At 51.5% G+C, this 115,343-nt stretch carries 100 protein-coding genes (2 of these 100 cut by a window edge); 45 read left to right on the top strand and 55 right to left on the bottom strand.

Annotated elements, in window-relative coordinates:
• From ACTZWV_RS04555 to pepB, 6 genes are all read right to left on the bottom strand, one after another.
• Positions 1-1,316 carry the 5' portion of a winged helix-turn-helix domain-containing protein gene (locus ACTZWV_RS04555; protein WP_444785398.1) on the bottom strand. The gene continues 760 nt to the left of window position 1, outside the view, so 1,316 of the gene's 2,076 nt are visible here — the first part of the coding sequence; its start codon is at positions 1,314-1,316; its stop codon lies off the left edge, out of view.
• A gap of 85 nt (positions 1,317-1,401) precedes the next feature.
• The gene (locus ACTZWV_RS04550; RefSeq protein ID WP_444785397.1) at positions 1,402-1,629 is read right to left on the bottom strand and encodes a hypothetical protein; all 228 of its coding nucleotides are present in this window, start codon (positions 1,627-1,629) and stop codon (positions 1,402-1,404) included.
• Between the two features lie 96 nt (positions 1,630-1,725).
• Positions 1,726-3,879, bottom strand: a complete 2,154-nt coding sequence (locus ACTZWV_RS04545; protein ID WP_444785643.1) for a winged helix-turn-helix domain-containing protein — start codon at positions 3,877-3,879, stop codon at positions 1,726-1,728.
• Between the two features lie 18 nt (positions 3,880-3,897).
• Positions 3,898-6,174 carry a penicillin-binding protein 1B gene (mrcB, locus tag ACTZWV_RS04540; RefSeq protein WP_444785396.1) on the bottom strand — a complete coding sequence of 759 codons (2,277 nt, stop codon included), beginning with the start codon at positions 6,172-6,174 and terminating at the stop codon, positions 3,898-3,900.
• Positions 6,171-8,615, bottom strand: coding sequence for an ATP-dependent helicase HrpB (gene hrpB / locus ACTZWV_RS04535; RefSeq protein ID WP_444785395.1), 2,445 nt, complete (start codon positions 8,613-8,615; stop codon positions 6,171-6,173). The genes mrcB and hrpB overlap by 4 nt, the downstream gene beginning before the upstream one ends.
• Positions 8,616-8,688: 73 nt before the next feature.
• Positions 8,689-9,981, bottom strand: coding sequence for an aminopeptidase PepB (pepB, locus tag ACTZWV_RS04530; protein ID WP_444785394.1), 1,293 nt, complete (start codon positions 9,979-9,981; stop codon positions 8,689-8,691).
• Between the two features lie 267 nt (positions 9,982-10,248).
• On the opposite strand from pepB, the gene dksA reads away from it, so the two are divergent.
• From dksA to panC, 6 genes are all read left to right on the top strand, one after another.
• Positions 10,249-10,698: an RNA polymerase-binding protein DksA gene (dksA, locus tag ACTZWV_RS04525; protein WP_173499276.1), complete on the top strand. Its 450-nt coding sequence runs from the start codon at positions 10,249-10,251 to the stop codon at positions 10,696-10,698.
• A 13-nt stretch (positions 10,699-10,711) separates the two neighbouring features.
• On the top strand, positions 10,712-11,605 hold the full coding sequence (gene gluQRS / locus ACTZWV_RS04520) for a tRNA glutamyl-Q(34) synthetase GluQRS (RefSeq protein ID WP_444785393.1): 894 nt from the start codon (positions 10,712-10,714) through the stop codon (positions 11,603-11,605).
• 178 nt (positions 11,606-11,783) lie between these two features.
• A complete protein-coding gene (pcnB, locus tag ACTZWV_RS04515; protein ID WP_444785392.1) occupies positions 11,784-13,235 on the top strand; it encodes a polynucleotide adenylyltransferase PcnB in 1,452 nt (483 codons plus the stop codon).
• Positions 13,235-13,735 carry a 2-amino-4-hydroxy-6-hydroxymethyldihydropteridine diphosphokinase gene (folK, locus tag ACTZWV_RS04510; RefSeq protein WP_444785391.1) on the top strand — a complete coding sequence of 167 codons (501 nt, stop codon included), beginning with the start codon at positions 13,235-13,237 and terminating at the stop codon, positions 13,733-13,735. Before pcnB ends, folK begins: the two co-directional genes overlap by 1 nt.
• 53 nt (positions 13,736-13,788) lie before the next feature.
• A complete protein-coding gene (panB, locus tag ACTZWV_RS04505) occupies positions 13,789-14,580 on the top strand; it encodes a 3-methyl-2-oxobutanoate hydroxymethyltransferase (protein WP_444785390.1) in 792 nt (263 codons plus the stop codon).
• Positions 14,581-14,585: 5 nt separating this feature from the next.
• Entirely contained in the window at positions 14,586-15,428 is an 843-nt protein-coding gene (panC, locus tag ACTZWV_RS04500) for a pantoate--beta-alanine ligase (protein WP_444785389.1), read from the top strand.
• Between the two features lie 25 nt (positions 15,429-15,453).
• Here panC and ACTZWV_RS04495 read toward each other — a convergent pair whose 3' ends face one another.
• A complete protein-coding gene (locus tag ACTZWV_RS04495; protein WP_444785388.1) occupies positions 15,454-17,811 on the bottom strand; it encodes an SLC13 family permease in 2,358 nt (785 codons plus the stop codon).
• A 273-nt stretch (positions 17,812-18,084) separates the two neighbouring features.
• Between ACTZWV_RS04495 and ACTZWV_RS04490 the strand changes: the two genes are divergently transcribed.
• Genes ACTZWV_RS04490 through frdD form a run of 5 tightly spaced genes read left to right on the top strand, consistent with a single transcriptional unit; the run spans position 18,085 to position 22,290 of the window.
• A complete protein-coding gene (locus ACTZWV_RS04490; RefSeq protein ID WP_444785387.1) occupies positions 18,085-18,987 on the top strand; it encodes a prenyltransferase in 903 nt (300 codons plus the stop codon).
• A gap of 24 nt (positions 18,988-19,011) precedes the next feature.
• Positions 19,012-20,814 (top strand): fumarate reductase (quinol) flavoprotein subunit, encoded by a 1,803-nt coding sequence (frdA, locus tag ACTZWV_RS04485; RefSeq protein ID WP_444785386.1) that lies wholly within the window; start codon positions 19,012-19,014, stop codon positions 20,812-20,814.
• Positions 20,811-21,527 (top strand): succinate dehydrogenase/fumarate reductase iron-sulfur subunit, encoded by a 717-nt coding sequence (locus ACTZWV_RS04480; protein WP_444785385.1) that lies wholly within the window; start codon positions 20,811-20,813, stop codon positions 21,525-21,527. The genes frdA and ACTZWV_RS04480 overlap by 4 nt, the downstream gene beginning before the upstream one ends.
• An 11-nt stretch (positions 21,528-21,538) precedes the next feature.
• Positions 21,539-21,928: a fumarate reductase subunit C gene (locus ACTZWV_RS04475; protein WP_444785384.1), complete on the top strand. Its 390-nt coding sequence runs from the start codon at positions 21,539-21,541 to the stop codon at positions 21,926-21,928.
• Positions 21,925-22,290, top strand: coding sequence for a fumarate reductase subunit FrdD (gene frdD, locus ACTZWV_RS04470; RefSeq protein ID WP_444785383.1), 366 nt, complete (start codon positions 21,925-21,927; stop codon positions 22,288-22,290). Before ACTZWV_RS04475 ends, frdD begins: the two co-directional genes overlap by 4 nt.
• Here frdD and ACTZWV_RS04465 read toward each other — a convergent pair.
• The 7 genes from ACTZWV_RS04465 to mpl form a co-directional block, all read right to left on the bottom strand.
• Positions 22,287-22,511 carry a hypothetical protein gene (locus tag ACTZWV_RS04465; protein ID WP_444785382.1) on the bottom strand — a complete coding sequence of 75 codons (225 nt, stop codon included), beginning with the start codon at positions 22,509-22,511 and terminating at the stop codon, positions 22,287-22,289. The genes frdD and ACTZWV_RS04465 overlap by 4 nt on opposite strands.
• A 27-nt stretch (positions 22,512-22,538) precedes the next feature.
• Complete coding sequence (locus ACTZWV_RS04460) at positions 22,539-23,177, bottom strand: DUF2959 domain-containing protein (RefSeq protein WP_444785381.1); 639 nt, start codon at positions 23,175-23,177, stop codon at positions 22,539-22,541.
• A 72-nt stretch (positions 23,178-23,249) separates the two neighbouring features.
• Complete coding sequence (panP, locus tag ACTZWV_RS04455; RefSeq protein WP_444785380.1) at positions 23,250-24,896, bottom strand: pyridoxal-dependent aspartate 1-decarboxylase PanP; 1,647 nt, start codon at positions 24,894-24,896, stop codon at positions 23,250-23,252.
• Positions 24,897-25,135: 239 nt separating this feature from the next.
• The gene (locus ACTZWV_RS04450) at positions 25,136-25,909 is read right to left on the bottom strand and encodes an ABC transporter permease (RefSeq protein ID WP_305552536.1); all 774 of its coding nucleotides are present in this window, start codon (positions 25,907-25,909) and stop codon (positions 25,136-25,138) included.
• Entirely contained in the window at positions 25,906-26,832 is a 927-nt protein-coding gene (locus ACTZWV_RS04445) for an ABC transporter ATP-binding protein (protein WP_444785379.1), read from the bottom strand. Before ACTZWV_RS04445 ends, ACTZWV_RS04450 begins: the two co-directional genes overlap by 4 nt.
• Positions 26,829-27,470, bottom strand: coding sequence for a flavin prenyltransferase UbiX (locus ACTZWV_RS04440; RefSeq protein WP_444785378.1), 642 nt, complete (start codon positions 27,468-27,470; stop codon positions 26,829-26,831). The genes ACTZWV_RS04445 and ACTZWV_RS04440 overlap by 4 nt, the downstream gene beginning before the upstream one ends.
• A 13-nt stretch (positions 27,471-27,483) precedes the next feature.
• Positions 27,484-28,842: a UDP-N-acetylmuramate:L-alanyl-gamma-D-glutamyl-meso-diaminopimelate ligase gene (mpl, locus tag ACTZWV_RS04435; protein ID WP_444785377.1), complete on the bottom strand. Its 1,359-nt coding sequence runs from the start codon at positions 28,840-28,842 to the stop codon at positions 27,484-27,486.
• Between the two features lie 143 nt (positions 28,843-28,985).
• Between mpl and ACTZWV_RS04430 the strand changes: the two genes are divergently transcribed.
• The 3 genes from ACTZWV_RS04430 to ACTZWV_RS04420 all read left to right on the top strand — a co-directional run bounded on the left by ACTZWV_RS04430 (position 28,986) and on the right by ACTZWV_RS04420 (position 32,338).
• Positions 28,986-29,957 (top strand): class 1 fructose-bisphosphatase, encoded by a 972-nt coding sequence (locus tag ACTZWV_RS04430; RefSeq protein WP_444785376.1) that lies wholly within the window; start codon positions 28,986-28,988, stop codon positions 29,955-29,957.
• Positions 29,958-30,026: 69 nt separating this feature from the next.
• Positions 30,027-30,554 (top strand): inorganic diphosphatase, encoded by a 528-nt coding sequence (gene ppa / locus ACTZWV_RS04425; protein WP_205309347.1) that lies wholly within the window; start codon positions 30,027-30,029, stop codon positions 30,552-30,554.
• Positions 30,555-30,718: 164 nt separating this feature from the next.
• Positions 30,719-32,338: a methyl-accepting chemotaxis protein gene (locus tag ACTZWV_RS04420; protein WP_444785375.1), complete on the top strand. Its 1,620-nt coding sequence runs from the start codon at positions 30,719-30,721 to the stop codon at positions 32,336-32,338.
• Positions 32,339-32,437: 99 nt separating this feature from the next.
• Here the strand turns inward: ACTZWV_RS04420 and ACTZWV_RS04415 are convergent, their stop codons facing one another.
• Both ACTZWV_RS04415 and rpmE read right to left on the bottom strand, forming a co-directional pair.
• Positions 32,438-33,679, bottom strand: a complete 1,242-nt coding sequence (locus tag ACTZWV_RS04415) for a malic enzyme-like NAD(P)-binding protein (protein ID WP_444785374.1) — start codon at positions 33,677-33,679, stop codon at positions 32,438-32,440.
• Between the two features lie 542 nt (positions 33,680-34,221).
• The gene (gene rpmE / locus ACTZWV_RS04410; protein ID WP_092792296.1) at positions 34,222-34,434 is read right to left on the bottom strand and encodes a 50S ribosomal protein L31; all 213 of its coding nucleotides are present in this window, start codon (positions 34,432-34,434) and stop codon (positions 34,222-34,224) included.
• Positions 34,435-34,640: 206 nt separating this feature from the next.
• Between rpmE and priA the strand changes: the two genes are divergently transcribed.
• From priA to ACTZWV_RS04385, 5 genes are all read left to right on the top strand, one after another.
• Positions 34,641-36,815 (top strand): primosomal protein N', encoded by a 2,175-nt coding sequence (gene priA / locus ACTZWV_RS04405; protein WP_444785373.1) that lies wholly within the window; start codon positions 34,641-34,643, stop codon positions 36,813-36,815.
• Positions 36,816-36,936: 121 nt separating this feature from the next.
• Positions 36,937-37,503: an SPOR domain-containing protein gene (locus ACTZWV_RS04400; protein ID WP_444785372.1), complete on the top strand. Its 567-nt coding sequence runs from the start codon at positions 36,937-36,939 to the stop codon at positions 37,501-37,503.
• Positions 37,504-37,560: 57 nt separating this feature from the next.
• Complete coding sequence (gene hslV / locus ACTZWV_RS04395; RefSeq protein ID WP_444785371.1) at positions 37,561-38,079, top strand: ATP-dependent protease subunit HslV; 519 nt, start codon at positions 37,561-37,563, stop codon at positions 38,077-38,079.
• An 11-nt stretch (positions 38,080-38,090) separates the two neighbouring features.
• Positions 38,091-39,425 carry an HslU--HslV peptidase ATPase subunit gene (hslU, locus tag ACTZWV_RS04390; RefSeq protein WP_444785370.1) on the top strand — a complete coding sequence of 445 codons (1,335 nt, stop codon included), beginning with the start codon at positions 38,091-38,093 and terminating at the stop codon, positions 39,423-39,425.
• Positions 39,426-39,427: 2 nt separating this feature from the next.
• Complete coding sequence (locus ACTZWV_RS04385; RefSeq protein ID WP_444785369.1) at positions 39,428-39,832, top strand: gamma-butyrobetaine hydroxylase-like domain-containing protein; 405 nt, start codon at positions 39,428-39,430, stop codon at positions 39,830-39,832.
• A gap of 5 nt (positions 39,833-39,837) precedes the next feature.
• Here the strand turns inward: ACTZWV_RS04385 and ACTZWV_RS04380 are convergent, their stop codons facing one another.
• The 3 genes from ACTZWV_RS04380 to ACTZWV_RS04370 all read right to left on the bottom strand — a co-directional run bounded on the left by ACTZWV_RS04380 (position 39,838) and on the right by ACTZWV_RS04370 (position 44,359).
• The gene (locus tag ACTZWV_RS04380) at positions 39,838-41,697 is read right to left on the bottom strand and encodes a methyl-accepting chemotaxis protein (RefSeq protein WP_444785368.1); all 1,860 of its coding nucleotides are present in this window, start codon (positions 41,695-41,697) and stop codon (positions 39,838-39,840) included.
• Between the two features lie 84 nt (positions 41,698-41,781).
• The gene (locus ACTZWV_RS04375; protein ID WP_444785367.1) at positions 41,782-42,306 is read right to left on the bottom strand and encodes a phosphatase PAP2 family protein; all 525 of its coding nucleotides are present in this window, start codon (positions 42,304-42,306) and stop codon (positions 41,782-41,784) included.
• A gap of 55 nt (positions 42,307-42,361) precedes the next feature.
• Positions 42,362-44,359, bottom strand: a complete 1,998-nt coding sequence (locus tag ACTZWV_RS04370; protein ID WP_444785366.1) for a putative bifunctional diguanylate cyclase/phosphodiesterase — start codon at positions 44,357-44,359, stop codon at positions 42,362-42,364.
• A gap of 166 nt (positions 44,360-44,525) precedes the next feature.
• Here ACTZWV_RS04370 and rraA point away from each other — a divergent pair, with 166 nt between their 5' ends.
• Entirely contained in the window at positions 44,526-45,011 is a 486-nt protein-coding gene (gene rraA / locus ACTZWV_RS04365) for a ribonuclease E activity regulator RraA (RefSeq protein WP_173499304.1), read from the top strand.
• A 14-nt stretch (positions 45,012-45,025) separates the two neighbouring features.
• Complete coding sequence (locus ACTZWV_RS04360; protein WP_444785365.1) at positions 45,026-46,066, top strand: formimidoylglutamase; 1,041 nt, start codon at positions 45,026-45,028, stop codon at positions 46,064-46,066.
• Here the strand turns inward: ACTZWV_RS04360 and ACTZWV_RS04355 are convergent.
• Together ACTZWV_RS04355 and hutI are read right to left on the bottom strand one after the other, a co-directional pair.
• Positions 46,053-47,582, bottom strand: a complete 1,530-nt coding sequence (locus ACTZWV_RS04355) for a putative bifunctional diguanylate cyclase/phosphodiesterase (protein ID WP_444785364.1) — start codon at positions 47,580-47,582, stop codon at positions 46,053-46,055. The genes ACTZWV_RS04360 and ACTZWV_RS04355 overlap by 14 nt on opposite strands.
• A gap of 62 nt (positions 47,583-47,644) precedes the next feature.
• Entirely contained in the window at positions 47,645-48,871 is a 1,227-nt protein-coding gene (gene hutI / locus ACTZWV_RS04350) for an imidazolonepropionase (RefSeq protein ID WP_444785363.1), read from the bottom strand.
• 99 nt (positions 48,872-48,970) lie between these two features.
• On the opposite strand from hutI, the gene hutC reads away from it, so the two are divergent.
• The 4 genes from hutC to ACTZWV_RS04330 all read left to right on the top strand — a co-directional run bounded on the left by hutC (position 48,971) and on the right by ACTZWV_RS04330 (position 55,100).
• A complete protein-coding gene (gene hutC / locus ACTZWV_RS04345) occupies positions 48,971-49,699 on the top strand; it encodes a histidine utilization repressor (protein WP_444785362.1) in 729 nt (242 codons plus the stop codon).
• Positions 49,699-51,372: a urocanate hydratase gene (gene hutU / locus ACTZWV_RS04340; protein ID WP_444785361.1), complete on the top strand. Its 1,674-nt coding sequence runs from the start codon at positions 49,699-49,701 to the stop codon at positions 51,370-51,372. The genes hutC and hutU overlap by 1 nt, the downstream gene beginning before the upstream one ends.
• Positions 51,373-51,376: 4 nt before the next feature.
• Positions 51,377-52,912 carry a histidine ammonia-lyase gene (hutH, locus tag ACTZWV_RS04335; protein ID WP_444785360.1) on the top strand — a complete coding sequence of 512 codons (1,536 nt, stop codon included), beginning with the start codon at positions 51,377-51,379 and terminating at the stop codon, positions 52,910-52,912.
• Between the two features lie 157 nt (positions 52,913-53,069).
• Complete coding sequence (locus tag ACTZWV_RS04330) at positions 53,070-55,100, top strand: methyl-accepting chemotaxis protein (protein ID WP_444785359.1); 2,031 nt, start codon at positions 53,070-53,072, stop codon at positions 55,098-55,100.
• Positions 55,101-55,294: 194 nt separating this feature from the next.
• Here ACTZWV_RS04330 and ACTZWV_RS04325 read toward each other — a convergent pair whose 3' ends face one another.
• From ACTZWV_RS04325 to typA, 6 genes are all read right to left on the bottom strand, one after another.
• Positions 55,295-55,909 (bottom strand): restriction endonuclease, encoded by a 615-nt coding sequence (locus tag ACTZWV_RS04325; protein WP_444785358.1) that lies wholly within the window; start codon positions 55,907-55,909, stop codon positions 55,295-55,297.
• A 108-nt stretch (positions 55,910-56,017) separates the two neighbouring features.
• The gene (locus tag ACTZWV_RS04320; protein WP_444785357.1) at positions 56,018-56,827 is read right to left on the bottom strand and encodes an NAD(P)H-binding protein; all 810 of its coding nucleotides are present in this window, start codon (positions 56,825-56,827) and stop codon (positions 56,018-56,020) included.
• Positions 56,824-57,738 carry a bifunctional GNAT family N-acetyltransferase/hotdog fold thioesterase gene (locus tag ACTZWV_RS04315; protein ID WP_444785356.1) on the bottom strand — a complete coding sequence of 305 codons (915 nt, stop codon included), beginning with the start codon at positions 57,736-57,738 and terminating at the stop codon, positions 56,824-56,826. Before ACTZWV_RS04315 ends, ACTZWV_RS04320 begins: the two co-directional genes overlap by 4 nt.
• Before the next feature lie 40 nt (positions 57,739-57,778).
• The gene (gene dtd, locus ACTZWV_RS04310; RefSeq protein WP_444785355.1) at positions 57,779-58,216 is read right to left on the bottom strand and encodes a D-aminoacyl-tRNA deacylase; all 438 of its coding nucleotides are present in this window, start codon (positions 58,214-58,216) and stop codon (positions 57,779-57,781) included.
• The gene (locus ACTZWV_RS04305) at positions 58,217-59,116 is read right to left on the bottom strand and encodes a virulence factor BrkB family protein (RefSeq protein ID WP_444785354.1); all 900 of its coding nucleotides are present in this window, start codon (positions 59,114-59,116) and stop codon (positions 58,217-58,219) included. It abuts the gene before it with no gap.
• Between the two features lie 152 nt (positions 59,117-59,268).
• Positions 59,269-61,098 carry a translational GTPase TypA gene (gene typA / locus ACTZWV_RS04300; RefSeq protein WP_305552500.1) on the bottom strand — a complete coding sequence of 610 codons (1,830 nt, stop codon included), beginning with the start codon at positions 61,096-61,098 and terminating at the stop codon, positions 59,269-59,271.
• Between the two features lie 347 nt (positions 61,099-61,445).
• Here typA and glnA point away from each other — a divergent pair, with 347 nt between their 5' ends.
• From glnA to glnG, 4 genes are all read left to right on the top strand, one after another.
• Positions 61,446-62,855: a glutamate--ammonia ligase gene (gene glnA, locus ACTZWV_RS04295; protein ID WP_444785353.1), complete on the top strand. Its 1,410-nt coding sequence runs from the start codon at positions 61,446-61,448 to the stop codon at positions 62,853-62,855.
• A gap of 123 nt (positions 62,856-62,978) precedes the next feature.
• Entirely contained in the window at positions 62,979-63,497 is a 519-nt protein-coding gene (locus ACTZWV_RS04290; RefSeq protein ID WP_444785352.1) for a DUF4124 domain-containing protein, read from the top strand.
• A gap of 78 nt (positions 63,498-63,575) precedes the next feature.
• On the top strand, positions 63,576-64,652 hold the full coding sequence (gene glnL, locus ACTZWV_RS04285) for a nitrogen regulation protein NR(II) (protein WP_444785351.1): 1,077 nt from the start codon (positions 63,576-63,578) through the stop codon (positions 64,650-64,652).
• A gap of 4 nt (positions 64,653-64,656) precedes the next feature.
• Positions 64,657-66,066 (top strand): nitrogen regulation protein NR(I), encoded by a 1,410-nt coding sequence (gene glnG, locus ACTZWV_RS04280; protein ID WP_444785350.1) that lies wholly within the window; start codon positions 64,657-64,659, stop codon positions 66,064-66,066.
• Between the two features lie 77 nt (positions 66,067-66,143).
• Here glnG and ACTZWV_RS04275 read toward each other — a convergent pair whose 3' ends face one another.
• On the bottom strand, positions 66,144-66,602 hold the full coding sequence (locus ACTZWV_RS04275) for a Spy/CpxP family protein refolding chaperone (protein WP_444785349.1): 459 nt from the start codon (positions 66,600-66,602) through the stop codon (positions 66,144-66,146).
• Positions 66,603-66,739: 137 nt separating this feature from the next.
• Between ACTZWV_RS04275 and ACTZWV_RS04270 the strand changes: the two genes are divergently transcribed.
• From ACTZWV_RS04270 to ACTZWV_RS04250, 5 genes are all read left to right on the top strand, one after another.
• Positions 66,740-67,435 (top strand): response regulator, encoded by a 696-nt coding sequence (locus tag ACTZWV_RS04270; protein ID WP_444785348.1) that lies wholly within the window; start codon positions 66,740-66,742, stop codon positions 67,433-67,435.
• On the top strand, positions 67,432-68,808 hold the full coding sequence (locus ACTZWV_RS04265) for an ATP-binding protein (RefSeq protein ID WP_444785347.1): 1,377 nt from the start codon (positions 67,432-67,434) through the stop codon (positions 68,806-68,808). Before ACTZWV_RS04270 ends, ACTZWV_RS04265 begins: the two co-directional genes overlap by 4 nt.
• An 18-nt stretch (positions 68,809-68,826) precedes the next feature.
• Positions 68,827-69,843 carry an alpha/beta fold hydrolase gene (locus ACTZWV_RS04260; protein WP_444785346.1) on the top strand — a complete coding sequence of 339 codons (1,017 nt, stop codon included), beginning with the start codon at positions 68,827-68,829 and terminating at the stop codon, positions 69,841-69,843.
• A 39-nt stretch (positions 69,844-69,882) separates the two neighbouring features.
• Entirely contained in the window at positions 69,883-70,350 is a 468-nt protein-coding gene (gene trmL / locus ACTZWV_RS04255) for a tRNA (uridine(34)/cytosine(34)/5-carboxymethylaminomethyluridine(34)-2'-O)-methyltransferase TrmL (RefSeq protein ID WP_444785345.1), read from the top strand.
• 84 nt (positions 70,351-70,434) lie between these two features.
• On the top strand, positions 70,435-72,288 hold the full coding sequence (locus ACTZWV_RS04250; protein ID WP_444785344.1) for a putative bifunctional diguanylate cyclase/phosphodiesterase: 1,854 nt from the start codon (positions 70,435-70,437) through the stop codon (positions 72,286-72,288).
• 6 nt (positions 72,289-72,294) lie between these two features.
• Here ACTZWV_RS04250 and gpsA read toward each other — a convergent pair whose 3' ends face one another.
• From gpsA to ACTZWV_RS04230, 4 genes are read right to left on the bottom strand one after another with little or no spacing between them, the layout of a single operon-like run.
• Positions 72,295-73,302 (bottom strand): NAD(P)H-dependent glycerol-3-phosphate dehydrogenase, encoded by a 1,008-nt coding sequence (gpsA, locus tag ACTZWV_RS04245; RefSeq protein ID WP_444785343.1) that lies wholly within the window; start codon positions 73,300-73,302, stop codon positions 72,295-72,297.
• A 3-nt stretch (positions 73,303-73,305) separates the two neighbouring features.
• Positions 73,306-73,794, bottom strand: coding sequence for a protein-export chaperone SecB (gene secB, locus ACTZWV_RS04240; protein WP_305552488.1), 489 nt, complete (start codon positions 73,792-73,794; stop codon positions 73,306-73,308).
• Between the two features lie 22 nt (positions 73,795-73,816).
• Positions 73,817-74,077, bottom strand: coding sequence for a glutaredoxin 3 (gene grxC, locus ACTZWV_RS04235; protein ID WP_444785342.1), 261 nt, complete (start codon positions 74,075-74,077; stop codon positions 73,817-73,819).
• The gene (locus ACTZWV_RS04230) at positions 74,077-74,511 is read right to left on the bottom strand and encodes a rhodanese-like domain-containing protein (protein ID WP_444785341.1); all 435 of its coding nucleotides are present in this window, start codon (positions 74,509-74,511) and stop codon (positions 74,077-74,079) included. The genes grxC and ACTZWV_RS04230 overlap by 1 nt, the downstream gene beginning before the upstream one ends.
• Before the next feature lie 167 nt (positions 74,512-74,678).
• Here ACTZWV_RS04230 and gpmM point away from each other — a divergent pair, with 167 nt between their 5' ends.
• The 3 genes from gpmM (at position 74,679) to ACTZWV_RS04215 (ending at position 78,233) form a co-directional block, all read left to right on the top strand.
• Positions 74,679-76,223, top strand: coding sequence for a 2,3-bisphosphoglycerate-independent phosphoglycerate mutase (gene gpmM, locus ACTZWV_RS04225; protein WP_444785340.1), 1,545 nt, complete (start codon positions 74,679-74,681; stop codon positions 76,221-76,223).
• Complete coding sequence (locus ACTZWV_RS04220) at positions 76,224-77,369, top strand: murein hydrolase activator EnvC family protein (protein WP_444785339.1); 1,146 nt, start codon at positions 76,224-76,226, stop codon at positions 77,367-77,369.
• A 90-nt stretch (positions 77,370-77,459) separates the two neighbouring features.
• Complete coding sequence (locus tag ACTZWV_RS04215) at positions 77,460-78,233, top strand: divergent polysaccharide deacetylase family protein (RefSeq protein ID WP_444785338.1); 774 nt, start codon at positions 77,460-77,462, stop codon at positions 78,231-78,233.
• 48 nt (positions 78,234-78,281) lie between these two features.
• On the opposite strand, the gene ACTZWV_RS04210 is transcribed toward ACTZWV_RS04215, so the two are convergent.
• The gene (locus ACTZWV_RS04210; RefSeq protein WP_444785337.1) at positions 78,282-80,507 is read right to left on the bottom strand and encodes a two-component system response regulator; all 2,226 of its coding nucleotides are present in this window, start codon (positions 80,505-80,507) and stop codon (positions 78,282-78,284) included.
• Between the two features lie 158 nt (positions 80,508-80,665).
• Between ACTZWV_RS04210 and ACTZWV_RS04205 the strand changes: the two genes are divergently transcribed.
• A complete protein-coding gene (locus tag ACTZWV_RS04205; RefSeq protein ID WP_444785336.1) occupies positions 80,666-81,562 on the top strand; it encodes a TIGR03899 family protein in 897 nt (298 codons plus the stop codon).
• Here ACTZWV_RS04205 and ACTZWV_RS04200 read toward each other — a convergent pair.
• The 9 genes from ACTZWV_RS04200 to dusA form a co-directional block, all read right to left on the bottom strand.
• A complete protein-coding gene (locus tag ACTZWV_RS04200; RefSeq protein ID WP_444785335.1) occupies positions 81,533-83,713 on the bottom strand; it encodes a response regulator in 2,181 nt (726 codons plus the stop codon). The genes ACTZWV_RS04205 and ACTZWV_RS04200 overlap by 30 nt on opposite strands.
• Positions 83,714-83,835: 122 nt before the next feature.
• A complete protein-coding gene (locus tag ACTZWV_RS04195; protein WP_444785334.1) occupies positions 83,836-84,594 on the bottom strand; it encodes a TIGR04219 family outer membrane beta-barrel protein in 759 nt (252 codons plus the stop codon).
• 8 nt (positions 84,595-84,602) lie between these two features.
• Positions 84,603-85,580, bottom strand: coding sequence for a DUF2333 family protein (locus ACTZWV_RS04190; RefSeq protein WP_444785333.1), 978 nt, complete (start codon positions 85,578-85,580; stop codon positions 84,603-84,605).
• Between the two features lie 9 nt (positions 85,581-85,589).
• A complete protein-coding gene (locus ACTZWV_RS04185; protein WP_444785332.1) occupies positions 85,590-86,021 on the bottom strand; it encodes a copper chaperone PCu(A)C in 432 nt (143 codons plus the stop codon).
• A gap of 93 nt (positions 86,022-86,114) precedes the next feature.
• A complete protein-coding gene (locus tag ACTZWV_RS04180; RefSeq protein WP_305552477.1) occupies positions 86,115-86,312 on the bottom strand; it encodes a PspC domain-containing protein in 198 nt (65 codons plus the stop codon).
• Complete coding sequence (locus ACTZWV_RS04175; protein WP_444785331.1) at positions 86,299-86,421, bottom strand: hypothetical protein; 123 nt, start codon at positions 86,419-86,421, stop codon at positions 86,299-86,301. Before ACTZWV_RS04175 ends, ACTZWV_RS04180 begins: the two co-directional genes overlap by 14 nt.
• An 11-nt stretch (positions 86,422-86,432) precedes the next feature.
• Positions 86,433-86,564 carry a hypothetical protein gene (locus ACTZWV_RS04170; protein ID WP_444785330.1) on the bottom strand — a complete coding sequence of 44 codons (132 nt, stop codon included), beginning with the start codon at positions 86,562-86,564 and terminating at the stop codon, positions 86,433-86,435.
• Positions 86,565-86,567: 3 nt separating this feature from the next.
• Complete coding sequence (locus tag ACTZWV_RS04165) at positions 86,568-86,834, bottom strand: hypothetical protein (protein ID WP_444785329.1); 267 nt, start codon at positions 86,832-86,834, stop codon at positions 86,568-86,570.
• Positions 86,835-87,005: 171 nt separating this feature from the next.
• Positions 87,006-88,052 carry a tRNA dihydrouridine(20/20a) synthase DusA gene (gene dusA / locus ACTZWV_RS04160; RefSeq protein WP_444785328.1) on the bottom strand — a complete coding sequence of 349 codons (1,047 nt, stop codon included), beginning with the start codon at positions 88,050-88,052 and terminating at the stop codon, positions 87,006-87,008.
• Between the two features lie 365 nt (positions 88,053-88,417).
• On the opposite strand from dusA, the gene ACTZWV_RS04155 reads away from it, so the two are divergent.
• The 3 genes from ACTZWV_RS04155 (at position 88,418) to ACTZWV_RS04145 (ending at position 93,306) form a co-directional block, all read left to right on the top strand.
• Positions 88,418-89,035 (top strand): TetR/AcrR family transcriptional regulator, encoded by a 618-nt coding sequence (locus ACTZWV_RS04155; protein ID WP_444785327.1) that lies wholly within the window; start codon positions 88,418-88,420, stop codon positions 89,033-89,035.
• A gap of 78 nt (positions 89,036-89,113) precedes the next feature.
• Positions 89,114-90,244 carry an efflux RND transporter periplasmic adaptor subunit gene (locus ACTZWV_RS04150; protein WP_444785326.1) on the top strand — a complete coding sequence of 377 codons (1,131 nt, stop codon included), beginning with the start codon at positions 89,114-89,116 and terminating at the stop codon, positions 90,242-90,244.
• The gene (locus tag ACTZWV_RS04145; protein WP_444785325.1) at positions 90,241-93,306 is read left to right on the top strand and encodes an efflux RND transporter permease subunit; all 3,066 of its coding nucleotides are present in this window, start codon (positions 90,241-90,243) and stop codon (positions 93,304-93,306) included. Before ACTZWV_RS04150 ends, ACTZWV_RS04145 begins: the two co-directional genes overlap by 4 nt.
• Before the next feature lie 68 nt (positions 93,307-93,374).
• On the opposite strand, the gene speD is transcribed toward ACTZWV_RS04145, so the two are convergent.
• The 8 genes from speD to ACTZWV_RS04105 all read right to left on the bottom strand — a co-directional run bounded on the left by speD (position 93,375) and on the right by ACTZWV_RS04105 (position 101,137).
• Entirely contained in the window at positions 93,375-94,181 is an 807-nt protein-coding gene (gene speD / locus ACTZWV_RS04140; RefSeq protein WP_444785324.1) for an adenosylmethionine decarboxylase, read from the bottom strand.
• Positions 94,182-94,234: 53 nt separating this feature from the next.
• Positions 94,235-94,663 carry an OsmC family protein gene (locus tag ACTZWV_RS04135; protein WP_444785323.1) on the bottom strand — a complete coding sequence of 143 codons (429 nt, stop codon included), beginning with the start codon at positions 94,661-94,663 and terminating at the stop codon, positions 94,235-94,237.
• 82 nt (positions 94,664-94,745) lie between these two features.
• Complete coding sequence (locus ACTZWV_RS04130) at positions 94,746-95,093, bottom strand: DUF3802 family protein (RefSeq protein ID WP_444785322.1); 348 nt, start codon at positions 95,091-95,093, stop codon at positions 94,746-94,748.
• 120 nt (positions 95,094-95,213) lie between these two features.
• On the bottom strand, positions 95,214-96,683 hold the full coding sequence (gene astD, locus ACTZWV_RS04125) for a succinylglutamate-semialdehyde dehydrogenase (RefSeq protein WP_444785321.1): 1,470 nt from the start codon (positions 96,681-96,683) through the stop codon (positions 95,214-95,216).
• Positions 96,684-96,696: 13 nt separating this feature from the next.
• Positions 96,697-97,713: an arginine N-succinyltransferase gene (gene astA, locus ACTZWV_RS04120; protein ID WP_444785320.1), complete on the bottom strand. Its 1,017-nt coding sequence runs from the start codon at positions 97,711-97,713 to the stop codon at positions 96,697-96,699.
• 92 nt (positions 97,714-97,805) lie between these two features.
• Complete coding sequence (locus tag ACTZWV_RS04115; RefSeq protein ID WP_444785319.1) at positions 97,806-99,023, bottom strand: aspartate aminotransferase family protein; 1,218 nt, start codon at positions 99,021-99,023, stop codon at positions 97,806-97,808.
• A gap of 315 nt (positions 99,024-99,338) precedes the next feature.
• Positions 99,339-100,469 (bottom strand): HDOD domain-containing protein, encoded by a 1,131-nt coding sequence (locus tag ACTZWV_RS04110; protein ID WP_444785318.1) that lies wholly within the window; start codon positions 100,467-100,469, stop codon positions 99,339-99,341.
• Between the two features lie 83 nt (positions 100,470-100,552).
• Entirely contained in the window at positions 100,553-101,137 is a 585-nt protein-coding gene (locus tag ACTZWV_RS04105) for an anthranilate synthase component II (RefSeq protein ID WP_444785317.1), read from the bottom strand.
• A gap of 262 nt (positions 101,138-101,399) precedes the next feature.
• On the opposite strand from ACTZWV_RS04105, the gene ACTZWV_RS04100 reads away from it, so the two are divergent.
• Entirely contained in the window at positions 101,400-104,186 is a 2,787-nt protein-coding gene (locus ACTZWV_RS04100; protein WP_444785316.1) for a TonB-dependent receptor, read from the top strand.
• A gap of 230 nt (positions 104,187-104,416) precedes the next feature.
• On the opposite strand, the gene ACTZWV_RS04095 is transcribed toward ACTZWV_RS04100, so the two are convergent.
• Together ACTZWV_RS04095 and ACTZWV_RS04090 are read right to left on the bottom strand one after the other, a co-directional pair.
• On the bottom strand, positions 104,417-106,270 hold the full coding sequence (locus tag ACTZWV_RS04095) for a family 43 glycosylhydrolase (RefSeq protein WP_444785315.1): 1,854 nt from the start codon (positions 106,268-106,270) through the stop codon (positions 104,417-104,419).
• A 38-nt stretch (positions 106,271-106,308) separates the two neighbouring features.
• Complete coding sequence (locus ACTZWV_RS04090) at positions 106,309-107,382, bottom strand: arabinan endo-1,5-alpha-L-arabinosidase (RefSeq protein ID WP_444785314.1); 1,074 nt, start codon at positions 107,380-107,382, stop codon at positions 106,309-106,311.
• A 226-nt stretch (positions 107,383-107,608) separates the two neighbouring features.
• Between ACTZWV_RS04090 and ACTZWV_RS04085 the strand changes: the two genes are divergently transcribed.
• The 3 genes from ACTZWV_RS04085 to ACTZWV_RS04075 are packed head-to-tail and all read left to right on the top strand — an operon-like array spanning position 107,609 to position 112,285.
• On the top strand, positions 107,609-108,961 hold the full coding sequence (locus ACTZWV_RS04085; RefSeq protein ID WP_444785313.1) for an MFS transporter: 1,353 nt from the start codon (positions 107,609-107,611) through the stop codon (positions 108,959-108,961).
• 10 nt (positions 108,962-108,971) lie between these two features.
• Positions 108,972-109,916 (top strand): glycoside hydrolase family 43 protein, encoded by a 945-nt coding sequence (locus tag ACTZWV_RS04080; protein ID WP_444785312.1) that lies wholly within the window; start codon positions 108,972-108,974, stop codon positions 109,914-109,916.
• 26 nt (positions 109,917-109,942) lie between these two features.
• Positions 109,943-112,285, top strand: a complete 2,343-nt coding sequence (locus ACTZWV_RS04075) for a beta-L-arabinofuranosidase domain-containing protein (protein WP_444785311.1) — start codon at positions 109,943-109,945, stop codon at positions 112,283-112,285.
• Between the two features lie 53 nt (positions 112,286-112,338).
• Here ACTZWV_RS04075 and ACTZWV_RS04070 read toward each other — a convergent pair whose 3' ends face one another.
• The 3 genes from ACTZWV_RS04070 to ACTZWV_RS04060 form a co-directional block, all read right to left on the bottom strand.
• The gene (locus ACTZWV_RS04070; protein WP_444785310.1) at positions 112,339-113,877 is read right to left on the bottom strand and encodes a glycoside hydrolase family 43 protein; all 1,539 of its coding nucleotides are present in this window, start codon (positions 113,875-113,877) and stop codon (positions 112,339-112,341) included.
• A 215-nt stretch (positions 113,878-114,092) separates the two neighbouring features.
• Positions 114,093-115,133: a glycoside hydrolase family 43 protein gene (locus tag ACTZWV_RS04065; protein ID WP_444785309.1), complete on the bottom strand. Its 1,041-nt coding sequence runs from the start codon at positions 115,131-115,133 to the stop codon at positions 114,093-114,095.
• Positions 115,130-115,343 carry the 3' end of an SMP-30/gluconolactonase/LRE family protein gene (locus tag ACTZWV_RS04060; protein WP_444785308.1) on the bottom strand. The gene runs 740 nt beyond the window's last position, so the window shows 214 of its 954 coding nt (coding positions 741-954); the start codon falls outside the window, past its right edge; its stop codon occupies positions 115,130-115,132. The genes ACTZWV_RS04065 and ACTZWV_RS04060 overlap by 4 nt, the downstream gene beginning before the upstream one ends.

Genomic DNA, 115,343 nt, shown 5'->3' with positions numbered 1-115,343 from the left:
ACACGCAAAATATCGGTGGTGTAATCTAAAAACTGTGTGGCTAACACCTGCCCCGGGTGGCGCGATGCCTGTGTCAGATCCCGCGTTAACCGGCCCAGGCTCTGCATATTTTTCGATTTAAGGTCAACAATCTGCAGTTCTTGTTGTTCACCGGAGAGCAGCAATTGTTTGTTGTCCCACCAACTGAATTGAGTAACAACATAAGGCAAGCGCATTAACACATGCGGCAGGCCATCAGGTAGTTTTAATTGTAACAATGCAGATTGATTGACCGTTTCTTCAGCCACCAAATACAGCGTGTCCTCCCGCAACAGCAGGTGGGTGATATCACGCCAATTACCGCGCAATGTCAGCAGCTGTTCCGCCGCTTCGCCCCAACGGCCTCGCATCAACTGCAACTGGCCCGTTGTGCTGTCTCTGTCAAGCCACAGCAGGCTATCTTGCCATAAGGCCGCACCTTGTGGCATAACCTGCCGGCAAGGCCACAGCTGTTGTGGTGGCTCAATCACAGGGATAAGTGCCTGACGATAAAAATAACAGCCCTGTGTTTCACCTTGCGCGCGAAATACTATGTGTTTGCTATCGGGCCACAACGCCTGAGATAAACGACGGTACTGTTGTGCCAGGTGTTCAACCCGCAGATCAGCCAGATTTTGCACGCTCCAGTTCAGTGTGTCTGCGCCTATGGCTTTATGCTGATATAACACGTGGGATTGATCAGGATACAACACCGGCCAATATTCCTGGCCGCTAAGTGCACTGACCGGCGTTATGGTATCCGGTAACTTTAGCAGCGGGGCTGCGGTATAAGTAGCCAGCACGTAAGCCAAACTGGCCCCGCCAACAATTAAAGCCGCTGCAGTTGCCGCGATAAAGCGCCACGCTTTGCGCGGTTTCACTATCAAGCCGGTATTGTTGTTGTCAGCCGCATCGCTGGCGTCAGTTGCGCTAATCAGGCCGATATCCTGCAATCTGGCCGGCGTAATCTCAGCCAACCAGCGGTAGCCTTTTTTGGAAGAAGTTTCAATATAAACCGGCGCCCGTACATCGTCGCCCAGCACCTTACGCAGCGCCCCCACAGCGCGCATTACCGCTGCATCTGTGCCTTCATCAGCGGGCCAGACTTTTTCAATTAAGGTATCTTTTGCCAGTAAAATATTCGGGTGTAATAGAAAATAATTCAGCAGACTGTGCAGCCTGGGTTCTAAGCGGATCATGGATTCAGCCCGCATAGTGGCATCAACCGGCCACAGCTGACCGTAAATCACCTGATAATACCAGTTTCCAATTTGTACCACAGGGTCCAGATGTGACATTAAGGTCCGCCCGACAATTGACTGTCGGGTCGGATTATACCCTAACTATAAGAAATGTTTAGTGTTGCGGTTTAAACCACTAAAGTCAGGCTACCTTTTCTTCCTTAACGCTACGTACATCTCTGGTAGCGTCTTTTGGCTCTAATGCAGGGCTGTATATATCAGGGTCGCCACAAGCAGGGAACCATACACAAGCTATATAGTCGGTGGCATCCCATACTTTCTGCTCCGCTTTGAGCTCAGTATCAGCATTTACTCCAAAATAACCGGCGGCAACGACAAGGGTGGTGGCAGCTAATGTCAGCTTTTTCATGTTTTTCGCTCTCTGGTTTGGCTAAAGACGAATAGACATTAGGCGGCTGACAATTAATTATCTCGATGATTTCAGTATAAAATAATTACAAATTCCCTACGGTAACGCTATATACGCAACGTCAAAATCCCCTCTTACGGCTTCAAGGATATAGATATAATTCTCATCAGGTGTCAGGCTAAACCGGCTGTGATACAAGTAATCAACTGCTACCGCGTCGCTGATTTTTTTGCTGTCAAAAGCATAATATTTTAGAGAATACTTAATATCCTCTAACAAGTACGTAAAATAAATTCCATTTGCGGTAGTTTGAACTTTTAACCACAGTTGGTTCTCTGGCAAAGCAATAGGAATTTCCTCCACCTGCTGTGTATCAGACCATAGAATATAAAACTTTTTCGATATAGCATCGCGCCAAAGGCTGTATTTACCATCATAACTTTCAATATACAGCTCACGATCAACAGCAAATACCCCAGGCATTAGCATATTATCGCTAATCTCGTGGCTGACAATATTCCAGCGGCCATTTTTAGACTCTGCATAATATACCTTCAGGCCATCATGGCTCCAGGCAGGCGAAGCTATAACGTTGTCGCTGGTATCAGACAGTCGGATTGGCGGCACTACGTCTGATAACAACCAGATTTCATTGTTTATTTGCGCTAACAGTTTCTTCCCGTCAGGAGAAAACACCAAGCTGCGAAAGCGTTCATTTTTATCAAAATAAGTGATTTGCTTCTGCTCACCATTTGGGTAAAACAGCCAAACCTGAGGTAAACCGGAGCGACGTGACACAACCGCCGTTGGCCCTTGCGCTACAGGATTAGCCTCTGCCAGAGTTTCATTTCTGTTCGAGCTGAACACGGTACTGCTTTCTTGCGATGGGTTAGTGATCTGGTTCGACACTTTCTTAATATTAACGTGAGCAAAATTACCAATGGAGGCATAAACCCGGTTGCTTTTGACTATCTGTATTTCCAAAGCATTAAAATCTGTATAAGCAACAACACTGGTTATACCGGTACTGACTTCTACACGGTTTATCGCAGTAGGTGCAGAGGGATACACAATATATTTATCATCATTGGTCCAGTCTATGTTGCCTGGCAATACATCAGTTACCTTCACCAACATTGATGTTTCGCGACTGGATAAATCCAACACCCATATTTGGGCCGACCCCGCAGCTTCCCGCAGAAAAGTTATTTTGTTGCCGGAGTTAGAAAATCTTGCTACATAATCACCAAAACTTGTAGGCGGAGGCGTTGTAAGCACTTCAGCAGCGCCACTGGCAACGCGCTTCAACATCAAAACTGTTTGTCTGTTATCGCTCATCGTTGGATAAACAATATAAGTGCCATCAGGTGACCAGGTGATACGGGAAGAAATTGAGTTATCACCACACGCCAACAGTTGTCTATCGTTGGCTACAGAGAACGTATCACTATTGAAATCCAGTATTCTTATATCACACTCACCGTTCGGATAGACCCTCTGGTAAATAATCTGACTCCCATCCGGACTAAATGCGGCACCGAAGCTACTATAAGCCGATTCAGTAAGCTGTGCCCGTTTATGCTCCTTCAGATCCTCCAGCATGAGCACAGTAACATTTTCTTCTTCCGGGCTGGCATAACTGTAAACCAGATAGCGCTCGTCTTCCGACACATTATGGTAAAACTCCAAACCATCCAGTGAAGTAACCGGCGAATACCTCAACATCGGTATCGTATCAGCATTATCGCCCACAGTATCTGCCGGCCAGAACCACCAACTCAGTAACATCACCAGTAGCGCAACAGCTGCGGTGCCAAGTAACAAAGGTTTATTACTGCGTTTTTTAACCTGTGGTGCAGTATTGCTGGTTAGCGGTTGAGCAGCGTCCTGTGATTCCGGCGGTACTATTGCCGACACCGGCGCAATAAAGCGATAGCCGCGTTTGGGAATGGTTTCGATATAGCGTGGTTCGCGGGTGTCATCGCCCAGTGCCACCCGCAATACGCGGATAACCCGGGTTACACGACCGTCCGACACATCACGAATGCCCCATACATCAAGCAGTAACTCGTCTTTGGTGACCAGCTTACCGGCATGCACAATAAAATAATTTGCCACCTTTTGTGACAAATTATCCAGGTCAGCCGTGGCAATAATCTTACCGTCAGGGTCAAACTGCACCAGTTTGTCCTGCTCGGGTAAATATTGCCAGTCTCCTACCTGTAACGGGCTGTCGGGTTTTAGCGCCATAACGTCAGACAATCGCTGTTATTCTTCTGTGCATTGAGTCATTACAGGCATTTCAACTGAAATCGCAGGTAATAACAATATGTTAAGACAATTTTGTGCTTCTGCATAACCGCTGTTAAGCGAAAATGCCTGTAAACTTACCTGTTCAGGCATAGCGCGGATCAATGAATCCGGTGGCTGCAGGCTGTAGTAACGGCTAAACACCCCCAAGGCACCGGTGGCCCCGGTCAGGCCGATAGTTTTGTTGTCATCACGGCCTAACCACACTGTGGTCAGCGTTTGCTGATCAAAACCACTAAACCAGCTGTCACGGTAATCACTGGAGGTGCCGGTTTTACCCGCCAGAATCACACCGGGGAATTGACGATTCAGCATTTTAGCAGTGCCGGTTTTTGCCGCCTGCATTAAGGCGTACTGCAACAAATATATTTCTTCATTGTTGTAGCGCTGGGTCAGCTGATGATCGCGCATATGCAAAACATGACCGTTACTGTCGGTCACCGCATATAAGGTGGTTAACTGCTGGTGCCTGCCATTATTAGCCAGCGTTTGATATAGCTGAGTCACTTCCAGCGGGCTTAGCTCTATTGCACCGAGCAAGGCAGCCGGGTGCAATTTTACTTTGCGGTTCAAGCCCAGCTTGCGCAGCCCGTCGTTAATAGCCGGCAAGCCTAACTGCAAACCCAGCCGCACCGTAGGAATATTCAAAGAGTCGGCCAATGCATCAATCAGGCTGACATTGCCGCGGTACTGCTTGTCGAAATTCTGCGGTTGCCAATCCTGGTCATTGCTGCGCAGCCGTATCGGATTATCCTCCAACCGGCTGGCCAGGGTATAACGGCCACGCTGCGCTAAGGCCTCCAGATAAATTACCGGCTTGATGATACTGCCAATTTGCCGCCTGGCATCAATAGCGCGGTTAAAGCCCCCCTGGACACCATCTTTGCTACCCACCATGGCAATAATTTCTGCCTGCTGATAATTTGCCACTATCATGGCAGCCTGCAGCTCGCTATCCAGCGGCGCCAGCTGCGTTTGCAGGGCTTGCTCTGCTGCGCGCTGCGCCTGCGTATCCAGATAGGTAAACACTTTAATGCCCTGGTCGCGGTATTCCGGGCTGATGCTAAGCTGACGTAACTCTTTTTTGACGCCATCCAGGTAGGCGGCATAACCGGAATTCAGATACTGGCCGCGCGGGAGCACTGTTACCGGCTGTTGCACAGCGTGTTCATACTGCTGCCGGTTTAACAAATGCTGCTCAAACATCAGCCGCAGTACAACATCCCGGCGCTGCTGCGCCCGCTGCGGATGGCGGCGCGGGTCAAAATACGACGGCCCCTTTAACAGGCCTATCATCAGCGCATATTCTGCCGGCTGCAGCTCGGTCAGCGGTTTACCAAAGTAAAACCTGGCACCCAGACCAAAGCCATGCACCGCATTGGCGTAATTCTGTCCGACAAAAACTTCGTTAATATAAGCTTCGAGGATCTGATCTTTGTTAAAACGATAATCCAGCACCAGTGCTATTAAGGCTTCATTGGCTTTACGCCATAAAGTGCGGTCACTGCTGAGGTACATGTTTTTTGCCAGTTGCTGGGTCAGCGTAGAGCCGCCCTGCACAGTTTTACCGGCGGTAATATTGACCCACAATGCACGCAGCACCGACAACGGTGATACGCCATGGTGATGATAAAACTCGCGGTCTTCTACCAGTAGCAAGGTGTCTTTAAATAATTCCGGCACCTGCTCCAGGCGAACTAATTCGCGGTCTTCCTGCTGCGCTGCTACCAGATGTTCAATCAGCTGCGGCTCCAGCCTGGCAAAATTCACTGCATCCTGTTGCTGGCGTTGCGTAATACGGTTAATACCACTGCGGTTAAACTCGACGCTGAACAATAAAGGCGCTTCATAGCCATCTACATAGGTAAAAGGCCGGCGATAAATGCTGATGTGATTGCGTGACACGCTGTACTGCCCGGGCGCATTCAGCGCCGGGTTGCGCTGATATTGCAGCGCATCTAACTGTGCCATCAGCTGCTGCTGCGTAATCACTTTGCCCGGCACCAACTCGACACTGCGGGCATAAATTTGCGCCGGCACCTGCCATTTTTGGCCGCTGAATTTTTTGCTGATTTTGCTATCAAGGTAAATCAGGTAAAACGTCAGTATTAACAACAGCAATAAAGCAAGTTTACCCAAGAATAGCGCGCTGCGTTTCAGCCGGTAACCCGGTGAGGATCGCCCGGCCGCAGCTGGTTTAGCGCGCCTGGTCGGCGCCGCTGGTTTTCTGCTCATTTAAGCATCGCCTTTTTCGTTTTTGTTGTTGGCATCGCTTGAGCCGGATCTTCCGGCCAGTAATGTTTCGGGTAGCGCCCGCGCATTTCTTTTCTTACCTCTTGCCAGGCGTTTTGCCAGAAACTGGCTAAATTCTGTGTCACCTGCAGCGGCTGCCGTGACGGTGACAGCAAAGCAATGGTGATATTTACCTTGCCCTGTAATAAGCAGGGCGAACTCATCTGACCATACATTTCCTGAACCCGCACTGAAAGCGCCGGCCCGCCGTCGGCCAGATAATCAATGCTAAGCCGTGAGCCGGTAGGCGCTTGCCAATGCGTGGGTAACAGCTGATTCAACTGCTGTTGCTGCTGATAACTTAAGCATTGCAGCAAGGCGTCATACAAGGGTAACTGTGCCAAAGCCGCACTTTTACTCAGCGGCGCTAAATAAGCACCAAGCCAGTCCGGTAAGGTGTTTAACAAGGCAGCGTCGGAAAAATCCGGCCAGCCGGCATCAGGTTGATGCTGCTGCAATAGCGCTACTCTGGCCCGTAATTGCAGCACAGTGTCGCTCCAGTTCAGACAGCTTAAGCCTTTGTTACGGATATAAGCTTGCCACGCTTGCTGCTTTTGCTCTGCTGTCAGTTGCAACGGCGCCGGCTTGGCATCAAGCAGGCACTGGCCGAAATTAAGTTGCTGCTCGGTAAAAAAGCGACCGTTTTTGTCATCCCAGGACGTTTGCGTGTGCCAGCCAAGCTCTGCCTGCCAGTCTGTCACTATGACATCGCTACTGATACCAAGCGCATGATAAATGCGGTTATCGCGGCCAAACTGCTGCATATGCAGCACCACCAACCAGGCTTGTCCGGTTAAGCTGTGGCCCTCCTGCAATACGGCGCCAATGCCGTTGGCTAACTGATAACCCTGGCCACGGCGTTTGGCTAAACGATCCGGGAAAGCCCGCAGTGCCAGCACCGGCGCTAACTCCAGCGGTAGCGATTCTGTCAGCTGACAGCCTAGCAAACGGGCGAAACTTTGTGCCTGTTGCCACTGCAGTGGCAGTGTTTGCTTCACGCGGCCAAGCAGGCTGTATAGATCGCCCTGCAGCACCCGCGTATCTTCCAGCAAGGCTGCCAGTACACATGCCAGCGCCGGTGCATGCCGGTGCCCCTGCTGCGCCAGTTGCTGCGCATGTAACAACATGGCCGCCAGCCTGGGCTCGGTGCCCAGTTTATGCGCCAGCCGCCCCGTGGCCGTAATAACGCCGCGGCTGTCAATAAACCCCAGTTGCTGCAGCAATTGCTCTGCCACCGCTAAAGACGCGGCTGGTGGCGGCGTTAACCAGTGTAAATCATCTACCTGACAACCCCAGGCAGCTACCTCAAGCCGCAATGCGGTTAAATCACTGATCTCAATCTCCGGCGCCTCAAACCGTGCTCTGCGCTGCCATTTCTCTGCTGTGTCCAGCCGGTAGCAATGGCCGGGTAATAACCGGCCGGCGCGGCCGGCACGCTGAATAGCCGACGCCTGGCTGATAGCGGCGGTTTCCAGCACACTTAAGCCCTGGCGTGGATTAAACCTGCTTTGCCGGCACAGGCCGCTGTCGATCACTACGCTGATGCCGTCGATGGTTAAACTGGTTTCGGCCAGATTGGTCGACAGTACCACTTTGCGCATACCGGCCGGCGGTGGCGCAATAGCAGCTTGTTGCTGTGCCAATGTCAGGCTGCCCAGCAAACGATGTAGCTGCACATTGGCGGCGAAACCCTGTTGCTGCAACAGCTGGGCACTTTGGTTAATTTCCGCCTGGCCGGGTAAAAACACCAGAATATTGCCGTCATGTTTACTCAGCGCCATCTGCACTAAAGCGGCAATTTGCTGCGCCAAAGGTTGGCTGCCCGGCAGCACATACTCTACCGTTACCGGATAACTGCGACCTTCACTGGCCAGTACCGGCGCGTCCAGCCTGCTGGCTAGCTGCGCCATGTCCAGGGTGGCTGACATAATCAGCAATTGCAACTGTGGCCGCAGTTGCTGCACTTCCAGACACAGCGCCAGGGCTAAATCTGCATGTAATGAACGCTCGTGGAATTCATCAAACAGCAGCAGATCCACTGTGCTCAGTTCAGGGTCCTGCTGTAATTTACGGGTTAATATGCCTTCGGTAACAATAAGCAAACGGGTGTTGCTGCTGTGTTTTTGTTCCTGGCGGATCTGGTAACCCACACTGTCGCCTACGGCTTCGCCCAGTTGTGCCGCCAGATAGGCCGCAATACTTTTTGCTGCCAAGCGGCGCGGTTCCAGCATTAACAACTTTTTGCCGGCAAAATCGGCGTGCTGCAATAAATACAGCGGCAGATAGGTCGATTTGCCGGCACCGGGCGGCGCCGACAAAATCACTTTATTATGCTGCTGTAACAGTGACAGCAACTGCGGAACAATTTCAGCAACAGGTAACACTACTTAACCCACACAAAATTATATTAGCGCCAGTTTACCCTGTTTTCTGCTGACGCCCCAGCCTTGTGCCGTTTCAGGCTTCGCCAAGTAAGGTAGCACTGAGGGTACGAATGCCCTGGCCGGTGGCACCGGCAGCCCAATAAGCGTTATTGCTGTTATTAAAGGCGGCCGCTAAATCAAAATGTAACCAGCCTTTGCCGTCGTTAGGCACAAAGCGGCTTAAAAAACCGGCGGCGTTGCTGGCGCCACCGGCACCACCGCCTTTTACCGGCCGGCTGTTGGCGGTATCGGCATAAGCCGACGGACATTGTTGCTGATGCCATAGCTCCAGCGGTAACTGCCAGGTGGGCTCCTGCGCTTGTTCGGCGTAGGCCAGGGCTTTTTGCGCCAGCGCTTTATCCAGCGCAAACAGCGCATTGTATTCGCCGCCCACCGCCGTCATGGCAGCACCGGTTAAGGTAGCGGCATCAATAATCAGCCCGGCGCCGCTTTCTGCCGCACACATCAGGCCATCAGCCAGTACTAAGCGACCTTCGGCATCGGTATTAACAATCTCAACCGTAGTACCGTTTTTATAGGTAATAATATCACCCAGCTTATAGGCGTTACTGCTGATCAGGTTTTCTGCACAGCATAAGATCAGCTGTACACGCTTATTCAGCCCCTGCAGTATCGCCAGCGCCAGCGCGGCCGTTACCGTAGCAGCACCGCCCATATCGCACTTCATCGCCAGCATGCTTTCAGTAGCTTTAATCGAGTAACCGCCACTGTCAAAGGTAATGCCCTTACCTACCAGTGCCGCACTCACCGGCGCTGCAGTATTGCCGGTGGGGTTATAGTCCAGTACCAACATGGCCGGCTTACGCGCACTGCCACGTCCAACAGCGTGCAAGCCATGCCAACCCTGAGCCAGCAGTTGTTCATCGAGCAATATATGGCTGCTGACCGTGCCTGCTGCTGCCACACTGTTAATAAAGGCCGCGGCCTGTTTCGCCAGTTGTTCGGGGTACAGTTCATCCGGAGTTTGGTTAATCAGCTGCTTGGCCCAGCTGAAACACTGTGCCAGTTGTTCAAGTTGGGCAATGGTGGTGGAGTCGCCACAAAATTGCACCCCGGTTTGTTTTTTTGCACTGCAAAAGCCCTGATAAAACGCCCATTGCAGCTCTAATGTCCAGTTATCACCACTTAACTGTAGCTGTGTCAGGCCTAAGCCGTCTAAGCTGCGGGCGGCTTTTTGCACACTGCGCTGTGCATCAGCGCCGTTAAGATGAATTTGAAAACCATTCACGGTGGGCGTAAGCGCTGCTTTGCCCCATTTGCTTGCGGCGCTTGCTGTTTGAAGCTGAATTTGCACAACGTCTGCCATGTTTAATCCTTTTTAATCAGTGCTGTTGCTAAGTGATATGCTGTGCTACTGAGTGTACCACAAGGCTTTACGCGCAAAAGCTCACCGCGTTATTTTGTCACTTTGCTACGCTAAACTGCACGGTCTTGCACAGCGAATTAAATAAGATGACGGCTTGCTGTGCAGTCTGTATACTGCCGCGTCTTTTTAAATCTGATTGCGATGCCGGCAATATTCTGCTATCTATAGCCGCCATATTTTTTGCCAGGCATTATACAGGAGATGATTATGCCAGAGGGTAAGACTACCAAAACGCTGGGCTTACTGGCCCTTGCAGGTGTAGCGCCATACCAGGAAGCGGTCGGGGAAGAGTATATGAACCCGAAGCAACTGGAACATTTCCGCCGCATTCTTGACGCCTGGCGTCAGCAGTTGCGCGAAGAAGTTGACCGCACCAAAAACCATATGGCGGATGAAGCCGCTAACTTCCCGGATCCGGTAGATCGTGCCGCCCAGGAAGAAGAATTCAGCTTAGAACTGCGCGCCCGTGACCGTGAGCGTAAGTTGCTGAAGAAAATTGAGAAAACCTTGCAGAAAATCGAAGATGAAGACTTTGGTTACTGCGATACCTGCGGTATTGAAATTGGTATTAAGCGCCTGGAAGCCCGTCCTACGGCAGACATGTGTATCGATTGCAAAACCTTAGCAGAGATTAAGGAAAAGCAACTGGGCGGCTAAGATGCCCGCTAAGATGCCAATTGTTCCCCCCGCTTATATCGGCCGGTTTGCGCCCTCGCCTTCCGGCCCGCTTCATTTTGGCTCCCTTATTGCTGCGGTTGGCAGCTATCTGCAGGCAAAAAGTCAGCATGGCCGGTGGCTGGTGCGGATGGAAGACATCGACACACCGCGTATGCAACCGGGCATGGACAGCGATATTCTGCGCACCCTAGAACAATTTGGCTTACTGTGGGATGGTCAGGTGCTGTATCAAAGCCAGCGCCAGACGCGCTACCGCGACATGTTCAGCCAGTTGCAACAGCAACAACTGATTTACGCCTGTCAGTGCAGCCGCAAGCAAATCAGTGCTATGGGTGGCACTTACGACAACCGCTGTAACGCATTGCAGTTAACTGCAGATAACCTGGCATGGCGCCTGCGCAGCAATAACGTCAATACGCAGTTTACCGATCTGGTATTTGGCGCTCAGCAGATAAGCATGCCGCTGGCACAGGAAGATTATATTATAAAACGCCGTGATGGCTTATTTGCTTATCAGCTGGTAGTGGTAGTGGATGATATCGACCAGGGCGTAACCGAGGTGATCCGCGGTGCTGATTTACTGTCAATGACACCGCGGCAACAAGCCTTGTGTAGCTTGCTTGGTGCACCTGTGCCGCGCTATGGCCACTTACCGCTGGCAGTGCTGCAGCCAGGCTTTAAGCTCAGCAAACAAAACCATGCTGCGGCTATCAGCCAATGGCCGCAGGCAGAGGTCATGTATAAAGTGCTGAGTTTTCTTGGCCACCCGCCACCGCCTGAATTAAAACACGCCGCGGTAGCAGAGCAGTTAAGCTGGGCCACTGCATGCTGGCAATTGACTAAGGTACCGCGGCAAATGGAAATAAGCAGCACAGAATTTCGTTAAGCCGGCGCGGTTTAATTCTTTTTTTGCTTCGGCTGCGGTATTATTAGCCGGTTTTTTTAAAATGCAGCTCAAGGCTGCTTTGGAATACAGCTCAGAGCTGTTTCAGAATGCAGCTCAAGGCTGTTTCAAAATACAGCTCAGGGCTGTATTTGTCAGGAGAATTATCATTATTTCGCGAGTGTTAGATTTTTGCCGCCGCACCTTTGGCACTAAGGCCAAAGCCCCTAAGGCAGGCAACCCTAAAAGCAAAATCAGCGGCAAAGCAGCACAGGCGCCACGCCCTGCCGCCGCTGCCAGCCTGTTACCACAAGTACAGCGTTTAAGCCGCGACCAGCATGCTATTTCGCGTAAAGATATCAGCCCAAACGCGCTTAAAGTGTTGTACCGCTTAAAAGATGCCGGCTTTGATGCCTATCTGGTTGGCGGCTGTATCCGCGACTTACTGCTGGGTATCAAACCGAAAGACTTTGACGTGGTCACCAACGCCAAACCCGAGCAGGTAAAACAAGTGTTTCGTAACTGCCGGCTGATTGGCCGCCGTTTTCGCCTGGCACATGTGGTATTTGGCCGTGAAGTAATAGAGGTGGCAACCTTTCGTGGCCACCACAGCGGCACTGATGATGAAGCCGACACCGCACCAAAGCTGAAAACGGCCAGTTTAAGCGATCATGGCCAAATTTTGCGCGATAACGTGTACGGCACTATTGAAGAAGATGCCGAGCGACGCGACTTCACCATTAACGCGTTGTATTACTCGGTCAATGACTTCTCTGTGTACGATTTTGCCAACGGTATTCAGGCGATTGCAGAGCGTAAAATCGAACTGATTGGCGACCCGGACACACGCTATCGCGAAGACCCGGTACGCATTTTGCGCGCCATTCGTTTTGCCACCAAATTAAATATGCAGATAGCACCGGCCACGGCAGCCCCTATCCCGCAACTGGCAGTCATGCTGAAAAACATTCCGCCACCGCGTTTATTTGACGAGCTGGTTAAGCTGCTGCTGGCCGGCAAAGCCTTTGATAACTTTATGCTGATGCGCGACACCAGGGTGCTGAAGCAACTGCTGCCGCAACTGGACAAACTGTTAAAGCAAGAGCCGGAAGGCAAGGCGTTCCAGTTAGCCACCAAAGCGCTGCAAAACACCGATGAGCGGGTTGATGCCGATAAACCGGTAACGCCAGCCTTTATTTTCGCGGCCCTGCTATGGTACCCGGTAGAGTTGCGTAGCCAAACCCTGGTGACCGATGGCTTAAGCGAAATTGATGCAATGAATATCGCCATGACCGAAGTGCTGGACGATATACAGCGTACTATCGCTATCCCTAAGCGCTTTACGCTGTCGATGCGGGATATTTGGGCACTGCAAAGCCGTTTAACCAAACGCGCCGGCCGCCGTGCCTTTAAACTGCTGGAGCAACCTAAATTTCGTGGTGCCTTTGACTTTCTGCAATTGCGTGCTGAAGCCGAAGGCGGCAGCTTAGTTGAGCTGGCCCTGTGGTGGGAAAGGTTCCAGTTTGCTGACGAGCCAGACCGGTTACAGCTGATCAACCAGCTGGGCAAAGACGGCATCGACAAAGGCCCGCGGCGCCGGCGCAGCTATAAACGTAAACCCACGGCAGAATAATGACACCGCTACGCTGTTATATCGGTTTAGGTGCTAACCTGGATCAACCAGTAGCGCAACTGCAGCAAGCTGTGCAGGCGCTTAAGCAGTTAACCCACAGCAAGCTGGTGGCAGTATCCGGCTTTTACGGCTCCAAACCTATGGGGCCGCAAGACCAGCCGGATTACGTTAATGCCGTAGCCGCTATCGACACCACGCTAAGTGCAGAGCAATTACTGGACGCCCTGCAACAGATAGAACAACAGCAAGGCCGTAAGCGCAAGGCTGAGCGTTGGGGGCCGCGCACGCTGGATTTAGACATTCTGCTGTATGGCGACCAGGTTATTGCCACTGAACGCTTAACAGTGCCGCACTATGGCCTGCGCGTACGCGAATTTGTGCTGTATCCGCTGCATGACATTGCCCCGCACCTTAGCCTGCCGGACGGTACTGTATTATCCTCTTTACTGGCGCAGGTACCGCTTAACGGCCTGCAAAAACTTCACAGCAGTTGCAGCTAATCGCACTTTGTGCGATCTTGCGCGTCCTGCGTTAATGGTCGGATGAGAAGATTATGGCTAAGATCACCACTGCCGTATTACAGAAAATGAAGCAGCAAAGTGACAAGATCACCATGCTGACGGCCTATGATGCCAGCTTCGCTAAATTATTTGCCGAACAAGGCGTCGACGTACTGCTGATTGGCGATTCCTTAGGTATGGTGCTGCAAGGCCACGGCGACACCCTGCCGGTTACCGTTAATGACATTGCTTACCATACCCGCGCCGTACGCGCCGGAGCGCCGGATGCGTTCGTTATCGCCGATATGCCGTTTATGAGCTACGGCACCCTGGAACAAGCACTGCAAAGTGTAGTGCCGCTGATGCAGGCCGGTGCCAATATGGTGAAACTTGAAGGCGGCGACTTTTTATTGCCCACCGTAAAGGCGTTAACCGAGCGCGGTGTGCCGGTATGCGGCCATTTAGGTTTAACCCCGCAGTCGGTGCATATCTTTGGTGGCTATAAAGTACAGGGTAAAACCGATGCCGCAGCAGATGCCATGGTAGCCCAGGCCAAAGCGCTGCAACAGGCCGGTGCACAGTTGCTGGTGTTAGAGTGCATTCCCACTGCCTTAGCTAAACGCATCACTGACGCCCTGAGTATTCCGGTTATCGGTATTGGTGCTGGCAATGTTACCGACGGTCAGGTGCTGGTAATGCACGACTTACTCGGCATCAGCAGTGGCTATATTCCGAAATTCTCCAAGAACTATCTGGCCCAAACCGGTGAAATAAGAAGCGCAATTGCTGCTTATGTCAGCGAAGTGAAAAGCCAGACCTTCCCTGCCAGCGAACACAGTTTTTAAGCCAGATGAAAATACTCAACTCTATTGCTGCGCTGCGGGCGCAAATCAGTGCGTGGCGGCAAAACGGCGAGTGCATCGCCTTTGTGCCCACCATGGGCAACCTGCATAACGGCCACTTAAAACTGGTTGATGTTGCCAAAAACCGCGCCGACCGGGTGATTGTCAGCATCTTTGTTAACCCGATGCAGTTTGGCAAAAATGAAGATCTCGACAGTTACCCGCGTACGCTGGAGGCAGATTGTGCCGGGCTAACCGCCCATGGCGCCGATGCAGTCTTTACCCCTACGCCGGATATGATGTACCCGCGTGGCCTCGACGTACAAACCTTTGTTGAAGTGCCTTTGCTTGGTGATTTGCACTGCGGTGCCAGCCGCGCCGGCCATTTCCGTGGTGTGTCTACCATCGTATGTAAGCTGTTTAACCTGGTGCAGCCGGACATAGCCTGTTTTGGCCAAAAGGATTATCAGCAACTGGCCATTATCCGCCAGATGGTAACCGATTTATCCTTACCCATTGACATTATCGGCGTGCCGACCGAGCGTGCCGCCAATGGCCTGGCGCTGAGCTCCCGCAATGGTTATTTAACGCCGCAGCAATTGGCAATAGCCCCGAAGCTGTATCAGCTGTTACAACAACTGCGCGCACAAATTCTGGCCGGTAACCATGATTACCGCAGCTTAGAGCTGCAAACTAAACAGCAGCTTAGTGCTGCAGGCTTTACGCCGGATTATATTGATATCTCTGACCAAACCGATCTGACGCTGGCCAGCACAGCACAGCAGCCTAAAGTAATTTTAGCCGCCGCCTGGCTGGGCAGCACCCGGCTGATTGATAATCTGGAAGTCTGAGCCGCAAGCTTAACCCTTATCTAACCTAACCATGGCTTAGCGGCCAAAACAGCGGCAGCAACGCCATGGTTATTACAAACAATAATAAACTAAGCGGCCCACCCACTTTTAAATAATCGACAAAGCGATAGCCACCCGGGCCCATTACCAGCGTATTGGCCGCATGCGATACCGGGCTGGCCAGGCTGGTAGCCGCTACCGCCACTATCATCATCGCGCTCTGGCCGTTCACCCCCAGCGCACTGCTGAGCATTAAACCAATCGGCGCCATAATCAGCACCAGCGCAACGGTTGGCACTACCAGGGTGCCCAGTGCGGTAACCAGATACAAGCCTGCCATGACCGCCAGCGGGCCAAACTGTCCGGACCCTGCCAATACTGCTTCGGCCAGCCAGGCGGCAGTACCGGAGTGTTGCATTGCCGCCCCGAGCGGCAACATACCGGCGATCAGAAAAATGGAACGCCAGTCAATGGCAGCATAAGCCTGCTCCATGCTTAAACAGCGGCTGGCAACCATTAACGTTGCTGCCAGAATGGCCGCCAGATAAACCGGTAATACGCCGGCCACCGTCAGGGTAATCATCAGCAGGATTAAGCCGGCGGCCAATGGCGCCTTGCTGGCATTAACCGGCTTTACCTGTACCGGGTTTAGCACAATCAGATGCTCGCTTTCGGTCAGCATTGCCAGCCGCGGACGCGGCCCTACAATTAACAGCGCATCTCCCGCCTGCAACAACATACTGCCCAGCGCCGAGCGATACGCACGACCTTCGCGCCAAATGGCCGCCACTTCAACTTTATAACGTTTATCAAGTTGCAGCGCATTAACACTCTTGCCGATGTATTTACTACGCGGGTGCAAAGTGGCTTCTACCAGCTCCAGTTTACCCTTCGCTAATAAGTCCAGATACGGCGACATATCATCCAGCCGCTCCAGCTGTTTAAAGCCGCGCAGAATGTCCAGGTCTTCCTCCCGCCCCTGGATCAGCAGCAGGTCGCCGGCTTGCAGTGTATCGTCGGAGTGAAACTGCTGGATAATCTCGCCCTGGCGGAACAACCCCAGCAAACGAAAATCAAAGGCGTCACCCAGGCGGTTATCCGCAAAGGTGCTGTCAACAAGCGGGCTGTCCTCCGGTAAACCCAACACAAATAAGCGCTCTTCCAGTTTATAGTGCTGGATCACATCATCAGGGCTCAGCAATTGTACTGCGCTGAACGCCGCTTGTTTTTGCATAGCGTCCAGCGCACTTTTGCTGCCCTGTACCAGAATTTTATCACCGGCGGCCAGAGACAAATCGGCCAGCCGCGTACGTAAAGTCTGGCCTGCACGTTTTACCGCCAGCACATTCACCTGGTAGTGTTCCCGGAAGCGGTGATGCTGCAATACTTCGCCCACCAGCACGCCGTCAGGCGCCACTTCCAGCTCAGCCAAACCACTGGCAGCCAGCAATTTCTCGTGCAACATAGGTGCTTCACGTTCAATGGTTAACGAGTTCCAACTGCGCAGCCGTTCAAAGCGGCTGAATTTGCCCTGCGCCAGCACTATATCGCCGCCCTGAAGTGCGGTATGGCGCGATGGCAGGGTAAAGGTTTCACCACCGCGGGTCAGGGCGATAACGATCAGCCCGGCGGTATTAATTAAGCCCGACTCGTCCAGCGTGCGTCCGGCCAGTAAAGAATCATGAGGTAAACGCAGCGCAAAAATCCGCTCCTGCAGGCTGTATTGATCGCTAAGGTTTTTGCTGCCCGCCAGGCCAGCGCGGCCGGGATCGGTCTCCGGTAACAAATGACGGCCAATAAAAGCGACAAACAAGGTGCCGGCCAGTAAAACCGGTAAACCTATCAGAGCGAAATCAAACAACTTAAAGCCGCTGCGGCCGCTTTCTTCCAGCGCAATATTGACCAGTAAATTGGGCGGTGTACCAATTAAGGTTATTAAACCACCGAGCATGGCGCCAAAGGCCATTGGCATCAGCACTTTAGCCGGTGATATACCGCAGCGCCTGGCTGCTTCTACCGTCACCGGCAGCAACAAGGCAACCACACCTATATTGCTCATAAAAGCCGATAACAAACCGGCAACCAGCATAATAACGATGATCATCCTGGTTTCACTACTCCCGGATAAGCGAATAACCTGTCGGCCAATACCCTCGGCAATACCAACGCGGGTTAAACCTTCACTCATGATAAACATGGCCCAGACAGTAACAACCGCCGGGTTACTAAACCCGCTTACCGCCTCGGCCGGCGATACCAGGCCCAGCAAGGCCAACGTACACAACACCAACAAGGCGACCACATCCATCCGCAGCCAGCCGGTAACAAACAACACCAGGGCTGCCAGCAGGATCAATAATACCAGGGCGATATCCGGCGTCATAACAGCCACATCAGCAAGGCCGTCACCCGGGCTTGCCTGCGATGCGACAAGCAGATGCCGCCGCTCAATGGTAAGTTCAGAATCATAGTCTCTTGTGCCATGGTTAGAGTCAGATCTCCCGGTTGATTAGGGTTTGCGGCATAGCCGGCTGAACAGCCTCAATGTTAATTCATTATCAGTTTACAACATCAAGACAGAAAAAATGTTCTGGATCAAGCTATAACCCCGTTGATAGCTATACTCTGTAGCAAAGATGTTTAAAGGATACTTTTTTTGTTGAAACAACTTTGCGGCGTCGCCCGGATAAACTTTCTCAGTCTTACTCTGGTATGTATTGCTCTGGCAGCCGGGGCAAGCTGGCAGGCAGGGCATGTTTTACACCCGGCCACACTTGCACTGGTAACAGCGGTAGGATTATGCGCTCATCTTAGCGTAAATGCCTTTAATGAATACTTCGACTTTAAATCCGGGCTGGACTTTCTCACTGAACGCACGCCTTTCAGCGGTGGCAGTGGCACCCTTGTACGCTATCCGGCGGCCGGCACGGCAGCCTTAACCCTGGCAATCGTCAGCCTGGTGCTAACCATTGGCGGCGGTCTGTACCTTAGCTACCAATTGCACTGGCAACCCTTAGTGCTTGGTATTCCCGGCGTGCTGCTGATTTATGCTTACACGCAGTATGTTAACCGCTGGCCACTGCTGTGCCTGCTGGCCCCGGGGCTCGGCTTTGGTGTTTTTATGACGTTAGGTGCTTACTGGGTATTGGCTGGCAACATTAGCGCCAGCGCCTGGGTGCTGGCTGTTATTATGCTGCTACTGGTCAGCAATCTGCTGCTGTTAAACCAGTTTCCGGATGCAGACGCAGACCGCCGCGTGGGCCGGCGCCACTTGCCTATTGTAATTGGCCGGCGGCACAGTGCCAGCGTTTACACCCTGCTGCTGTTACTCAGCTACCTGTTGTTGTTAGCTGCGGTGGCCGGTGGCCTTTTACCCTGGCAATGTCTGTTGGCACTGCTCAGCCTGCCATTGGTAATAAAACTGTTGCCGGGCCTGTTTCGTTATGCTGATAAACCCCAACAACTAACGCCCTATCTGGGCCTGAATGTACTGTTGTGCCACCTTTATCCGTTGCTACTGCTGGCAGGGCTGCTCTGGGCCGGCTATCGCAATCTTTGACTACATTTGACAACGGGAACACGAATGCAACAACTACAGCAGGATATTATCGTTGTCGGCGGTGGCGGAGCCGGTTTAAGGGCCGCCATTGCCGCCGCAGAAGCAGCACCGCAGTTAAGCATTACTTTGCTGTCAAAAGTATACCCAATGCGTTCGCACACGGTAGCTGCCGAAGGGGGAGCTGCAGCAGTAACCTTAAGTAGCGACAGTGCAGCAGCGCATTTTCAGGATACCGTCAGCGGCGGTGATTGGCTGGCTGATCAGCCGGTGGTGGAGTTCTTTGTTAAGCAGGCCTATCGCGAGCTGGTACAACTGGAACATTGGGGTTGCCCCTGGAGCCGCCGGCAAGATGGCAACGTTGCTGTGCGCCGTTTTGGCGGCATGAAAACCGAGCGTACCTGGTTTGCTGCTGATAAAACCGGTTTTCATATTTTGCACACCTTATTTCAAACCAGCCTGAAATACCCGGCTATTAAGCGGCTGGATGAATATTTTGTGCTGGATTTACTGCGAGCCGGCGACCAGGTGGTGGGGGTATTAGCGCTGGCACTAAACAGCGGTGAGCTGGTGCAAATTCAGGCTAAAAGTGTCATTTTGGCCACCGGCGGTGCCGGCCGCGTATTTCATTACAATACCAACGGCGGCATTGTTACCGGTGATGGTATGGCGCTGGCCTATCGCCATGGCGTAGCGCTGCGTGATATGGAGTTTGTGCAGTATCACCCTACCGGCCTGCCGGGTTCAGGCATTTTAATTACCGAGGCCTGCCGCGGCGAAGGCGCCGTGCTGCTGAATAATCAGGGTTACCGTTATTTACAGGACTATGGCTTAGGCCCGGAAACACCATTGGGGCAGCCGCAAAATAAACAGATGGAATTGGGCCCGCGAGACAAACTATCGCAGGCATTCTGGCACGAGCAGCAAGCCGGCCGCTGTGGTGACTATAACGGCCACGCTGTGGTGTATTTAGACTTACGCCATCTTAGCCGCGCACATTTACAGCAGCGGCTGCCGTTTATCTGTGAGCTGGCCAAAGCCTATGTCGATATTGACCCGGCGCTGGCGGCCATTCCAATTCGCCCGGCAGTGCATTACACCATGGGCGGTATTGCTACCGACATTAACTGCCAAACCTCGCTGCCGGGTTTATATGCGGTGGGCGAATGCGCCTCGGTTGGCCTGCATGGCGCCAACCGGCTGGGGTCCAATTCGTTATCTGAGCTGCTGGTATTTGGCCGCGTTGCCGGCGAGCAGGCCGCGCAACATGCTATGCAGTGCGGTGCTGCAGATAGCAAAGCGCTTAGTGTGCAAAGCGAAATGCCACAGCGCTGGCTTAACCGTCGTTTTGGTACTAATACCACTGATTCAGTGGCACAGCTGCGCCGGGATATGACGCTGGCGATGGAGCAAGGCTGCGGTATTTACCGCACAGGCGAAGGCTTGCTGCGTTGTCAGCAACAGTTGCAAGCGCTGCAGCAGCGTTATCAGCAGCTTAAAGTCACCGACCACAGCAAGGTGTTTAACTCTGAGCTGCTGCAATATCTGGAGCTGGGCTTTGGTCTGGATGTCGCACTGGCCATTTGCACGGCGGCTATGGCCCGCACCGAGTCACGCGGCGCGCATCAGCGGCTCGACATCGGTATGACGCAGCGTAACGACGCACAGTTTCTCTGTCATTCTCTGCTGCATTATCAGGCTAACACCTTACCACAGCTTAGCTGGCAAGCCGTGCAGATCAGCAGCCTGCCACCGGCACAGCGCAGCTATGGTGCAGATAATGCCTCTGCAAATAATAGTGCTGATAGCACACCAGGAACGCAGCCATGACTGAATATCAACTGTTGATCCAGCGCTATGATCCGGAGCACGACAACGAACCTCGGCTGCAGCGTTTTACTGTACCTGGCGATCACACCACCTCAGTGCTCGATGCGTTGCTGTATGTGCAGCAACAGCTGGACCCGACACTGGGCTTGCGCTGGTCGTGCCGGATGGCCATTTGCGGCTCTTGCGGTGTAATGGTTAACGGCATACCCAAACTGGGTTGCAAAACCTTTTTGCGCGATTACCACGGCGAGATCATTATTGAACCGCTGGCGCACTTTGCGGTGGAGAAAGACCTGATTGTCGATATGACGCAGTTTCTGGCGCATTTATCGGCGGTCAAACCCTATCTGATTAACGACTACAGCGGCACACAGCCGCATAAGCAAACGCCGGCGCAGCTGGCAAAGTATCAGCAATTTTCTAACTGCATTAATTGCGGCCTGTGCTATTCAGCCTGCCCGCAATTTGGCTTAAACCCGGAGTTTTTGGGCCCGGCAGCTATTACGCTGGCACAGCGCTATAACCTGGATAGCCGCGACAACGGCAAGGCAGCACGTATGCCGCAGTTAAACGCTAAAAACGGCGCCTGGGGCTGCACCTTCGTTGGCTTTTGCTCAGATGTTTGCCCTAAGCAGCTCGACCCCGCGGCGGCAGTGAATCAGGCCAAGGTGGAATCGGCGAAAGATTTTATTATCAGCATGTTTAAACCCTAAGGAGCACGGCGATGAACACCCCCGTTTCTGCGCGTAAACCTTATCAGCCCAAACTTAGCCGCAGCTGGTGGCTGCAACATAACTATTACCGGCTGTATATGCTGCGCGAAGCCACAGTGCTGCCGCTGCTGTTTTTCCTCGGCTGTTTACTCTACGGCCTGTATTGCCTGACACAAGGCGCAGCCCATTGGCAGAGTTTCCAGGCCTTTATGCAACAAGGCTGGGTAATAGCGCTTAATCTGCTGGCTTTTGCTGCCAGCCTGTTTCATGCCAAAACCTTTTTTGCCTTATTCCCGCGGGTCATGCCGCTGGCACCGGCCTGGTCGATGATCAGTGGCCAATGGCTGGCAACACTATTGGTTGCAGCGGGTTTGCTATTACTGTTTGGTGGCTGGTTATGAACAGCCCGAAACGTTCAGATGAACCTATCTGGTGGGCACTGTTCAGCGCCGGAGGTGTGTGCTTTGCGGTATTTCTGCCGGGGTTAATACTGACACTGGGGTTGTTGTGGCCGCTGGGGCTGCTTAACCCACACTGGCTTACGTATTCAGCTCTGACAGAGCTTAGCCGCAGCACTTACAGCATACCGGCTCTATTGCTAACAGGCGCTGTGGTATGCCTGCCACTGTTGCATGCCGCGCACCGCATACACCATGGCTTACACGATTTGAAATTCGGCTTTAGCCAAGCCGGTAAACTGCTATGTTATGGCCTGGCAGTATTACTTAGCCTGCTGGCGCTGGTTTTAGTGGTAGCAGTTTAGGCGTAAGGCTTAAATTTTGCCGCATCAATAATCGCCCAAAGGTGGGCAATAGCAGCAATAATACCAGGCACAACCAGCCACCAGGTAGCATAACCGGCAACACATACCACGAAAAATAATAGTGCAGCTAAAATACGCCCTTGCACTAACTGGCCTAAACCGGGAATAAATACATTACATAGTGCTGCGATAACATTACCGCCGGAACCCTGACCTGCCATAAGTTGTCCCTCTGTTACTGACTTTCGTTATTGTTTTAGCGTAGCGACAAATTGCTCAGACTGGGCGATAGCGCTATTCATCTCAGCTATCAGCCGGTTAATATCACGCTGCACTGAGTTAAACTCACCCTGCAGCGCGCCTATGGCCTTAGCATTTAAGTTATGCTTTAAATACAACGTATTATCTTTAAGTGATGACAACACCGGTTGCATACTTTGCTCGGCGCGGCGCATGGTTTTCAGCAGGCTGTTGTATTGTTTTTTGGTACTGGCTAACTTGTTGGCGCTGTCTTGTTTCAGCTTGGCATTACTGTACTGGTCCAGCTCATCCTGCCATTCGTCAAACAGCGCATCAGCGACCGCCTCAATACTGTTAATGCGCTTACTCACCTCTTCAGCTGCGGCACTGCAGGCTTGATATTCACTGTCGGTGGCTTCATACACACGCTGCAAGTCACCGCCATCAAATTTAATCAGGCTGCTAAACTGCTCCAGCGCCGATTTAAACTGTTTCTGTGCATCCTGCTGCGACTCCTGCGCTTCTTCTACCCGGTCGACCAGAATATCGCGTTTATGTACACCAACCTTTTCCATCGCCGAATAATAAGCGCTCTGACAGGCCGTAAGGCTGAGTACCAAAGGGAGTAAGAACAAAGCATAGCGCATAAAATCAGTCCGTTGCCGTAAAGGTAATGCCTGATAATAGCCTGTCATGCCGCACAGAACAAACCGGAAGTATCAGGCCGCCAGCTCTTTGGCCAGTTGCAGCAGCTTGGGGTAAAACTCTTTATCCAACTGCGCTAACTGATCCTGCTCTACCAGCACATCATGCAAAATTTGCTCGGTGGTTAGCGGGTTTGCCAACACCACACGGAACACTATAGTTTCCTGACGTTGATAGCGAGCCGGGGTTAAGCGGGTACGCGACACAAAAGACTTACCCTCTTCCCGTTGGCGCTTCTGAATAAACTTAGTCAGGCCGTTTAGCAACTCGTTAAAACGCTGCAGTTGTTCCGGGTTGGCGCTAGCCATGGCTTTTTGCACCTGTGCCGGTACGTAGCGGTAAGTTAGCAGACACAGTTCAGGCTCGGTGATCAGCTCAAAATCAATATTGTGTGCAATTAAGGTGGCAAAATAACGTGCTTTTTCCAGACTGCGGTTGATCAGAATTTCATAACCATCGCGGCCAATAACCTGCAAACAGGCATGCACCAGCATCGCCATGCCCGGGCGCGAGCCTTCCAGCGTCTGGCTGCCTAAATCTTTGGAGCCTTTACGCAGGATATACTCGGCATGGTGTTCAATGGCGTGCGCGGCAGAAGGGTGCTTAAACACCACCATACCGGCGCCCATCGGCACATACATTTGTTTGTGCGCATCTATAGTTACCGAATCAGCGCGCTCTATACCGGCCAGCAAATAACGGTATTTGTTGGATAACAAGGTCGCCCCGCCCCAGGCTGCATCAACATGGAAGTGGCATTGATACTGCTCTGCCAAATCGGCCAGCTGATGCAAGGGGTCTACGTTACCGGTTTCGGTAGTACCGGCCACGCCAACGATAGCCAGCACGCGAATATTGGCAGCGCTAAGCTCCGCCATTTTTTCTGCCAGCGCAGCGATGTCAATTTTATTGTCAGCGTCAGTTTTTATCGAAATCAGCGACTCGCGGCCTATACCCAAGACGTCGGCGGCTTTACCCAGTGAGTAATGGCCGCGCTCAGATACCAGTATGGCCAGCCCCTCATAGCCGTAATGCTTCATCGCCTTAAACAGACCTTCGCGGGCGATGCCTTTAAAGTCGCCGTCGGCTTTTAACAAACGGTTACGCGCTATCCAAAGTGCGGTGATATTGGCAATGGTACCGCCGGAGCAAAAAGCGCCCAGCGAGTGGTTAGCACTGTGCATCCATTTTTTATAGAAGCCATCGCCTTCGCCATACACCAGATGATGCATCATGCCCAGCACCTGGCGCTCCATTGGCGTAAAGGCTTTGGAGGTTTCAATTTTTACCAGGTTCTGGTTTAACCCCACCATCATTTTTGACAGTGATAAGACAAAGTACGGCAGTGCCGACGTCATATGACCGATAAAGCTCGGCGCCGCAGTATGCACCGAATGCGCCACCAGCTTTTGCATCAGGCTCTCGGCATAATCGGAGACAAAGTTTGGCATTTGCGGAATTTGGTGCGTTTGAAAATCACGCTCTATTTGCCACAGCGGTTTTTCTACCGCGACAATACTTTCGCGCAAAAAGCCGGCCAGGTTCTGTGACAGGTTTTGTTCAATAATACTCAGCGTTGAGTCTGGCGCTTCCGGCACCGTGAAAATGCGCCATAGTGCTTCCTCTGAAGCGGTGGCCTGGCGTTTACTGGATTCTGTCATGCGCTTGCTACTCTGCATACGGTTTCAGCGGTTACTAAAACGGCCGGAAAATGGCGCTCACTTTACTGCAAGCGCCGAAAAATGTCTGCAAAAAAATAGCCGCAGACATGGTAGAAGGACCGGTTTGCCCTAAGCCAACCGTTGAAGGCATGGATGCCTGAGTCGAGCCCCCAGGGACCGGGTTTACGGCGCGTTGGCGTGGGCAAATCGATCCGCTACTTTTATACCGGACGAAAATGTCAGCTACGCAGACCAATACCTCGGCTGATCAGATACATGGCATAGCTAAACAGTACCACGATAAAGCCCAGCACCACGGCCAAAGCCAACCACAGGCTGACATCGGTAATACCAAGGAAGCCGTAGCGAAAGGCATTAACCATATACACCACCGGATTAAGCGCAGCCACATGCTGCCAAAAGCCCGGCAGTAAGGTTAACGAGTAAAACACGCCGCCCAAATAGGTCAGTGGCGTAAGTACAAAGGTTGGAATAATGCTGATATCGTCAAAGGTTTTCGCATACACAGCGTTAATCAGGCCGCCCAGGGAGAACAGCATCGACGTTAGGGTAACGGTAACAATAATAACCAGCGGGTTATGAATTTGAATAGTGACAAAAAACAGCGACAAAATAGTGACTATCAGCCCCACAAGCATGCCGCGCGCCATACCGCCACCAACAAAACCTAACACGATAATGTAGTTAGGCACCGGTGCTACCAGCAGCTCTTCCACATTGCGCTGAAACTTTGCACTGAAAAATGACGAGGCCACATTGGCATAAGAGTTGGTGATCACCGACATCATAATCAGCCCCGGCACAATAAACTCCATATAGCTGAAGCCGCCCATATCGCCGATGCGTGAGCCGATTAAGCTGCCGAAGATGACAAAATATAACGTCATGGTAATGGCCGGCGGTACCAGAGTTTGCACCCAAATCCGCAAAAAGCGGTTGGTTTCTTTATCCCAAATACTTTTTAACGCTACCAGATAATTGGCCCGGCTCATTTTGCACCTCCGCGGCCATTTTCCACTAAGGAGACAAACAGCTCTTCCAACCGGTTGGCTTTATTACGCATTGATAACACCTTAATATCTTGTGCGCTGAGCTGAGCGAAAATTGCATTTAAGCCCTGCGCCTTTTCCACATCCACTTCAATACTGTGGCCATCCAGCACGCGCCAGCTAACCCCTTCCAGCTTAACCGACGCCGGCTCTGCGGCTAAATCCAGCACAAAGGTTTCAACGGTCAGCTTGGCCAGCAGTGTCTTCATGTTGGTGTTTTCAATAATCCGCCCTTTGTCGATAATGGCGATATTGCGACACAGGCTTTCGGCTTCCTCCAGGTAATGGGTGGTGAGAATAATAGTAACGCCCTGCTGGTTAATCTGGCGCAAAAACTCCCACATCGAGCGGCGCAGCTCTATATCAACACCGGCGGTAGGCTCATCCAAAATCAGCAGCTTGGGCTCGTGCATTAAAGCCCGCGCTATCATTAAACGCCGTTTCATGCCACCTGATAACTCGCGTGCACGCGCAGTACGTTTTTCCCATAGCCCGAGCTGGCCGAGGTATTTCTCCGCCCGCTCCAGCGCCAGCTTTTTTGGCACGCCATAATAGCCGGCCTGATTCACCACTATCTGCAGTACAGTTTCAAACTGGTTAAAGTTAAATTCCTGCGGCACTAAACCAAGCTGGCTTTTTGCCGCTTCAAGCTGAGTATCTATATCGTAATCAAATACTTTAACGCTGCCTTGAGACTTATTCACCAGGGAGCTGATAATGCCGATAGTAGTACTTTTACCGGCGCCGTTAGGCCCCAACAGGGCGAAAAAATCACCCTGCTTCACCTGCAAATCGATACCGCTTAATGCCACAGTACCGCTTTTATATACTTTATGCAGGTCTTTGATATCTAAAGCTAAACTCAAGGTTGTTCTCCTGTTTTTGCTGCGTCACCACTGTAGCCCCAACGGTTGAGCAACTGATGCGGCAGCTTAAGATGATCTAAAATGCGCGCCACCATAAAATCGACTAAATCACTGATCTGTTTCGGCTGATGATAAAACCCCGGCGCTGCCGGCATAATAGTCACGCCCAAGCGTGCCAACTTAAGTAAATTCTCCAGATGAATAGCGCTGAGCGGGCTTTCGCGCGGCACCAGGATCAGCTGGCCGCCTTCTTTAATTACCACATCAGCGGCACGCTCTATTAAGTTATCACTGGCACCGGTCGCAATTGCAGATACCGTGCCGGTTGAACAGGGGCAGATCACCATTTGCCGTGGCGCCGCCGAGCCGGACGCCACCGGTGAAAACCAGTCATCCTTGCCGTACACTTTAAGCAAGGCGGCATCACAACCAAAATGCGCCAGCAACATGTCAGTACACTTATCCGGTGCTGCCGGCAGTTTAATGTCATGTTCGGTCGCAAATACCACCCTCGCGGCACTCGATACCAGCAAGTGCACCTTAATACCCTGCGCCAGCAATAACTCAAGTAAACGCCAGCCATAAGGCGCGCCCGAGGCACCGCTAAACGCCAGCGTGATCTCTTTTGTAGTTGTCATCTGTATGCCCACATCAGTGTTCCCGTTTGCGTTTTAATGCGCTAATCAGCTTATCGTGAATGCCGCCAAAACCGCCGTTACTCATAATCACAATGCTGTCGCCGGGTTCTGCCTGGTCACTCAGCAGCGTTACCAGGGCATCAATATCATGCGACAAGATCGCTTTAGGGGCTAAGGCCCGCGTTAAGGCATCCAGCGACCAGTTGGCGTTAGCCGGTTCATACAAAAACACCAGGTCTGCCAGTGCCAGTGACAGTGGCAGCGCCGCCTGATGCACGCCCATACGCATAGTATTAGAGCGTGGCTCCAGTACGGCCAGCACCCGGCTTTGGCCTACTTTATTGCGAATACCCTGTAAGGTAGTGCTGATAGCGGTAGGGTGATGGGCAAAATCGTCATATACCCTCACGCCTGCCACGTCCGCTTTTAGTTCCATCCGCCGTTTCGGTGCGACAAAGCGCATTAATGCCTCCAGCGCCACGTCAACCGGCACCCCGGCATGGCGCGCCGCCGCAATCGCCATTACGGCGTTATCAACATTATGCTGGCCGCTCAGCTGCCAGTTCAGTTCACCGAGCAGTTTATCCTGATAATACAAGGCAAAGTGGCTGCCATCGTTGCTAATCAATTCGGCGCGCCAATCAGTACCGTAGCTTTGCCGCTCACTCCAACAGCCCATATCCAGCGTTTGTTTAACTGCCGGGGTATCTTCCGGCGCCAGCACTAAGCCATTGGCCGGCACCATGCGCAGTAAATGATGAAACTGGCGCTGAATAGCCGCTAAATCCGGGAAGATATCGGCGTGATCATATTCCAGGTTATTCATTACCAGGGTGCGTGGCCGGTAATGTACAAATTTGGATCTTTTATCAAAAAAGGCGGTGTCGTACTCGTCGGCCTCAATAACAAAAAACGGCGACTCGCCAAGCCGGGCTGAGCAATCAAAATTCTGCGGAATACCGCCAATTAAAAACCCGGGCTTTAAACCGGCGCACTCTAAAATCCATGCCAGCATAGTACTGGTGGTGGTTTTACCATGGGTACCGGACACTGCCAGCACCCAGCGGTCAAACAAAACCTGCTCTGCCAGCCACTGCGGGCCTGAGGTATAACGCAAATTGGTGTTCAGTACATATTCTACTGCCGGGTTACCGCGCGACAAGGCGTTACCGATAATGACTAAATCCGGCGCCGGCTCTAACTGCTGCGGGTCCCAGCCTTGGGTTAATTCGATGCCCAATTGCTCCAGTTGCGTGCTCATTGGCGGGTAGACATTCGCATCGGCGCCGGTTACTTTGTGGCCCAGCGCTTTGGCAATAGCAGCAATGCCGCCCATAAAGGTGCCACAGATACCGAGAATATGAATATGCATAAGTTGTCCTGAAAATTAGCCTGCGCCATTGTAGCAAATAGCAACAGCAACGCAGTAACACCTGCAATTTGCGCAGAAATTCTTTAAAATACGCCAGCCTCTATCGCATTAGCAAAAATAATTACTGAAAAGGAACCACCAGCATGCGCCGCATCTCGCCAGTATTGCAACAGGACGGAGTCGACAGCGACCTGATTTCACTGCTTAAAACTATCCTCGCCGCCTGCCGGGAAATATCGTTTCGCGTCAGTCAGGGCGAACTGGCCGGGGTATTAGGTTCTACCCTGGGTGAGAATATTCAAGGGGAAACGCAGAAAAAACTCGATATTATTGCCAATGAATTGCTAAAAGAAGTGATTTTAGAAACCGGCGTCGTTAAAGCGATCAGCTCAGAAGAAGAAGACGACACCGTTGCCGGCAACCCGAACGGTAAATATCTGGTGACCTTCGACCCGCTGGATGGCTCGTCTAACACTGATATCAACAGCTTAATTGGTACCATTTTCTCCATTTTACCGGCACAAGCCGATAAAGCCGCCGATGATGCCAGTCAGTTTTTACAGCCCGGCAGTGCACAACTGGCCGCAGGCTATGTGCTATATGGCCCTTCTACCATGCTGGCATTAACCACCGGCAAAGGTACCAGGCTATACACTTTGGATAAAACTTATGGCGGCTTCTTACTTACCGAAGAGCAGGCTGCCATTCCGAAATACACTGCTGAGTTTGCCATCAATATGTCGAACCAGCGCTACTGGCAGCCGGCCATGCAAGCCTACATTGCGGATCTGCTTAAAGGCAAAGAAGGCCCGCGCGGTAAAAACTACAATATGCGCTGGATAGCTGCCATGGTAGGTGATGTGCACCGCGTATTATGCCGCGGTGGTATTTTTGCTTACCCGCGCGACACTAAAGATGCCAACAAGCCGGATAAACTGCGACTAATGTATGAAGCCAACCCGATGAGTTTTCTGGTAGAACAGGCCGGCGGTATGAGTTCTACCGGTTATGAGCGCATTATGGACATTATGCCCGGCGATATTCACCAGCGGGTGGCGGTGATACTGGGCTCGAAACACGAAGTAGAAAGCTGCGTTGCCTATCATCAGCGATAGCCATTTTTATTACCGGCGCTATAATAAGCGCCACTTTTAACCAAGCTTTTATCATTTAAGGACCAGGCCATGAGCTTAAGCGATGTTGCAGCAGGTAAGAACCTGCCGGAAGAAATTAACGTAATTATTGAAATTCCGGCCAATGCCGACCCCATCAAGTATGAAGTAGACAAAGACACCGGTACTGTTTGGGTAGACCGTTTTATGGCCACGCCAATGTTTTATCCATGCAACTATGGCTTTGTAAACCACACCTTATCACTGGATGGTGACCCGGTAGATGTATTAGTACCAACGCCCTACCCGCTGGTACCCGGCGCTGTAATTAAATGCCGCCCGGTCGGCGTGCTGTTTATGTCGGATGAGTCCGGCGAAGATGCCAAAGTGATTGCCGTACCGGTAAGCAAGCTGACTAAGCTGTATGATCATATTCAGGATATCAACGACGTGGATGAGCTGCTGAAAAAGCAAATTCAACACTTCTTTGAGCGTTACAAAGAATTAGAAGCCGGTAAATGGGTAAAAGTAAACGGCTGGGGCGATGCCGCTGCGGCCAAAGCTGAGATTATGACCTCGTTTGAACGGGCAAAAAAATAACCTACAGCCAGCATTATCTATAAAGCCCGACACTGTTCGGGCTTTTTCTTTGCAGCTCTACCGACAAACATAACAACAGCAAGCATTTGCACAAATAAGCCTCTATACTGCGCTTAAACCTATTCTAATATTACTCAGCATTTCAATGCACAGGGGCCTGCGATATGGATGTACTAAGACGTCTTTCTATTGCCAAAAAAATCTACCTAATTCCGCTTATCGGCACCATCAGCTTTATGATTTACCTCGCTTTGGCCAGTAACACCGCGCTGAATAACGTCAATACGTTGGAGCAAACCCGCGATATACAATTTCCGGTACTGCAAGCAGCACAGAGTTCGCTGGTGTTGCTGGAGCGGGTAAAAGATTCGCTCGCCAGTGCCGTTACTACCGGTGATGAAGAAGCTCTGGCCGGCGCTGCCGTGTTCAGCACTCAGCTGACACAGGATTTGGATAAAATCAGCCGGTTAAACCGCGATTACACCACTGAAGTGCAAAACATCCTGCAAAGTTATAGCGCTTATTATCAGGTGGCATATAAGGTATCGCAGGAAATGATCAACAACACCGCCGATTTCAGCACCCTGGCGCAGCGCTCAGAAAAAATGAATGCCGATTACGATAATACCGCGCGTTTACTGGGCCAATTTCGCGACACCAGGCTGCAAGCCTTTACCAGCGCCATAGATGATGCCAGTGAACAAGCCGGCACGCTGATCACTGTCGGCATTATTATGGGCTTAATCACCACTTTGGTGCTGTTTGGTACCGCCTATCCGGTAGCCCGCGGCATTCAAAACAGCCTTGGCAGCATGATCCGCTCATTGCAGGACCTGGCCAAAGAAGACGGCGACCTGACGGTTCGCATTAACACCGGCAGCAAAGATGAACTGGGTGATTTAGCCTACTGGTTTAATACCTTTATGCAAAAGCTGCAGCATGTGGTTAAAGATATCGTCAATACGGCTATTCCGTTGTCAGCGCTGGCAAAAGACTTACATGAGCTGACCGACGACACCAACAAAACCATTGCCGTGCAACGCCAGGCAGCGAATAAGGCCAGAACGGCTGTCGCCGATATGAATGCCAGTGTTGAAGCAGAAGTGCACAGCGCCAATGAAGCCGCAACCGCAGCCAACCAATCCAGCGATGCTGCCGGACAAGGGCAGAAAACGGTAATTTCAACAGTAGATAATATTCGTCAGTTGGCGGGTAATGTGCAGGAAGCCGCCGATGTCATTATGCAACTGGAGAAAGATGCCAACCAGGTCGGCACTGTGCTGAGTGTGATTAAAGGCATAGCTGAGCAAACCAATCTGTTAGCACTGAATGCTGCAATTGAAGCCGCCCGTGCCGGTGAACAGGGCCGTGGCTTTGCTGTGGTAGCCGACGAAGTACGTACCCTGGCTTCACGTACACAAAAATCGACAGAAGAAATTCAACGCACTATTGAGCAACTGCAAAGTGCTGCCCGCTCGGCGGTGCAAAAAATGCAGCAAAGCACCGCCCAGGCTGATAACAGCGTGCAATCAGCCAACCAGGCCGGCGATGCACTGCAGCTGATCACCAGGAGCATTGCGCAAATTCGTCTGATGAACCAGCAAATTGCCGATGCTACCGATGAGCAGCAAAAAATGGCCGGCAATATAGTGCACCATGTTGACGAAATTTTTACCAACACCGGACACAGCTCAGAAAGTGCCGGCAATATTGCCAAGGCCAGTAGTGAGCTGGCTTCTCTGGCACAGAACCTGGAAAATATCACCCGCTTGTTTAGGGTCTGAGAAGTACCCGCTTTGCTTAAACAACAATAGCCGTTACAGACAAAAAAGCCGGTTTATAACAAACCGGCTTTTTTCTGCGTTGAAATAACCTGATTGTGCTTAGCTGTAGTAGTTATCCGGCAGCTCCAGCCGCGCTACACCGGAGGCTACGGCCGCTTCGGCTACCGCTTTGGCAACCCGTGGCAATAAACGTGGGTCCATCGGCTTGGGAATAATATAGGTTTTACCAAAGCTCAGCTCATCTACCTTGGCCGCCGTTAACACTTCCTGCGGTACCGGCTCTTTAGCAATGCCGCGAATCGCGTTTACTGCCGCCAGTTTCATTTCATCGTTAATCACACTGGCACGAACGTCCAGCGCGCCGCGGAAAATAAACGGGAAACACAGCACGTTATTAACCTGATTCGGGTAATCAGAACGGCCGGTCGCCATAATAATATCGTCACGCATCGCATGCGCCAGCGCTGGTTTAATTTCCGGATCCGGATTAGAGCAGGCAAAAATAACCGGCTTAGCCGCCATCAGTTTCAGTGCCTCCGGCGGCAGTACATCGGGGCCGGATACGCCAACAAATACATCGGCACCGGTTAAGGCATCTTCCAGCGTGCGTTTATCGGTATTATTGGCAAACAGCAGCTTGTATTGGTTTAAGTCATTGCGCCGCGTATGGATCACGCCTTTGGTATCCAGCATATAGATATGCTCACGCTGAGCGCCGCACTTTATTAACAGTTCCATACAGGCAATAGCGGCCGCACCGGCGCCCATACAAACGATAATGGCGCTTTTAATATCTTTGCCCTGAATTTCCAGCGCATTCAGCATCCCGGCGGCGGTTACAATGGCCGTGCCATGCTGATCATCATGAAACACCGGAATTTTGCAGCGCTTTATCAGCTCTTTTTCAATCTCAAAACATTCCGGCGCCTTGATATCTTCCAGGTTAATACCACCGAAGGTATCAGCGATATTGGCAACGGTATTGATAAATTCTTCCGTAGTGCGGTGCGACACTTCAATATCAATCGAATCCAGATTGGCAAAGCGTTTGAACAACAGTGCCTTACCTTCCATCACTGGCTTGGATGCCATAGGGCCCAGATTGCCCAGGCCTAAAATAGCGGTACCGTTGGTGATCACTGCCACCAAATTGCCTTTAGCGGTGTACTTGTACACATTGTCGATATCAGCCGCTATTTCACGTACCGGCTCAGCCACACCGGGGCTGTAAGCCAATGCCAGATCTGTCACGGTTTCGGCCGGCTTGCTGATCTCAATACTGATTTTGCCGGGCTTGGGTTCTGCGTGGTAACGCAGCGCTTGTTCTCTGAAATCTGACATCTGTTTTATCCTGCCGTTTGTGTTGTAGGGTCGGGCGCAATGTTATTGTTATGCGGTTAAACCTGAAGGTGGCATATTCTACGGAGCTGCTCCGGAGAAGAGAACCGCAATCAGTCTGATCGTACCAGCGTAAACAGCTGCCGGATGCTATACCACTTTAGTCGTAACCGGACATTGTTATAGCAAGTTCCGCCGGTAGCGCCAAGCCCTGCCAAACTCTGTCCGTTCCAATAGTGGAAAATATTGTCGGCAGTATGCATAACCATCTGCACATCACTGCAAAAGCATGCAGATAAATACGCACACTTAGTGGCTGATTATGGCAGCGCTTAAAACCGCTGATGCCGGCTAACGCACTGAAACTACAGGCGTATAGCCGTCTACACTGAATCAGATTGCTGTGCATAAAAGCTAAATACAGGATTTAAAACTATTTTTTTTAGTAATACCGGCTATTTGCTTAAAAAAGCACCAAAGCTGAATCGCAGGCAGAAAAAAAGCACCCGCAGGTGCTTTTTTCAGTTTCGCAGTAGCAATACCGCTTAACGGTTGCCCAGTACAGAGAAACGTTTTTTGAAGCGATCTACACGGCCGCCTACGTCTAACACTTTTTGCTTACCGGTATAGAACGGGTGGCAAGCTGAGCAAACGTCCAGGTGGATGTCTTTGCACAGTGCAGATTTTGTTTTGAATGAATTACCGCAAGTACAGGTAGCAGTAATTTCTTTGTATTCCGGGTGAATGCCTGGCTTCATGGGTTACCTCGTTAGGGCCGTATCGCTATCCGGTCAAATTGTTGCCGGACACCATACGTAATTACAGTTAATTAAGGGCGCGTAGCTTAATAGATAGCCGGCTAAGTTGCAACAGCTTCAATGCTTGCCGGGATAAATTTTGTTTTACTTGGCATTTCAGCGACCGGTCCTTACACTTGAATGCTGCGTTATAACGGGAACTTGCTGTGATTGTAGTGCGTGTGGCCCTGCCGGTGCCGCTAAGACAACATTTTGATTACCTTATCGACACTGAGCAGCAACCTCAGGTGGGCTGTCGTGTGCTGGTGCCTTTTGGTAACCGCAAACTGGTAGGTATTATTTGGCAGGTTGCGCCGCAAGACCAATTTAACGGCGCTAAATTAAAGGCGGTACTCAAACTGTTGGATAGCGCCCCGGTACTGCCGCCGTTACTGTGTCAGCTGTTAAGCTTTGCCGCCGAATACTACCACCACCCGCTGGGCGAAGTGTTAATCAGTGCCCTGCCCGCCCTGCTGCGCGAAGGCCGCGATCTAACTGACTACCAGCCCAAAGCCTACCGTCTGACAGCCACAGGCCGGCAGCTTGAAGCAACAGCATTAAAACGCGCAGCCAAACAACAAGCACTGTGGCAGGCGTTGCAGTTGCATCAACTGACCGAGTCGGTACTGTTGCAACAACACAGCCGCGCTACTTTAAAGCAACTGCTGGACAAACAGCTGGCTGAAGAAGTTATTGTGCCACCAACGCCTTACACGGCACCAACCAAAGCAGCAGACGGCTTAAAGCTTACTGCCGCTCAGGCGCTGGCCGTCACTGCCGTGGATCAAGCCTGTGGCCGCTTTGAGCGCCTGCTGCTTGAAGGCGTGACCGGCTCGGGTAAAACCGAAGTGTACCTGCAAAGTATTGCCAAATTGCTGCAGACACAGCAGCAGGTATTGTTGATCGTGCCGGAAATTGGCTTAACGCCGCAAACCCTGGCACGGTTTCAGGCACGCTTTGATGTACCGGTACTTTGCTGGCATTCAGCCCTAACCGATAGCGAGCGCTTACATTGCTGGTTACAGGCCGGTAGCGGTGCAGCGGCCATTATTATCGGTACCCGGTCGGCGCTGTTTCTGCCGTTTTGGCGCCTCGGCCTGATTATTATTGACGAAGAGCATGACCAATCGCTGAAACAGCAAGACGGCTTTCGTTACCATGCGCGCGATTTAGCCATTAAACGTGCAGCCTTACAGCACTGCCCTATTCTGCTGGGCTCTGCCACCCCCAGCCTGGAAAGCCTGCACAATGCGCTGAATAAGCGCTTTATTCACCTGCCACTGCCGGATCGCGCCGCCGGACAAGCGCTGCCTAAATTTGAACTGGTCGATTTAAAGCAGCAGGTACTGCAATTTGGCCTGGCCAGCCAGACATTGGCGCACATTAAACAGCAACTGGCGCTGGGGCTGCAGGTGATGTTGTTTTTAAACCGCCGCGGTTTTGCCCCCGCACTCAGTTGCCAGGAATGCGGCTGGTTAACCGAATGCCACCGCTGCAGTGCCTTTACCACTTATCATAAACAAAGCCGCCAGCTGGTATGCCATCATTGTGGTGCCAGCAAAGCCGTGCCGCGCCAATGCGGCGGCTGTGGCAGTACACAGTTAAAACCACTGGGCCAGGGCACTGAACAGTTAGAAGAAAACCTGCAGCAGCTGTTTGCCGACACGGCCATTACCCGGCTGGACCGCGACAGCACGCGACGTAAGGGCGCTTTACATCAGGCGCTGGATGATATTCATCAACATGGCGCCCGCTTAATTGTCGGCACGCAAATGCTGGCGAAAGGCCATCACTTTCCCAATGTCAGCCTGGTGGTGATTGTCGATGTCGATGGCGCACTGTACAGCAGTGATTTTCGCGCACCGGAGCAATTGGCGCAGTTGCTGACCCAGGTAGCCGGCCGTGCCGGCCGGGGCAGCAGCGGCGGCACCGTATTACTGCAAACCCATTATCCGGAACACGCCTTGTTGCAGGACATTATTCAAAATGGCTACGCCTCTTTTGCCCGCAGTGCGCTGCAGGAACGTGAACAAACGCGGTTGCCACCGTTTCAGCACCTGGCGTTATTCAGTGTAGAAGCGCATCAATCTGAGCTTTGCCAACAGTGGCTGCAGCAGCTGGCTGACGCTGCCCGCCAGTTTGCGCAGCTACAATTATTGGGCCCGATACCGGCTCCGCTGGAGCGGCGCGCCGGTAAGTTTCGCTGGCAACTGCAACTGTACAGCCCGGCGCGGCCGGCGCTGCACCATGCTCTGGACGCAGTACTACACCTTATTGCGCAGTGGCCGCTTAGCCGCAAAGTTAAATGGCAACTGGATGTCGACCCAACCGACTTAACTTAAACACAGTGCCGGCAAAGCATTTCCGGTTCTCACTGCCGGCACTAATGCGGTTATGTTTCTTTTTCTGTCTAACCTGGTAGAATAGCGCCACACCGCGTAGTAAGAGTAACCACAAAACCTTATGCCACAAAAAGACTATGTTAAAGCCGCCAGGCCCAAAGCCAATGCCGCTAACCGCAGGCCTGCCCGTAGCAGCGCCAAAGCAGCCGCTCAGGCACCGGGTAAACCCTGGTTGTTGTTAATTGTCACCTTTGTGCTGATCAGCGGCTTTGTGTATTTTTTATGGTTTTTAAATCAACAACCCGCTGTTACTGCACCAACGGCAAAACCGCCGGCCAAAACCGTGAAAAAAGATGAGCTACCGGCCAAGCCAACCGAGGAACCGTACCAATATATCAAAGAGTTGGAAAATAAAGAGGTGAAGGTCGAGGTAGCAGAGCAACAGCAAAGCAGCGGTCCGTACCAAATGCAATGCGGTTCATTCCGTGAACAACAGCAAGCTGAAACCATGAAAGCCCAGATTGCTTTTGCCGGTTTTACCTCAGAAGTACGCCGCACCGAGGGTGAGCGCGGTGTCTGGTATCGTGTAGTGTTAGGGCCTTATGAGTCAAAACGCCAGGCCACGGCCGATCGAAACCGTTTACGGCAACAAAATATTAATACCTGCCAAATCTGGAACTGGTCTTGAAATAACGTCGGCGCAGCCACACTTAAGCCCTGAGTTAATTACGCCACAGGGCAATTTATGACCACTATAGTTTCTGTTCGCCGCGATGGCCATGTCGCCATCGGCGGTGATGGCCAGGTCTCACTTGGCAATACCGTAATGAAGGGCAACGCCCGCAAAGTCCGTCGTTTGTACAACAACAAAGTGATTGCCGGTTTTGCCGGCGGCACCGCCGACGCTTTCACCTTATTTGAACGCTTTGAAGCCAAATTAGAACTGCACCAGGGCCATTTAATGCGTGCAGCGGTTGAGTTAGCCAAAGACTGGCGTACCGATCGTATGCTGCGCAAGCTCGAAGCCCTGCTGGCCGTGGCTGATGCTAATACTTCGCTGATCATTACCGGCAACGGCGATGTGATACAACCCGAGCATGATCTGATCGCCATAGGCAGCGGCGGCCCTTACGCCCAGGCTGCGGCTACTGCACTGCTGCACAATACAGAACTGAGTGCCCGCGACATAGTGGAGAAAAGTCTGACCATCGCCGGTGATATCTGTGTTTACACCAATCAGCATCAGACCATTGAAGAATTATAGGCAGGTAAATTATGTCTGACATGACGCCAAGAGAAATTGTTCACGAGCTGGACCGCCACATTATCGGCCAGAATAAAGCTAAACGCGCGGTGGCCATTGCACTGCGTAACCGCTGGCGTCGCATGCAACTGGAGCCGTCGCTGCGCCAGGAAGTTACGCCGAAAAATATTCTGATGATAGGCCCGACAGGGGTCGGTAAAACCGAAATTGCCCGGCGTTTGGCCAAACTGGCCAACGCGCCCTTTATCAAAGTAGAAGCCACCAAATTCACTGAAGTGGGCTATGTCGGTAAAGAAGTGGAAAGCATTATCCGTGACCTTACCGACAGTGCAGTAAAAATGTTCCGCGAGCAGGCGATTGAGAAAAACCGTTTTCGCGCAGAAGAAGCTGCCGAAGAGCGCATTTTAGATGTGTTGCTGCCACCGGCGAAAGAAGCCTGGGGCGAAACAGACAACAAGCCGGCAACTGACAGCAGTACACGGCAGGTGTTTCGTAAAAAGCTGCGTGAAGGCCAGTTGGATGACAAAGAAATTGAGCTGGATTTAGCTCAACCGAATATCGGTGTAGAAATTATGGCACCGCCCGGCATGGAAGAAATGACGTCTCAGCTGCAAAGCATGTTTCAGAGCCTGGGCAGTGAGAAAAAGAAAAAGCGTAAGCTTAAAATTAAAGATGCTTTGAAGCAGTTGATAGAAGAAGAAGCCGCTAAACTGGTGAATCCGGAAGAGCTGAAAGCGCTGGCATTAGACGCGGTAGAGCAAAACGGCATAGTGTTTCTGGATGAAATCGACAAAATTTGTAAGCGCGGCGAAACCAGCGGTCCGGATGTATCCCGCGAAGGCGTGCAACGTGATCTGCTGCCGCTGATAGAAGGCTGTACAGTAAACACCAAGCATGGCATGGTAAAAACCGACCATATCCTGTTTATCGCTTCCGGTGCCTTTCAAATGAGTAAACCGTCCGATTTAGTGCCGGAGCTGCAAGGTCGTTTACCTATTCGTGTTGAGCTCGAAGCCCTGAGCGCAGCCGACTTCGAACGTATTTTAACCGAGCCCAAAGCCTCACTTACCGAGCAGTCTATTGCGATGCTGGCCACGGAGGGCGTTAAGCTTAGTTTTGACGCCGAAGGTATTAAAAGCCTGGCCGCGGCCGCCTGGCAGGTAAATGAAACCACCGAGAACATCGGCGCCCGTCGTTTGTACACGGTGATGGAACGTCTGTTGGAAGAAATTTCCTACGACGCGGCAGACCACGCCGGTGAACATATTGAGGTTAACGCCGCTTATGTAGAAAAACACTTGGGCGCCCTGGTTAAAGATGATGACTTAAGCCGGTTTATTCTGTAACCATGACTAACTCAGAGCACAGCGCACAAGCTACTCAGCTGCAGGTGAGCAGCCTGCATTACCACCGCCACAGCCGGATGCTGGACGTCACGTTCAGCGAGGGCTCTGTGGTGACTTTTAGTGCAGAGTTTTTGCGCGTGTTCTCGCCCTCGGCCGAGGTGCGTGGCCACGGTAAGCCCAAGCTGGTGAGCAATAAAAAGCAGGTTGGCATCAGCAAACTGCAACCGGTTGGCCATTATGCGGTAAAGCTGGTGTTTGACGATGGCCATGACAGCGGCATTTACAGTTGGCCCTATTTACACCAGTTGGCACAACAACAAAGCAACTTATGGCAGAACTACTTACAGCAACTGGCCAATGCCAACGCTAACCGGGAAGCGTTAATTCCGGTTAGCGTGCGGCGCTAAAAAGCTCAGGCCTGAAAACGGTCGACTGATTGATGTAACCGCGCGGCTTGCTGCGCAACCTCTTCGCTTATCGCCGCATTGTGTTTGGCATGGCCGTAGGTTTCGTCTGACAAATCGCGAATTTTCACCACGTTTTTATTCACTTCAGCGGCAACATGGCTTTGCTCTTCAATGGCAGCCGCTATTTGCGTGGTCATATCCATAATATTGGTAACATCCTGGGTAATTTCGGTCAGCAGTTGCATCGCCACATTAGCTTGCTCTGCACTTTCACTGCCCTGCTGACGACAGCCCTGAATAACCTGCACTATTTCATTGGTGCGCCCCTGTAAGCCCCCTACTATGCTTTCTATTTGCCGCGTCGACTCCTGAGTTCGCATCGCCAGGTTACGCACCTCGTCGGCTACCACGGCAAAACCACGGCCCTGCTCGCCGGCACGTGCAGCTTCAATGGCGGCATTTAACGCCAGCAAATTTGTCTGTTCAGCAATACCGCGGATCACATCCAGCACTGAACCGATAGTTTTGCTGTCTTTTTCTAACTCAGAAACAACATTGGTGGCATTTTGCAATCGTTCTGACAGTGTATTGATGCGCTGCACGGTTTGCTGCACTTCGGCACGGCCGCTTTGCGCGTTCTGATTGGTCGCTTCGGCTTTTGCGGCAGTAGTCTCGGTGTTGCTGGCAATTTCATTGATAGTAGCGCCCATCTCAGTGACGGCTGTAGCCACCATATCGGTTTCGTTTTGCTGCTGTTGCATGCCGCGGCTGGTATCAGCGGTAGAGCGTGCCAGCTCATTGGTAGCGGTATCAAGCATTTCCAGTGCCTGGTTTACCGTTTTAATTAAATCCTGAAAATCGCCCAGCATGGCGTTGAAGTCTGTGGCCAGAGTGGTCATTTCATCTTTACCGTCTACTGCCACCCGCATGCGAAAATCGTTGTTAGCGCGGATCAGACCTATGGCTTCACACACTTCCATTACCGGACGCAAAATACTGCGGCTGGTTAGCCCCACTAACAATAATACAACCGCTAACACCAGCACAAAAACCGCGATGGCTAAACGTTCTGTTGCATTAACGGCTGCCGTTATCGCTAAACCGGTTTGTTCAGACAGCTGCTTCAGGCTGGTTTCCGTGCTGTGGATAGCTGCGCGCATCTCACCGGTAGCGCCTTCTGTTTCACTCAAACCAATTTGCTGCGTAGCCTGCACCAAAGCCATAAAACGTTGGTTGTAACTATCGGCCAGAGTTTTACTGGCAGGGTCTGCCGCCAGCCCCTGCGATAACTGCGCAAAGGTGTCGGCAAAGCGCTCACTGTAAGCCAAATCTTTACGCAGTAAAAAATCTTTCTCAGCCCGGCGCAGCTGCAATACTAATACCATTAGATCGTCGCGGTTTAATTGCTCAAAGCGCTGTTCCAACTGCTGCACAGTCTGGCGCAGCTCGCCCATTAAGCCTGTCTCAGGCGTTAAGCCCAGCCGCTGTTGTGCACTGACCAACTGATTAAAGGTTTGCTGATAGCTGGCTGTCAGCGTAAGAAAGCTCTGCAGCGGTTCCCGCGCAATACCGTGCTGCAGTAATAACGCATCAAGCTCTGTCGCACGTTGCTGCATCTGCTGGTAATGGTCATTCAGCCGCTGCTGATAGCGCAGCTCGGTGCGCATAACAAAGTCTTTTTCGTGGCGGCGGAACATCAGCACATCGGTGCTGATTTGCTCAACCAACTGCTGGGTTCGGGCCAGGCTGGTCAGTTGTCCGCCCTGATAAAACAGAATAAACAACATAATGCCCATCGCCACAACAAGGGCACCGCCATTAATAAACAAACGCTGCTTTATCGACAATCGTCGCAACTGACTCATTTTTCTACCACCGGTAATTGTTAACAGTTTTCTTGAGAATAGCCCGGCATGAGAAAAAAGCTGCTGTTTTTTACTGATAAATGTTTAGTTGCATAACGAATAGGCAATCAGGCAGCTAACTGTCCCCAATGCCGCACCAGCTATAACATCCAGCGGGAAATGCACCCCCAACATTATGCGTGACATGCCAATACAGACAGCCCAACACAACGCCAAAGGAAAAAACAGCGGAAAGTACAACGCAACGGCGGTAGCAACGACAAAGGCGCCAGCCGTATGGCCGGACGGTAAGCTAAAGCGGTCGGACGGGGTAATATGCGCACAAATAAAAGCGGTAAGCGTATCTGCCGGCCGTGCCCGTTTGATGCTGTTTTTCAGCATCAGGTACAGCGGTAATTCCACCGCGAAAGCAGCCAGCAACAGCAAAGTGAAATCGGCGGCAGCCAGCACTTCAAAGCAAACCAACAGCACAGCCAACACCAGATAAAGCGGGCCATCCGCAGTTTTTGATAACCAGTAACTGCTGATAAACATCTGCCGCGACGTACTGCGGCTGAACAGTCGGCAAAAAAAGCTGTGGTCCCATTGTTCCAGACGTTTCAGTAGCATGCTTGTGCCTCGTCATCTGCTCTGACTCAACACAGCCTAACCCCGCTTTGTGACGCTACAATGACAATTGGCGCCGGCAAAATGCTAACGCATCGGCCTCAGATAACGGCTTGGCAATATAGTAGCCCTGTACGGCATCACACGACATATTTTTCAGCAACTGCAACTGCACAGCTGTTTCCACGCCTTCGGCTAAAATACGCTTGCCCAGACCATGCGCCAGTTTAATCATGGTTTTAACTATCATCATGTCGGAATCATTACCGGCCATGTCCATAACAAAACTGCGATCAATTTTAATCTTGTCTATCGGCATGCGGCGCAAGTATGCCAACGAAGAATAGCCGGTGCCAAAATCATCAATAGAGACCCGAATGCCCATTTGCTGCAGCTCCATCACGTGATTCGAGCCTTTTTCCATATCATGCATAGCCGTGTTCTCGGTGATCTCCAGCTCCAGCAGCTCAGGCGATACCTGATATTGCTGCAATAACTGGCGGATTTTTTGTTTTAAACCATCTTGCTGAAAATGTAACGATGACATATTCACTGCAAAAGGGATCTGTAACTGCTGCTGTTTCCAACGGCTCAGCGTCGCCACCGCTTTGTGCAGGATCCAAAAATCCAGTTGCCGGCTTAACCCCAACTGCTCGACAAAAGGCAAAAACTGGCCGGGCATTAAAAAGCCCCGGCCGGGATGCTGCCAACGCACCAACACCTCAAATGCATCCAATTTGTTGTCACGAACATTCAACTGCGGCTGGAAATACAGGACAAATTCATCGTTTTGCATGCCGGCCAGCAGCTCAGTTTCCCAACTGATTAACCGCGCCGATTCATCTTCCATGCCGGTTTGATAGGCCAAACACTTTTGCTGTATGCGTTTGGCCTGATGAAAAGCAATGTTGGCTTTTTGCAGCAAACTGTCTGCAGTCTTGCCATCTTGCGGCGAACAAGCCAGGCCAATGGTGCAACTCAGTTTCAGCTGGCCGTTTTCCAGCATAAAAGGCTTTTCGACCAGTTGCTGTAAATGACGCAACGCGAACTGCAGTTGGATGTCATTGCTGATATCAGTCAGTACCAGGGCGAAAATATCGCCACCGGTGCGGGCAATTAAAGCCGGTTTTAAAATACTGTTGTCAAAACGCAGGTTAAGCTGGCGCAGTATTAAGTCGCCTTGCTTTAAACCAACAGATTCATTGACGGTTTTAAATTTATCCAGCCCCAGCATCAACAAATAAATCGGCCCGGGCTGCTGAGCCAAGGCCTCTTCCAGCCTTACTAATAAGGCATCGCGGTTCAGCGCGCCGGTTAACTGGTCGTAATGGTTCAGGTAGCGGGTTTTTTCGGTAAGTTGCAAATTAGTATTGCGCTCATGTTCCTGTAACCAGATCAGCAGCGCCAGGCCTAAGCAACATAACAGAAACAATTCTGCGCATTTGTACACTAATACCCATGCCAGAGCGGGCACATTTTGCTCCGCCAACAGTTGCCACAAGGCAAAGCTGATATACAGCATGCCCCACAGTGTCATGCTGATCACCGCCAGCTTTTGCCCTAAAGAATGCTCAACACGTGGCAATAAGCCGACGGCGGCACTCAGTAAGATGATACCCATTAACAGCAAGCGGATTGACACGCGAAAATACAGTTGCCAATCGCTCAGTGCATCTGTCAGGGCAAAAGGCAACACACAAAGTAATGATAAGACGCTGAATATCAGCAACAGTTGGACGCCGGACAACTGCAGCAACATATGCTTGCTGTTGTCGCGGGTCTGCAACATGCCGCGCAACAAAAACACCGCAAATACATAACTGCTACAGATAACAACGAAGTACAGTAGCGCATCAAGCACAGCGTTGCTGTTACCTGCACCATGTATTATCGCGCCAAGCTGATAAACCGCAAAAGCCAGCAAGGCCATAAACCAGGATCTGATATAGGCTTGTTGATATATACGGCTGAAATTCCACAACAGATAACTCAGAAGCAGTGCCACACCCAGTTGGGTGAAGTAAATAGCAATTCTGGCAAATAGTTCAGGCGCCACAGCAGTTACCTGTTGAGTATCAGACCAACACCTTAACAAATAATCTGTTGCAGCGACAATAAGCTCCCCAACAGAAAAGTATGAAAAGCCAATAATAATAATAGTTTGAGCTTAGCCGGGTCGGCGCTATACTGTGAGGCACATCCCTACCCTGCCGGAGCGCACCATGGAATACAACACATCTGAATTATGTGATCTATACGCCGATTTAGTCGATGTGGTTGAACCGCTGTTTGCCAGCTACGGTGGCCGGCGTTCTTTTGGCGGCCAGATCCACACGGTAAAATGCTTTGAAGATAACGGCTTAGTGCGGCAAATGTTAGCAGACCCCGGCGTTGGCAAGGTACTGCTGATTGACGCCGGCGGCTCAGCCCGCCGTGCCATTATTGATGCCGAGTTAGCCTCTGTTGCTGCGGCTAACGGCTGGGAAGGCATTGTTTGCTATGGCAGTGTGCGTGACCTGGACCTGTTAGAAGACTTCGATATTGGTATCCACGCCGTTAATGCCATTCCGGTTGGCGCCGACGATAAGGGCTTTGGCGAAACCGAAGTACCGGTAAACTTTGCCGGTGTAACCTTTTTGCCAGGCGACCACCTGTACGCCGACAGCACCGGCATTATTATGTCGCCGGATGCGCTGGATATCGAATAAGCTGCAGCCTGGTTATGCTGAATCTGATTACACAACAGCAACTTAGCCGTTACTGCAGCAGCCGTAGCGGCGAAACCCGGCTTGGCGAAGCCATACAGCTGGCACAACCCCGGCTGGATTTAGCTGAGCAATTGGCGCAGGCCAGGGCCAGCGGTTGCCGTTTTGTATTACTGGGCATACCGGAAGATATCGGCCCCAGAGCCAATTTGGGCCAACCCGGTGCCGATGCCGGTTGGCAGGCGTTCTTAACTAAATTTCTCAACTTGCAAAGCAACAGCTTTATCCGCGCCGCGGACATTTTGTTGCTCGGCAATATCCGCTGTGATGATCTGCAACAAAGCGCGCAGAACGCTGATGTGCACCAGCTCAGGCAACTGGTTGAAACTTTAGACAGCCGTGTTAGCGCGGTAGCAGAGGCCATTTTTGCCGCAGACCTGTTGCCGGTGGTAATAGGCGGTGGCCACAATAACAGCTACCCGCTGCTGAAAGCTCTGGCAAGCGTAAGCGGCCACAGCGCCAATAGTGCCAACCTGGACCCTCATTCCGATTTTCGCCCGTTAGAAGGCCGTCACAGCGGTAATGGCTTTAGCTATGCACAGCACGCCGGCTACCTGCAACATTACTTTGTGCTGGGCTTACATGAATTAAAAAATTCGGCTGCCACCTTGGCTCAGCTGCAACAAGCCGGTGCAGAATATTGCAGCTATCAGCGTATTTTTGTGCGGCAGGAGCTAAGTTATCAGCAAGCGTTAGAGCAGTGTATCGACTTTGTGGTGCAAGGCCACGGCGATATTGGTATTGAACTGGATACTGACAGCATCAGCCTGATGCCGGTCAGTGCTTTTACCAATTGCGGTATCAGCGTACAAGCAGCTGAGCAGTTTGTTTATCAACTGGCTAAGTTACCGCGCAGCCGCTATCTGCATTTGGCAGAAGCCGCACCGGCACAACATCCGGCGGGTTTGGCTGCCGGTAGTAATGAAGCCGGCCAGGTATTAGCCGCGCTGGTTTATGCCTTTGTGCAAGGCAAGCAAGATCAGGCTACGGCGCTGTAGTTTCATTTTGTTGCCACTGTTTTAGCCATACAGCAAAACCGCTTAACTCAAAGGGTCGGGAATACAAAAAGCCCTGGCCACGGCTACAGCCCATGCGCAGTAGTTTTTGCTCAACCTCTACCTCTTCCACCCCTTCAGCAATAACCCCTAAGCTGAGGTTACGCGCCATATCTATAATAGCGCCGGTAATAGCCGAATGCATATCAGACTTGTGCAACTCGTTAATAAAAGAACAATCTACCTTTACATGCTGAATGGGCAGTTGCCGTAAATAAGCCAGCGACGAAAACCCGGTGCCAAAGTCGTCAAGCGCTAATTCCACGCCAAGCCGGTGCAAACGTTGCATCATGCTCATGGCTTTTTCCGGATTAGCCACCAGTGCACTTTCTTTCAGCTCCAGCATCATTTGCTGTGGTTTAACCTGATACTTTTCAAACAGCTGCTCCAGGCTGTCAATTAATTCGTCATGCAGCAAATCTTTACTGGAAATATTAACCGCAATTTTGCAGTCAAGCTGCGCCTGATTCAGCGTTGCCAGCATGGCAACGGCTTCATTTAATACCCATTGGGTTAGCGAATATATAACGCCCATCTCTTCTGCCAGTGCTAAAAACACATCGGGGGTCAGTAAGCCTTTCGTCGGATGACGCCAGCGCAGATACACCTCACCGGCTAACACCTGGCGGCTTTGCATATCAATTTGCGGCTGCACATATAACGCCAGTTGGCCGTCAGTGATCGCCTGACGTAACCCGGCCATCAGCGCCAAGCGGTCACTGGTGTAGTGCAGCATGTCAGCAGTAAATACCTGGCTCTTACCCTGCAGCACGCTGTGATGCTGTTGTGCCAGATAAGCGCGCTCCAGCAGTTCACTTAATTGGCTGCCATGCTCCGGGTAGTGCGCAATGCCGCACAGCAAGCGGTAGTCCACTGCACAACCATGTACTATCATGGCTTCCGGCACATTTTTTTCCAGATTGTCGGCCAAATACTCCGCCAGGTGCGGCTTATCGCTACTGTCGAGCCAAACGGCAAAATCTACCCCGCCTAAATGGCACAGCCGGACAGGATCTTGCTGGCGAAACTCAAAGGTCAGCGCCTGCTCTGCAGGTTTTAGTTGATCATTAATACGCTGCGCTATCTGCGCCAATACCAGATTACTGTTACTGTGCCCCAGCAACTGGTTAATGTGCTCAAAGCGACTTATTTTAATCAGCAGCAACGAGTATTGCTGTTCCGGCGCACGCAGCAACAGCTGCTCTAATTGTTGTTGCAGGAAGAATTTATTTGGCAAACCACTGATATCGTCATGCAGCGAATAAAATCCCAACGGACCGGCTTTCTTTGCCTGGCGGCTTTTGCGCAGTTTATGTAAATCAAATTTCAGCTTAAACAGATAAATAAAGCTCAGCAGCAACAAGCCACTGAGCAAGCTGATAACCGACACTGCGGACGACTCTGTTTGAGCAGCCAGCGGAAAACTAAACAGGGTTAAACTAAGCAGCCGATAATGCACAGCGGGACTCCAGCGTAATTTATGTTATCAGCTTAATCTAAAATAACCCGATGTAAAGCGGCTTAACGGCGATAGCTAACCTCTTTACCATTAATAATCAGCTGTTTAAGTGAATTTACACCAAATTGGTAGCATAACTCTGCCGGGCGGCTTATGGCATAACAGGCAAAGTCAGCCCGCTGCCCTACCGCCAGAGTACCACGGTCTGATAAGCCAAGTGCGGTGGCTGCATGCCGGGTTACGCCCAGTAAAGCTTCTTCCGGGGTTAAACGAAACAGCGTGCAGGCCATATTCAACATTAACGGTAAGGAGCACAGCGGCGAGGTGCCGGGGTTTAAATCGGTGGCCACTGCCATCGGCACGCCGTATTGACGCAGCAGTGCAATCGGCGGCAGCTGAGTTTCGCGTAAAAAGTAAAACGCGCCGGGTAGTAGTACCGCAACGCTGCCGGCTTTGGCCATGGCGGCAACACCTGCTTCATCCAGAAACTCGATATGATCCGCCGACAAACCGCCAAACTGTGCCACTAAGGCACTGCCACCCAGGTTAGATAATTGCTCGGCGTGGGCTTTAACCGGCAACCCCAGTGCTGTAGCAGCAGTAAATACTTTGCGTGTTTGTTCAAGGCTAAAACCTATACCCTCGCAAAATACGTCCACGGCATCGACCAGCCCAAGTGCATGCAACTGCGGCAACATCTGACACACGGCTTCAATGTAGCCATCAGCATCATTGTTAAATTCGGCCGGCAAGGCATGGGCGCCTAAAAAGGTTTTTTGTACGCTTGCCGGATGGTGCTTATCCAGCTCAGCGGCAACTTCAAGGATTTTTTGCTCACTGGCCAAATCGAGGCCATAGCCGGATTTTATTTCTACCGTGGTAACGCCTTGTGCCAGCAAGGTATTCAGCCGGTCTTTGGCTAACACAAATAAGTCGGCATGGCTGGCTGCGCGCGTCGCCGCTACCGTCGCTTTGATACCGCCGCCGGCCGCAGCAATATCCTGATAACTGGCGCCATTCAGGCGCATTTCAAACTCATTGGCACGGTTACCGGCGTATACCAAATGCGTATGGCAATCAATAAAACCCGGCAGCAGCCACTGCCCCTGTGCGTCATACAGCGGAGTAGCCAAAGCATCAAATGGCGGCAAATCAGCTTTACTGCCAACAAAAACAATTACGCCATCTTTAACGGCCAGGGCGTCGTTTTCTATGCTGCCATAGGCAGTGCCGTTGTCAGTCATGGTGGCGATATTGGCGTTAATCCAGATGGCATCAAACTGCTGCATAAGGGCATCCTGTAAGTGGTTTTAAAATAATTTTACACCAACAACTTGTATATACAACCAAATTAGCTTATTTTTTATTTAGTAAAACCAGGGGGTGTTATGGCTGTTGCCAAATTTGCCGAAATTAAAGAGTACATGCTCAGCCAGATTGAAATTGCCGCCTGGCCGGAGCACAGCCGTGTGCCATCAGAAAACGAGCTGGCAGTGCAGTTTAGTGTCAGCCGGATGACAGCACGGCGCGCGCTGCAGGAGCTGACCGAACAAGGCATTTTGTATCGCACCCAGGGCGTAGGCAGCTTTGTTGCCGCGCTTAAATCGCAGTCGTCGTTACTGGAAATCCGCAATATTGCTGACGAGATAAGCAGCCGCGGCCATGCCTACAGTGCGCGTTTATTACAGCTGACCGAACTGCCCTGCCCGACCATTATTGCTGCCGCGCTGGGATTAAAGCGCAATGAAGCGGTGTATTTCTCCCTGATAGTGCATTTAGAGAACAACCAGCCACTGCAGTTGGAGGCGCGTTACGTAAGCCCGCAACTGGTGCCGGATTACGTAAAACAAGACTTTAACCAGCAAACACCGCACCAGTATTTAAGCTTTATTGCGCCGCTGACTGAAGCCGAACACACCGTTGAGGCCATTTGGCCGGACGATTTTACCTGTAAGCATTTAGTGCTGAAAAAAGCCGAACCCTGCCTGCGTTTGACCCGCCGCACCTTTAGCCGTGAAGGCGCGGTCAGCCTGGCGTATTTAACTTCACCGGGTAGCCGCTATCGTTTAGGCGGCCATCTGAACTTTTCCTTACCCAGCAGCAGAGAGACTATCTGATGACAGACCCACGTATTGATAACAGCCGGGTGATCCGCGCTGATCGCGGCAGCAAAATCACCGCTAAAAGCTGGCAGACTGAAGCCGCCAAACGCATGTTAATGAATAACCTCGACCCGGAAGTGGCTGAGCACCCGCAAGCCTTAGTGGTATACGGCGGTATTGGCCGTGCAGCGCGTAACTGGCAGTGCTATGACAAAATTGTTGAAGTATTAAACCGGCTGGAAGATAACCAAACGCTGTTGGTACAAAGCGGTAAGCCGGTTGGTGTATTTCCGACCCACCCGGACGCCCCACGTGTATTGATTGCTAACTCTAACCTGGTGCCCGCCTGGGCCAACTGGCAGCACTTTAACGAATTGGATCGCAAAGGCCTGATGATGTACGGCCAGATGACAGCCGGTTCGTGGATCTACATCGGCACTCAGGGCATAGTGCAAGGCACCTATGAAACCTTTGTTGCCATTGCCAAACAACACTTTGACGGCCTGGCAGCCGGTAAATGGGTATTAACCGGTGGTTTAGGTGGCATGGGCGGCGCCCAGCCATTAGCGGCAACTATGGCCGGTTTTCATATGCTGGCTTGTGAAGTAGATGAGAGCCGTATCGATTTTCGCTTAAAAACCCGTTATCTGGATAAAAAGGCCCGCTCACTGGATGAAGCCCTTGCCATGCTGGCAGCGGCTAAAGCGGAAGGTAAGCCCACCTCTATCGGCCTGTTGGCCAATGCGGCTGATGTGTTTGCTGAGTTAGTCGCGCGCGATATTACACCGGATGTAGTAACCGACCAAACGTCTGCCCACGACCCGTTAAACGGCTACCTGCCACAGGGTTGGAGCTTGGAAAAAGCGGCGGAGCAGCGTAAAACCGACGAGGAGGGCGTTGTTAAAGCCGCTAAACAATCGATGGCGGTGCAGGTACAAGCAATATTAACCATGCAGCAACGTGGCGCCGTCGCCACCGATTACGGCAACAATATCCGCCAGATGGCCAAAGACGAAGGCGTAACGAATGCCTTTGATTTCCCCGGTTTTGTACCGGCTTATATCCGGCCGCTGTTCTGCGAAGGCATAGGGCCGTTTCGCTGGGTCGCCCTGTCGGGCGATGCCGAAGATATTTATAAAACCGATGCCAAAGTAAAAGAGCTGATTCCGGATAACCCGCACCTGCATAACTGGCTGGATATGGCGCGCGAGCGCATTCAGTTTCAGGGCTTACCGGCGCGCATTTGCTGGATTGGTTTAAAAGACCGCGCCCGTATCGCGCTGGCCTTTAACGAAATGGTAAAAAACGGCGAGCTGAGCGCACCGGTTGTCATTGGTCGCGATCACCTCGACTCAGGCTCTGTTGCCAGCCCGAACCGCGAAACCGAAGCCATGCTCGATGGCTCTGACGCCGTATCAGACTGGCCATTGCTAAATGCCCTGCTTAACACTGCCGGTGGCGCTACCTGGGTATCACTGCATCATGGTGGTGGTGTAGGTATGGGCTACAGCCAGCACAGCGGCGTGGTGATAGTGGCCGATGGCACCGATGCCGCCGCGGCGCGCCTGGGCCGCGTATTATGGAACGACCCGGGCACCGGCGTTATGCGCCATGCTGATGCCGGTTATGATATTGCGGTTAATTGTGCGACAGAACAAGGTTTAGACCTGCCAATGGTAACGGAGTAACAACATGAGTTTTAAACTGAATTTAGTACCGGGCACCCTGACACTGGCGCAATTACGCCAGGTACAACAAGGCCCGGTGGAGCTGAGCCTCGACAACTCTGCCATAGCCGGGATTGAAAAATCGGCAGCTTGTGTCGCCGATATTATTAAGCAAAACCGCGTGGTGTATGGCATTAATACCGGTTTTGGCTTGCTGGCCAATACGCGGATTAAAAACGAAGAGCTGGAGTTGCTACAACGCTCTATCGTGTTATCCCACGCTGCCGGCTTTGGCGACATTATGGATGACAGCACAGTGCGCTTATTAATGGTGCTGAAAATTAACTCGCTGGCGCGCGGCTTTTCCGGCATCCGGCTGTCTGTCATTGAAGCGCTGATTAAGCTGGTCAACGCCGAAGTTTACCCCTGCATTCCGAAAAAAGGCTCGGTGGGTGCATCCGGCGACTTAGCGCCGCTGTCACATATGGTATTGCCACTGATTGGCGAAGGCGAAGTCAGTTACAAAGGCCAGATCTATGATGCGCGTGAAGGTTTAGGCTTTGCCGGTCTTGAGCCGGTAACCTTAGCAGCCAAAGAAGGCCTGGCGCTGCTTAACGGCACCCAGGCGTCTACCGCGCTGGCACTGGAAGGCTTATTTAAAGCAGAGGACTTATTTGCCGCAGGTAGCGTTATTGGCGCCATGAGTGTAGAAGCGGCCATGGGCAGCCGCTCACCGTTTGACGATCGCATTCATCAGGCCCGTGGCCAGCGTGGCCAAATTGATGCGGCCGCCATTTATCGCCATCTGCTGGGCACAACGTCAGAAATCGGCGAAGCGCATCATAACTGCGAAAAAGTACAAGACCCTTATAGCCTGCGCTGTCAGCCACAGGTAATGGGCGCCTGTTTAACGCAGATCCGTCAGGCGGCAGAAGTCTTAGCAGTAGAAGCTAACGGCGTTACCGACAACCCGTTGGTGTTTGCCGATGACAACGATATTTTGTCCGGCGGTAACTTTCATGCCGAGCCTGTCGCTATGGCAGCAGATAACCTCGCGCTGGCGATTGCCGAAATCGGCGCTATATCTGAGCGGCGCATGGCGCTGTTAATCGACGCGACGTTAAGTAAGTTACCGGCGTTTTTAGTGCCCAACGGTGGCGTAAACAGCGGCTTTATGATTGCCCAGGTCACCGCAGCGGCACTGGCATCGGAAAACAAAAGCCTGGCCCATCCGGCCTCGGTAGACAGCCTGCCCACATCCGCAAACCAGGAAGATCATGTGTCAATGGCGACCTTTGCGGCACGGCGTTTAGCCGATATGGCAGAAAATACCGTGGGTGTATTGGCGGTAGAATATCTGGCTGCAGCCCAGGGCCTGGATTTTCGCGCCCCGCTGAAATCGACCCCGGCTATCGAGCAAGCCAAACATTACCTGCGCGAACAGGTAAGTTTTTATGGCGAAGATCGCTACTTTGCGCCGGATATTGAACAAAGCGCCAACTTACTGCGCCAGCGTCAGTTAAATACCCTGTTACCACAAAAGCTGTTATGTAGCTTCTGAGTTATACGGCAGCACCATTTTGGTGCTGCCGCCCTCTTTTCGTTCATGTACCTCTTTACTGGCTGGACCAGTACCGCTTTCTTTGTTAACTTCAGCTTGTTTATCAAGCAGCTGCTGTCTATGGTTAAGGCTCAGCGACAGTGCGGAGTTCAGCTCAGTGATCAAATTAAAAGTTGCGCATAAAGTCATTATTGGTTTTGGCTTTATAGCTATATTACTGTTGTTGTCCAGTGGCTCGGCGTTATTCAGCTTCTCGGCTATCAGCCAGTCCGGAGATCAGGTTAATCAACTGGCCGTGCCGGTGCAGCAACACAGTAACGCCGCACAAATTCAGTTATTAAAGCTGGCCAAGCTATCAGCGCTGGGCTATACCGCAGAAACTGACGACGATATAAGCAGCTATCAGCAGCAATTTAATACCGGTAGCCAAACTTTACGTCAGCAATTGGCCACCTTAGCCACTCTCACCGGCAGCAGCCAGACCTTTAGCCAAACCCTCCGCGATACAGACAGCCGCTATCAGCAATATGCCGCGGCGGTCAGCAACATGTTTAATGCCAGGTTGCAAAGCAATGCTTTGCAACGCCGCGTGCTGACGGAATTTTCACAGTTAGAGCAGACTATCGATAATATAGGCGCCAATTTGCTGGACATTTCTTATCTGGAGCTGCCCGGCAGCGAGCAGCAAATGGAGTTAATTGCCGGCACAGCTAACCGTATTGACGGCCAGCTGCTGGGGTTGCTGAATACCTTAAAAGAGGTGAGCAATTATACTGAGCAGGCCGCAGCAGAAGCCGGGCAGGAAAATATTGGCTTTGCCTTAAGCGATATGCAAGTCAATATCGACTATATGGCCAATTTGGTCGCCAGCCGCGATACCGGCGGCTTATGGCAAGATGTTACCGCACAGTTAGCCGAACTCACCACACAATTGCAGGCCAGCGAAAGCCTGGCCAGCCTGAAACTGCAACAGGTTGCTGCGCAACAGCAAGCGCGCAACCAACTCAGCCAGTCTGAGCGCAGTGTAGAGCAGGTTATTTCGGCGCTGGATCAGCTCCTTGCAGCTGCTGATGCACAATTTAATGCTTTGCAGCAGAAAGTATCTGATGCGGTCAGCTCCGGCAACACCCGTACCCTTAGTCTGATGTTGGTATTGATCATACTGGCAGTGGCAGCCGCTTACCTGACAATTAACGCCATGCTACGCCCGCTGGCCGGCATAAACAAAGTACTGGGTGATATCGCCAAAGGCGATTTAAGCCGCAAGCTAACCATTACTCATCAGGATGAATTCGGCGCCCTGGCCGCCAAAGTAAACAGTTTGACCAACGCCTTAAGCGCACTGATTGTAAATATTCAGCATAACGCCGGAGAACTGAACGGTAATGCCAAACAATCTGCGTATGAAGTTGGTGAAATTAATGACTCGTTGCAACATCAACAGCAACAAATAGAACTGGTGAATGACGTGACGCGGCAATTAGCCGACAGCACCCGCGATATTGCCATGCAATCGACCGAAAGTACCCGGGCCATGCAGCAAGCTTTGGAGCAAGGTACGCAAATAGATGCCATTGCCGGTCAAAACAAGCAGCTGATTACAAAGTTAGCAGGGCAGCTAACCGAAACAAGTGCAGTGATGAGCAGAGTAAATGATGAAGCCAATAACATCGGCGGCATATTGGCCACCATTCGCGGCATTGCCGAGCAAACCAATTTACTGGCACTTAATGCTGCAATAGAAGCTGCCCGTGCCGGAGAGCAAGGCCGTGGCTTTGCCGTAGTAGCCGACGAAGTGCGCTCTTTAGCCGGACGCACCCGGCAAGCCACGGATGAAATACGCCAAATGATAGAAACACTGCAGTTGCAAAGTAAACAGGCTGTCGCTGCCATTACAGACGGCAAAGCAGATGCCGACAGCTGTGTAGCGCAAACACTGGACTTAGTTGCCTCATTAAGCTTGGTTAATCAGGCGTTGGCGCAAACCCGCGATATCAGTAGCCGCGTTAGTGCAGCAACAGAAACGCAGCTGAAACTGGGTAATGATATCAACAGTAATATGCAACAGATGATCGAAGTTGCTCAGGTTAGCAGCGAAAAAGCCCAGCGTACTTTACAGCATAGCGATGGCGTATCCACTCTTGCTACAGGGCTGACAAAAGCCGCCAGCGCCTTTAAAGTTTCCTGAGCAATGTTCTGATACTTTTGATGCCAGTCACTTGTCACTTGTCACTTGTCACTTAAGTTATAACAAAGAAAAAGGCTGGACAAAGTCCAGCCAGCAGGAAGTATTTTCTCATCCCAGTGTTTTTTGTTGATTCCTTTCGCTATCCATAGTGCCAAAACAGCAACAAAAAACCCGATGAAAAGATGATATCGACATTAAACCATAGCAAATTGTTGTTGGCGCTGTAACTTTTGCTGTTTCTTTAAACTTCTGGCGTCCAGTAATTCAATATTGGCTTCGCGGGCAAAGATCCACGCCTGACTGCTGAAACCGGCATAGCTGACAATAATACCGCTGCTGAAATCTGCTGCCAGCATCTGCTGAAATAATGCTCTGATCTGATTAATGTCTACTGCCTGGTCGTCTTGCTGCAGATAAACCAGCTTCTCCTGCTCAGCTTGCAAGCAGCGGTATTCCGGGCTGACTCTGGACGAATGAGACAATTTACCTAAGCGCTGCAAAAAGTGCTCTGCGTCCTGCAAGAACTGCTGTTTTTTGTCCGCCGAAGACAGAAACGCCCGCAGTGGCAATGCCAGACCAAACAGTTTGTGCTGTTCATCCAGTTCAAAAAATGCCAACACATTAAATAAAAGTGCGACAACGAACATCAGCACAAAGCTCCACAGCATAAAAGCAGACCAGAATGCCGACAGTACCCAGCTATTGTTGCTTTGCAGCAAAGAGTGCTCAGCGAAGAACAGGTAGACAGTGCCGGCAACAATTCCCAGTGCGGTACTGACAGAAGAAACAAGCAACCATTTATTTTTCATAACAACCTCAACGCCCTTTTGTTGAGCGTTCAGTATCAGCGCAGTGCCGGAATTTTTCTTAACAGGAAGCTGATAAATGCATTATAAAAACATTGGCTGCTGTTTATATCAGCAATCGCAGTCTGCTAAAGCGTCGCAAGCTGATTGATAACAGTAGTGAAAACCGTACTGTGCAATAAAACGCTGCGGATTAACCCGCCGCTGAGTGTCGGTGTAAACTGCAAACTCTACCTCACTACCAGCCAGCGCCGCAGCCTGCTGATAGAACACCCGCCTGGATACAGGCACAGGGCAACACAGGTTATAAATAGCGGGGCTGAGCGCCGGCAGCGCTAATATACGCTGTACTGCTGCGATTATATCATTGCTGTGCAGCATATTAACCGGTGCATCGGGGTCCGGCAGAGTTTTACCGGCGACAAAATGTCCGGGTTGGCGGCCCGGCCCCATTAAGCCCGCCAGACGCAATGTGATACAACCGCCAAATTGCTGCAAGGCTTGTTCACCGCCGGCCAGTAACTGCACCCTGGGGTGCTGCAATTGCAGGTCAGCAGTTTCATCCGCATCACCATCCAACCCCTGATAAATACCACTGGAGCTAAAATGCAGCACGCCACGGCTACCGGCCTGTTGCATCACTGCGCTTAACCGCTGTAGTGATTGGATATAATTATTGCCCGGCTGCTGACGGCCAGGGGCAATAGCACAGATAACAATCGCATCGTTAAAAATTGCATTTAACGCCTCATCGGCGACCAGTGGAGTGTTAAGATCCAGCGCTATTCCCGCTACGCCTGCCGGCAAATCTGCCAGGGCAGCGACAGAACGTCGGGTAGCAGTTACCTGATACCCTGTGCGGCACAGCACTGCTGCCAATTGCTGTCCTAACCAACCACAACCAACAATAATCACTTTCATACAGTTTCGCTTTTTTGCGGCAGTACCGCATAGCGGCCATTGAATTCCGCCGCCAGCTCGCCGGCAGAAAAAATCTGTACTTTGATTTGCTGCACCACTTTGCGCCCCTCCGCCAACGCGGTTAAAGCCCCACTGCAATGCTGCAATGCACAACGCGCTTGCGGCTCAGCTGCAACCGGTCGTAGATATCTGATACCGGCGTCTGCCAGGACCTGGTCGCCGTGCAGTCCCAGCGCCTGCAATTGCAAATACAGCATGCCCCAACCGGTTAAAGTCGCCAGCGCATAAATGCTGCCGGCAAACATGGTCTGATGCAGGTTAATGTTTGGCGCCAATGGCGCAGCACAGCGTAGTTCATTGCCGTCAAAACTGCTGATAGCAAGCTGCATATAGTGGCTTAGCGGTATCGTTTGCTGCCAGGTGTCTGCCAGTTGTTTGCACCACAACTGATGCTGCTCAGCTGTACCGGCCAGCCGGATGTGTTTTTGCATCACAACATGCGCAATACCATATAACTGCGGGGCAGCACCGGTTTGCTGATACCCCAGGCGTTGGTAGAACTGCAGTGCCGTGTCCCGCGCATTTAAGCTGATATAACTGCAGCCCCATTGCACCGCCTGCATCTCCAGCGCCGCTAACACCTTGCTCCCGGCACCTTTGCCCTGATACTCAGCAGCTACCGCCATATAACGTATCTGAGCACCGCCTTGCTCAAGCTGATGCAAACGGCCCACAGCCGCAATCGCACCATCAGGGGTTAACAACATCAGATGATAAGCCCGGGCTTCTAGCTCGTCGCGCTCGGAACCGGGCGGCTGCTGCCAGGGAGCACGCAGTACTTGCCAGCGCAGCTGATAATAACCTTGCCATTCTTGTGGCGTTTGAGGTGGGCGTAATTGCCAATGCCGCATAGGTACTACTCCGAAAAATCAGCTCTGCAGCTCCGAAAAATCAGCTCTGCAGTAAAAAAGTCACGGGGCCGTCATTAGTCAGGCTAACCTGCATATCAGCGCCAAATTGCCCGGTAGCAGTGTTCAGCCCAAGCGAGCGGCAATATGCCACAAAGGCCAGGTAGTGCTGGTCGGCTTTGTCAGGCACTGCCGCGGGCGTAAAGCTGGGCCTTAAACCTGAGTTGGTATCTGCTGCCAGGGTGAACTGTGATACCACCAACACGCTGCCACCGGCCTGCTGTACGTTTAAATTCATCTTACCGTCAGCATCTGAAAACACGCGGTAATGGCAAACCTTGTGCGCCAGCCTGGTTGTAATTGCCGCATCGTCAGCGGCTTCAACACCAAGCAACACCAGTAAACCACGGTCAATCTGTGCAATAATATTGCCGTCAACCCTTACTGCCGCTTCACTGACTCGTTGAATAAGCGCCTTCATCTACGCTACTGCCTCTGAGTCATCGTCATCAGGGTTGTTTTGATCAGGATCATCACTGTCGGCCTTTTCTGTATCGGCCGCAATTTGCTGCAACAAAGCGGTAAGTTCCGCCCCCAGCAGCACTACCAGCCAGCACAAATACACCCAGACAAAGACTATCGGCACTAATGCCAGCGCACCGTACAGAGTGTCGTAGGCCGGAAAATGTGTTACGTAAACCGCAAAACCGCGTTTGGATAATTCAAACAATATCATCGCCAGCAAAGCACCAAAAAAAGCATGACGGCTGCGGACTTTGATATTCGGCACCACCAGATACAGCAGAAAAAATGCCAGCAACGACATCAGATATGGCACCACACCCAACAACAGGGTAGACAACCCCGGAGTGTAGCCTTCAGCAAAGCGGGTTAGCCTGATCAGATAAGATGTTACCGCAATGGATGAACCAAACAGAATGGGCCCTAATGTCAAAATCATCCAGTAAATAGAAAATGAGATAACCGGTCTTGGTCTTTTGGTGACCCGCCAGATTTTATTCAGTGTTTTATCAATATTGTGAATAAGCAGCAAGGCAACAACCACCAGTGCCGTAATGCCGATTGCCGTCATACCACCGGTATTGCCGATAAACTGGTTAATGTAGGTTTGAATTTCCTCACCACGTGAAGGGATCACATTGGCGTAAACAAAAGCTTCAATGGCCTGACGAAACTCGCCAAACATCGGAAAAGCACTCAACATGGAAAACATTACTGCGATCAAAGGCACCACTGACAACAGCGAGATATACGCCAGATAACCGCCAATTACGCCAATTTGATCCTGCTGACAACGCTGGATATAGAGCTTAATAAAGCGCACAGCCGTTTTTAGATAGGGGTGCCACTCAGGCAGCATAACGCCTCCAAATCACATAAATACTGCCAGAGGATACAAGAAAAGCAGTAACTCAACCAGCATCGTTGAAGACTATAAATTGCTAAGTACTGAATATTACGTAAAAAAAAGCCGGCATCAATGCCGGCTTTTTGTCAGCTCGCTAAACGGTATTAACCGCGGCTGGCGCGCTTACGATCGTTTTCTGTCAGGTGACGTTTACGGATACGGATCGACTTAGGTGTAACTTCTACCAGTTCGTCGTCGTCAATAAACTCTAATGCCTGCTCCAAAGTGTAACGGATTGGCGGTACCAGGTTGATGGCTTCATCAGTACCGGAAGCGCGCACGTTAGTTAACTGCTTACCTTTCAAACAGTTAACTGTTAAGTCGTTGCTACGGCTGTGAATACCGATAACCTGACCTTCGTACACTTCTTCAGCGTGGCTGATAAACATCCGGCCACGTTCCTGTAAGGAGAAAATGGCATAACCGGCTGCTTTACCCATAGCATTAGAGATCATGACACCGTTGGTGCGCTGACCGATAGTGCCACCTTTGTGCGCACCGTAGTGGTCAAAGCTGTGGTACATCAAACCGGTACCTGAGGTAATGGTCATAAATTCGGTACGGAAACCAATTAAACCACGGCTTGGCATTAAGAAATCCATCCGGATACGGCCTTTACCGTCTGGCTGCATATTGGTCATTTCAGCTTTACGCTCGCCCATACGTTCCATGATAGAGCCCTGGTTCTGCTCTTCACAGTCGATAGTAACGTTTTCCATAGGCTCCATCTTCGCGCCGTCAACCACTTTCATGATTACTTCAGGGCGTGATACGGCTAATTCGAAACCTTCGCGACGCATATTTTCAATTAGTACACCAAGGTGCAATTCGCCACGACCGGATACTTTGAACTTATCACCGTCTTCGGTTTCTTCAACCCGCAGTGCTACGTTGTGTTTCAGCTCGTTAGTTAAACGCTCTAAAATCTGACGCGAGGTAACAAACTTACCTTCTTTACCGGCGAAAGGTGACGTATTTACCTGGAATGTCATGGTAACAGTAGGTTCATCGACCTGCAGGGCAGGCAATGCTTCTACTTTAGTGGTGGCACAAATAGTGTCAGAGATTTTCAGCTCACCCAAACCGGTAAAAGCCACGATATCACCGGCATTCGCTTCTGCCGTTTCAACGCGCTCTAAACCCAGGTAACCGAATACCTGGCCTACTTTACCGTTACGCTTACTACCGTCAGCACCCACAATGGTGACCTGCTGGTTTGATTTTAAGCTGCCACGTTTAATACGACCGATACCGATAATGCCCAGGTAGCTGGAGTAATCCAGCTGTGATACCTGTAACTGGGTTTCGCCGTCCAGTTCAACTGACGGCGGCGCTACGTGTTTTACAATGGCTTCAAACAGATCAGTGATATCCGTTTTTGGCTCGTTGTAATCCAGTGTCGCCCAGCCGTTTAATGCCGAGGCGTATACAATAGGGAAATCTAACTGCTCGTCAGTAGCACCTAAGTTATCAAACAGGTCAAATACCTGGTCGATAACCCAATCCGGACGTGCACCCGGGCGGTCGATTTTATTCACTACCACAATCGGCTTTAAACCGTGTGAGAAGGCCTTTTGCGTTACAAAGCGTGTTTGCGGCATTGGGCCGTCAACGGCGTCAACCAACAGTAATACTGAGTCGGCCATTGACAGTACGCGCTCTACTTCACCACCGAAGTCGGCGTGGCCGGGCGTATCAAGGATATTAATGTGGTAACCGTTCCAGCGCACCGAAGTGTTCTTTGCCAGGATAGTTATACCGCGCTCAGATTCCTGCGCATTCGAATCCATTACGCGCTCCTGTAATTTGGCGCGGGCATCAAAGGTGCCAGACTGCTGCAGCAGTTTGTCAACCAGGGTGGTTTTACCATGGTCAACGTGCGCAATAATGGCAACATTGCGCAGCTTTTCTAAGTAGGTCGCGGTAACGCTCATGTAAATATATCCTCTGTGGCACTAGATGACCGTAATGACCACCAGGCAAAACTAACTGAAACTAAAGGGCGCATATTCTACTCTGTTTTTACCGGGAAAGAAAAACAGCAACTGCGGTTTCGGCGATTTTTTTTATCGGCGGGGTAATATGCAGCTACACTTACCCCTGCCCGTGCCGCACCAGAATAGAGCTTGTCAGCACCAAAATGGTGCGCAGCAGCTTTACCCAAGCGCACCACGCCAAAGCATATTCAAATTATTCAACAACTTAGGTTATTGGCATATATCTGGCATTTAATGGCGCAACACCGCTAAATCAGTTCAAAACAGATTAATTGGAGGAATGCATGTCTGCATCATCTGTACTGAGTTTAATTAAAGAAAATGAAGTGAAGTTTGTAGATTTACGTTTTACCGACACCAAAGGTAAAGAGCAGCATGTGACTGTTCCTGTTAACCAAATTACCGCAGACTTCTTTGAAGACGGTAAAATGTTTGACGGCTCTTCTATTGCCGGTTGGAAAGGTATTAACGACTCAGACATGATCCTGATGCCGGACGCTTCTACTGCGGTATTAGACCCGTTCTTTGAAGAAACCACCTTAAACATTACCTGTGACGTAATCGAACCCAGCACCATGCAGGGCTACGACCGCGATCCGCGCTCTATCGCCAAACGCGCTGAAGAGTACCTGAAATCTACCGGTATCGCTGACACTATCTTGTTTGGCCCGGAGCCGGAATTCTTTATGTTTGACGACATCCGTTTTGAAACTACGATGTCAGGTTCATTCTTTAAAATTAACTCAACTGAAGCGGCCTGGAACTCAGGTACCAGCTATGAAGATGGTAACAAAGGCCACCGTCCAAGCGTAAAAGGCGGTTACTTCCCGTTACCACCGGTAGATTCGGGCCATGATATCCGTAGCGCCATGTGTATGGTGCTGGAAGAAATGGGACAAACCGTTGAAGCGCACCACCACGAAGTTGCTACTGCCGGCCAGAACGAGATCGCTACCAAGTTCAACAGCTTAACTAAGAAAGCCGATGAAGTGCAGCAACTTAAGTACGTTATTCACAACGTTGCGCACCTGTATGGCAAAACCGTAACCTTTATGCCGAAGCCGTTAGTAGGTGATAATGGTTCAGGTATGCACTGTCACCAATCTCTGGCGAAAGACGGTGTAAACCTGTTTGCCGGTGATAAATATGCCGGTCTGTCTGAAACCGCGCTGTACTATATCGGCGGCATTATTAAACATGCTAAGGCCATTAACGCCTTTACCAACCCGTCGACTAACTCATACAAGCGTTTAGTACCGCACTTTGAAGCACCGGTAATGCTGGCGTATTCTGCGCGTAACCGCTCAGCGTCTATCCGTATCCCGTTGGTACCAAGTGCCAAAGCGCGTCGTATTGAATGCCGCTTCCCGGATCCGGCAGCTAACCCATACCTGGCTTTTGTAGCTCAGCTGATGGCTGGCCTGGACGGTATTCAGAACAAAATTCACCCGGGCGATGCAATGGATAAAGACTTGTACGACTTACCGGCAGAAGAAGCCGCTAACATTCCACAAGTTTCCACCTCACTGGAAGAAGCCCTGAACGAGCTGGACAAAAACCGCGCTATCTTTACTAAAGGCGGCGTAATGTCTGATGCGATGATCGATGCTTATATTGACATTAAACGTGGCGAAGCCCGCAGAGTGGCAGTATCTGTTCATCCGCTGGAATTTGAACTGTATTACAGCGTTTAACGCCGCTGGCTGATAAAAAGCTCACTTCGGTGAGCTTTTTTTTTGTAGAAAAAGAACACAAAGCAAGCTAGAGTAGCGCGATGGAACTACAATAATAAATATAAAATGGATCTTAGTTAACCAATGAATAAAGTATTGTTTATTTTCATATTATTGTTTGTTGCAATGCCAATAATGGCGCAAGACAGTAAAAAGGTGTTTGTTACCCGCGACGCCAATGGTGTGCTGGTATTTTCTGACAGCCCGCAACCGGGCGCTGAGGAGCTGAATTTATCCAGTCGCGCTAACATCATGGAAGCAACAGACCCAACCCTGCCGGCACGCAAAGCCCCGCCGGTTGAACCCTTTACGGTAGAAATTGTACAGCCGGAAGATCAGGGTACGGTGCGCGACAATACCGGTTCAGTCTATGTTTCCGGCAAAATCAGCCCGATGTTTCAACGTGGCCTTCGCGTACGGTTATTAATTGATGGCCAGGCCAAAGTAGAACCACAAAACAATGCAGTATTTATTCTGCGCGATATAGAGCGTGGCGAACACAAACTCCAGATGGAACTTTTTGATCAAAACGGCAAGCTTATTGCAACAAGTCCTGTAACGACCTTCTATTTACATAGAGCCTCGGCAATATCACCAAATTAGTGCGTATGCTATGCAATTCAGCCTGAACTGAATTACACTGTCAACTTAGCGCACCAATTTGGTGCAAAGGGTGAAACAGTGACTGATATAACAATACCGACAGAACAGCTATACGCACATATTACCGAGCAGTTAACCACAGCTATTATGCTGCTGGATGCGGATTTAACCATTCGTTACTTTAATACCGCCTGCTGTGCAGTACTGGGTTTGGGTGAAAAGCGTTTATCTGCACAACATTTCCCTGAGTTGTTCCAACATATCGATATCAGCAGCCAACATTTTTTCAGCGCACTGAGCAGTAAACAGGGTTTTGGCGTCAGCGATGTACAGGCGGTGCTGGCCGATGGTCGCCATCTGCTGTTGGATATATCAGTGACCATCAGTGAAAATCCGGCCGGCCACTTGCTGCTGGAAATCCGCCACGTCGATCAGCAACGCAAAATCAGCCTGGAAAGCCTGCAACAGCACCAACACCTGGCTGCGCGTGAGCTGATCCGCGGTCTGGCACATGAAATTAAAAACCCGCTCGGCGGCCTGCGCGGTGCTGCACAGCTGCTGGAAGAAACCCTGTCCGATGAGTTAAAAGAATATACTCAACTGATTATTGCCCAGGCCGACCGGTTAAGAAACCTGGTTGACCGGCTGCTTGGGCCTTATCGTCCGGCGCAGCGGGTACAAAGCAACCTGCATCAAATGATAGAACAAGTGCGTCAGTTAGCCCTGATGGATAATCCCGGCCAGGTGCAGTTCAGCCGCGACTACGACCCCAGCATACCGGATTTCGCTTTTGACCCGGAGTTACTCGAACAGGCCTTGCTGAACATTGTACGTAACGCCCAGCAAGCACTGGAACATACGCCTCAGCCGGCTATTTGCTTACAAAGCCGCGTACTGCACCAGCACACACTACACGGCAAGCGTTACAAACTGGTAGCACTGATCCGCGTGATCGACAATGGCCCGGGCATCCCGAACGACATTAAAGACACCCTGTTTTACCCTATGGTTAGCGGCAAAGCCGGTGGCACCGGTTTGGGCTTATCTATCGGCCAAACTTTAATCCACCAACACGGTGGTTGGATCGATTGCGACAGCTGGCCGGGCCATACCGAATTTACCCTATACCTGCCAATTGCAGACACTGAGGATTGAACTAATGAGTCATACTGTATGGATTATTGATGACGACAATTCTATCCGTTGGGTGCTGGAAAAAGCCCTGGCCCGCGCGGATATTCTATGTGAGAGCTATGCCTCCGCCGATTTAATGCTGCAACGGTTGGAGTATGATCAGCCCGCTGTTGTGGTCTCAGATATCCGTATGCCGGGTACCGATGGCATGGCGTTATTAAGCCGGCTACAAGAATTGGCACCGGAGCTGCCGGTGATCATCATGACCGCCCATTCCGATTTAGACAGCGCGGTTAATGCCTTTAAACGCGGCGCCTTTGAATATTTGCCCAAGCCCTTCGACGTAAACGACGCTGTGGCGCTGATCAGCCGCGCGCTGGAGCATGCAAAAGCGCGCCAACCAAAGCACAAAGCGGCTGCACCGGCGTTATCACCGGAAATTATCGGTGAAGCCCCGGCCATGCAGGAAGTATTTCGCGCTATCGGCCGCCTTGCCCGCTCCAGTATCAGCGTGTTAATTAATGGCCAATCCGGTACCGGTAAAGAACTGGTTGCCCGCGCCTTACATAAACACAGCCCGCGTGTTGAGCAGCCGTTTATTGCGCTGAACATGGCTGCTATACCGAAAGATTTGATTGAGTCGGAGCTGTTTGGCCATGAAAAAGGCGCTTTTACCGGTGCCAATAATCTGCGTAAAGGCCGTTTTGAACAAGCCGACGGCGGCACCTTGTTTCTTGATGAAATCGGCGATATGCCGCTGGACGTACAAACCCGTTTGCTGCGCGTATTAGCCGATGGCCAGTTTTATCGCGTCGGCGGCCACCAGGCCATTGGTGTGGATGTGCGTATTATTGCCGCCACGCACCAGAATTTGGAACAGCTGGTCAGCGAAGGCAAGTTTCGCGAAGACTTATTTCACCGGCTGAATGTGATCCGCGTGCATTTACCGCAGCTGCGCGAACGTAAACAAGACATTGCCAAACTGGCACAGCATTTCTTGCTGCAAGCGGCAAAAGAGCTGAATGTTGAAGCTAAAACCCTGACCAAAGAAGCTGAACAGTTTTTAAGCCAGCTGGATTGGCCGGGTAATGTGCGTCAACTGGAAAACACCTGTCGCTGGCTTACCGTCATGGCCAGCGGCAAACATATCGTGGTTGCCGACTTACCACCGGAGCTCACCACACCAACTAAGGCACCGGTGGTTACGATTAACGGCAGCAGCGGTAGCTGGCAAGAATTACTGGCCGGCTGGATCAGCCACAAATTAAATGCTGGCGAAGAGAACATTCTGGCCGAAGCCGGGCCGGAATTTGAACGTACGGTGCTGCAACAAGCCTTGCAGTTTACCCACGGCCACAAGCAAGAAGCGGCCAAACGCTTGGGCTGGGGCCGCAATACGCTGACCCGCAAACTTAAAGAGCTGGATATAGAATAAAATAACAAGGCCGGGCGTAAAAGCGCACCGGCCTGCTGTTAGCTGTAAACAACGCCTGTAGTGTTATGATACATGTTTCAGGAATTGCTGCGCTGTTGCTTTTTTTGCTGCCATTTCTGCCGTTTTTCATTGAGCTGTTGGCGTTGTTCATCGGTCAGCAGCTGTAATACCTGATGCTGTAACTTCATCGCAGCCAGGCGTTTGTCTATTGCTTGTTGTTGCTGCTTCTCCAGCAACTGACGTGCAGCTACTTCATCAAAGGTATCTGCAGCCAGTAAATCACGCATTTGCCGGCGCTCAGCCTTGTCAGGCCGGCTAGCTTTTTGCCCGCTACGGTGTTGCTGCATCAGTTGCTTGAGCTGTTCACGCTGGCTATCAGTAAGTTCCAGCCCGGCCAGCATGCGTTTCACCGGAGCATGCTGCATATGGCGGCCGTGCTCATAGCCTGCCGCCTTGTGTTCATGGGCCACCGCAATACCGGTCAGACTGGCGGCAGTAAGTAAGCCTAAAGCAAGAATCAGTTTTGATACTTTCATCGGATACACTCCTTTATTAAGACAGGCTAAGCATAAAACAGCCAATGCAAAGCAGCGCAAACTCAGGGTAAAGATTCTGTAAAGGTATATTGCGGCCTGCTGACATTGGGTAAACTCTACACAAAGAAGGAGTGGTTATGCCTGCAATTTTGATGATTGATGACGATACCGGCCTGTGCGAGTTAGTGGCTGAATATCTGGCGCTGGATGGTTTTCAGTTCAGTGCCGCCCACGATGGCAGCCAGGGGCTGGCGCTGGCACAAAGCGGTGATTATCAGCTTATTCTGCTGGATGTGATGCTGCCTGGTATGGATGGCCTGTCGGTATTAAAAGCGCTGCGCAGCGGTCAGTATTGTCCGGTACTGATGCTGACGGCGCGCGGCGATGATGTTGATCGTATCGTCGGTTTAGAATTAGGCGCAGATGATTACCTCGCCAAACCGTTTAACCCGCGCGAGCTGGTGGCCCGCATCAAAGCTATTTTGCGCCGCGTAGAGCTGACCAGGGCACCATCACCGGGGCAAAATACGGTGCTGAGTATTAATGGCCTGGTACTGAACCCGCACAACCGCCAACTTAGCTGTAACGAGCAAGCTGTAGCGTTAACCGCGACCGAATTTCAGTTATTGGAAGTGCTGATGCGCCATGCCGGTGAAGTCGTCAGTAAGGACGAGCTTAGCCGTGAAGTGCTGGGTAAACGCCTGCAAATGTACGACCGCAGCCTGGATATGCATATCAGTAATATCCGTAAAAAGGTGGGCCAGTTTAGCCCTGATGAAAAAATTCAAACTCTGCGTGGCAGTGGCTATCTGTTTTTGCAGGGGCAGCCATGAGCTGGTTGAAGCACTTAAACCCGTTTCACTATTTGGCCGGGCGCATCTTTCTCTGGTTCTGGTTGGTGCTGTTAACGGCGGTATTCGGCACCCTGGCGCTGTCGCGCGCTTTAGTTGAACAAACTGAAATCCGCCGCCTGCCACACAGTATTGCCCAGCAACTGCAGCAGCAACTACAACCCTTCGCTGACAGCCATAACAGCAGCGAACTGATAGCCAGGTTGCAACAGCACCGGCCGGACCGCTGGCTGGTAATAAACGCGGACAGCAATAGCGTGTTAACTCCTGGCTTATTACCGCGGGATTTTGATCAGAACTGGTTGACGGAGTTATCTCAGCTGTCGCGGCCGCGCTGGCTAAAGCACAACAATACCTCGCTGGCAGGGCCATTTTTGCTGCAACTGGGCGAGGAAAACCTGGCACTGTATCAAAAACGCCAACGCCCGCCCCAGCCATGGTGGCGCTTAAGCGAAATACCGCAACATGTGTTATTGCTGTTCACCCTACTTATCTCTGCTGTCGCCAGTTTAATTCTGGCGTTGTCTATCTCGCGGCCGTTACGTGAACTGTTGCTGCGCAATCTGGAGTTTGCCGATGGCAAATTAAACAGCAGAGTCAGCGGTCTGATAAAACGCAAAGACGAACTGGGCCGGCTTGGCCACAGCTTTAACACTATGGCTGAACGTATCAGCGCCCTGCTGACCAATCAGCAACGGCTGCTGCGCGATATATCGCATGAGCTTCGCTCGCCGCTGGCCAGGGCGCAACTGGCGCTTGGCCTGACCGAGCGCCAGCAAAGCATGGAGCAATTGCCACGATTAAAACAGGAACTGGACCGGCTGGATGCCATGCTTGATGAGCTGCTGACCTTCAGCAAGCTCGATGCCGGCCAATATCAGTTACACCTGCAGCGCTTCGACCTGAGCGAACTGCTGGCCGATATCATCGACGTCAATAAAGTAGAAGCAGACGCCAAACAGCAAACTATTCAGCTGATGGCCCCTGAGATGGCAGAAATTGTCGCCGACAGCCGCTTGCTGGCCAGAGCGATAGAGAATATTCTGCGCAATGCTATTAAGTATGGCCCGCCGCACAGTGACATCAGCTGCACTTTGCAGCAACAGCAACACCAGCTGCAAATCACCATCTGCGATGACGGTCCGGGCATAGCAGCAGAACAACTGGAAGCCGTATTTGAGCCGTTTTACCGCGTATCAAACAGCCGTAATACCAACACCGGCGGCACCGGGCTTGGCCTGGCCATAGTGGCACAGATAGTGCGCCAGCATCAGGGTACAGTTACCGCTGAGACAAGAAATGACGGCGGGCTTTGTATCAGGCTGCGGTTACCGCTAAACTGCGGCTTTGATTAAGCTAAACGGAGCCGCGCGTTGGCAAGTAACACTGTTAAATTTGCACCTGTACAACCTCTGGGCACAGCAGCTCAGCTAAGTGAGCGTTGGCGTACGCGGCTACAGCCTTTTTGGCAACAAATGACCTGTGCCGTGCTGACAACTCACGACCAGGTGCAACTGAGTTACTACTGCCATCAGGTGCCGGGCGCTAAACATGCGGTGCTGATCAGCAGCGGCCGGATGGAAATGGCGGTGAAATACGCCGAGTTGTGCTTTGAGTTGGTACAGGCCGGTTACAGTGTATTTCTGCTGGACCATCGTGGCCAGGGCCTGTCGCAACGCGAGCTGAGCAACCCGCATAAGGGTTACGTTGCTGATTTTACGTCGTATCAGCACGATTTAGCGCAGTTTGTAGAGCATGTGGTTATACCGTCCGGCCATCAGCGCTATATAGCACTGGGGCATTCGATGGGCTGCGCCATATTGGCCGGCTATCTGCAGCAACACACCCATCCGTTTTGTGCCGCTATTTTTGCCTCACCGATGCTGGGCATTTATACCGGGTTGGTGCCGGCACGGCTGGCCGAGTCCATTGCGCTGGCTTTTGGTGCAGTAAACCGCGCACTGACCAAAGAGCCGTGGTATTTCCCGGGCCAAAGCGATTATCGCGAAAAAGAGTTTAACAACAACCCTTTAACCAGCAGTGCACAGCGCTATCAGTGGCTGCTGCAACGCTATCGTGAACTGCCGCAAGCCCGGTTGGGTGGCGTAACCACGCAATGGGTTAGCGCGGCCATTTTAGCTATGCGGCAATTACAGCAAAGCGCCGCACAATGGCATACGCCGGTGCTGCTGTTACAGGCCGGCGCCGATAAGGTCGTCAGCAACCATGCGCAGAATCAGTGGTACCGGCAACTGCCTGATACGGTATTGCACCAACAACTCAGGTTAGCCGGCGCAAGACATGAAATTTTTATGGAAAATGATGAGCTCAGGCAGCAGGCTATCAGCGCCATCAATAGTTTTCTGGCGGCGCTGCCGGTACACGATTGAATTTGTTACACTGCGCACCTTGTTACTCTGGAGTCTGTCATGTTGCACATTGTTTTATTCGAGCCGGAAATTCCACCCAACACCGGCAATATTATCCGGCTGTGCGCTAATACCGGTTACCGGTTACACCTGATTGAGCCACTGGGCTTTGCCTGGGATGACAAACGCATTAAACGCGCCGGGCTGGATTACCATGAATTTGCCCAAGTGCAACGCCACGCCGATTTTGCCCATTTTGTGAATACTGTGGCACCACCGCGGATATTTGCTTGCACCACTAAAGGCCAGCGTCAGCATAGCGAGGTGCAGTATCAGACCAATGATGCGCTGGTTTTCGGCCCGGAAAGCCGCGGCTTGCCGGCAGAAGTACTGCAACAAATGCCGGCGCAACACTGGTTGCGCATTCCCATGACGGCCAACAGCCGTTCAATGAATTTATCTAATGCGGTGGCCGTTTTTGTATATGAATCATGGCGTCAACTTGGTTATAGTGGCGCACGGCTGTAAATAGGCGGTTATTGCATTTGCATATCCAAACAGACTACAGCTATATTTAATAGCGTTTAAATCGATAACAAGGATGTTAAGACTATGCCGCTGCATTGTTGGCTGCTTTTGTCTGCTCTGCTCCCCGCCATGCCGGCATTCGCTAATCAAGAAGCCGGCACAGGTTGGCAAAATGGCATAGCCATAGCTGTACTACTGCTACTTATCGTAGTGCTGACGTTGTACAACAGTAAGCTGCGACGAAGGCATAATGACATGCTGGCCAAACACAGTGTATTACAAGGCTTTTTACAGCAGTCTGACGACCTTATCGCCATTGTTACCGAAGATCTCAGTCCGGGTTATCTCAACCCGGCTTTCAGCGCTTTATTGGCGGACAAACACAGAGCACCATCAGCACCGCTGGCCTTGTATCTGAGCGCTCATGGCGAACAATTATTGCTGCCGGATGTCAATCAGCTCAGCAACTGGCAAGGTGAAGCCTGGCTGGATGCCGGCGAGCACCGCCCCAGAATCGCTTTATCGCTGTCTGTCACAGCCACCACACAGCCGCCGGCTTGCTATCTGTTGGTGGGGCGCAATATCAGCCGCTTGAAACAACAACAGCAGGAGCTGACACACCGTATTGTGCATGATGCTGAAACCGGTTTACTCAGCCCGTTGTTGCTGGAAGATTATCTGCAAACCCTGCTCAGCAGTTGCAACAGCAAGCAGCCGCAATGCGCACTGCTGCTAATTAAATTTAACCAACTGCTGGCTGCAGATAGCCAGCAACATGTACTGCTGCAAAATGTAATAAGTAAAATCAGCGGTGCACTGTTACAGCAAATTCCTCAAGGCTGTGTTGCCGCACGTTACAGCCAGGATACCTTAGCCGTATTGTTACCGCCGCAACTGTGTGACGGTCAGGTAGAGATCAACCTGAACCGGCTGGCACACAAGCTGTTGGGGTTAACCACCGGATTAGATGAACCGGCAGTGAAAGCCTCGTTACAAACTCTGATCGGCATCAGTGTATACCCGCTTGATGGTCACACCCCGGCAGCCCTGTTGGCCGAAGCAGAGCGGGCATTAACCGGAGCGGCAAAACTGGGCAGCGATGCGCTGCTTTTTGCTAATACCCGGATACAGCAACGGGCACCGGAGTATCAGAGTTTAGAAACTGAATTGCAAAAAGCGCTACTGCAGGGCGAGTTTGACGTGCACTATCAGCCGAGGCTGAGCATCGGCAGCAACCGGGTGGTCGGCTACGAGGCGCTGCTACGCTGGCACAGCCCGAAACGCGGCGTGTTGTCACCGGCATCTTTTCTCAATGTCGCTGATGAAACCGGCTTACTGATAGCGCTGGACCGGCTGACGTTCAGAAAGTGTTGTGAGCAATTGCAATATTGGCAACAAACCGGCATTAACCGCGGTCGCATTTCAGTAAATATTGCCAGCCAGAGCTTTCGTCAGGCTGATTTTGTCGCCACACTCAGTAACCAACTATCCGTAACCGGCCTGTCTGCAGAGCAGTTTGAACTGGAATTGCATGAAGATATTTTCCTGCAACCGGATACTAATATCCATAATACCTTGAAGCAGTTAACAACACTTGGCTTTCATTTAACGCTGGACAATTTCGGCCAGGGCGTATCTTCTTTATCGGTGTTGCGCCAATACCCGCTGCACAGTATTAAAATTGCGCCCGGCTTTATTAAAGATATGGAGCATAACGAACAGCAGCGTAATATCACCGCCAGCCTGATCAGACTGGCATCTTATTTACAACTGGATGTGATTGCGACCGGTATTGAAAACGAGATGCAGGCCTATCTGCTGCATGTGATGGGCTGTGATATTTTACAGGGGCATTTATTCAGCAAGGCCCTGCCGGCGGCAGAAATCCCGGCGTTATTGGCCAAAGAAAATAAGCTGGTACGCAAAGAAGTAAGTTAACCCGGGTTAACTTACTTCGTCACGTTTTTCACGGCCTAATAAATCCAGTGCAGCCAACTTAACGTCTTTACTCTGGTACAGCACCTGGTAAATTTGCTCAGTGATCGGCATTTCAACCCCGACACGTTGCGCCAGGTTGAATACTTCTTTCGCATTGCGATAGCCTTCAACCACCTGACCAATGCTCTGCATCGCATCATCAACTGCTTTACCCTGGCCCAGCAACAAACCAAAACGCCGGTTGCGTGACTGGTTGTCGGTGCAGGTTAAAACTAAATCGCCCAACCCGGCCATACCCATAAAGGTATCTTTCTTTGCCCCCAACGCACAACCCAAGCGGCACATTTCTGTTAAACCACGCGTAATTAACGCGGTACGGGCATTGGCACCAAACCCGATACCGTCTGCCATACCGGCGCCGATAGCTATCACGTTTTTTACTGCACCGCCAAGCTGCACGCCGATAAAATCAGGATTGGTATACACGCGGAAACTTTTTGCACAATGCAATAAGTCTGACAACTCAGAAATAAACTCAGGGTCTGTAGAAGACAATGAAATGGCCGTCGGCATGCCCAGAGCCATCTCTTTGGCAAAGGTTGGCCCGGAGAATACCGCCAGTGACACAGCTTCACCCAGAATGTCGCGCGCTACGTCCTGCAATAAGCGGCCGGTTTCCGGCTCCAGGCCTTTAGTAGCCCAGGCCACCCGGGCATTGGGCTGCAAAAAAGGTTTAATTTGTTGCAGCGTTTGCGCAAAGGCATGGCTTGGTACCACCAGCAGAATGTCGCGGCTGCTGCCTGCTGCATCAGCCAGGTTATCAGTAACCTGCAAAGAATCAGGCAAACGGATATCCGGCAGATATTTCTGGTTTAAGCGTTGTTGCGCCATTAACGCAATGTCGTCGCTGTTACGGCCCCATAAGCTGATGGTATTACCGTTACGTGCCAGACAAATAGCCAGAGCGGTGCCATAAGACCCCGCCCCTATTACAGCAATAGCTGAAGCTTGCATTATTTAAGCGTCTGCTCTGGTGTCCTGCACTTCAGCCTGACGCTTCTGCAGGTATTGAGCAAACAAGGCATCAAAGTTAACCGGTGCCAGGTTCAATTGTGGGAAAGTACCACGGTTTACCAGGTTAGACACCGCTTCGCGGGCGTAAGGGAACAGCATGTTCGGGCAAAATGACGCCAACATATGTGCCATTTGTGCATCTTCTAACTGGCCAATGGAGAAGATACCGGCTTGCTGCACTTCACATAAAAATGCTGTTTCGCCTTCTACAGTGGTCGTCACTGTTAACGACAGGATCACCTGGTATACGTTGTCTTCCAGCTTTTCACTGCGGGTATCCAAATCCAGTTTAACTTCCGGTTTCCATTCTTTACGGAAAATGGCCGGCGCGTTAGGCGCTTCAAAAGAAATGTCTTTTACGAAAATACGCTGAATAGAAAACTGTAAACCCTGCTGCTCAGTTGCAACGCCGTTTGCTTGTTGTTCGGCCATGATAATTCCTACTGTATTTTAATTATGAATTTAATAACGTATCGAGCTGGCCACTGGCATCCAGCGCCAACATATCGTCGCAGCCGCCGATATGGCGACCGGCAATAAAAATTTGCGGTACTGTGGTTCTGCCACCGGCAAGTTCTATCATCTGCGGACGCAGTTCAGGTTGTTCGTCAATGCGGATTTCCTGATAGCTCACCTGCTTATTGTCCAACACGTACTTAGCGCGAACACAATAAGGACAATAGGCTTTGGTGTAAATAGTGACTTGCGACATCATTACCTCTTCGATTTTACCAGCGGTAAACTGGCACCGGTCCAACTACTCATGCCGCCTTGCAGCACCGACACCGTAGTAAAGCCTTGCTTTAACAAACTGGCCGCGGCTTTTTGTGCCGTCATGCCAGCCTGACATACCAAGATAATGGGTTCCGCTTTTTGCTTTTCAAGCCCTGCCAGCTGCTGTTTTTCAATCTCAGCCAACGCTAAATGCCGTGCACCGGTAATATGGCCTTTGGCAAAATCCGCTTCGGTACGAATATCCACTACCGTTGCGTTCTGGCGATTTACCTGTAAAGTCAGCTCGGTTGGCGTAACCTGCTTTACTGCAGAGAAGCGTGATTTCAGCCAACTTGCCACTAACATGACAAATAACACTACCCACACTGCACTTAAGATCGGATGATTGGTTACAAATTCGATATACTGCTGCATATTCACTCTGCTTGTACAAAATAATAATCAGCGCTGAGTATACTCAGTTTAAAAACAGAAAGCAGCCCTGTCGGCCTGCCGCTGCAATTACAGAGCTGGAGAATTGCACAAATTTCGGTAATATAGCCACTCGTCTTTTTAGCTTCCTGCTTAACAACGGAGTATTTATGGCCGCGCGCAAAAAACCTTTAGTATTATTAATTCTGGATGGCTGGGGCTATCGCGAAGACACTAACAATAATGCTATTGCTCAGGCCAATACACCGGTTATGGATAAACTGTGGCAAAGCTGCCCGCATACGCTGATTTCCGGCTCAGGCCTGGATGTCGGCTTACCTGATGGCCAAATGGGCAACTCTGAAGTAGGCCATGTTAATTTGGGCTCAGGCCGTGTGGTTTATCAGGATTTTACCCGCATTACTAAAGCCATCAGCGACGGCGATTTCTTCACTAATCCGGTATTAACCGAAGCCGTCACGGCCGCCAAACAACAACACAAAGCCGTGCATATTATGGGCCTGCTATCACCCGGCGGCGTACACAGCCATGAAGATCACCTGTTAGCCATGATTGAACTGGCCGAGCAGCAAGGCGCCGGCCCGATTTATCTGCATGCCTTTTTAGATGGCCGCGATACCCCGCCACGCAGCGCTCAAGCATCGCTGGAAAAAATTCAGGCGCATTTTGATAAAACCGGCAGCGGACAAATTGCCTCGGTTATCGGCCGCTACTTTGCTATGGACCGCGATAAGCGCTGGGACCGCGTGCAGCAAGCGTATGATTTACTTACTGCCGGTAAAGCAGCTTATCAGGCGGATAATGCGCTGCAGGCGCTGGAGCAGGCCTACAGCAGAGATGAAAACGATGAGTTTGTTAAGGCTACCGCCATTTTAACCGCACAAGGCCAGCCGGTAAAAATGCAGGACGGTGATGCACTGATTTTTATGAATTTTCGTGCCGACCGCGCCCGTCAATTCAGCCGTGCCTTTATCAATGATGACTTTGACGGCTTTACCCGCGCATACCGGCCTAAACTCGGCAGTTTTGTTATGCTGACTGAATATGCCGCCGATATTAACGCCCCTTGCGCTTACCCGCCGGAGAGCTTAAATAACGTGCTGGGAGAATGGCTGGCAAAACACGACAAAACCCAGCTGCGTATTTCTGAAACCGAAAAGTACGCTCATGTTACCTTCTTTTTCAGCGGTGGCAGAGAAGAGCTGTTCAAGGGCGAGCAGCGTATTTTGGTTGATTCACCCAAAGTGGCAACTTACGACTTGCAACCGGAAATGAGCTCAGCTGAGCTGACCGATAAACTGGTCGGCGCCATCCACAGCGGCGAGTTTGACGTTATTATCTGTAACTACCCGAATGGCGACATGGTAGGCCATACCGGTGTATTGTCCGCGGCCATTAAAGCGGTGGAAGCGGTAGATAGTTGTATTGGCCGCGTGGTGGAAGCCTTGCGCGAAGTGGGCGGCGAATGCCTGATCACTGCCGACCATGGTAATGCAGAAATGATGCTTGATACCGACTCCGGCCAGGCACATACCGCCCACACCAGTGGCCCGGTGCCGCTGATCTACGTTGGCCGGCCGGCAGATGTTACCGAAGGTGGTATTTTGAGTGACATTGCCCCCACCATGCTGTCGCTGATGGGTATGCCGGTGCCGGCAGAAATGAGCGGAAAAATTCTGATGCAGCCGAAGTAAATGCTACTGCACGAGCTGAAACGGTTACTGAGGCAGCCTTACTGGCTGCTGTTGCTGTGCTGCGCTCCGATAGCAGCGCAACAGCAGCAAGAGCAAGAGCTGGCTGAGCTGAAGCAACAAATTCAGTTGACTGAACGCCAGGTAAAACAGCAACAACAACAACTGGATCAAGCTGAACAGAAACTGCAGCAGTCTGATCGTGCGCTGGCTGAAGCCTCAGCTGCCTTGCGTCAGACCGAACAGCAACGTCAGGAGTTGGCCAACCGTAGCCAACAACTGGCTCAGCAACAAACAGAGCTGGAACAAAAACTGCAGAGCCAGCAAAAGCTGTTGGCAACACAAATAAAAAGTGCCTACAGCCTGGGCCAGCACGATTACAGTAAAATGCTGTTAAACCAGCAAGATGCCGGCAAACTGGAGCGGGTGCTCAGTTATTATCGCTATTTTAACGAAGCCAGATTAAAGCAGCTGGCTGAGCTAAACAGCACCATTATACAATTGCAGCAAGTGCAAACTGAATTAGCACAGAAGCAACAACAGCTTGCCGATACCCTCAGCACGCTGCAACAACAGCAGCAAAAATCTGCTCTGGCGAAAACGTCACAGCAGCAAGCTGTTACCAGGCTGCAAGCCATGCTGCAACAACAGGGCAAACAGCTGGACTACCTGCGACAGAATGAATCCAGTTTGCAAACCACTTTGAACGAACTGCGCAAGTTAGCCGAGCAAGCCCGTGAATTGGCCGGGCTGAGCCGGCAAAAAGGCCAGCTGACCTGGCCACTGCGCGGCAGTTTGTTGCAACGCTTTGGCGAAAATCGTCAGGGCGGTATTTCCTCCCGCGGCATTTTGATCCAAACCAGTGAGGGCCAGGCGGTAAAAGCGATTGCTGATGGCCAGGTGATCTACGCCGACTGGCTCAAAGGTTATGGTTGGGTCATAGTGCTGGACCATGGTGCCGGGTTTATGAGTTTATACGGCCATAATCAGAATTTATTAAAACAGCCCGGCGCGCGGATCAGCGCCGGCGAAACTATCGCATTGGCGGGCATGAGCGGCGGCCAGGCCGCGGCCGGGTTGTATTTTGAGATCCGTGATAAGGGGGAAGCCGTTAATCCGCTGCAATGGCTAAGTCAAACCCGGCCATAATAATTTTGGTGTAATGCAGCAAAGATACGCATATACTTTTTATCAGGTAACGGTGCCGTGCACCCTGCGCAAAAAGAGAATAATAATAACGTGCGACCAGTCTTAATTCTGTTAATTGTGATGTTCAGTGTCCATCTGCACGCCGCGGTTCCCGACGTGCGTATCGCCATTATTATCGACGATATCGGCTATCAAAAAGCGGACCTGCAGTTGGTCGATTTGCCCTTCCCGCTTACCTATGCGGTGTTGCCACACACGCCTTATGGCCAACGTGCAGCGCGGCAGGCTTTTCAACAACAAAAAGATGTTATGCTGCATATGCCGATGGAAGCCAGTAACGGCAAGGCATTAGGTCCCGGCGCTCTGACGGCAAATATGACCAGGCAGCAGGTACAGCAAACCTTGCAAGCTGCGTTGGCCGATATTCCTTACGCTATCGGTATTAATAATCATATGGGCAGTTTTTACACCGAGCAGGAACTGCCGATGGCCTGGACCATGGAGTACCTGAGTAAACGGCAGCTGTTCTTTGTTGACAGCCTGACCACGTCACGCAGTAAAGCCGGTAAATATGCGCGTCAGTTTGGTGTAACTAACCTGAGCCGGCACGTGTTTTTGGATAACGAGCAAACCGCAGCGGCTATCGGCAAACAATTTGATTTACTGCTGCGTATTGCACGCAAGCGGCAAACCGCTATTGCTATTGCCCACCCTTATCCGGAAACCTACCGCTTTTTACGCCAACAATTGCCTAAGTTGCAAAAACAGGGCGTATTATTAGTAGGCATTTCTCAACTATTACCGCAAAATCATGATGTTGTGGCAGCAGGCTATACCGCACCGGCCATATCAGCGCCACAGTAGATTGACGCGACCTCTGTGAAATAAAAAAACTGCCATCAGGCAGTTTTTTTATTTCTTCTGCTGTTGCAAGAACAGCAGCAGCTCTGTCGGTGGCATGGGCCTGGCGTACATAAAGCCCTGTACCTCATCACAACCCATCGCCAACACTGCCTGCTCCTGCGCTTTGGTTTCAACTCCTTCTGCAATGGTAGACAGGTTTAAGCGTTTACCCAGACTGATAATGGTCTCGGCAATCACTTCACCGGCCGCCTGATCAATATCACGGATAAAGGCACGGTCTACTTTAATCCGATCCAGCGGCAACTGTTGTAAATAACTTAGGGACGAGAAGCCGATACCAAAATCATCAATCGCGACTTTGATACCAAAGCTTTTCAGCTTTTGCAGCGCTTCGATGACAATTTTGGGTTCGTCCATCACCACCGATTCGGTGATCTCCAGCTCCAGTAGCTGCGGATTAATTTGATAATGGTTAACACAGTCGATCACCGACTGCACAAAACCGGCATTGCGAAACTGCGGCATCGACACGTTTACCGCGATACGCAAGCCGTCAAAGCCCTGTTTAGCCAGCTGTTTAATTTGCAAACATGCCTGCGCTAACACCCAATCACCAATTTCAACAATCAAGCCGGAGTATTCCGCCAGTGGAATAAATACCGCCGGTGATACAAACTGGCCCTGCCCCTGCGGCCAGCGCAACAACGCCTCCATACCGACAACCTGCATACCCTGCAGCGACACCTGAGGCTGATACCACAGCTGTAATTTGTCGTTAGCAAAATCTTGTCGTAGCATACGCAGCATCGCCAGCCGCTCTGCCATTTCATCTTCCATCTCGGCCTGATAATACTGAAAGTTCTGTCCCAGATGTTTTTTAGCTTTATTCAACGCAATATACACGTGCTTTAATATCGTCAGGCCTTGCTCTGAAGTATCTGTCAGGCGGCAAAAACCAAAGGTGGCATTAACTTGCAATGCGTGCTCTGAAGCATGAAACGGCTCGCTGAACGCCGCTTGTAACCGCTCCGGCGTTAACTCCGTATGCGGCCCCACTAAGCCAAACACGTCTGCACCGATACGGCCCAATTGGCAAGACACGCCAAAATGTTCAATCAGCCTGAAGGTGACAGCTATCAACAGCTCGTTGCCGACATCCTGGCCCAGACCATCATTCACGTCAGAAAAATGATCGATATCTATCAGTACGGCAACATTACCGGCCGCTTCATAGCGTTTGGTATCCTGCAAAATCTGAATAAATTCGTTGCGGTTGGGTGTCTTGGTTAACGGATCTATATAGGCGGCATGTTTAAGCTGTTGAAATAAAGTAACATTCTCATAGCCTATGGAGATATTGCTGAGAAATACTTCTATCAGCTGACGATCCAGCTCTTCTATGGGCCGGTTAGTTTCGATATACACCGCCGCACTGTGAGTGTCGTTGCCCAGGTACAGCACGGTATCTAAATCAGTAAACAGATGCTGGCGTGTGCGCAAACATTTGGTGATCTGCGCCACTATGCGCGGGTTGTCGAGCCGGTCGAGCTGACATTTTATATAAGGCGCATAGTGCCCTGCCGCGCCCAGCACATAGATATTATCACTGGCGCTGCCATCATCTTCTATTTGTGCACACAACACGCCTTCAGCATGTAAGCCGATTAAGGAAGAGATTTGCGTCACTACGCCTTCAGAGAACTCATGCAGAGAATGTTGCTCGAGCAAATTGGCGCCGGCATTAATAATTTTCTGCAAACCGCGCCGGCTTTGGTTAATAGTACGGATTTGCTGATAAGAACGCAGCGAGGCGATAATAGAGGTAACCAATTTACTGCGGGTTAATTCAGTTTTGGTTTTGTAGTCATTGATGTCATATTCTTTAATGACGCTTTCTTCAGGCGCATAGCCCGGTTGTCCGGTACGCAATACAATGCGTATCTCGTCCATACCCAGCTCTTCACGAATTTGCTGCACTACTTTTAAACCGGCATCGTCAGATTCCATTACCACATCCAGCAACACTAAGGCAGTGTACGGATGTTGGCGCAAAAACTGTACGGCGGCCTTGCCGGAATAAGCATGATGAAATACCAGATGCTTGCCCAGCACGGTCAAATCACTTAACGCCAGTTTAGTCACGGTGTGGATTTCTTCATCATCGTCGACGATTAACAGATGCCACTCACCCAGTGTTTGCTCCGGCCCTGCTATTTCAGGTTCGTCTTCTGCTAAAAACAGAAAATCCTCATCTGTTTCTTTCGATACCATCATTCAGCCTTATTTAATGATTCCGTTTAAATATACATGGTTAATTTGCATAAGAGTAAGTTATCACTGATTTTATTTTGCACCAAAAGTAACACCTTACTTGCTGCCGAATTAGTGAGATGCGAGGATAAGCAATATTCAGTGACATACAGTACAAGGCAATGGCAAAAATTAATGCGCTAAGTGGTCAGCAACGTTTGCGGCAACTGGCTAAAACACAGCTTGGTACCGCCATGAACGTAGCCGATGCCGCGCCGGACAACAGCGTTGCCGCGGACCAGGGCCACTTTAACGACAAACACCAGCATCTGGCAGCCCGCTCCGGCGCGGCGGCCTCAACAACAGGACTAAGCCTGGCGCAACGTGCTGAGCGTCGCTTGCAAATGCAGCGCGAGCGGCAACAGCACAATCTGGAAAGTATTATGACGCTGGCGCTGGATTATTGTCCTGAACAGGTGTCCAACCTTGATGTCGATCCGGACTGGTTTCAGCAGTTTTGCCAGCTGGTATTGGAGATTTCCAACAAGAGCATGCAGCAGCTTTGGGCGAAAATACTGGCCGGTGAAATTGCCAGCCCGGGTAAGTTCTCGCTAAAAACTCTGCACACCTTACAGCGTATGAGCTACAAAGAAGCACTGGCGTTGCAGCAGGCCGCTAATTTAAGCTGCCGTACCAGGCAAGACCCCAGTGCGCGGATTTACTTTGGCTATATCCGCAAACCATCGCTGTGGCGCTTGCTTACCGGCCGCAGTAAAGCGGTGATGAATCTGAATCAGTTTGGCTTATCCTATCCGCAAATACTCAGCCTGATGGATATTGGTTTACTGCACAATTCTGAGATAGAAAGCGGCGAGTTACCTGCCGGGCAGGCGCTGAGCTGGCAATATCAGCAACTGAGTATTAACGGTACTATTAGCAGCAAAGATGTGGTGCTGCAGTACTATAAATACACGGCCAGCGGCGCTGAATTACTGCCGCTGTTAACAAGCCAGCCGAATCAGCAATATTTGCAGGCGCTAAAGCAGCTGTTAGCTGAGATCATCAGCTTTACGCACTGAACACCAGCTCAGCACTTGCTGCAGCTTTGCCGGCTCCAGCGGTTTGAAAATTACGTCATTCATACCGGCCTGTAAGTAGGCCGCGACTTCATCGTCTAACGCATGCGCCGTAAATGCCAGGATAGGGATCTGCTGATAGCCGGCCAGTTGCCGCAGTTGCATAGCCACTTCTGTGCCTTTAATATCCGGCAACTGGATATCCAGCAGCACCACATCAAAGCGTTCACTGCGGCACAGCTTTAACGCTTCTGCGCCACAGCTGACGGTGCTCAGCTGCACCGGCTGTGTTTTCATCAACACCCGGATATAGGCCAGATTAGTCGGGTTATCGTCTACCACCAATAAATGCGGATATGACCTTGGCGCTGCGTCATCTTTGATAGCTTTTAATGCCGCCAGGCAAAAAGGGCTGGTCTCCACAGCGACATTTAATGCTTCGCGCCATATGGCAACATGAGCTACAGCGCAATAACACAGCACCCGGCTGCGGCCGGCAAGCTTACCGGTTAATTGCTGCCAGGCGGCAAGCTCGCCGGGTTCAGGTAAAAACAGCAACACCAGCTCATAGGCGTACTGCGTACTTTTCATCGTTAATTCTGCCAGGTCGCTGCAAGCGGCAACATTAGCCGCCACTGCCGATAAGCTTTGTGCCCGCTCCGCCTGCAGCACTGCGTTGGCGTCAAACAGCAGTACATGTTGCAGCTTAGCGTAACTAACCGCTGTCAACTCAGCTAACGGCACATTAAAAGCAATAGTACTGCCCAAGCCGTCGAGTGATTGCACTGACAGTTGCCCGCCCAGTTGTTTTTTCAATGTAATTAAGCTGCCAATATCACTTTCGTGCCACTGTAATGCTTGTATATCGTTACTGCTGAGCAACTGTCTTACTCTGGCCGATATGCCCTCACCGTTAGTGGTAACACTCAGTTGTAACAGCGGGCCGGTTGCCTGCTGTACAACACGCACCGCCAACGTAAGCTCTGAACAGGCTTCGCTGCGGCTGCCCAGTTGTACCATTGCCTGCAATAAAGCCGATAAGGGTAATAACGGTAGCCGTACCTGGCTGCCGACATTACTGCTGCCTTCTATCAACTGCAGCTCAATGCCACGGCTTGCCAGCAACTGCCGGCAATCCGCTATCTGTGCGGCGACAAAATCTGTCAACAATATAGCTGTTGCAGGCGCACTTTCACCATTAAGCTCAAGTTGCATCAGGGTAAGTTGGCCGGACAGTGCACGACTAAACTCATCTTCTGTCAGTTCGCCGGACTGCTGTTGCAACTGCTGCAGACTGACCAACCAGCGCTGCTGCGTGCGGCTTTGCATCTGCGCTTCAAGTTGCCATGCGTTATTTTGCTGTTGTAATTGCGCCGCCATAGCCTGAGCTTGTGTTGCCAGCTGTTGCTGCTGCTTTACCTGTTGCTGAGCCGTGCTCTGCAATCCGGCCTGATGAGTAGCAAGGTCATTAACTGATTGTTTCAGCGGTAGTAATTCCGCTACCAGCTCTTCATCAACCCGGGCATTCAACTGGCCTTGTTTTAACTGGCTGAGTTTGTGTACCAGCAAGCTGATATCGGTATGCAGGCGCTGCGCAGCCTGAGACAGAGTACCCTGAATTAACACCAACATTATCCAACCGATAATGCCAACAATGGCTACCGGAATTAACCAAACACTGTAAGGCGTCTGCGGTGTAAACAGCAGCAGTAAATAGTAGTTGTTGTCGGCGTCCGGTTGGCGCAGTGCGGTATCATTCAGCGTGGTAAATTGTGTCAAGGGTTGCAGCGCCAACAGCTGATGCTCAACTTGCTGCAGCGAAAAACTGCGCACCGGCAAAGCTGCTTTAAAATGCTGTAATACAGCGGGAGAATCTGTGGCCGCAAGCAACCTGCCGGACTGGTTGTACACTGCAACAGTATCCAATGGTATCGCACTGGCGTAACGAATATGGTTTAGCTGAGCCCTGAGCAGTTCGTGGTCTTTATTGTTAATAAAAGCCCCTACGCTCAATTGCAAGGTAGCAGAAAACTGCTGGATCTGTACCCGCTGTTGCCCTTGCGTCTCAAAGTGATACCACAAGCCGGTTGCCAACGCCATCGCAGCTACCGCTATCAACCATGGTAAGGTTAACTGTTTGAAATAATTTACCAAAGTTGGAGTCCGGGCTGCATATATGTGCAATAACTATAAAACGATTTGATAACAGTCACAAGCGAAGAGAAGAAAGGGAAGGCAACCGACAGCGGTGCAGTAAGCTGCACCGCAGTTTCAGATCAAAAATGCAGTTCTATACCGGCAAAAACGCCTTTAAAATTTAAATCTGCGTATAAATCATCAATGTCATCCAGGCGTAAATTAACCGCACGGTAGCCAACTTTAACGCGTAAATCGACTGCCAGATTATCCAGCACCGCGTAAGCTACACCAGCCTGCATATCATAGAGACGGCTGCCATCATAGGAAATCAGGCTACCCTGCGCAAATACATCTAAGCCTGTCAACGGCAAACCAACAATAGCAGCGGCATATGCCATCGGAATAATCTGCGACACACGTTGCGACGCCGCCATGCCGTCAGCGGCAGTTTCCGCTACAGCCACAGTGCCGTTAATATGCTTACCGTTAACACCAAAATCCAGGCTCACCAAATCGTTGTCAAGAATTTCATAGTACAGCACATAGTCGGTGTTGGTCAGGTCAACCTGGTTTCGTACTTCAGTATCTACCGTGAAACTCTCACCGGCAAAACTCAGATCGGCTGTTAAAGCGGTAACGCCGGCAGACTCCAGCTGGTTATGTTGCAGGCGGATATTCGGTATCAACGGCAGCGGATGCTCTAATGCCACATAATAAGAAGTTTGCGTTTTGTCAGTAAAATTAAAGCTTTGCTGCTGGTCGTTACCGGCAAAACTACCATCCGTTGATGTGCGCCAGCCGTCGGCACCCATATATAAACCCAGCAAGGTATCAGCCTGAGCGGTACCGGTTAATAAAACGCCACTGAGCGACAGCATTAATACTGTTTTTTTCATGCTTTCTTTTACCCTTGTGTTAGTAGTTCTGATAAATCTATAAGCGCCGCATTTGCCCTGGAAATGTAATTGGCCATCACCAAACTATGGTTAGCCATTAACCCAAAACCGCTGCCGTTGAGTATCATCGGGCTCCATACCGCCTGTTGCGTGGCTTCCAGCTCACGGATAATCTGCCGCAAACTGACCATAGCATTTTTACGTTGCAATACTTCAGCAAAATCTGTTTCTACTGCTTTGAGAAAATGCAGTAATGCCCAAGCCGCTCCGCGAGCTTCATAAAATTCATCGTCTATTTTCCACCAGCTGGTTTTAACCATCTTTTGGCCCGGAGCATAGGTCGATTGCCGGGCGCTGGCTTCACCGGCTAAATCAGTATTCAGCCTGTCCTGGCCTACACTGGCACTTAAACGCTGGGAATAACTGCCAAGACGTTTCTCCACTGCTTTTAACCAGTCGCGTAAATTATCAGCACGGGCATAAAACTGGCTGTCCGGCTTAGCCGGGTCCATTAACTCCGCACGATACAGGTACAACTGGGCAATAGCTTTACGATATTCCGATTCTGCTGCGGGAATTGCCCAACTGCGATGGTCGATGTTAAACATGGGTTGGGCCACTTTAAGAAACTGATTCTCAGTTGACTGCGACTGTGAGCGGCTTAAATCCTTACGCAGTGCCAGCGCTAAATCACGTGACATCTCCAGCACACCCAGCTCCCAGGCCGGCATATTATCCAGCAGTACAAAGGGTGGCATAATGTCGTTGGAGAGATAACCACCGCTTTTATCCAGCAGGGTTTCACTAACGCGGATAAGCGCGGTAGTAGTGCTATAGCCCACTATTGCCCGCTCACCCAGTTGTTGATGGCTTTGCTGAATTTCATCGACCAGCAGCGCCGGCTCGCGGCTAACCCACCAGCCGGTCAGATACATCACAACCAGTAGCGCTGCCACTGCAGCGCTGACAACTTTAGCATTTAGCATTATCTTTCCTCAGCGCTTCGGCATTGCCACTACCGGCAATGTCAGCGTTAGTTGTTGCCCGTCAGCAAACTGCAAGGACAAGGGCACGGCTTGATCCAGTTCCAGCGCTGCCGTTGGTTGAAAAAACATCAAATGCAAACCGCCGGGGGCAAACTCTACGCTCTCCCCGGCATCTACTGTGATTTGCTCTACCTGTTCCATCCGCATCATGCCATCCAGGTGGCTATGCTGATGCAGCTCTGTGCGGGCAAAGGCCGGACTGCTGGCGCCCGTAAGAATAATAGCCTGTGCTGATTGATTATGCAGGGTCAGATAGCCTGCGGTGACGGTGCGTCCGGGCATAGGTTGGCGGATTTGTTCGTTCGTCACACTGACAGTCATATTGCTGTCGGCCGCTACATTCATACCCAGCAACAACAAAGCGGTACTTAGCAATCGCATTTTGTTTCTCCTTGTAAGTCACAGGCTTATCTTACACCAGTTTAGCGTAGTTAGCAGCCGGTAACCTATGGCAAAATGCGCATCCACCGTTGTCTAGCGATCCGGCAGCACCGCCGCCGCAACCAGATAAGCAACGATAGTTGCCAGCGGAAACATCAACAACAAAATTACTGCCAGTAAACGTATTAACCAGCGCGGCTGTTGATAATAGCCGGCAAAACCGGCACAAACACCGGCCACTTTGCGATAAGCCCGGGCGCAGTACCAACGATCTGTATCATATGCTGCCATTATTTATGACTCCTTCAGTATGTAATCTGTCGCTACCCGCCCGCTTTGCCAGCAGTAACGGCATGGCAAATACAGCAAAGCTTAATAGTTCAATACTTACCCAATCCATATTGCCTCCTGCTACGCCGGCAAACGTACTTTTTGCCACAATGCCGCAACCGGAGCGATGCCTTGCCATAGCAGCATCACAGGGATAATGCTCAGCACCGGACTCAGGTAAATAATCAGCAGCCAGCCGGGTGATAACAACATGGCTCACTCCGCCGCAACTTGTGCGCTATATTGCACCTGATAAGCCAACTGCAGCGCCGGGGCATCTTGCTGTGCATGCTGCTGTGCCAGCAGTTCAATCACGGTTTTATGCATTGCTAACCGTGCTTGTTGTACGGTAGCAACACGCAACTCTGTCTGCGACGACACTGCCGCCCGTACTTGTTCCGTCAAGTCATCTGCACCGGCAACAGCGCTACATAAGCTTGCGCTAACACAAGCGGTAAAGGTTAAAGCAGTCAGTGTGTTCATTATCTTGTCCTTGAAAGTGGTTAGTCTGTACTACAACGTCAGTGTTTCAAGTGCTGTGCCAGGTTAGCAATAAGACACAAGACAATGATTTATAAGGACAAATAAAAAAGGCGGTCAATGTAGCCATTGCCCGCTTTGAAAGGAAAACTAAAAAATAGTGAAATTAACTACTCAGCTGGTTAAATCCGCTAACGCAGTAACTTTAGCCAATGCCTGCAGTAATAATTCCGGCTTAGCATCGGCGAAATGACCACGCTCACTTAATAAACGCCGCCACTGCCTGGCACCCGGCATGCCCTGGAACAACCCCAGCATATGCCGTGCAATATGCCAAAACCGCGCGCCCTGCTGCATTTGCCGCTCAATATAGGGCAACATCGCCAGCACCACCTGCTGTGGTGTAAGGCCGCTACCGGTTTTAGCATAAATCAGTGCGTCTACGTCACTGAGTAACATAGGGTTACTGTACGCTTCGCGCCCTACCATTACGCCATCCAGATACTGCAGTTGCTCACGCGCCTGCTGCAGGGTTTTAATGCCACCATTGAGGCTGATATTAAGCTGTGGAAACTCACGCTTTAACTGATATACCCGCTCGTAATTCAGCGGTGGTACTTCACGGTTTTCTTTCGGGCTTAAGCCTTTAAGCCAGGCTTTACGGGCATGAATAATCAGTTGCTGACAACCGGCATCGGCTACTGTCGCGACAAAGTCCTGCAAAAACTGATAGTCATCTGAGTCATCAATACCAATGCGGGTTTTCACCGTCACCGGTATGCTGACAACATCCTGCATGCCTTTGATGCAATCGGCCACTAACTGTGGCTGCGCCATCAGGCAGGCACCAAACATACCGTTTTGTACCCGGTCAGACGGGCAGCCGACATTAATATTTACTGCATCATAACCGCGCTGCTCTGCCAGCTTAGCGCAGTGCGCCATATCAGCAGGGTTAGAGCCGCCAAGCTGCAGCACGACAGGATGCTCTTCTTTATTAAAAGCTAAATAATCACCGCTACCATGAATAATAGCGCCGGTGGTCACCATTTCGGTGTACAGCACGGCATGCTGACTCAGCAGGCGGTGAAAATAGCGACAATGCTTATCAGTCCAGTCCAGCATAGGGGCAATCGAAAAGCGATGATCCAGGGCAAGCTGGCCAACACCGGCCGGGATACCCGATTTTACCGGGTTTTGATTAGCTTGTTTCTCAGTCATTTTCAGCTATTTCCAGTCATTTATTAATTGCACCTGCCCCATATCTCTATACAGTTAAAGGATATCAAGGCGAAGCGCCAGTATACCGCGTATCACGGACCTTTGGCAGCCTGCCCGACAGTAAGCGTTGCTATAACGCCCGAAATTGGGCGTCAAATTCAGCACTTGCCTAAGGGAGTGCGACTGCCGGGCTTTGGTCCGGGTTTATGCATACCCTTCTTCCGCGAAAAAGCTCAATCACAAACCGTGACCATATCTCAATATGGTTACTCGTTGTCAATCTTTTATGCAGAGGATACACTATTGGCCATCAGTCTATTTACTACAGATAGCATGACACTATCAGTAACGAAATGAGTAACGAAATGAGTAACGAAAATACTTATCCTGTTTCAAGCCGGGGACCGGCCGATCACGACGTGCGGGATCAAATTCTGCATGCGGCTACAGAGCATTTTAGCCAGTATGGTTACGTAAAAACTACCGTTTCTGATCTGGCCAAAGCTATTGGTTTTTCAAAAGCCTATATCTATAAGTTTTTCCCTTCTAAACAGGTTATTGGCGAGATGATCTGTGCCAACTGCCTGCGCGAAATCGAAGCTGAGGTGCGCGCAGCTGTTGACGAGGCAGAGCGGCCGCCAGAAAAGCTGCGGCGGATGTTCAAAGCCATTGTTGAAGCCAGCGTTCGTTTATTCTTCCGTGATCAGAAGCTGTATGAGATTGCGGCTTCCGCTGCTTCTGAACGTTGGCAGGCTGCACTTGCTTACGAGGAGCGCATGCAGCAGTTACTGCAGGATGTGTTGCAGCAAGGTAGGTTAAGCGGGGATTTTGAACGCAAGACCCCACTTGATGAAACGGTTATGGCTATTTATCTGGTGATAAGACCTTATCTTAATCCACTGCTATTGCAACACAGTTTTGATCATGCCAGTGATGCCTCATCTCAATTATCTAGTCTGGTGCTTCGTAGCCTTTCGCCATAAATCCTATCGTGACCATTGACTAATCTGGTCACTTGAATAAAAATAGATCCCCTGAGCCATTCGTAAAGGGGACTTTCTATGCGTCGGCGTTACCTCGTTTCACTTACTGTTTTATCTGCGTTGCCACTGGTATTGCTTGGCTGTGGTGAAAAATCACCGGCCGATCCGCGCCTTGCTGCGCCACTGGTGCGTACTGCTATTGTTGAGGAAGCATCGGCCGGGTCCCGAACATTTAGCGGTGTTGTCGCCGCACGGGTGCAAAGTGACCTTGGTTTTCGTGTCTCCGGCAAGGTGCTGGAGCGTCTGGTGGATACCGGCCAAACCGTCAAACGCGGTCAGCCACTTATGCGTATTGACCCTGTCGACTTGCAACTCGCCGCGCTGGCGCAGCAGCAAGCGGTAGCGGCCGCACGGGCGCAAGCCATGCAGGCCGCAGCAGATGAAGCCCGTTATCGTGGCCTGCGCGGAACCGGCGCGATATCCGATTCGTCCTACGATCAGGCTAAGGCCGCATCCGATGCGGCTCAGGCACAACTTAGTGCCGCCGAAGCTCAGGCTAAAGTGGCGCTTAACGCCACTGCCTATACCGACTTAGTCGCTGATGCCGATGGCGTAGTGATGGAAACCCTGGCTGAGCCGGGTCAGGTCGTGAACGCCGGCCAGATAGTAGTGCGGCTGGCCCATGCTGGCTCCCGTGAGGCTATTATCCGCTTGCCGGAAACCCTGCGACCTGCGCCGGGTTCTGGTGCCCACGCCACACTGTTCGGTAATGGTGGCCACAGCGTGGCGGCCGCCCTGCGGCAACTGTCTGACGTCGCCGATCCGTTAACCCGTACCTTCGAGGCGCGATATGTGCTGCAGGGTGCGCCGGCTGATATCCCGCTGGGTACCACCGTTAGTATCCGGTTGGCAGATGAACATAGCTCCCAACCCAATGATGTTGCCAATGGTGCCGTGCAGGTGCCAATCGGTGCGCTGTTTGACGCTGGCAAGGGTGCGGGCGTATGGGCTATTAGTGGCGAACCGGCCACGGTTTCATGGCGACCGGTACAGGTGCAACATCTGACTGATGACAGCGCGCGCATCAGCGGGCAACTGCAGCCCGGCGAGCTTGTCGTTGCACTTGGTGCCCACTTACTACGTGAAGGCGAGCAGGTCCGGCTGGCAAGCCAGGCTATAACAACTGCGGTCAAAGGAGCTCAGCCATGAGTGAAGGCCGTTTTAATCTCTCTGCAATAGCGGTACGTGAGCGTTCTGTTACCTTGTTTCTGATCGTCCTGATCTCGTTGGCAGGCATCATGGCCTTTTCTAAATTGGGGCGGGCCGAAGATCCGGCCTTTACGATTAAGGTAATGACCATTATCACTGCCTGGCCCGGGGCCACAGCGCAAGAGATGCAGGACCAGGTAGCAGAAAAGCTCGAAAAACGCCTACAGGAACTGCGCTGGTATGACCGCACTGAAACTTACACCCGACCTGGTTTAGCCTTCACAACCTTGACCTTGCTCGATACGACACCGCCTGCGGAAGTACAGCAGGAGTTTTATCAGGCCCGCAAGAAAATCAGTGATGAGGCCGCTACCCTGCCATCCGGCGTGGTTGGCCCTATGGTCAACGACGAATACGCCGACGTTACCTTTGCCCTGTTTGCGCTGAAGGCCAAAGGCGAGCCCCGGCGTTTGCTGGTACGCGAGGCTGAAACGCTGCGCCAGCGGCTGCTGCACGTACCCGGCATCAAAAAGGTTAATATCATCGGTGAGCAGGCTGAGCGCATCTATATTGAGTTCTCGCATGAACGCCTGGCCACGCTGGGTGTTAGCCCGCAGCAGGTATTCGCCGCACTGCATAACCAAAATGCCCTGACAGCGGCAGGCTCGGTGGAAACCAGAGGGCCGGAGGTGTTTATCCGGCTGGATGGCGCCTTTGACGAATTGCAGCATATTCGCGATACACCGGTGATGGCGCAAGGCCGCAGTCTGAAATTATCAGACATTGCTACAGTCACGCGCGGCTACGAAGATCCGGCAACCTTTATAGTACGCAATGGCGGCGAGCCAGCCCTGCTGCTGGGCATTATTATGCGCGACGGCTGGAACGGGCTCGATCTGGGTAAGGCACTGGGCAGCGAGGTTGCTGCGATTAATAACGAACTACCGCTGGGCATGAGCCTGAGCAAGGTTACGGATCAGGCGGTCAATATCAGTTCGGCAGTCGATGAGTTTATGGTTAAGTTTTTTGTCGCCTTGCTGGTCGTGATGCTGGTGTGTTTCGTTAGCATGGGCTGGCGTGTTGGCGTAGTGGTTGCTGCCGCGGTGCCACTGACATTGGCGATGGTGTTTATGCTGATGCTGGCCAGCGGCAAGAACTTCGATCGCATTACCCTCGGCTCGTTAATCCTGGCGCTGGGTTTACTGGTAGACGATGCCATCATCGCCATTGAAATGATGGTAGTGAAAATGGAAGAAGGCTACAGCCGCATTGCCGCTTCGGCCTATGCCTGGAGTCATACCGCAGCGCCGATGTTATCAGGCACCCTGGTTACCGCCGTCGGCTTTATGCCCAACGGCTTCGCCCGCTCCACAGCCGGCGAATACACCAGCAATATGTTTTGGATCGTAGGTATAGCGCTGATAGCATCCTGGCTGGTGGCCGTGGTATTTACGCCTTACCTGGGTGTAAAAATGCTGCCAGACTTCAAAAAAGTTGCCGGCGGCCATGACGCTATCTATAACACAGCGCACTATAATCGCTTTCGTAAACTGCTGGGACTTGTCATCTCGCGCAAGTGGCTGGTCGCCGCTTCAGTGATCAGTTTGTTTGTGCTGTCTGTCATGGGTATGGCGGTGGTTAAAAAGCAATTCTTCCCGATATCCGACCGCCCGGAAGTGCTGGTTGAGGTGCAAATGCCCTACGGCAGCGCCATTACGCAAACCAGTGCCGCCACAGAGAAAGTGGAGGCCTGGCTGGCGCAGCAAGCGGAAGCCAAAATTGTTACCGCTTACGTTGGCCAGGGCGCGCCACGTTTTTTCTTTTCAGTCGGTCCTGAACTGCCCGATCCCTCCTTTGCGAAAATAGTGGTACGCACTGACAACCAGCATGAACGTGAGGCACTGAAACACCGGCTACGGCAAGCCATCGCGGACGGGCTCGCCTCTGAGGCACAGGTACGCGTCACCCAGCTGGTATTTGGCCCTTATTCGCCGTTTCCGGTGGCTTACCGGGTTAGCGGTGCGGATCCTGATACGTTGCGCAGTATCGCAGCGGAGGTGGAGCAGGTGATGGTGGCCAGCCCGATGATGCGCACAGTTAACACCGACTGGGGCAGCCGCACGCCTACGCTGCATTTCACTTTGGAGCAGGACAGATTACAGGCCGTCGGCCTCAGCTCCAGCGCTGTGGCACAGCAACTGCAATTCCTGTTAAGTGGTGTACCCCTTACTACTGTGCGTGAAGATATTCGCACCGTACAGGTGGTCGCGCGCTCAGCCGGTGATACCCGGCTCGATCCGGCCAGAATTGCCGACTTCACCCTGGCCGGTGCCGACGGCCAGCGTATCCCGCTGGCGCAAGTGGGAGAGGTTAAGGTACGGATGGAAGAGCCTGTCATGCGCCGGCGCGATCGGATGCCGACCATCACAGTGCGCGGCGACATTGCCGAAGACTTACAGCCACCGGATGTATCTAGCGCCATTACTGCGCAGCTGCAGTCGATTATACAGGCGCTGCCCAAGGGTTATCACATTGCAGAAGCAGGTTCTATTGAAGAATCCGGCAAGGCGATGACAGCAATGCTGCCCATCTTCCCTATTATGCTGGCCATTACCTTGCTGATCATCATTTTGCAGGTGCGTTCTATCCCGGCAATGATCATGGTATTTCTGACCAGCCCTTTGGGCTTGATTGGTGTGGTGCCAACACTGCTGTTATTCCAGCAGCCATTTGGCATTAATGCGCTGGTGGGTTTAATTGCGCTGTCCGGCATCCTGATGCGCAATACGCTGATCCTGATTGGCCAAATCGATCACAATCAGCAGGCAGGGCTGGCCCCGTTCCATGCCGTGATCGAGGCCACCGTACAACGGGCTCGGCCGGTTATCTTAACCGCGCTGGCCGCTATTCTGGCTTTTATCCCGCTAACCCAATCGGTGTTCTGGGGCACGCTTGCTTACACCCTGATCGGCGGCACCTTCGCCGGAACAATATTGACGCTGGTATTTCTGCCGGCCATGTATGCCATCTGGTTCAAAATAAAACCCGGGCAGGGCAACTAAAGCACAATTAAGCTTGATTCAATAAGGCCGGTAGCTAGCCGGAGCTAACTACGGCCTTTTATATAGTGTTACTTCATATCCGGCAGGTTGCGGCCGTAGAAAATTTCGCGCATTTCGCGGAACACTTTCTTGCTGATAGCCTTTTGCTCTTCCGGCGTCATCGAGTCGGTACCCATACCAAACAGGTAGTTGTTCAAATCGGCTTCTTTTAACATCATCTTGGTGTGAAACAGGTTTTCCTGATACACATTCACGTCGATCATTTGAAAAGCACGCTTGGTGTCTTCATCCATAAAATTCTGAATAGAGCTGATAGGATGATCAATATAATGTTTGGTACCGCTGATATCGCGGGTAAAACCACGTACGCGGTAATCTACCGTTACAATGTCAGATTCAAAGCTGTGGATCAGGAAGTTCAGCGCTTTCAGTGGCGATATAATACCGCAGGTAGATACCTCGATATCGGCACGGAAAGTACAGATGCCATCATGTGGATGGATTTCCGGATAGGTATGCACGCAAATATGGCTTTTATCCAGGTGTGCTACTACGGCATCCGGCCGTGGTCCCGGGTTCTCTGAGTTGTCAGGATCAACCAACACCGGCTCTTCACTGACTAAAATAGTAACGCTGGCGCCCTGAGGGTCGTAATCCTGCCGCGCCACATTAAGGATGTTGGCACCGATAATATCGGTTACTTCCGTCAAAATGTCGGTTAAACGGTCAGCATTATACTGTTCATCGATATACTCAATATATTCCTGCCGGTGCTGCTCAGTTTTGGCATAACAAATGTCATAAAGACTGAAACTCAGGCTTTTCGTCAGGTTATTGAACCCGTGTAGTTTCAATTTTTCAAAAGGCTTAACCACTAAACATTGTCTCCGCTTAAAACCGATTACCGGTTATGACTTCATTACTACAGTTATTCTGCTGCCGGATTAATATCTGCCGGCTTCACACTAAAAGAATGCGTGATGGCAACGCTGCCGGACAGCATTATGGAAACTGAACAATACTTATCCGCTGACAGCTGCACCGCCCGCTCTACCTGTTTGTCGCTCAGATTGATGCCGGTTACTTCAAAATGCAGGTGCAATTTGGTAAAGACTTTCGGCACAGTTTCAGCGCGCTCGCCGCTGAGTTTCACTTCGCAGCCCAGCACCTGCTGACGGGATTTCTTTAAAATGCTGACCACATCAACCGATGAGCAGGCGCCGGCGGCCATCAATACCATTTCCATCGGGCTGGGTGCTACGCTATCGTCTTTGTTACCGTCAAATACCACAGCATGGCCACTGCCAGAGGTGCCGACAAAGGTATTATCGTGGTGCCATTTTACGCTGGCTTGCATCGGTATCTCCCGCCAAAAAATAAGGCGGCTATTCTACGTAAAAGCAGCGCAGGTATCTAGCAAATTCGCAGCCGATGCCGGCTTAATCCATCAGATCAGCTACAGCGGTGTCGAACAGGTTTTTGATTAACAGCGAAATTTCGTTGATAAGTTCGGCTTGTTGGCGGGTGGCTTTTTTATTCAGTACGCTGGACAGCACTTCCTGGAAGTCATACATAATGCCGTCCACTTCGCGAATAATCATACTGCGGTGGTTTACTTCCAGCTCGGTATGCTGGGTACAAAGCCTGATAATTTGCTCGGCAATAGATTCTTCCAGCAATTCACCTATGGTTTTATCCGCATCTCCGGTGCCGGTTTGCTCAAACAGCGACAAATGCTCTGTCAGAAACTGGATCAAATGCTCGTATCCGGGTTTATCTGTGACCATGGGCTGTTTTACACCTGACTGTGAGAAATGAGATTACAATAAGTTATAGTTATTTAAGCAAAAAGTCTCGCAGAAAACAAATCGGGGCCTAAGCCCCGATCATATTTATTTTAACGGTAGTTAAAAACTTAAGCCGGGTGACAGTTGTTCCGGCATCACTACCTGTTCCAGTTCTACCGATGCCACCGGATAAGCACAGTAATCAGCAGCGTAGTAAGCGCTGGCCCGGTGGTTACCGCTTGAGCCTATACCACCAAAAGGTGCCGCAGAGCTGGCACCGGTAATCGGCCGGTTCCAGTTAACAATACCGGCACGAATGCGGCGGAAAAAGTGTTGATACAATTCAGCACTGTCGCTGAGCAAGCCGGCTGATAAGCCAAACTGCGTAGCGTTAGCCGCATCAATTGCCTGATCAAAATCGGTAAAGCGGAACACTTTCAACAGCGGGCCAAAATGTTCATCGTCCGGGAAATTGCTGACCTTGCTGCACTCCACTATGCCGGGAGTTACCAGTGCCGTGTTCTCGTCAAGGTGGCGCATCTGCAGCAGCACTTCGCCGCCTAAGTCTACCAGCTGCTGCTGCACCGCCAACATGCCTTTAGCGGCCGCGACAGAAATCATCGAACCCATAAACGGCTGCTCAGCAGCATCATACAGACCAACCTGAATATTGCGGCTCACTTCCAACAAGCGGTTTAAAATAGCATCACCCTGAGCGCCGGCAGGTAAAAACAACTTGCGGGCACAGGTACAGCGCTGGCCGGCTGAAATAAACGCCGATTGCACAATATCATGCACCGTCGCATCGATGTTGCTAACATCCTGCACGATAAGCGGGTTATTCCCGCCCATTTCCAGCGCCAGAATTTTGTCCGGCCGGCCGGCGAATTGCTGATGCAGATAGTGGCCGGTGCGTGAGCTGCCGGTAAAGAAAATACCGTCAATCCCCTCATGTGCCGCTATGGCTTTACCGGTATCAACCTCACCTTGCAACAAGCTCAGTACGCCAGCGGGCAAACCGGCCTGTTGCCACAGTTTTACCGTGTCTTCAGCTACTTTTGGTGTCAGTTCCGACGGCTTAAACACCACGGCATTACCGGCCAGTAACGCCGGCACTATATGGCCATTCGGTAAATGGCCGGGGAAATTATAAGGTCCGAATACCGCCACAACACCGTGTGGTTTGTGACGGATAAAGGCGCGGCCTTGCGGCATCGGGTTTTCTTTGCTGCCGGTACGCTCCTGATAGGCCCGCACCGAAATATCAATTTTGCCGATCATCGCCGCCACTTCTGTGCGGGCTTCCCACAAGGCTTTACCGGTTTCTTCAGCAATAGACAGCGCCAGCGCTTCTTTATTGCTGCTTAGCAGCTCAGCAAACTTTTTTACCACCTCAACACGTTGCTCAAAGCTTAAGCCAGCCCAATCATACTGGGCTTTACGCGCGGTTTGCACAGCAGCATCAACCTGTTCTGCGCTGGCAGCACGGCCTTGCCAAATCAGTTTATTCTTCGCCGGGTCTAACGATTGAAACGGCTTAGCTGCGCCATTAACCCAACTGCCGTTTATATAGTGTTCTGCGTGTTCCATTATATTCCCCTGATTATATGCGGGTAACTCTTACCCAATCACCGGCACTGACTTGCAGCGCTGCCGCAACGTCCGCCGGTAAGGTGAGTTGTTCGCTTTGTTCGCTGACATTAAGCGCCAGCCAGGTGGCGCGAAAATCGGCCACCTTAGTATTACAAATTAAATGCGGCAGGCCACCGCTTACGCTACCAATCACCACCTGTAAGCGCCGGCTGTTGCGCACTGAGCGGATATGCTCTACCCGCGCCTCTACCGTTGGCCCGGCGTCAAAAATATCGACATAACCGCGGTTAGAAAAGCCCTCTGACTGCAGCAACGCCAGCGCCGGTTTGGTTTTATCGTGTACTTTACCAATCACCGCCTGGGCTTGTTTGCTCAGTAAGCTGACATAAATCGGATACTTTGGCATTAACTCAGCAATAAATACCTTCTGGCCGATGCCGGTAAGATAATCGGCGGTGGGAAAATCCAGCGAGAAAAAATGCTCTTGCAGCCACTGCCAGAATGGCGAGCTGCCATCGTCGTTCGATATACCGCGCATTTCAGCAATGACCCGCTCGGCAAAACGCTGCGGAAATTCGGCCATAAACAAAAAACGCATTTTCGACAACAAACGGCCGTTGTTTTTCTCACGCCGGCTTTCGCGTAAAAACAGCGTACACAGCTCACTGACACCGGTGTAATCGTTACACAGCGTCAATATATCTACCGTTTTATACACGCCAAGTGAGCGTGAGCTGTGCACAACCTTGCCCAAATGATAATGATAAAAAGCATCATCCAGGCCAACAGCAGCCTCCAGCGCACTGGTACCACAGACTTCACCGCTAACGGTGTCTTCCAGTACAAACAGATAACCTTCATCGCCGGGTTGGCTTACCGGCTTACTGAAAGACTGCTCAGAGCGGCTGATCTTGCGCATCAGCAACTCATCATTCACCGGCAAGGAGGTAAAACCATGGCCTGATTCCACCGCTATATCATACAGCGCCGGGTAATCATCCGCACGGATAGGGCGAATCACCATCATCGTCGCTTACTCCACTTTTGCTTTATAGTTTTCGGGGCCAGTGGCCCCTTAGCTTCAAATTTTGCAGTCTTAACGCTGCTTAATTGCCGGTATCAGCTGTTTACTACCTGCTTTACTGCCAGCGCAAAGCGTTGCATACCTTCAACAATATCTTCCGGCGTAATCACTAAGGACGGTGCAAAACGCACGACATCCGGCCCTGCCACCAGCGCCATCACGCCATGTTCGGCGGCAGCCAGGAAAAAGTCGCGCGAGCGGCCTTTGTATTGTTCACTCAGTACCGCGCCTAACAACATGCCCTGGCCACGCACTTCACTAAATACGTGGTACTGTTCATTGATTGCCGCCAGTTCACGGCGGAACAGTTGTTCATTACTCAGCACCTGTTGCATTACTTGCGGCTGATTAACAGTATCCAATACCGCTTCAGCTACGGCACAAGCCAACGGGTTACCGCCATAAGTGCTGCCATGCGTGCCTACCTTAAGGTGCGCGGCAATGTCTGCCGTGGTTAACATGGCGCCAATCGGAAAACCGCCACCTAAAGATTTCGCCGTGGTCAGAATGTCCGGTGTTACCCCGCTGTGCATATACGCATACAGCTTACCGGTACGGCCCACCCCGGTTTGTACTTCGTCCATAATCAACAAGGCATTGTGTTTGTTACATAAGTCGCGCACGCCCTGCAAAAACTCAGCGCTGGCAGGAATAATACCGCCTTCACCCTGAATCGGTTCCAGCACCACGGCACAGGTGTTGTCCGAGATCAGTGCTTTAACGCTGTCCAGGTTATTAAACTCTGCATGCAATACCGCGCCTGGTTTAGGGCCAAAACCGTCTGAATATGCAGCCTGTCCACCTACCGTTACGGTGAAGAAAGTACGGCCGTGGAAACTCTTACCAAAGGAGATAATCTGGTCTTTTTGTGCACCAAATTTATCCAGTGCCCAACGCCGCGCTAACTTAAACGCCGCTTCATTGGCTTCTGCACCGGAGTTGGCAAAATACACTTTGTCGGCAAAGGTGGCATCAACCAGCTTTTTCGCCAACCGCAGTGCCGGCTCGTTGGTCATGACATTACTTAAATGCCAGATTTTCTCTGCTTGTGTTTTTACTGCATTCACCAGGGCAGGATGACAATGCCCGAGGCTACTCACAGCAATACCGCCGGCAAAATCGACATATTCGCGGCCCTGCTGATCCCATACGCGTGAGCCTTTACCCTGCACCGGGATAATCCCGGCGGGTGCGTAGTTAGGTACCATTACTTCATCAAACAGAGCGCGGTTTACCTGCGGCTGAGCAGTCATATTCAGTTCCTCTTATAGTTCAGGGTGCAGCCCGGTATCATCCTACAGATAGACAGAACTGCCCGTTATTTTGTGAGCACCGTGGCATTATTACAGATTTAACTACGGTTGTCTTGCACCCGAACATGGCGCAAAGCCAGAAAAAACAAGGGCTACAGATAGATTTGCACACGAAATGAATAAGTACGCAACTATGCCTAAAAGCCGGGCGTGATGAGGTTTTTCTAACCAGACGCCGCCACGGGCGATGACATACCGCTACCCCAATCAATCGCCCTACGCCGCAAACTGCATGTTTATGGCGCGATTTTTTTCTCAGTTTTCTATACCAAGACGTTTTAAGTTGGTATTTGCCAGCAAATTAATGCTTTCTGCGTTTAGCTGCACAGCATTAAGCCAGGCTTTTGCTTCCGCATCCGAGATCAGTTGGCGCCGCTGCAACTCTTGCCACTGCACATAGGTTTGCGCCTGTTGCACCAATTTGGCCAGGGGGCTGCACCCGGCAAAGCCTACGCCTTCTGCCAACTGGTCCAGCGTTTGACACAAGGGTAAGCCTTGTAACTGCCAGCGCGAGGTAATATCGGCGCTGAGTACAGCGGCAAATTCATGCATGCTTTCACACAAGAAGCTGGCATCCGGCTCCAGTTTGTCCAGCGCATCAGTTAACTGCGTATCGCGGCTTTCTCTTGCTTGTAGCAGCTGAGTTTGCCGTACCTGCTGATAAGTGCGCAGATAATTACGCGTGACAACGGCATGGCCCAGGGTATGGAATAAGCCGACACAAAAGGCATTATAAGGGTGCTCAGCACTGTGCTCTGCCAAGCGCTTTGCTGCGATCGCCACAGCCAGCGAATAGTCCCATAACCGGGTTTTCAGTGCCGTGAACGGATCGGTCGAATGCGGCAACATACGGCGCATGGCATATACCGGCAGAATTTGCTGTAAGCTCTCTACGCCGATAAAACGCAGTGCGGTCTTGATATCTTTTACCATAGCACCTGATGGGCTGCGGTTGCGGTACTGCGGCTGATTCACCAGCCGCAATAAATCTTCCACCAGCCAGGGCACCTTTGAGATCAGCGGGTCCAGCTTATTCACTGTCACCGCTTTAGCGCTTAACTGATCAAGCAGCGCATAAAAGCCCGCACCGGCGTCAAACACCGACGCCATCACCTGTTCGATATTGTACAGCCGACGCACCAGTTCATCGGCCACCTCATCATGCAGGTGCGCCTGAGCAAATTCAGTAAATTGCGCTTTAGCCTGGGCCCCGGCAGCGCGCAGTTGTTGCGCTTTGGCTTCTACTTCCAGCAACTTACGTTCAGGATTTTGTACTCCGGCGCGGATCTGATAGCCCAGCCGCTTAGCATCCGGATTAACGCCAACTAACTGATCGAAAAAACGTTGCACCAGCTCTTGCGGTGCAGAAGTTGAAGGGCTGCTCACTATTGCTTTATTCCATTTACATTAGCAGTTGCTAACAGCCAATACTGCAGCGCTGCGGGCGCTGAGTCAAGTTACGCCGGGGATTAAACCTTAAGCTGCAAAAAATTGGCCAGCAACTGTTTACCCTGTTGGCTTAAGATAGCTTCCGGATGAAACTGCACCCCATGTAACGCCAGATTGGAGTGCATAAAACCCATAACTTCATCAGGCTGGCCTGCGGCATCGGTTGTCCAGGCGGTTTCTATCAACGCTGGGGGCAAAGAGCCACGCTCCACTACCAAAGAGTGGTAACGGGTTACATCCAACGGGTCTGCCAGGCCAGAAAATACTGAGCGGTTATTGTGGCGGATCAAGGAGTTTTTACCGTGCATAACCCGACGGGCGCGCACCACTTTCGCGCCAAATACCCGGGCTATGGCCTGGTGACCGAGGCAGACACCCAAAATGGGTATTTTGCCGGCAAATTGCTCAATAGCGTTTAATGACACCCCGGCATCATCGGGAGTTTTCGGCCCCGGCGAAATAACAATATGCGCCGGTGCCAGTGTGGCAATCTGTGCCACGGTAAGATCATCGTTGCGCCGCACCATAACCTGCTGGCCTAATGCAGCAAAATACTGCACCAGATTGTAAGTAAAAGAGTCGTAATTATCGATCATTAGCAGCATTGGGCCGCACCTGCTTTGTAAGCCTTTTATTATTAGCCGGCTATTTTGCCACAAACAGCGGCTTTTTGCTGCGCTGCTAAATAGCAACGGCCGGATTTGGATATTTTTACAGCAGTTCGTTGACAGGCTATTAATCATACAATAGGATAATTAATTATTCGTACAATAGCACGAATAAGAAAAACACATAAAAAAACGCCTCCATTGTCAGTTTTTTCTGGCCAGGAAGGCAATAACATAAGTGACAAGGGGAGTTATGCTCATGTTTAAACCTTCGGTTTTAAGCAGTGCTGTCGCCATGGCGATAACATTGTCGGCTCAACCGTTATACGCTCAGCAAAGCAGTGACGACAGCACAGTAACGCCAGATGACGTAGAAGTTATTTTGGTAAAAGGCATTCGTGGCAGCCTGGCCCGTTCAGTTGATCTGAAACGGGAAAACATGCAGATCGTCGATTCAATTATCTCGGAAGATATCGGCAAGTTTCCGGACAATAACGTAGTGGAAGCCCTGCAACGTTTATCCGGGGTACAGGTAACAGACCGCGGTGCCGGTGAAGTCAGTACCGTGTCTATCCGCGGCTTAAATGACGTTACTACCACCGTTAACGGCCGCAATATTTTTACTGCTTCGGGCCGCTCAGTGGCACTGGCCGACATTCCCGCCAGCCTGCTAAACCGGGTAGATGTGTATAAAACCCGCTCTGCCAGCCTGATCGAAACCGGTATCGCCGGCCAGATTGACATTCATACCCAACGGCCGTTTGATTTTGACAGCAGCAAAATGGTGCTGGCCGGCCGCGGCATTTATTCTGATCAGACGGATAAAACCGACCCGAACATCAGCGCCTTATTCAGTAATAACTGGGATATTGGCGATAGCCGCTTTGGCGCGCTGATTAACCTGTCTTACGCTGAAACCCATTATCGCGACCAGAGTGTTACTGCCGGCGCCATGATGCCGTTTGCCACCAATAACCCACCTGCCGGCTGGGCGCCGTATGAAATTATCCGCAGCACCGATGGCCGGGCGGCAGAAAACCCGATCTGGCAACCGGGCTTAGAAGCCGGTTTACCCTTTGCACCTGGCTCTACCTTTGATGTTAATGGCGTGCCAACCGAATATTTGCTATCGCGCGATGCAGTGTTTGCCAGCGATCTGACCGGTAAACGTGAGCGCCCCGCGGTGAATGTGGCTTTTCAGTTTGCCCCTAACGATAGCTCTGAATACATCTTTGAAGCATTTTACAATGGCTTTCGCAATGAGTCTTATAACTCCTTGTTGTTTTCCTTTGTCGACTGGTGGGGCAATTTAGGCGATAACCCGGACATCAGCCTGTTTGAAGGCACCAATATTATTAAATCCCGCACTGTGGGTTCACCTTATATGTTTACCAGTGGTGATTTAAGCACCGGAAAAACAGACAGTTATGTCTATGCACTGGGTGGAAAATGGCTGATTGGCGACAACCTGCAACTACGCTCTGAAGTGGTGTATCAGGACTCGCAATATGATGAGAGCTTTTTTGCGATGCGTACTGAGCGGGTAGCAGACAGCATCAGCGTTGACTTTAACAGTGGCGGCGGTCTTCCTGCTTTTCAATTTGGTCCGGCAACCGATTTAACCGCCCCGGATCAATGGGCCATGGCCCAGCTCTATGATCAGGCGTATAGCCGTGAGGGTGATGCAATAACCTTTACCTTAGATGCAGACTACATGCTGCATAACAGCATCATCACTAATATCAGCTTTGGTGGCCGCTATGACAAGCGCAAAGCTTCAGAAGCCCAACTGCTGCAAGATACCGGTTTGTGTAACTCAGGCACTGCCGCCTGCCAGTTGGCCAGCTATGAAGGCTTGTTGAATGTTAACCGCGGTTTCTTTGATGGCGAGTCTGATGTCCCCGACTCCTGGTTATCTGCCAATGGTTATTATATTCGCGACAATGCCGATATGTTCCGCACTATTTACAACACTGAAACCGGCTCGAGCCTGGCTGTGGGTGAACAGCGCATATTAGCGCAAACTTTCGAAGTTACCGAAAGCACCACAGCGCTATATGCCCAGGCCAATTTTGAAACTGAACTTGGCGGGCGTTTGTTCGATGGCCAGTTTGGCTTGCGCTATGTAGATGTTGACACCGATATGGCGTTTGCCGGCAATACGGCCTCAACCGGCACCAGCAAGGTGCTGCCCAGCCTGATGCTGCGCTACAACCTGACTGACGACTTACTGGCCCGCTTCAGCTATGGCGAGACTTTGCGCCGTCCGGCATTCGCCCAACTAAACCCTACCATCAACTATGTCCGCGACGTCACCAATATTGGCTATGGCACCGCCAGCGGTGGTAACCCTGAGCTTGAACCTACAGAATCGAAAAATTTTGATTTGTCGCTGGAGTGGTATTTTGCCGAAGGCAGCACCCTGTACGCCACCGCCTTTAAGCGTGACATTGAAGGCTTTGTCGTCGATTTTCGCCGCCGGGTAATCCATGATGATGGCCAGGGCGAATACCCCTATATCCTGAACCAGCCGGACAATGCGTCAAACGGTAAACTGGATGGTTATGAATTAGGTGTGGTGTATTTCCCGAAAGGCTTACCGGATTTACTGGACGGTATTGGCGTGCAAGCCAGCTACACCATGCTGGACTCCACTCAGGATATTCCGATTACCGACAGTGAAGGCAACGTGGTGGGCACCGATACCACGCCATTATTCGGCGTATCGGATTCATCTTACAGCGTAGTGCTGGCTTATGAGAAACAGCGCTTCGATATGCGGCTGTCGTATGTCTGGCGCGAAGACTTCCTGAATAATTACGAAGCCGCGCAATTTGCCAACCCGCTGGGTATATACCGTAATCCGGAAAAAAGCCTCGACTTTCAGTTAAGTTACCATGTTACTGACAATCTGATGCTGACGTTTGATGCCACTAACCTGACTAACGAAATTTTCCAGAGTTACTACGAGTATCCGTCAACGCATAACTTTGGCTCCTCGCTGTTTAGCCGGACCTTTGCGCTGGGTTTCCGTTACAGCCTGTAATGTAGCTGCACTAATACAAAAGCCCCTGCAAGTCAGGGGCTTTTGTTTATGTTAAAAAAACTGTGTCAGTTGTACCCTAACTCAACCTGCTGCTCCAGTTCAGCTTGCGGCTCGGCCGCAGGTTGTTCTGCTTCAGAGGCCGGGGCAGCAGCGTCTGGTATAGATGAAGCTGTCATTTTTAATCACCTGTGATCTGGCAGCAGAGCCCAAAGCGGCTCTGCTGCCGGGGGTTAGTTAATGGCGCGGATATGAAAGCGCTGACAAAAGCTGTCTGCTGCCAGTGGCGCCTGTTTTAATTCAGTATCATCCGCCAGCGCACAGGCTGGTACTTCCAACACCTCTTTACTATGTGCTGACACCAGCCGCATGCTGCCGTAGCTATTGGGTTGCAATAACCAGTGGCTGGCTTTGGCATCGCAGGCAGCCATCACCACCGGCGCACCTGCCGCCAGCGACTCCGCTTCTACTGCCATACAAAGCTCAGCATTGGTCGCATTACGCAGTTGCAAGGTGCCTTGCTCGGTCTGGCTAAACTGCCAGTGCTGATCGGGCCGGTTTTGCCAACCTGTCTGGCTGACTTTTACCGCGCCGGCAGGCTGCCCGGTTGCAACTGATAACACCTTACCACTTTGGCTACTGCTGATAGCCACCTTGCCGGCTGGGAGTAATTGCCAGTCGCTACACCCTTGCTCTGTATTACAACCTGGTATTTGCAACGCCGTATCACCGGCTTTATTGATTAATTGCCAGGCAGCTGTCTCAGTTGCCGCAAAACGCCACTGCTGGCGTACTTTATTGCGCCATGGCCCGGCTTCAGCCGCACCATCAAGCCCAAGGCCGATATACTGGCCCTGCCGGGTCACTAAACGGTAATATTCGCCCATGGTTGGGTCTACTTTTAAGGCACTCTGTGCAGAGCAATTAACAGCCGCCGGGGCACCATCCACCACGCTCAGACATTGGCCCTGGCCGTTACGCAGTAACCAGTCAGCCCCTTGCGGCACTGCCGTTAACGGGCCGTTTTCACCGGACGGTGCCGCCATCACCCGGCCTTCCGGTACCGGCTGGCCAAAATCCGGCGTGCCGTCATTGTGCCAGCTAAACGACTGCGCCCGTAACGAGCGGGTCGCACTGCAGCCATCGGTTTCTTTGTTATTACCGTGGTAAACCAGCCAGTCTTCGCTGCCATCCGGTGATTTGAAAAAGCCATTGTGGCCGGGGCCGTAAACGCCGTTGGCCCGTTCAAATACCGGTTTGTCATATTTTTTCCAGTCAGCAGGGTTCAGCGGGTCATCACCTGTCAGCTCCAGCAAGCCGAGTTTGTAATCCGGCGTGTCACAATAACTGGCTGAATACACCACAAAGGTGCGGCCGTTCCGTTTTAACACTTCAGCGCCTTCATTCACTTTACGGCCGGATATTTCCCATGGCAGCTCTGGCCGCGACAACACCACTCCGGGCCCGGTAATGGTCCAGGGATTAACCATTTCGGCAATCCAATTCAGCTGTTCATCGCCTTGCCACTCTGACCATAACAGATATAACTTGCCGTTGTGCTGCAGATAATTACCGTCAATATTCCAACTGTCCGGCATCGGTGAGCCTTTAAACTGATAAGGCCCCATAGGATCATCACCGGCGCTTTCCAGTACCGACAAATGCTGGCCATCCAGGTTTTCCTGCTTGCCTGAGGTAAACATCAGGTACCAGCGGTAGCCATCCGGTCCCTTTAAACGATGAAACTCATAGGCCCAGAAGTTACAACAGCGGGCCGGATCGGTTTCTGACCATAAATAGACCGGGGTAGCGTCTGCCAGCCCGGCCAACGTGGGTGCTTTGCGCATCACCAACTGCGAGGTCCAGGTGGTGGTGGTCAGGTAATAATTGCCGTCAAAATATTCCAGCCAGGGATCGGCACCATTGTTATACAACGGGTTGGTAAAACTCTGACCTTCATAGGCATCACTGACCACAGCATTATTAACGTCAGTTGCCGGATCCAGCGATTGTTGGCAGCCGCTTAGTGACAGCACTATAGCGCTGGCCAGTAATGCCGGCTTTAATATCGGCTTAACATTATGCATATTATCTATCCCCGTTATTTTGTCGCTTTAAATAAGCGCTATTTTTGCTCTGTGCTTAGTAATACGCTGCGATAGTCGTCCAGCACGCTGTCACTCAGCAGTGGCCATTTGGCGTCATCCCAGCTCATTTCGGCTATTTTTAGTTTTTGCAGGCCATTGTCGGCCGCTTCATAGGCATGAAATACCAGATAATCTTTACCGTTAAAGCTATAGGCACTGTTATGGCCTAAACCCGGCCAGTCGCGGTTGCCTTTGAGCAGCACAGTACCGCCGCCTTCATTCAGCGATTTACCGTTTTTATCCAGATAGGGCCCGGTTACCTGTTCTGAGCGCCCCACAACCAGATGGTAGGTACTGTCGGCACCACGGCAGCATTTACCGTACGAGACAAACAGATAGTAGTAACCGTGCTGTTTAAAGATAAAAGGCGCCTCCAGCTCGCCCGGCCCCGGCTCAGCGTCATCAATAAAAGCCGGGCGCTGTGCTTTAGCAATGGTATGCCACTGCTGCGGCTGTGCCAGTGAGACTAAATCATCGGCCAGTTTCACCAGCTTTAAGCCGCCCCAGAAGGAACCAAAGCTCATCCAGATATCGCCGTTGTCATCGGCAATAATATTCGGGTCTATCGCATTCCATAAATCGCGCTGCGGTACCGACTCCAGCACTATGCCCTGGTCTTGCCACCGGTAATCCGGGCTGCGTTTATCCAGGGTGTTATTAACAGTCACGCCAATGGCCGAGGTATTTTTGCCAAAAGCGGATACCGAGTAATACAGATAGAACTTGCCGTTATGCTGATAAATATCCGGCGCCCAGATATGACCATCAAAACCTGGCGCTACCTGTTTAGCCCACTGTGGTTCGCCGGCAAATACGCGGCCGGCCAGTTGCCACTGCAACATATCGTCGGAGTGATAATAGGTAATACCCGGCCCGGTACTGAATAAATAGAAGCGGCCATCTTGCTGTGTCATCACCGGATCATGGATACTGAGTTGTGGCAGTGCTTGCTGTTCATCTGCGCAGGCTGTTTGCCCGGTTAATAACAAGGCCAGAGCTGAAACCCTGCCCACGTGCACTAACCACTTTGCTGTCGTTACCCCGTTTAACATCTAAGCCTCCTTTTGGCTGTAGATTGCCGCCACCAAAAGGTGGTAGACATCCACTTCTATTTTAGTAGTATTGTATTACTATTTATCATATATTAATTCGCAGTGCAAAACTCAACCAACTACAAGGCGGTGGTTTTGTGAATAAAAAAATATAAAAACCGTTACTACGCAGGAATAATTACAGGCCAGAACCTGCCGCGTGGTGTCGGAACCGACAGGGGATTTTATGCAGACTCAGAAACTTTCCGTGCTGGAGAAAGTTGGCTTTGGTGCCGGCGATATGGCGGTTAATGTGGTGATGTCATCAATGATGCTGATTATCACCTTCTTCTACACCGATATTTTTGGTTTAAAGCCGGCTGATTTAGCAGTGTTATTTTTGGTAGTACGGCTGGTCGATGCGGTAACCGACCCGCTGATGGGCATGATTACCGACCGTTTTACCACGCGCTGGGGCCGCTACCGGCCCTATTTCCTGTTTCTGGCGGTACCCTTTGGTATAGCGGTCTACCTTACCTTTAGCACACCCGACTGGGACTACAACGGTAAACTGGTGTGGGCCTATGCTACCTATATTCTGGTTACAGTGATTTTTACCGCAGTCACCATTCCGTATATTTCTATTATTGGTGTGCTGACAGACGACCCGAAAGATCGCTTGTCGGCCAACGGTTACCGCTTGTTTTTTGCCAAAGTCGCCGCCTTTCTGGTAACCATTATAGTGCCTATCCTGGCGAAACATTGGGGCGCAGGTGATTTAGCCAGTGGCTATCAGTCGGCGATGGGGGTGATGGCATTAATGGCCACCTTGCTGTTTTTATTCTGCTTTTTTACCACGACCGAACGTATCCAGCATAAAGTGGAAACCATGCCGTTTCGCCAGCAGCTGAGATATCTGCTGAGAAATGATCAATGGCTGGTGCTGTGCGCAGTCTGCGTTACCGGCACTATTGGCTATGTGGTACGCGGCTCTGTCGCCGCTTATTACGCCAAATATTACCTCGGTGGCGACGCCGCTATGTTGTCGGCGTTTTTATCGACCGGAGTAGCTGCAGCAATCCTGGCAATGGTGGCCTCAACCTGGATCACCAAGCGTTACTGCAAGGTAAAACTGTTTCGCTACAGCCAGATTTTAGTGGCGATACTAAGTGTACTGTTATACCTGCTGGTCAGCCCCGGCGATGTGATGTTGGCCTTTGTGTTGTATTTTCTGTTGTCCTTTGTCGTCGATTTACACGCCCCGGTGTTCTGGTCGGCGTTACCGGAGGCAGTTGATTATGGTGCTGACAAAACCGGTCAGCGGGTGTCCGGCCTGGCCTTTGGTGGTATCTCATTTTGTCAGAAAGCCGGTATGGGCGTTGCCGGCTTTTTAGTCGGTACCCTGCTGGCCAGCTTTAACTATGTACCGGATCAACCGCAAAGTGCGCTGGCGTTAACCGGCATTGCCTTAATGTTGTCGATTATTCCGGGCGTATTTCACTTGCTGATGGGCTTGCTGATGTTCCGCTACCGCATTACCGACAAGTATTACCAACAGTTGATCGGGAAAACCAGTGTCGTTAAGCCCACTATTATCTAAGGAGTTTACGGTGAGATTACAGCAGCCATTAATTGAACAGCGCGCAGACCCCTGCATTTATAAGCACAGCGACGGCTTTTACTATTTCACTGCTTCGGTGCCGGCCTATGATCTGATTGAACTGCGCCGCGCCAGAACCATTAGCGAGCTGGCCAGTGCGCCCGCTGTAGCGGTGTGGCATAAACCGGATAGCGGCCCCTGCTCTGAGCTGATTTGGGCGCCGGAAATCCACTTTAACCAGGGCGCCTGGTATATTTATTTTGCCGCCGCGCCCAGCCGCGAAATTAAAAATAAGCTGTTTCAGCACCGGATGTATGTGCTGCGCTGCACTGACGCCAACCCGGTGGCCGGGCAGTGGCAGTTTGTCGGCCAGCTCGACAGCGGCATCGACACCTTTTGCCTGGATGCCACCACTTTTAGCCACCATGACCAGCTGTATTATGTTTGGGCGCAGAAAGATAACGCCATCGAAGGCAACAGCAATTTATATATTGCCACGATGGACACACCAGACAAGTTAAGCGGTGCGCCGGTTATGCTGAGCAAACCTGAGCTGGAGTGGGAAACGCGCGGTTTTTCGGTTAATGAAGGCCCCGCTGTGCTCAAGCGTAACGGTAAAATCTTTTTAACTTACTCAGCCAGTGCCACCAATGAAAACTACTGTATTGGCCTGTTGTGGGCCGATGAAAATGCCGACCTGCTAAACCCCGCCAGTTGGCATAAATCGCCACAGCCGGTATTGCAAAGCTGCTTTGAACATGGTGTTTATGGCCCGGGCCATAACAGCTTTACTGTATCAGAAGATGGCCGGCACGATATGCTGGTATACCACGCCCGCACCTATACCGAAATTGTTGGCGACCCGTTATGGGATCCAAACCGCCATACTTATGTTAAAGCCATACGCTGGGATAACAACGGCATGCCGCTATTTGGCAAAGCGTCAGAGGCGTGAAGTTTAACTCTGAGTGAGGAAGCAAGATGAAAGCTTTGCTTAGCCTGTGTATGTTACTGCTGGTACTGCCGGTGCGCGCTGCAGTTGATACATTTTCGCTTAATCAGGTTCGGCTGCACAGCGGGCCTTTTTATCAGGCGCAGCAAACCAACATCGGCTACCTGATGGCGATGAACCCGGACCGCTTACTGGCACCGTACCGGCGTGAAGCCGGGCTGGCACCGGTGGCCGAGCCTTACCCTAACTGGGAAAGTACCGGGTTGGATGGCCATATTGGCGGCCATTACCTCAGCGCGCTGGCCTTAATGTACAGCGCCAGTGGCGAGCTACAGTTGCTCGAGCGACTGAATTATATGATTAACGAGCTGCACCGCTACCAGCAACAACATGGCGATGGCTACCTGGGCGGTATTCCCGGTGGCAAAGCCAGCTGGCAGCAAATCAGCCGGGGCCAGATTGACGCTGATTTATTTGTGCTAAATAAGCAATGGGTGCCCTGGTACAACCTGCATAAAACCTTCGCCGGCCTGCATGACGCTTACGTCTATGCAGGGAATCAGCAGGCGAAGCAGATGTTGCTGCAACTGAGCAACTGGGCGCTTAAATTAACCAGCCAACTGAGCGATCAGCAACTGCAGCAAATGCTCGTCACCGAATATGGCGGCATGAACGATATTCTGGCCAAAGTGGCCGCACTTAGCGGCGATAAAAAATACCTGCAACTGGCGCTGCGCTTTTCCGAACTGCGGATTATGCAGCCGCTGTTACAGCAACAAGATACGCTGGACGGTTTGCATGCCAATACCCAGATCCCGAAAATTATTGGCATGGCGCGTCTTGCCGGCCAAACGAACAACGACAGCTGGTACCAGGCCGCCGATTTGTTCTGGCAGCAGGTAGTAAATAAACGCAGTGTTGCCATAGGTGGCAACAGTGTGCGCGAGCATTTTCACCCGTCAGACGATTTCAGCAGCATGCTCAGCGATGTCGAAGGGCCGGAAACCTGCAATACCTACAATATGTTAAAGCTAACCAAGCTGCTATATCAGCGCACGCCGGAACCGCGCTATATGGAATACTACGAACGGGCGCTGTATAACCATATTTTATCGTCGCAGCACCCGGAGCATGGCGGCCTGGTGTATTTTACGCCCATGCGGCCCAACCACTACCGGGTGTATTCGTCGCCAGAGCACACCATGTGGTGCTGCGTTGGCTCCGGCATTGAAAACCATGCTAAATACGGCGAAATGATTTATGCCCATCAGGGCAAAGAGTTGTATGTGAATTTGTTTGTCGATTCCAGCCTGGACTGGAGTCAACAGGCAGTGAAACTGCGCCAGAGCACTGCTTTTCCGGATGCGGACAGCAGCGTGATCACGATAGAACAAGGCGGTACCTTCGGCCTGAATATCCGCAATCCACAGTGGGCGGCCGGTAAGCTGCAGCTGACCCTGAACGGCAAAGCTGTGAAATTTACCGCAACCACGCCAGGCTATCTGCGCCTGCAGCGCCACTGGCGTAAAGGCGATAAGCTGGCGATTACCCTGCCAATGCAAACCACGCTGGAGCAACTGCCGGATGGCAGCGACCACTATGCTATTTTGCACGGCCCTATAGTGCTGGCCGCCCGCAGCCAGCTACAGGATAAGCTTAATTTTATTGCCGACAGCAGCCGGATGGGCCATATTGCCAGTGGCACACAATGCCCGATAGAGCAAACCCCCACCTTTATCAGCGATAACCCGGATTTTATCCGCCATATTAAGCCGGTGGCCGGCAAGCCGCTAACCTTTACCAGCGGCGAAGCAGTGCTGGCCGGTGTTGAGGGCCCGTTAGAGCTGGTGCCGTTTTTCAGGTTGCACGACAGCCGCTATACCTTATATTTTCCGCGCAGCACGGCGCCGCAATGGCAGTTGCAACAGCAAAACCTGCGCCAGCAAACGCAGCAGGAGACCCAGTTAGCACAGCGAACCATTGATCTGATCCGCCCGGGCGAGCAACAGCCGGAAGCCGATCATCAGTTTCAGGGGGAAAAAACCTCCGCCGGGGTTCATCTTGGCCGGCACTGGCGCCATGCTGCCGGTTGGTTTAGTTACCGGCTAAACACCGGCGGTCAGCAAGCACTGCAGCTGCGGCTGACTTATTTTGGTGCTGACAGCAACCGGCATTTTCACATTTTGCTAAATAACCAGTTGCTGGCCAATGTCAGCCTGACGGGTGAGCAAGGCGATAACTTTTACCATGTCGATTACCCGATCCCAACCCGGCTGTTAAACACCGGCGATAGTATAGAACTGAAATTTGTTGCGAATGCAGGTTCCATCGCTGGCGGTATTTATGAAGTGCGTTTAATGCAGATTGATTAATATTACTCAGCTGAAAAAAAGCCAGTCCGGCAACCGGACTGGCTTTTGCGTACTTACGGCAGTTTGCTGCCCCATACCGAGACACCCTGCACCGACTGGGCACTAAAGGTCACGACAAACTGCGACGGTGTTTGGTGCCACTGGCGTGACAATACGCCCTCATACTGGCCGTCATCACCCAGGTTCAGCGTGATCTGCTGCTCAGTGCCAAAGTGCCAGCTGCCACTGATACTATCGTTGCCACTTGCTGCACTGCTTATCGTGCCATCGGCGCTTAGGGTGATAAGCTGCGATTGTTTGATGCTGGCAGAGATATCCTTACCGTGATTAATAAACTTATATTGCCCTGCGACTTCCTCTTCACTAATAGTGGCACTCAGCTCGGTGGCTGAGGTATTTAGCGCGGCATAGCGGTGCGGGGCCACGACCGGCCAGCCATCTTTGTTGATAAAAAACTGATGGACTCTTAGCCGGTGTTGCTCGCCCTGATCCGGAAAGCGGGTGTGGAACAGCAAAAAATACTGGCCGGTCGCTGCATCATAATAGGCTGAGTTATGGCCGGGTGATACATAACCATGACCCGGGCCGACACCCGGCTCATCGGCGCCACGGACAAACAAATGGTTACCCATAATTTTCTGGGCAAAGGGCGCAATCGACGCATCATCAAACAGCGGCAATGCCGGGTCTGATTTTACCGCTGTCATCTCATTACCCAGTGCATCCAGATAAGGGCCATCCGGTGCGGTGGCTCGGGCCACCCGCATATTGTAAGCACCGTTGGCATCCAGGCCGCCAAACGAGCTGAACAAGTAGTAATAATCACTATCGGGGCTGTACAGCACATAAGCGCCTTCAATCCGGCTGTGGTTGCCGCCCATCAGATGTTTACCGTAACCCTGCCCCGGCAGCGTTAAACCGCTGGCCGGATCCAGTTCCAGCATAAACAGGCCACCGGAATAGGAGCCGTATACCAGCCACAGCTTGCCGTTTTTATCAAAAAAGGCCTGCGGATCGACGACATTCGGATGAATAAGGGCGTTGTAAATCGTGCCGTCTTCACTGATTTCGTCCCACATGCCGGATTTCAGCAAAATCTGCTTATTAACATAAGGCCCTTCAATATTATCGGCCACCGCCACACCCAACGCCGAACGGGGCGAGTCGCCCTTGCAGGCGTTGTAGTACATATAGAACTTGCCATCTGCCAGTTGAATCACATCGGTGGCCCATAAGGTATCGGTTTGCGCCCAGGCAAAGGTTTCCTGCAATTCCGCCAGCACATCATCAAATAACGGATTATTACTGTTTACCCCTTCCGCCACCTGATACCACACCATCAGATCAGTCGATTTTGCCGCCGCCAGGTGCGAGCCAAACACATAATAGGTATCGCCGACTTTGGTGACTGATGGGTCATGCACACTAACATCGGTAAAAGTGGGACCAGCTACCACCACAGGCGGCACGTTTGAGGCTGGCGGAAAAGCCACGGCCGCTGGCGGCGTATTATTGGCATCCCCGCAGCCCCCCAGCAACAACGCCGTGGTAAGCAGGCTTAGCGAAAAAATATTGGTATTAAGTTGTTTCATATCATCCCCCCTGTCGTTTGTTGTTATTGCGGGTAAGCTCTGCTGCTGTTAACCGGCAAAACCATGCGACGAAAACAACGTAATTTAGCTGCATTGGTTTACTACAGAATCACCCTTTCACTTACTAATATTATTATATTACTTTTTAAATTTTGCCGAAAAAATCCCGCTAAAACGCCGTAACAGCCTGGTGCTACCGTGCTGCCAGCAATGGATTAGTCGGGTAAATGATCGTTAAATAACGGCAAACCATCGCTCGACCAGCCTATCTGCCGCCAACGGGTATGGCGGTTGCCGTCGCTAAGCGGCGAACCCTGCAACTGCTGAGTGTCGCGGGCATGATAAAACATCAGATCTTCACCGTTATCGCCGACCACAAAACTGTTATGGCCGGGCCCGTAGCGGTTAAACTCCGGCCGGGTCTGAAATACCGGCGCTGGCGCTTTGTGCCAGCTTTCTGGCTTAAGCAAATCAGCAGTTTCGTCCGCCCACAGTAGCCCCATGGCATAACGATGATCGGTGGCACTGGCCGAATAGGCGATAAAGATTTTGCCATGGCGGATCAGCACCGCTGCGCCTTCATTCACTTTATAGCCCTGCTGCTCCCAGCCGAATTCCGGCTGGCTGATAATCACTTCCGGTGCTTGCAGCCGGCCGGGCGTCGCCATTTTTGCCAGCAGCAAGGCGCTGTTGTAGCTTCGCTCAGCATCCTGCTGCGCCCACACCATATAGTGCTGGCCACGATGGGCAAACACCGTGGCATCGAGTGAAAAACTGTCCAGTGCGCTTTGCATCTGGCCCAGCTCCTGCCACTGCCCCTGCCTTGGATCAGCAGCGCTGTTAGCCAGCACATACATACGGATCTGAAACGGTCGCTCCGCCTCGCCGGCAGCAACATACAAATACCAGACATCGTCAATCCGGTGCAGCTCCGGCGCCCAGATATTGGCGCTCATCGGCCCACTGGCTTTTTTGCGCCATACGGTGGTCGCCTCTGCCTGCGCCAGGCCGGCGATATCCGGACTAAAACGCAGCTCTATGCGATCAAACTCCGGCACCGATGAGGTAAAGTAATAACCGTTATCCGCTTTATACACCCAGGGGTCGGCCCGGCGCGGAATAAAAGCCGCTGACACCTCGTTATTTGCTGCCAGCTGCGGCGCCACAGTTAAACTGGCAGGCTCCGTTTGGGCTATCTGGCAGCCGCTTAGCCCTGCTATGCCGGTTAATACTACTAATAATGGTAAAAGCTTCATTTAGCACCTCCGGCAAAGCGTTTTGCCAATTGCTGCCACGGCATTGCTGCCAGTTGTGGCTCGGTTAAGCCATGGTGGGGGTACTGGTAAATCAACAGATTGCCCGCCTCTGGTTGCAGGCTAAGCTGTTCAGCGCTTAAGCCTTCGGTCGCGGTGGTCACAAATAAAATATCCAGCTTAGCGCCGCCCAGCGCAACGCAGGTTGGCTGT

Source organism: Rheinheimera sp. NSM, assembly GCF_052380015.1.
GTDB lineage: Bacteria > Pseudomonadota > Gammaproteobacteria > Enterobacterales > Alteromonadaceae > Alishewanella.
Note: the sequence above shows the minus strand (reverse complement) of the source record. Positions and strands in the feature narration are given on the sequence as shown.

What these genes read in the sequence shown, in the direction of transcription:
- ACTZWV_RS04550 (WP_444785397.1), bottom strand. Translation starts at nt 1,629, where the DNA reads ATGAAAAAGCTGACATTAGCTGCCACCACCCTTGTCGTTGCCGCCGGT.
- ACTZWV_RS04545 (WP_444785643.1), bottom strand. Translation starts at nt 3,879, where the DNA reads ATGGCGCTAAAACCCGACAGCCCGTTACAGGTAGGAGACTGGCAATAT.
- mrcB (WP_444785396.1), bottom strand. Translation starts at nt 6,174, where the DNA reads ATGAGCAGAAAACCAGCGGCGCCGACCAGGCGCGCTAAACCAGCTGCG.
- pepB (WP_444785394.1), bottom strand. Translation starts at nt 9,981, where the DNA reads ATGGCAGACGTTGTGCAAATTCAGCTTCAAACAGCAAGCGCCGCAAGC.
- dksA (WP_173499276.1), top strand. Translation starts at nt 10,249, where the DNA reads ATGCCAGAGGGTAAGACTACCAAAACGCTGGGCTTACTGGCCCTTGCA.
- gluQRS (WP_444785393.1), top strand. Translation starts at nt 10,712, where the DNA reads ATGCCAATTGTTCCCCCCGCTTATATCGGCCGGTTTGCGCCCTCGCCT.
- folK (WP_444785391.1), top strand. Translation starts at nt 13,235, where the DNA reads ATGACACCGCTACGCTGTTATATCGGTTTAGGTGCTAACCTGGATCAA.
- panB (WP_444785390.1), top strand. Translation starts at nt 13,789, where the DNA reads ATGGCTAAGATCACCACTGCCGTATTACAGAAAATGAAGCAGCAAAGT.
- panC (WP_444785389.1), top strand. Translation starts at nt 14,586, where the DNA reads ATGAAAATACTCAACTCTATTGCTGCGCTGCGGGCGCAAATCAGTGCG.
- ACTZWV_RS04495 (WP_444785388.1), bottom strand. Translation starts at nt 17,811, where the DNA reads ATGACGCCGGATATCGCCCTGGTATTATTGATCCTGCTGGCAGCCCTG.
- frdA (WP_444785386.1), top strand. Translation starts at nt 19,012, where the DNA reads ATGCAACAACTACAGCAGGATATTATCGTTGTCGGCGGTGGCGGAGCC.
- ACTZWV_RS04480 (WP_444785385.1), top strand. Translation starts at nt 20,811, where the DNA reads ATGACTGAATATCAACTGTTGATCCAGCGCTATGATCCGGAGCACGAC.
- ACTZWV_RS04475 (WP_444785384.1), top strand. Translation starts at nt 21,539, where the DNA reads ATGAACACCCCCGTTTCTGCGCGTAAACCTTATCAGCCCAAACTTAGC.
- frdD (WP_444785383.1), top strand. Translation starts at nt 21,925, where the DNA reads ATGAACAGCCCGAAACGTTCAGATGAACCTATCTGGTGGGCACTGTTC.
- ACTZWV_RS04465 (WP_444785382.1), bottom strand. Translation starts at nt 22,511, where the DNA reads ATGGCAGGTCAGGGTTCCGGCGGTAATGTTATCGCAGCACTATGTAAT.
- ACTZWV_RS04460 (WP_444785381.1), bottom strand. Translation starts at nt 23,177, where the DNA reads ATGCGCTATGCTTTGTTCTTACTCCCTTTGGTACTCAGCCTTACGGCC.
- panP (WP_444785380.1), bottom strand. Translation starts at nt 24,896, where the DNA reads ATGACAGAATCCAGTAAACGCCAGGCCACCGCTTCAGAGGAAGCACTA.
- ACTZWV_RS04450 (WP_305552536.1), bottom strand. Translation starts at nt 25,909, where the DNA reads ATGAGCCGGGCCAATTATCTGGTAGCGTTAAAAAGTATTTGGGATAAA.
- ACTZWV_RS04440 (WP_444785378.1), bottom strand. Translation starts at nt 27,470, where the DNA reads ATGACAACTACAAAAGAGATCACGCTGGCGTTTAGCGGTGCCTCGGGC.
- mpl (WP_444785377.1), bottom strand. Translation starts at nt 28,842, where the DNA reads ATGCATATTCATATTCTCGGTATCTGTGGCACCTTTATGGGCGGCATT.
- ACTZWV_RS04430 (WP_444785376.1), top strand. Translation starts at nt 28,986, where the DNA reads ATGCGCCGCATCTCGCCAGTATTGCAACAGGACGGAGTCGACAGCGAC.
- ppa (WP_205309347.1), top strand. Translation starts at nt 30,027, where the DNA reads ATGAGCTTAAGCGATGTTGCAGCAGGTAAGAACCTGCCGGAAGAAATT.
- ACTZWV_RS04420 (WP_444785375.1), top strand. Translation starts at nt 30,719, where the DNA reads ATGGATGTACTAAGACGTCTTTCTATTGCCAAAAAAATCTACCTAATT.
- ACTZWV_RS04415 (WP_444785374.1), bottom strand. Translation starts at nt 33,679, where the DNA reads ATGTCAGATTTCAGAGAACAAGCGCTGCGTTACCACGCAGAACCCAAG.
- rpmE (WP_092792296.1), bottom strand. Translation starts at nt 34,434, where the DNA reads ATGAAGCCAGGCATTCACCCGGAATACAAAGAAATTACTGCTACCTGT.
- ACTZWV_RS04400 (WP_444785372.1), top strand. Translation starts at nt 36,937, where the DNA reads ATGCCACAAAAAGACTATGTTAAAGCCGCCAGGCCCAAAGCCAATGCC.
- hslV (WP_444785371.1), top strand. Translation starts at nt 37,561, where the DNA reads ATGACCACTATAGTTTCTGTTCGCCGCGATGGCCATGTCGCCATCGGC.
- hslU (WP_444785370.1), top strand. Translation starts at nt 38,091, where the DNA reads ATGTCTGACATGACGCCAAGAGAAATTGTTCACGAGCTGGACCGCCAC.
- ACTZWV_RS04385 (WP_444785369.1), top strand. Translation starts at nt 39,428, where the DNA reads ATGACTAACTCAGAGCACAGCGCACAAGCTACTCAGCTGCAGGTGAGC.
- ACTZWV_RS04380 (WP_444785368.1), bottom strand. Translation starts at nt 41,697, where the DNA reads ATGAGTCAGTTGCGACGATTGTCGATAAAGCAGCGTTTGTTTATTAAT.
- ACTZWV_RS04375 (WP_444785367.1), bottom strand. Translation starts at nt 42,306, where the DNA reads ATGCTACTGAAACGTCTGGAACAATGGGACCACAGCTTTTTTTGCCGA.
- rraA (WP_173499304.1), top strand. Translation starts at nt 44,526, where the DNA reads ATGGAATACAACACATCTGAATTATGTGATCTATACGCCGATTTAGTC.
- ACTZWV_RS04360 (WP_444785365.1), top strand. Translation starts at nt 45,026, where the DNA reads ATGCTGAATCTGATTACACAACAGCAACTTAGCCGTTACTGCAGCAGC.
- hutI (WP_444785363.1), bottom strand. Translation starts at nt 48,871, where the DNA reads ATGCAGCAGTTTGATGCCATCTGGATTAACGCCAATATCGCCACCATG.
- hutC (WP_444785362.1), top strand. Translation starts at nt 48,971, where the DNA reads ATGGCTGTTGCCAAATTTGCCGAAATTAAAGAGTACATGCTCAGCCAG.
- hutU (WP_444785361.1), top strand. Translation starts at nt 49,699, where the DNA reads ATGACAGACCCACGTATTGATAACAGCCGGGTGATCCGCGCTGATCGC.
- hutH (WP_444785360.1), top strand. Translation starts at nt 51,377, where the DNA reads ATGAGTTTTAAACTGAATTTAGTACCGGGCACCCTGACACTGGCGCAA.
- ACTZWV_RS04325 (WP_444785358.1), bottom strand. Translation starts at nt 55,909, where the DNA reads ATGAAAAATAAATGGTTGCTTGTTTCTTCTGTCAGTACCGCACTGGGA.
- ACTZWV_RS04320 (WP_444785357.1), bottom strand. Translation starts at nt 56,827, where the DNA reads ATGAAAGTGATTATTGTTGGTTGTGGTTGGTTAGGACAGCAATTGGCA.
- ACTZWV_RS04315 (WP_444785356.1), bottom strand. Translation starts at nt 57,738, where the DNA reads ATGCGGCATTGGCAATTACGCCCACCTCAAACGCCACAAGAATGGCAA.
- dtd (WP_444785355.1), bottom strand. Translation starts at nt 58,216, where the DNA reads ATGAAGGCGCTTATTCAACGAGTCAGTGAAGCGGCAGTAAGGGTTGAC.
- ACTZWV_RS04305 (WP_444785354.1), bottom strand. Translation starts at nt 59,116, where the DNA reads ATGCTGCCTGAGTGGCACCCCTATCTAAAAACGGCTGTGCGCTTTATT.
- typA (WP_305552500.1), bottom strand. Translation starts at nt 61,098, where the DNA reads ATGAGCGTTACCGCGACCTACTTAGAAAAGCTGCGCAATGTTGCCATT.
- glnA (WP_444785353.1), top strand. Translation starts at nt 61,446, where the DNA reads ATGTCTGCATCATCTGTACTGAGTTTAATTAAAGAAAATGAAGTGAAG.
- ACTZWV_RS04290 (WP_444785352.1), top strand. Translation starts at nt 62,979, where the DNA reads ATGAATAAAGTATTGTTTATTTTCATATTATTGTTTGTTGCAATGCCA.
- glnG (WP_444785350.1), top strand. Translation starts at nt 64,657, where the DNA reads ATGAGTCATACTGTATGGATTATTGATGACGACAATTCTATCCGTTGG.
- ACTZWV_RS04275 (WP_444785349.1), bottom strand. Translation starts at nt 66,602, where the DNA reads ATGAAAGTATCAAAACTGATTCTTGCTTTAGGCTTACTTACTGCCGCC.
- ACTZWV_RS04270 (WP_444785348.1), top strand. Translation starts at nt 66,740, where the DNA reads ATGCCTGCAATTTTGATGATTGATGACGATACCGGCCTGTGCGAGTTA.
- ACTZWV_RS04265 (WP_444785347.1), top strand. Translation starts at nt 67,432, where the DNA reads ATGAGCTGGTTGAAGCACTTAAACCCGTTTCACTATTTGGCCGGGCGC.
- trmL (WP_444785345.1), top strand. Translation starts at nt 69,883, where the DNA reads ATGTTGCACATTGTTTTATTCGAGCCGGAAATTCCACCCAACACCGGC.
- ACTZWV_RS04250 (WP_444785344.1), top strand. Translation starts at nt 70,435, where the DNA reads ATGCCGCTGCATTGTTGGCTGCTTTTGTCTGCTCTGCTCCCCGCCATG.
- gpsA (WP_444785343.1), bottom strand. Translation starts at nt 73,302, where the DNA reads ATGCAAGCTTCAGCTATTGCTGTAATAGGGGCGGGGTCTTATGGCACC.
- secB (WP_305552488.1), bottom strand. Translation starts at nt 73,794, where the DNA reads ATGGCCGAACAACAAGCAAACGGCGTTGCAACTGAGCAGCAGGGTTTA.
- grxC (WP_444785342.1), bottom strand. Translation starts at nt 74,077, where the DNA reads ATGATGTCGCAAGTCACTATTTACACCAAAGCCTATTGTCCTTATTGT.
- ACTZWV_RS04230 (WP_444785341.1), bottom strand. Translation starts at nt 74,511, where the DNA reads ATGCAGCAGTATATCGAATTTGTAACCAATCATCCGATCTTAAGTGCA.
- gpmM (WP_444785340.1), top strand. Translation starts at nt 74,679, where the DNA reads ATGGCCGCGCGCAAAAAACCTTTAGTATTATTAATTCTGGATGGCTGG.
- ACTZWV_RS04220 (WP_444785339.1), top strand. Translation starts at nt 76,224, where the DNA reads ATGCTACTGCACGAGCTGAAACGGTTACTGAGGCAGCCTTACTGGCTG.
- ACTZWV_RS04210 (WP_444785337.1), bottom strand. Translation starts at nt 80,507, where the DNA reads ATGATGGTATCGAAAGAAACAGATGAGGATTTTCTGTTTTTAGCAGAA.
- ACTZWV_RS04205 (WP_444785336.1), top strand. Translation starts at nt 80,666, where the DNA reads ATGGCAAAAATTAATGCGCTAAGTGGTCAGCAACGTTTGCGGCAACTG.
- ACTZWV_RS04195 (WP_444785334.1), bottom strand. Translation starts at nt 84,594, where the DNA reads ATGAAAAAAACAGTATTAATGCTGTCGCTCAGTGGCGTTTTATTAACC.
- ACTZWV_RS04190 (WP_444785333.1), bottom strand. Translation starts at nt 85,580, where the DNA reads ATGCTAAATGCTAAAGTTGTCAGCGCTGCAGTGGCAGCGCTACTGGTT.
- ACTZWV_RS04185 (WP_444785332.1), bottom strand. Translation starts at nt 86,021, where the DNA reads ATGCGATTGCTAAGTACCGCTTTGTTGTTGCTGGGTATGAATGTAGCG.
- ACTZWV_RS04180 (WP_305552477.1), bottom strand. Translation starts at nt 86,312, where the DNA reads ATGGCAGCATATGATACAGATCGTTGGTACTGCGCCCGGGCTTATCGC.
- ACTZWV_RS04175 (WP_444785331.1), bottom strand. Translation starts at nt 86,421, where the DNA reads ATGGATTGGGTAAGTATTGAACTATTAAGCTTTGCTGTATTTGCCATG.
- ACTZWV_RS04170 (WP_444785330.1), bottom strand. Translation starts at nt 86,564, where the DNA reads ATGTTGTTATCACCCGGCTGGCTGCTGATTATTTACCTGAGTCCGGTG.
- ACTZWV_RS04165 (WP_444785329.1), bottom strand. Translation starts at nt 86,834, where the DNA reads ATGAACACACTGACTGCTTTAACCTTTACCGCTTGTGTTAGCGCAAGC.
- dusA (WP_444785328.1), bottom strand. Translation starts at nt 88,052, where the DNA reads ATGACTGAGAAACAAGCTAATCAAAACCCGGTAAAATCGGGTATCCCG.
- ACTZWV_RS04155 (WP_444785327.1), top strand. Translation starts at nt 88,418, where the DNA reads ATGAGTAACGAAAATACTTATCCTGTTTCAAGCCGGGGACCGGCCGAT.
- ACTZWV_RS04150 (WP_444785326.1), top strand. Translation starts at nt 89,114, where the DNA reads ATGCGTCGGCGTTACCTCGTTTCACTTACTGTTTTATCTGCGTTGCCA.
- ACTZWV_RS04145 (WP_444785325.1), top strand. Translation starts at nt 90,241, where the DNA reads ATGAGTGAAGGCCGTTTTAATCTCTCTGCAATAGCGGTACGTGAGCGT.
- ACTZWV_RS04135 (WP_444785323.1), bottom strand. Translation starts at nt 94,663, where the DNA reads ATGCAAGCCAGCGTAAAATGGCACCACGATAATACCTTTGTCGGCACC.
- ACTZWV_RS04130 (WP_444785322.1), bottom strand. Translation starts at nt 95,093, where the DNA reads ATGGTCACAGATAAACCCGGATACGAGCATTTGATCCAGTTTCTGACA.
- astD (WP_444785321.1), bottom strand. Translation starts at nt 96,683, where the DNA reads ATGGAACACGCAGAACACTATATAAACGGCAGTTGGGTTAATGGCGCA.
- astA (WP_444785320.1), bottom strand. Translation starts at nt 97,713, where the DNA reads ATGATGGTGATTCGCCCTATCCGTGCGGATGATTACCCGGCGCTGTAT.
- ACTZWV_RS04115 (WP_444785319.1), bottom strand. Translation starts at nt 99,023, where the DNA reads ATGACTGCTCAGCCGCAGGTAAACCGCGCTCTGTTTGATGAAGTAATG.
- ACTZWV_RS04105 (WP_444785317.1), bottom strand. Translation starts at nt 101,137, where the DNA reads ATGCTGCTAATGATCGATAATTACGACTCTTTTACTTACAATCTGGTG.
- ACTZWV_RS04100 (WP_444785316.1), top strand. Translation starts at nt 101,400, where the DNA reads ATGTTTAAACCTTCGGTTTTAAGCAGTGCTGTCGCCATGGCGATAACA.
- ACTZWV_RS04095 (WP_444785315.1), bottom strand. Translation starts at nt 106,270, where the DNA reads ATGCATAATGTTAAGCCGATATTAAAGCCGGCATTACTGGCCAGCGCT.
- ACTZWV_RS04090 (WP_444785314.1), bottom strand. Translation starts at nt 107,382, where the DNA reads ATGTTAAACGGGGTAACGACAGCAAAGTGGTTAGTGCACGTGGGCAGG.
- ACTZWV_RS04085 (WP_444785313.1), top strand. Translation starts at nt 107,609, where the DNA reads ATGCAGACTCAGAAACTTTCCGTGCTGGAGAAAGTTGGCTTTGGTGCC.
- ACTZWV_RS04075 (WP_444785311.1), top strand. Translation starts at nt 109,943, where the DNA reads ATGAAAGCTTTGCTTAGCCTGTGTATGTTACTGCTGGTACTGCCGGTG.
- ACTZWV_RS04070 (WP_444785310.1), bottom strand. Translation starts at nt 113,877, where the DNA reads ATGAAACAACTTAATACCAATATTTTTTCGCTAAGCCTGCTTACCACG.
- ACTZWV_RS04065 (WP_444785309.1), bottom strand. Translation starts at nt 115,133, where the DNA reads ATGAAGCTTTTACCATTATTAGTAGTATTAACCGGCATAGCAGGGCTA.